Source organism: Sphingomonas sp. M1A8_2b, from assembly GCF_053345535.1.
On the sequence record NZ_JBKFAH010000001.1, the window covers coordinates 1,411,902 to 1,523,061 of the forward strand.

Below are 111,160 nucleotides of genomic sequence, written 5' to 3' on the forward strand. Positions count from 1 at the left end.
CATCTCGGCGCGAAAGACGATTGTGTCGCCGGCCTTGCTCAGCGGCGGTTCGACGGTGAAGGTGCCGGTCGTGCCGTCGATCGGCACGTTCATGAAGCAGTTGAACGCCACCGGGATCTGGTCCGGCTCGATCCCCCAGGGCGCGAGCGCCTCGGCGAGATTGCCGAAACACCCTCGATGCGGATCGATATCGCCATAAATGATCGCGAAGGTTTCCTTCGAGCACGGCGTCAGCAGGAAATCGTGCCGCCCGACATCGTCCGCGACGATATCGAGCATCACGTTGCTGCGGTTCGAATACAGCCGGTCGCCGGTCGTCAGATACAGCCGGCTCGCATAATCGAGCGTGCGCCCGGACGAGATCGCCTCGCGCACGTCGCTGCGATTATACGCGAGCAAATCGGAGACCTGCCGACCCTCGGGATCGATCACGGTCAGAACCTGCCCCTTGTCGAGCGTGAAACCGGCACCGGAGCGTGGCGGGATCGTCTTGATATCAGCCACGGGCTTCACCTCGCTTGAATGGGCATTTCCAGGATTCGTCGACGACGCGGCCGCTATATTGTCGTGCCTCGCTGGATTCGCCGTGGCGGGCTAGCATCGGGTTCATCGAGCCAGCATATTCCAGGTCGCGCGCCAGGATCGAAGACCGCAACTTATCGTACCGCTGCTGGTCACGCAAAACCTCGAACTGGTCGTGGAGATTGAATACCATCGCCGGCGACTCGAATTTGCGCGCCGGGCGGCTCGCATTCGGGTGGAGGCCGACCACGAAGAACGCCTCGCCGGCAAAGCTCAGCGAGAAATGTGGATCGTCCGGGTCGCTGCTCACCGACGGGTCGGGCTGATAGCCGAGCCACTCGTCCTTGTCGCTAAGCGATTGAGCACGCGCCCAAAGATGCTCCTCGAACTCTTCTTCAGACAGCAAAGCAGGCGCTTCGAACAGAATAATGAGCGTCCGGAAAATCGCGCGATCTTCGCGGTACTTGCGCACCGTTTCGCCAAGCGCGGGAGAAATTCTCATGTCATCCCAAGCAGATCGCACGTCGCGCGCGACGAGAATGTCCATCTGTCCCTTGGCGAGTGCCGATTTCGCGCCGACACACGGAAAGAGCGGTGCCTGCACCGTTTCGATAAACTTGCGTGCGAGGGGGTGGTCGTTTTGAAAGATTGGCTGATACATGATCGGGGACGAACCCTCGAACCGCAGCAATGTTGCGCACCCGACACGAGCTTTTGATATGTATCAGTACGAATCCCGATCTGTTCTTCTATCCCTTGTGGCGGTACGGGACGGGTCGATAAAGGGGCGTTGATGATCTCGGAAAAGTTTCTCATGGGGCGCGGCCGCCATGAACTGAGCAACGAAGAAAAGCAGGTGCTGGAAGACGGCATCGGCTCCGTGCGACAGGTCGCGGCGCGCAAGCGGATCGTCCGCGCGGGTGACCTGATCGAGACGAGCACGCTGCTGATCGAGGGGTTCGTGTGCCGATATATGGACGACCGCGAGGGCCAGCGTCAGCTGGTCGCAGTGCACGTGCCGGGCGATTTCGTCGATCTTCACGCCTTTCCGATGAAGCGGCTCGACCATGATATCGCAACGCTCGGGCCGGTGAAGATCGCCTGTTATGAGCATCGCACGTTGCAGATGATCACCGAGCGCTATCCGCATCTGACGCAGAAGCTGTGGTTCAGCACGCTGCTCGACGCCGCGATGCACCGCGAGTGGATCTTCCGGCTCGGGCGGCTCGGCGCTGAGGGGCGGATCGCGCATCTGTTCTGCGAACTCAACGTGAAGCTCGAAATGGTCGGGATGGCCGCGGACGGCCGGTTCATGCTGCCGATGACGCAGCCGGATCTGGCCGAAGCGACGGGGTTGACCGGCGTCCACGTCAATCGTGTGCTCCGCGTCCTGCGCGAGCGCGAATTGCTGACGTTCAAGGGCGGCCAGGTCTGCATTCTCGACAGGCAAAAGCTTGCCAAGCTCGCCGAGTTCGAACCGCAATATTTGTACGGAACGCACGCGGACGGGTGACCGGCTGTATTGCTGCCGGGTCGGTGACGACCGCGGCCGATCCCGCAGCGGGGTTCCGCACCGCGACTTTACCTCTATGCTACCCGGGACATCGACCGGGAGATCCATGTGCAGTTTCTATACCTCGCCGCCAGTGCCGTCGCGCTGATGGCGTCTACCTCCGTCGTCGCGCAGGTCGCGCCGGCCGCGACGCCTGCTCCGAACGCCGCCGCGAACCCGTTGCTTGCCGACTGGACGGGGCCGATGGGTGGGGTGCCACCGTGGGACAAGGTTCGCCCCGAGCTGTTCCCGCAGGCGTTCGAGACGACGCTCGCCGAGCGGACCGCGGAATACCGCAAGATCGCCGACAATCCGGCCAAGCCGACCTTCGCCAACACGATCGTGCCGATGCAGCTTGCCGGCAAGCGCTACGGGCAGGTGATGACGCTGTTCGGCGTGATGACCGGCAACATGAACACGCCGGCCTATCAAAAGCTCGACCGCGAATGGTCGCCGAAATTCTCCGCGGCGTCGGATGCGATCACCTTCGACAAGCCGCTGTTCGCGCGCATTCAGGCGATCTACGATGCGCGCAATTCAAGCGGGCTGAACGCGCAGCAGATCCGGCTCGTGACGCGGATCTACGACAGCTATGTGCGCCAGGGCGCCAAGCTGAACGATGCGCAGAAGGCGCAGCTTTCGCAGTATAACCAGCAGCTTGCGACCGCGTTCTCGACGTTCGGCGAGAAGCTGCTCGCCGACGAGAGCAAGGCGATCTCGGTCACCGACGAGGCGCAACTTGCTGGATTGCCGGATAGCGTGAAGGCGGTCGCCAAGGCGGCGGCGACCGAGCGGAAGCTGCCGGGCTTCGCGATCGTCAACACGCGGTCGGCGGTCGATCCGGTGCTGACTTACGCCACCGATCGTGCCCTGCGCGAGAAGGTGTGGCGCGCGTTCGTCAACCGCGGCGACAACGGCGATGCGAACGACACGAACGCGACGATCGCGCAGATCGTCAAGCTGCGCGCCGATCGCGCACATCTGCTCGGGTTCAAGACGCATGCCGATTGGCGGATGCAGGACACGATGGCCAAGACGCCCGCCGCGGCGATGGACCTGATGATGCGCGTCTGGCCCGCTGCCAAGGGCCGCGTCGCCGAGGAGGTCGCCGACATGCAGAAGGTCGCCGGTACGTCGCTGACGATCGAGCCGTGGGATTATCGCTTCTACCAGGAGAAGGTGCGCAAAGCCCGGTACGACCTCGATCAGGCGCAGCTGAAGCCCTATTTCGAGCTTGGCAACATCATCCAGGGGTCGCTGTACGCTGCCAACCGGCTGTACGGGCTGAACTTCAAGGAGATCACCGGGACCGTCCCCGTGTTCGAGCCGAACATGCGCGTGTGGAGCGTGACCGACAAGACCGGCAAGGATGTCGGGCTGTTCTATCGCGACGATTTCGCGCGGACGGGCAAGCGGTCGGGCGCTTGGGCGAACACCTATCGTGGGCAACGAGGCCTAGCCCCGGCGCAGCTCGTGCTGTCGTCGAACAACAACAATTTTGCCAAGGGTGCGCCCGGCGAGCCGATCTTGATCAGCCTCGACGATGCGCAGACGCTGTTCCACGAGTTCGGTCATGCGATCCACGCGATGCTCCAGACCGTCTATTATCCGGGACTTGCCGGCACGCCGCGCGACTTCGTCGAATATCCGAGCCAGGTGAACGAGCATTGGCTGCTGATCCGCGACGTGCTCGACAAATATGCGCGGCATTACCAGACCAAGGCGGCGATGCCGCAGGCATTGCTCGACAAGATCGAGCAGTCGAGCAAGTTCAACGAGGGCTTCAAGACCGCGGAATATCTGTCGTCGGCGATCGTCGACATGAAGATCCACACCGTGCCCGACGGCGTGATCGACCCCGACAAGTTCGAGGCGGCGACACTCACCGAGATCGGCATGCCGAAGCAGCTGGTGATGCGTCACCGCGTACCGCAGTTCCAGCATCTGTTCGCGTCGGACAGCTATTCGGCGGGCTATTACAGCTACCTCTGGTCCGAGACGATGGACGCCGACACCTTCGCGGCGTTCGAAGAGGCGGGCAGTCCGTGGGACAAGCCGACCGCGGACAAGTTTGCGAAGGTCCTGTTGTCGACCGGTAACGAGACCGATCGCGCCGAGGCGTATCGTGCGTTCCGGGGGCGTGATCCGGATGTGAACGCGCTGCTCAAGAAGCGCGGGTTTCCGACGCAAGCTCCACAGGGGACGAAGTAATGGCTAGCAGCGCACTCCCGCCGGAGAAGAACCACCGGCTGAAGTCGATCCTCGGTGGGTCGGCGGGCAACCTCGTCGAATGGTTCGACTGGTACGTCTATTCGGCGTTCGGGCTGTATTTCGCACCGGTGTTCTTCCCGAAGGGCAATGCGACCGCGCAGCTGATGAGCGTCGCCGCGGTGTTCGCGGTCGGCTTCCTGATGCGGCCGATCGGCGCATGGGTGATGGGCATCTACGCCGATCGCCACGGGCGCAAATCGGGGCTGACGCTGTCGGTGACGCTGATGTGCGCGGGCTCGTTCCTGATCGCTATCACGCCGGGCTTCGCGACGATCGGCTGGATCGCGCCGGCGCTGCTGATCCTCGCGCGCCTGATGCAGGGCCTCAGTGTCGGCGGGGAATATGGGGCGAGTGCTGTGTACCTGTCGGAAATGGCGGGCAAGTCGCGGCGCGGCTTCTTCTCCAGCTTCCAGTACGTGACGCTGATCGCCGGGCAGCTGCTAGCGCTCGGCGTGCTGCTGCTGTTGCAATCGACGCTGGACACGGCACAGCTCGACGCCTGGGGCTGGCGGATTCCGTTCGCGATCGGCGGCGTGCTCGCGCTCGTCGTGTTCCGCATTCGTCGCGGGCTGCTCGAGACCGAGAGCTATCAGAACGCCAAGGCGGACGGCACGCCGAAATCGAGCGGGTGGCTGCTGTTCAGCAAATACCCGCGCGAGGCGTTCACCGTGCTGCTGCTCACAGCGGGTGGGACGCTCGCCTTCTATGCGTACACCACGTACATGCAGAAGTTCCTGGTCAACACGAGCGGGTTCAGCCGCGAGTCCGCGACGCTGATCATGACCGCGGCGCTGGCACTGTACGCGGCGTTCCAGCCGTTGGCGGGTGCGTTGTCGGACCGCATCGGGCGGAAACCGCTGATGGTCGGGTTCGGGATCGCCGGCGTGTTGTGCACGGTGCCGATCTTCACCGTGCTGGAGACGGCGACCAATCCGTATCTGGCGTTCGGGCTGGTCGTGGCCTCGCTGTTCATCGTCACCGGCTACACCGCGATCAACGCGGTGGTGAAGGCGGAACTGTTCCCCGCACACGTCCGCGCGCTGGGCGTGGCGTTGCCGTACGCGCTGGCGAACACGATGTTCGGCGGCACCGCCGAGTACGTCGCGCTGTGGCTCAAGAACGAAGGCATGGAGCGCGGCTTCTATTGGTACGTGACCGCAATGATCGGCGTGTCGCTGATCGTGTACCTCCGCATGAAGGACACGCGGACGCACAGCCAGATCATCGAGGATTGAACTTACTGCTCCCTCTCCCCTGCGTGGAGAGGGCTGGGGTGAGGGGCTGTTCCAGGCGACGCATTGCTTGGCTGCCCCTCACCCCGACCCTCTCCACGGAGGGGAGAGGGAGCAGAAGGAGTTAGCGCGGCAGCTCGATGATCGCGTCGAGGCCGCCGCCTACTCGGTTCACCAGCCGGATTTCCCCGCCGGCCTCGCGCACGATCGCGCGTGCCAAGGCCAGCCCAAGCCCGATCCCCCCCGTCTCCCGGTTGCGCGAACTCTCCAGCCGCGTGAAGGCATCGAACACGTCGCCCATCCGGTCCTCCGGGATCCCCGGCCCCTGATCCGCCACGACGATCGCCACGCATCGCTCGCCCGCCTCGACCCGCACTTCCGCCGACACGCCGTATTTGACCGCGTTCTCGATCAAATTGCGCACCGCGCGGCGCATCAGCGATGGCCGCAACCGCATTCGCAACCGATCCGCCTCGACGAAGCTCACCTCGCAGCCGAGATCGCGGAAATCCTCGACCACCGCATCCACCAGCGCCGCAAGGTCCACGTCGGTCGGCGGCTCGCTCGGCCGCCCCAGCCGCGCCAGCGACAGGATGTCGTCGAGCGTCCGGTTCATCTCCGCCACGGTGTCGATCATCTTCGCGCGATCGGTGTCGTCCTCGACCGACTCGATCCGCACGCGCAGTGCGGCGAGCGGCGTCCGCAGGTCATGGCCGATCGCGCCGAGCATCCGGTTCTTCTCGTCGAGCATCGCCGTCACGCGCAACCGCAGCGCGTTGAACGCCTCGATCAGCGCGGCCACGTCGTGCGGGCCGGCGGGCGCCAGCGGGGTCGCGGCATCGCCCGGCGTGAAGCTCTCTGCGGCGCGGGTCAGGTCGCGCAACGGCCGGCCGATCCGGCGGGCCGCCCACAGCACCGCGACGAGAACGATCCCGTACAGGATCAGCGTCTGGCCGATCAGTTGCCAGACCAGCCACATACTGCTGTGCGGCCAGCCGACATGCGTGACCAGCCAGCCTTGGCCCGGTTGCTCGACCGCGATCTGGAGGTCGTCGACCAGCCGCGGGCGTTTGCGGAAACGGGCGCGGCGCTCGACGTCTTCGGGGTCGAACGGCCGTATGCCGGTCACGATCGCGCCGTAGCGGACGCCGGCTTCGTTCAGCGCCGTGCGCAACGACGCCTCGACCTCGCGTTCGCGCGGTGCGCTCGCCGGGATCGGGTTGTTCGGCAGCCGGCGGATACGTCCACGATTGGCGACAGGGCCGCGGCCTTGTGCGGTGCGCTCGATCGCGTCGCTGATCCGCGCCACCGCCGGCCCGGTCGCCTGTTCGAGCTGAAGCGAGCGGCGTTCGCGCAACAAGAGCGTGAAGTTAATCGCCTGCGCCACGAACAGCGCGATCGCGACCAGCAGCACCATCTGGCTGGTCAGACTGCGCGGCCAGAACCGCTTCAGCGCAGGGCTCACAACCGCGTGACTTCGGCCGCGAGCGTGTAGCCGCCCCCCCACACCGTCTTGATCAGCTCGGGCGATTTCGCATCGGCTTCGATCTTGCGGCGCAACCGGCTGACCTGGTTGTCGACCGCGCGATCGAACGCGGCCGCCTCGCGCCCCTGCGTCAGGTCGAGCAGTTGGTCGCGGGTGAGTACCTGGCGCGGCCGCGTCACCAGCGCGAGCAGCAGGTTATATTCCCCGGTCGACAGCGGCACCGACACGCCCTCGCGGTCGACCAGCGCGCGCTCGCCCGACTTCAGCACCCAGCCGGCAAAGGCATAGGCATTCGCCTCGGGCGCATGCTGGCGCGCACCGCCCGCGGTCGCGCGCCGCAGGATGACCTTCACGCGCGTCGCCAACTCCCGCGGCGAGAACGGCTTCACCACATAATCGTCTGCGCCCATTTCGAGCCCGATGATCCGGTCGGTCTCCTCGGTGCGCGCGGTCAGCAGGATCACCGGCACATCGCTGGTCGCGGCGATATGGCGGCACAGCGACAGACCGTCCTCGCCCGGCATCATGATGTCGAGGATGACGAGATCGATCGCATACGCCGTCAGCCGCGTCCGCGCGCTCTCCGCATCGCCTGCCTGCGTGACGCGAAACCCCTGTTTGGTGAGGTAAGCGGCCAACGGCTCGCGGATCGAGCGCTCGTCGTCGACGAGCAGCAGATGCGGCATATCTCCCATCGGGGCAGTGTCTAGCATGGCAGCTGTCCAGGGGAAGCACCGGGACCCGATGCCTCCCCCCTTTCCGAATTATTGCGCGGGGGCCGGGGCAGGGGCGGGCGCGGGCACTGGTGGCGTGACGCCCTCGCGGCGTTCGCGCCGATCGATATGGCGCATCTCGGCGGCGTTGGCGCGCTCGGTCGCGTCGATCGTGCCGTCGTGATTGGCGTCCATCCGGTCGAACCGCTTGAGCGCGCGGGCTTCGGACTCCTCGCGGGTCACGCTGCCGTCGCCGTTCGGATCCATCCGGCGACCCATGCCGTCATGCTTGGCGCCACCCGGCGGCGGCACGGGGACGTCGCGGCCGCTCGCCACCCTCCGGTCATGCATCGCGGTGCGATAGGCGCGCATCTCGCCAGCGCTGATCCGTCCGTCATGATCGGTATCCATCTGGGCGAACCGGGCGTCGGCCTGCGCGATCGCTTCGGTGCGCGTGATGACGCCGTCGCGGTTCGCGTCCTGCCGCATCGGCGGACGCGGCGTTGCGGGGCTAGGGGCAGGGGCGGTCTGCGCGCTGGCAGCGGACGTGATCGCGCTGGCGGCTAGCATCAGGGTGAGGACGGTCTTGCGCATGTCAGACTCCGGCTGTGTGGGACGAATTCCCATTGAATGACGCCGGTCTAAACCTCGGTTGTCGCAGCGTTTTGCCGTCGGGCTGCCAATGTGTCGCAAGATATGTCGGAACCGCGCGTCAGCGCTCAGGCGAAGATCGCGACGCTTTGCATCTGTTCGGCGACCGGCGTGCCGTCGGCGTTCCAGATCGCCATCTGCTGGCTCGAACTGCCGTCCTTCGTATAGTCGGTGGTCGCACGGAGCAGCCACCAGCCGTCACGCGTCACCGGCCGAGGCCCGAGGATATTGAGCAGCCACGTCATCGAACTGAGCGGGGCGGGGCCGCCGAGCAGCTTCAGCGCGGCGGGCGGCAGGCAATCGGCGATCGCGATCAGCTCGACCATCGGATCGAGCCCGTCACGCTCGACCAGCCGCGCCCAGCGGAGCCACTCGGCGGGCCCGACGCTGTCGTCGCGACGATCGAGCAGGTCGAAGTTGCGTGAGAATGCCACCGCGCTGTGGCCGCGAAACGTCTGCGTGTCCGGCCCCGGCATGCGGAAGTCGGGCGCTCGACCGATCTGGTGATCGACACGCGACTCTACCGCCGCCATGAACACGAACGTCGCACGGAGGCCGAGTCCGGCCGCGCTCTCGACGTCGGCCTGGACGAACGCCGCGTTGCGTCCGCGTCGCAGTCGCCGTGCCCTGATCACGATCTCGCCCGACAACGGCCCGATGAACGACACCTGCGCGGACCGCAGTGGCGGCAGGTCGGTATCAGACTGCTGCGCGACATGCAGCGCGAGTGCGGCGGAGAACCCGCCATAGGCGGTGCGACCCTGCGTCCAGTTTTCGGGCACCGCCCCGCGCCAGCCGCCCTCGATCGGCTCCAGGGCGTCGATCGCCTGTTTGAGACTGGTCATTGCGGTCCTTTCATCCTTCGTCCTTTCTCCGTCATCCTGGGCTCGACCCAGGATCCAGAGCCAAGCGCCGCGTCATTCGTGGCTCTGGATCCTGACTTTCGTCAGGATGACGGAGTGGGTTGGGATAGCGGGGATGCGCTAAGCCGATCGCGGAGTTCGCGCTTAAGGACTTTGCCGATCGCGCTGCGTGGCAGTTCGTCCGCGACGTGGAGCGCCGACAGCCGCTGCGTCTTGCCGAGCTGCGCGTTCGCCCACGTCAGGATCGAAGGCGCATCCTCGCTTGCACCGTCGCGCGGGACATAGAAGCCGACCGGCGTTTCGCCCCACGCCTCGGACGGAACGCCGATCACCGCGCAGTCCGCCACCGCCGGATGCCGGGCCAGCACCGCCTCCAGGTCCGACGGATAGATGTTGAACCCGCCCGAGATGATCAGGTCCTTCTTCCGGTCCAGCAGCGTGAGAAAACCATCCTCATCGAACCGCCCGACATCGCCGTGGCGGATATAGCGGTTGCCGTCCGCATCATACCATTCGGCGTCGCGCGTCGCCTCGGAGCGGCCGTGATAGCCGTTCATCATGGCCGGGCTGCGGCCGACGACCTCGCCCATTTCGCCCGGCGCGACTTCGTTGCCGTCGTCGTCGATCAGGCGGATCTCATGGCCCGGCATCGGCTGCCCGACGGTGTGGAGCTTGGTCGGGTTGGCCGTTGCGTTCAGCGCGCAGCTCGCGCCGCCCTCGGTCATGCCGTAGAATTCGACCAGCAGGCCCGGCCAGCGCGCGACGACGTCGGCCTTCAGCGCCGCGGAAAACGGCGCGCTGGTGCTGGTCTTGAAGCGGAACGCCGACAGGTCGAAGTCGTCGAAATCGGGCAGCGCCATGATCCGCTGATATTGGACCGGCACCAGCATGGTGTGCGTCGCATGATACCGCTCGGCAAGTTCGAGATACGCGCGCGCCTCGAACTTCTTCATCAGCACCACCGTCCCGCCCCAGCCGAGCGTCGGCAGGAAGCTTACGAGGGTGGTATTCGAATAGAGCGGCGTGGCGATCACCGTCACTGCGGTGTCGAACCCGGCGGCGGTGTTCCGCGAAATGTGCGCCCAGCGCATCGCGTGGCTCTGGACGATGCCCTTCGGCGTGCCAGTGGTGCCGGAAGAATAGATGATGTTGAACGGGTCTTCGGGGTTGATCGCGACGGGAGTTGGCTCAGCGCCATCGGGAGCTAGCCAATCTACAAAATGACAAAAAGCTTGTTCCCCCGCGAAGGCGGGGGCCCAGTCTGGACCCCCGCCTTCGCGGGGGAACAATACGACGTTGGCTGCAAAAGTTTGCCCCTCCAGCGCCCGCGCATTCTCGGCATCCAGGAACACCAACGGCGCGCCACTATCTGCAATCATCGCCGTGATTGCCGCCGGCGTAGCGGAGGGCGCGATCGGCGTTGCGACACACCCTCTACGTACCGCACCAAGGAAAGTTGCCGCATAGTCGGTCGACGCCGCCGCGACGATCGCGACCGCCTGACCCGGCGCCACGCCATCGCGTTGCAACGCCGCCGCGACGCGGTCCATCGTCGCATCGAGCGTCCGGTAGTCGACACTACCCTGCGCGTCGGCGACTGCAGTGCGATCGCCTCGCTCCAGCGCGTGCGCCCGGATCAGGTCGGGCAGGGTGGCGAAGCCGGTGGCGAGCATGTCTGCAGCGGTCGTCATGGTCGCACCGCTAGGCGAAGGCGATCGGGAATGCCATACGCTATATTCGAAAAACCAAGCCGAGGATCGTGTCATGCTGTTCTACGATAGCGCGCTGCCAGCGCCCAACCCGCGCCGCGTCCGCATCTTCCTCGCCGAAAAGCATATTCGCATACCGATGGCGCAGATCTCGATCCCCAAGGCCGAGCACAGGTCGAAGGCGTTCCTGTCGGTCAACGCGCTCGGGCAGACGCCTGCACTGGCGTTCGACGATGGTCGCGTGCTGACCGAAAGCGTCGCGATCTGCCGCTATTTCGAGATCCTCCACCCCGATCCGCCGCTGTTCGGGCACGGCGCGCACAACATCGCGGAGATCGACATGTGGACCAGGCGGATCGAACTCCGCCTGATGGCACCGCTGTCGATGGTCTGGCAACACACCCACCCCTGGACCGCGCGGATCGTGAAGCCGCAATATACCGAGTTCGGCGAGAGCCAGCGTCCGCGCGTGCTGGCGGCGATGGCGGAGTTCGATCACGCGCTCGACGGCCGCGAGTGGCTGGACGGCGAGCGCTATACGATCGCCGACATCGTCCTGCTGACGACGATCGACTTCGCCAAGTTCGTCGGTATCGCGATGCCCGACGAGCTCATGCACCTGACGGATTGGCACGCGCGCGCGTCGGCGCGCCCCAGTGCGAGTGCATAGAGCTATCTTGATGCGAACAGGCTGGATTAACCAACTCGTTTGACGAGATCGCAGTCATCGCGACCTAAAACTCCCGGCAGGCTGATTGCACAGTTCGGGGAGCATCGATGAAAGCGGCGTTACTAATCGGAGCCATCTGCGCGCTGCCGACGGCGGCATTGGCCGAAGATGTGCGGCCTGGTGTCGCGTCTGTGACGGTCGCCCCGGTTTCACAAATCCTCGTGCCCGCACATACCGAGATGATGTTGCGGCTGGACGAGGAGATCGGCTCCGACCGCGCCCGTGTCGGCCAGCCGGTCGCCGTCTCGGTGGCGCGCGACGTCATCATCGACGGTCTGGTGGTGATCCCACGTGGCACCGCGGGAACGGGCGCCGTGACCTATCGCACCGGCAAGGGCGCGTTCGGCAAATCGGGCAAGGTCGATATCGAACTCCGCTCGGTCGACGTCGGGGGGCGCATGGTCCCGGTGGTCGGTCGCTATCATGCCGCCGGCGATGGCCGGACCGGCGAGACGATCGGTACGATCCTGATCGGCGGAGTCGTCGCTGGCGCCTTCGTCACGGGTCATCACGCGATCTTCGAGGAAGGCCGCGAGTTCACCGCCTTTACCGGCGCCGCGACTCCGATCGCCCGCCCGACCGTTCGGATGGCGCGGTTCGTTCCGCCCGTCACGACGCCCGCTATGCGCAACGCCATGTTCGAGCGGGTGGCGTCGAACGGGCCGCTATTCGGGGATGCTGCTCCTAAAGTCGCGCCCGCCTACGTCGCCTATGGAACCTTGGCGCAGCGTCTCGCTGCCGCGCAGCCCGTGCGGGGCGGCGATCCGCGTCTGGGGTGGACGATCAGCGACTGACGCGCCGCGCGCGACGGCTTTTGCCCGGCGACCGTCGCCACCCGTGTACGAAAAGACGCTTTGCAACGGCGGTTTTCTGTGCGAGGGAGCCGCATACCCGGTATTCAGATTGCCCGGACGCTCCGCTCCATCGCCGATGGACCGATGAGCCCGGCCACGAGGTTGGAGAGGGGATAAGGCGGAAGAGCGACCCGCGGAGGTCGCATCTTCCGCCGTCCTTCTTCACCATTCCCGTCACGAGCCGAAATGCCCCTGCGGACACCCGATCGGTATTGTCTGCACAGCCGTTGAGCGGCTCGTTTCGGCCCGTTTGAACCGTCCCGCCGATGATTCTCGAAAAGGTTTCGCTTGTCTGGTACGGCGTCGATAACCTAGCCTTGGCCGCTATTCGACGTCGAGGTATCGCAATGGCCGTAGCGTATCAGTCCCATCCCGAGATCGCCGACACGTTGGCGATGAAGCGACGGGGCCTGACGCTCGCGCTGCTCACCTTCACCTATTTCTTCAGCTACATGGACCGCCAGATCCTCGCGATCCTGCTTGAGCGGATCAAGGCGGACCTGCTGCTGACCGATACGCAGCTCGGCCTGCTGTCTGGGCTCGTGTTCGCGATCTTCTATGCGACGCTCGGTATTCCGGTGGCGCGGCTGGCGGATCGGACCAGCCGCCGCAACATCATCGCCGCCAGCCTGACGATCTGGAGCGCGATGACCGCGCTGTGCGGGCTCGCGCAGAACTTCACGCAGCTGATGCTGTTCCGGATCGGCGTCGGCATCGGCGAGGCGGGGTCGAGCCCGCCCAGCCATTCGATCATCGCTGACCTGTATCCGCCCGAGAAGCGCGCGAGCGCGATGGCGGTGTATTCGCTCGGCGTGGTGCTCGGCGCGGGGTTCGGCACGCTGATCGGTGGCGTCGTCGCGCACTCGTACGGCTGGCGGATCGCGATGATGACCGTCGGCCTGCCGGGAATCGCGCTCGCCATCCTCGTCCGCCTGTTCATGGTCGAGCCCCGCCGCGGACTGTCCGACGCTGCCCGCGCGGTGGCGACGCCGATGCCCAGCGTCGCGCAAGGATTCGCGTCGATGTGGGCCAGCGCGCCGGCGCGGCATCTCGTGGTCGGCGTCACGCTCACCTCGATGATCGGCTATGCGCTGACCGGCTGGGGGCCGAGCTACATGCAGCGCTCGCTCGGCGTGTCCATGCTCGACATCTCGCGCTATGTCGCGTTGCCGGGGGCGTTGTTCGGCGCGGTCTCGGCGCTTGCGGGCGGCAAGATCGCAGACGTGCTGGCGAAGCGCCACGGGCTGCATGTCCAGGCCTGGGTCGTGCTGGGGATGAAGGGGCTATCGCTGCCATTCGCGCTGGCCTTCTACCTGATCGATGCGCCGGCGATTGCGATCGGCAGCTATTTCGTCTCGCTGATCTTCGCCAATTCGTATCTCGGGCCGAGCTTTGCGCTGATCCAGCATCTGGCACCGTTGCAGATCCGTGCGATGTGGGCGGCGATCACGCTGCTGGTGATCAATCTGGTCGGGCTCGGGCTCGGGCCGACGCTGGTGGGGTGGCTGAGCGATCTGTTGAAGCCGGGCTTCGGCGAGGATTCGTTGCGGTATGCGCTGGTGATCATCGTGCTGATGACGCCGTGGGCGCTGTTCCATTACTGGCGCGCGGGGGTTCTGTTGAAGCGGGACGAAGATTTGGCCAGGTAATGCGCGCCTTCCTCCGTCATCCTGACGAAAGTCAGGACCCAGGATCGCAGCGGCCGGCGTTCGTAACTCTGGGTCCTGACTTTCGTCAGGATGACGGCTTGGGGGAGCGTTGACGATCCCCAGGCGGTCGCAGGATGATTGGTGGGATACTGCTTAGCCAAGCTATCCGTCAGGCCCATCTTCCAGCATCCAATCCAGCGCCGACTTCCGGTCGTCGAACACCGCCATGTCGTCGCGCACCGACGCGATCCGCTTGACCTGCAACCGGGCGAGCTTGCCGTCGGTATACAGCGCGACCTTGCGCGATTTCAGCGGCATCGACACGGCGACGCGTTGGAGCATCGCGATCACCTCCTGCGGCTGGATCGCGGACTTCGAGAAATTGCAGAGCAGCATGTGACGCTTGCCCGTCGCCAGCACGCGCCGTCCCTCGCGCTCGAGGTCGCGCAGAAATTCCTCGACATGCGCGATCGTCCAGAAGCCGGATGCGTCGACCTCGATGATACCCGTCGCAAGATCGGTCGTTATGGTGTGCATGCAGCCTCCGTGGAGGCCAGAAATCAACTGTCAGCGGTTAATGCGGCGTAACCAAACCGTTCCGGCTGCGAACATCGACCAGTATGAGCAGAACGGTCAGGCCTTCGCCATCCGATCGTCGAACAGCCCGAACATCAGCGTCGAGGCATACATCGCGATCGCCCGCTCGCGCGGCATCGTCGACGCCCATTTGCGCATGTCGAACGCCGCGTTCTGGAGCGCCATCAACGCCTGCGCCGCGATCAGCGCGTCAACTGCGCGGATCGAGCCTTCGCCGATGCCGTCCATCATCATGCCCGCATAGCGCCGCGCGATACCGTTCGAGCGATCGACCATCGCATTGCGCACGCCGACCGGCAGGCCGCTCAGCGCCGTGGTGCGGAGCAACGGCCCGCGCTCCGCGAACTGAACGTCGAGCAAGGTCGCGACCGTGCTCGACAGCTTGTGCCAGTAACTCCCGCCCTCGGCCTCGCCCCGGCTCTGCGCATCGGCGATGGTGTCGAAGCTGCGGCGGTAGCAGGCGATGACGAGATCGTCCTTCGCATCGAGATGGTGGTAGAAGCTACCCTTAGTGACGTTCAGTTCGGATGCGATCTTCTGCACCGACGCGCCGCGATAGCCGAGTTCGTTGATCAGGCGCGTCGCCGCCAGCAGGAACGCCTCGCGGCCAGGCTCCGCCTCGTCATGGCTGAGATCGAGCAGGGTAGGGGACCATTTGGCGTCCTTCCCCGCGATGCCGTGCGCGAACACATCCATCAGCCGCTCCTCGACACGCCCGTATTGATCGGGCTCGTACCGCGTTAGCCAGATCGGCAGCCAGAACGTGTTCTCGAGCAGCACGTGCGCACGCGCGCCGTTCAGATCGGTCTGCGCGCGTGATGAGGTCGGCCCCCACAACAGCCGCGTCCGACGGAACACCTCGCGCCATCCCGCCATCAGCCGCCCGCGCATCGGCTCCTCGGTCGCGCGCAGATCGGACAGGACCGCGAACGCTTTCTCCTCGCCGCGCTGGATACGGGCGAGCCGATCCATGTTGAGCGCGAGATAGCGCCGCACGCGCTCCTCCGGCGTCGCCTCTTCCATCGCAATGTCGAGCATCGCGATCAGCGATTCCAGCGTGTTCTCGAACGCGGCAGCGGCCAGGTCTTCCTTGCGCTTGAAATAATAGGTAACGCTCGTCGTGTTGAGCCCGACGCGCCGCGCCACGTCCGCGAACGTCATGCCCTTGGCACTCTGTTCGTTGATCGCTTCTGCCGCTGCGGCGAGGATCGCGTCACGCTTCGCACGGAAGCGCTTGGTGCCCTGTTCGCTCTCGTCGCTGGCCTCTGCCGGAACCTTCATCGAAACACCCTAACAGCTTCGATTTGAAGATACAGTGCTTTTTAGGCGCTTTCAGGGCGGACTTGAAAACATGCTTTCCGGGGCCCTGCGCACGCTTTACCGAATGTGCGGTATGGTCTAACCCGCCTTCAAAGCGATGATGAACGGAGAGCCCGCATGGATTTTACGCTGAGCGAACGAGAGACGTATTTCCGGGATCGGGTCCGGGATTTCATCGATCAGAATATCCGCCCGCGACAGGCCGATTATGACCAGCAGGCGCATGAGGGCGAGCGCTGGAAGGTGATTCCGGTGATTGAGGAGATGAAGGAGAAGGCGAAGGCCGCCGGCCTCTGGAATTTCTTCATGCCGCCGCATTCGGGCCAGACGCATGTCGATGATTCGTTCGAGTTCGAAGGCACGCAGCTCACCAATCTCGAATATGCGTTATGCGCGGAGGAGATGGGCAAGGTCGCCTGGGCGAGCGAGTGTTTCAACTGTTCGGCGCCCGATACCGGCAACATGGAGGTGTTTCACCGCTATGGCACGCGCGAGCAGAAGGACCGGTGGCTCGGGCCGCTGATGCGCGGCGAGATCCGCTCGGCGTTCCTGATGACCGAGCCCGCGGTGGCGTCGTCGGATGCGACCAACATCGAGACGAGCATGGTGCGCGACGGCGATCACTACGTCATCAACGGCACCAAATGGTGGTCGAGCGGCGTCGGCGATCCGCGCTGCAAGATCGCGATCGTGATGGGCAAGACGTCGTTCGAGGGATCGCGGCATCAACAGCAGAGCCAGATCCTCGTGCCGATGGATACGCCCGGCGTGACGATCAAGCGGATGCTGTCCGTCTACGGCTATGACCATGCGCCGCATGGGCATGGTGAGGTTGTGCTGGAGAACGTCCGCGTGCCGGTCGAGAACGTGCTGCTCGGTGAGGGGCGTGGGTTCGAGATTGCGCAGGGGCGGCTTGGGCCGGGCCGTATCCATCACTGCATGCGGACTATCGGTGTCGCCGAGACCGCGATCGAGGCGATGGCACGGCGGCTGCTCGACCGGGTCGCGTTCGGGAAGCGGATCGCCGACTTCTCGGTCTGGGAGGAGCGCATCGCCACCGCGCGGATCGATATCGAGATGACGCGGCTACTCTGCCTCAAGGCGGCGGACATGATGGACAAGGCGGGCAACAAGTCCGCGCAGATCGAGATCTCGATGATCAAGGTCGCGGCACCGAACATGGCGCTCAGGATCCTCGACGATGCGATCCAGGCGCATGGCGGCGGCGGCGTCTCGGGCGACTTCCGGCTCGCGCACGATTGGGCGGCGATGCGGACGCTGCGGTTTGCGGATGGCCCGGACGAGGTCCACAATCGCTCGATCGCGCGCAACGAGTTCGGGAAATACGGCGACTTCCGCAAGGGTGGCGTGTCGAGCGGGGATGTCGGGGTGAGCCGGTAAATCTACCCCGTTCGTTCGCCATTTCCCCGTCATCCCAGCGAAAGCTGGGATCTCCCCATTCGGGTCGCAGCGCCCGCCAACCGGGATACCCCAGCTTTCGCTGGGGCGACGGATTTGGTGGGGGCGGACTTCGGAATGACGGGCTGGGTTGAGCGCCCTGACCACAAAAACACGAAAGGCAGACATGAAAGCCGCAGTCCTTTTCGAAGCCAACACCCCGCTCCGCATCGAGGACGTGACCATCTCGAAGCCGACGGCACACGAGGTACTGATCCGCACGATGGCGGTCGGCGTGTGCCGGTCCGACCTGCATTTCGTCGATGGTGCCTATCCGCACGCGATGCCGACCATCCCCGGCCATGAGGCCTGCGGCGTGGTCGAGGCGATCGGCGACGAAGTGCGCGGCGTGAAGGTCGGCGATCATGTCGTCACCTGTCTCTCGGCATTCTGCGGTCAGTGCGAGTTCTGCGTCACCGGCCGGATGTCGCTGTGCACCGATGCCAGCGTGCGCCGTCCCAAGGGCGGCGCACCGCGCCTCATGCTCGGCGACCGGCCGATCGCGCAGATGCTCAACCTCAGCGCCTATGCCGAGATGATGCTGGTCCACGAACACGCCTGCGTCGCGATCGACCGTGACATGCCGATGGACCGCGCGGCATTGCTCGGTTGCGCGATCACGACCGGGGCGGGGGCGGTGTTCAACACTACCGACGTGACTCCGGGCGAGACGGTATGCGTGATCGGCTGCGGCGGCATCGGGCTCGCGGCGGTCAACGCGGCCAAGATCGCAGGCGCGGGGAAGATTATCGCGCTCGATCCCGTCCCTGAAAAGCGCTTGATGGCGGAAAAACTCGGCGCGACTCACAGTATCGATGCACTGTCGGACACCGCCGCGGACGAAGTCGTCGCGATCACCAAGGGCGGCGTGCATCACGCGATCGAGGCGGTCGGACGTGCGCAATCCGCCGCAACCGCGGTCAAGGTGCTGCGCCGCGGGGGCACCGCCACAATCCTCGGGATGATGCCGCTCGGCGAGAAGGTCGGGCTGTCGGCGATGGACCTGCTGTCGGGCAAGCGCTTGCAGGGCGGCTTCATGGGCTCGAACCGGTTCCCGGTCGATATCCCGCGGCTGGTCGATTTCTACATGCGCGGGCTGCTCGATCTCGACACCATCATCGCCGACCGGATGCCGCTTGAACGGATCAACGACGCGTTCGACGAACTCCGCCGCGGCGACACGACCCGTAGTGTGATCACCTTCTCGTGAGCGACGCATCGACCAGCATGGTCGGCACGATAGAGGTCGGCGAGCGCGACAAGCTCGACCTCGACGCGCTCGGGGCGTGGATGACCGCCAACGTCCCCGGGTACGCTGGCCCGCTCACCTACGCGAAGTTCGCCGGCGGCCAATCGAACCCGACCTACCGCCTCGACACGCGGGAGCGCGCCTACGTCCTGCGTCGGAAACCGTTCGGGCCGATCCTGCCGAGCGCACACGCCGTCGACCGCGAATACCGTGTGATCGCCGGGCTGCACCCAACCGGCTTCCCCGTCCCGCGGCCCTATGGCCTCTGCGAGGACGCAGCGGTTATCGGTTCGGCGTTCTACGTCATGGAGATGGTCGAGGGCCGGACGATCTGGGACGGCGCGATGCCCGGCGCGACACCCGCCGAGCGCACCGCGCATTACGAGGCCATGGTCGACACGCTCGCCGCGCTCCACAACACCGATTACGCAGCGGCGGGGCTCGGCGACTACGGCAAGCCCGGTAATTATTTCGAACGCCAGGTCGGCCGCTGGACCAAGCAATACCGCGCCGCCGAGACCGAGCATATGGAGTCGGTCGAACGCCTGATCGAGTGGCTGCCGCGCACGCTCCCCGAGCAGACGCGCACCTCGATCGTCCACGGCGACTACCGCATCGACAACATGATCTTCGCGCCGGCTGAGCCAAAGGTGATCGCGGTGCTCGACTGGGAATTGTCGACGCTCGGCGATCCGCTGGCGGACTTCTCATATCTTCTGATGAGCTGGGTGACTGAACCCGAAGGCCGCTCCGGGGTGCTCGGCATGACCGGGCCGGAGACGGGTATCCCGACGATCGAGCAGGTCGTCGAACGCTATTGCGGCGCCACCGGCCGCGACGGCGTTCCCGATCTCAACTGGTATTTCGCCTACAACCTCTTCCGCCTGACCGGCATCGTCCAGGGTATCAAGAAGCGCATCGTCGATGGCACCGCCTCGAGCGCGCAGGCGGAGAAGACGGTCGCGAAGATCCACGGTCTGGCGGATGCGGCGTGGGGGTTTGCGGTGAAGGCGGGGGCCTGATTCATCCCCCTCCCGCATGCGGGAGGGGTTAGGGGAGGGGCTGACCTAGCTCCGGTATGAAACGTTGCGGAAGGATCGGGCCCTCCCCCGACCCCTCCCGCAAGCGGAAGGGGAAGAAGTCAGTGTCGCAATTTGATCTCACGGGGCAGGTCGCGATCGTCACGGGATCGTCGCGCGGCATTGGCCTCGCCTCGGCGCGCGAACTGGCAGAACACGGCGCGAAAGTCGTGATCTCCAGCCGCAAGCAGGAGGCTTGCGACACCGTCGCCGCCGAACTCAACGCCAGGCACGGAGACGGCACCGCGATAGCCATCGCCGCCAACATCTCCGACAAGGCTGGCCTCCAGCATCTCGTCGACCAGACCCGCGCTCAGTTTGGCCGCATCGACGTCCTCGTCTGCAACGCCGCCTCGAATCCCTATTACGGCCCCCAAGCCGGCATCGCCGACGACCAGTTCCGCAAGATTCTCGACAACAACATCGTCTCCAACCACTGGCTGATCCAGATGGTCGCGCCCGAGATGCTGGAGCGCCGCAGCGGCAGCATAATCATCATCTCGTCGATCGGCGGCCTGCGCGGCTCGCCCGTGATCGGCGCGTATTGCATCAGCAAGGCCGCCGACATGCAGCTCGCGCGCAACCTCGCGGTCGAGTTCGGTCCGTCCAACGTCCGCGTGAACTGCATCGCACCGGGCCTGATCAAAACCGACTTCGCGCGAGCCTTGTGGGAGGACCCGCAGCGGATCGAGGCGGCGAACACCAGCGTGCCGCTCCGCCGGATCGGCGAGCCGGAAGAGATCGCGGGCGCGGTCGTCTTTCTGGCGTCGTCGGCAAGCAATTTCATGACCGGCCAGACGATGGTCATCGACGGCGGCGTCACGATCTAATCGGAAGGGAACCCCATGCGTTTCGAGAACAAGTCGATCATTGTCACCGGCGCAGGCTCCGGCATAGGCCGCGCCGCCGCGCTCCTGTTCGCGAGCGAAGGGGGCAGGGTCATCGTCGCCGACAAAACCGAAGGCGCGGACGAAACCGCCCACCTGATCACCGACGCCGGCGGCGCGGCCAAGGCGATCCGCATCGACGCTGGCCTTGAGGACGACGTGATCCGCACCATCGCACTCGCCTGCGACAGCTTCGGCGGGCTCGACGTCATGTTCGCCAACGCCGGCATTTCGGGCGGCATGGCGAACCTGTTCGACACCGACGTCGCGCTCATCACCGAGGTGCTCCGCGTCAACCTGATCGGCCCGTTCCTCGCGATCAAGCACGCCGCCCCACGCATCGTCGAACGCGGCAAGGGCGCGATCGTGCTAACCGCGAGCGTCGCCGGCATCCGCTCAGGGGCAGGCTCGCCCGCCTATTCCGCATCGAAGGCGGGCGTTATCAACCTAGCCGCCGTCTCCGCGCAGCAACTCACCGGCTCGAACGTCCGCGTCAACGCGATCTGTCCCGGCCTGACCGAGACTGGCATGACCAAGCCCGTCTTCGATTACGCGCGTGAGGCGAACAAGATGGACCGCGTCGGCCGCCTCAACCCGCTCCACCGCGGCGCGCAGCCCGAGGAACTGGCCAAGGTCGCACTGTTCCTCGCCTCCGACGACGCCAGCTACGTCAACGGTCAGGCGATCGCTGTCGACGGCGGCCTCTCGTCGAGCCACCCGGTGACTCGCCAGGAATACGGCAAGACTGCTGCCTGACCGACTTGCGGGCGTAGCATTTGCGCGGCACGATGCGACATCCGACAGGAAGGCCATTGGGAATGCGGACCAAGAGATCACCTGCGTTGATGCTGTCGGTCGCGCTATCGAGCGTTGCCGCCGACGCGCAGGTCCCGCCACCGATCGTCGGCACATCGCATGAGGTCATTCCGCACATCCGGACAATGCCATCCGCAGGCCCCGGTCCGGGGCAGGTGCTGGTGACCTGGACTGCGCAAAATGTCCGTTGCGGCGGTGTGGCCATCGCCTTTTCACAAGCGCCGGCGCCAATGCCCGCGCTCAGATGGTCCGGCGCGTCGAACATCCTGAAATCCGTCGACTACAGCTTTACGATCGACGCCACCGGTCGGCCGCTCGACGTAGCCCGGGGTTCGAAAGACTATCTCCCCGCCGGCGCCGATCTCGCGCCGGCTCTGGTGGCGGCCAAGTTCCCTGCAGGCAAAGCGCGGCAGGGCTGCTCCCTGACGTTCGTTCCCGCCGCAAGCGCGGTGTCGGAAGCACCCGTCACGGCGGTGATGACCTACATCATGTTCCCCGAGCAACGGCCGACGCTGGCGATGTTCGCGCGGACAAGGCCTGCCGGCTCGACCTGTTTCGATCCGCCGCCGGAAATCCGAAATCGGGCATTCCCGGCGTTCGACGCGATCCCGAAGCAAACCGGTCAAGCAGGCTGGAGCATGATCGGGTTCGATATCGATGCCCGCGGCAAGCCGGTCCATCTGAAGCACGAGGCCGGCAACGGCAACGCGGTGCTGGACAAGGCATCGCTGGTTGCGGTCGCCGACTCGAAATTCGCGCCCGGTGCGCGGACGGGGTGCCAGTATCCCTACTGGATCGCGGCAGCGACACTGGCATCGCCGTCGATGCCCGAAGAGGCGCCGTTCAGGCCCGCCAGTGCCACGTGCCCGTTGAAGGCCGACTGGGCGACCAAGCCGCCGCTGAACTATCCGCGGAACTTCGGTCGGCGCTGGATCGAGGGTTGGGCGATCGTCGGCTACGACGTCGCATCCTGGGGCGAGATCGGCAATGTGCGCGTGCTGGCGTCTCAACCCTCGGCGGAGTTCGGCGAACAGGCGTCGCAGATGCTGCGCAGCGCCAAGTGGACTGCGTCAGCGACGGGCTATGTCGGCTGTGTCGATCGGGTGTCGTTCCGAATGCCGCGTCCGGGCGTCAAACCGACTACGCCCTATGCTGCCGAGGACGCCCCGCCGCCCTTCTGACCCGGACGGCCTGTCGATTGCCGTCAGAGGGTACGCTTGCGCAACGACTTTTGCGGGACCATTTGCAATCCGCGGGCGTTGAGCGTCCGACCCCATAAAGGAGAACCCCCATGGCTTTCGAACTCCCCCCGCTGCCGTATGCCTATGACGCGCTCGAGCCGGTGATCGACCAGGAGACGATGAAGTTTCATCACGACAAGCATCACGCGGCGTATACCGCCAAGCTGAACGAGGGTGTCGAGAAGGATTCGGCGCTTGCCGGCAAGTCGATCGAGGACATTCTCGGCATGATCTCGTCGCAGCCGCCGCTGGTCCGCAATAACGGCGGCGGCTTCTGGAACCACGACTTCTTCTGGAAGACGATGGCGGCCAAGAACGGCCAGGAACCGTCGGGCAAGCTCGCCGAAGCGATCGATCGCGACTTCGGCAGCCTCGACAAGCTGAAGGAAGAGTTCAACACTAAGGGCGCGGGGCAGTTCGGCTCGGGCTGGGCTTGGCTGATCGCCGATGACAGCGGCAAGCTGAAGGTGACGAGCACGCCGAACCAGGACAACCCGCTGATGGACGACGCCAAGGAGCCCGGCACGCCGCTGCTCGGTAACGATGTGTGGGAGCACGCGTACTACCTGACGTACAAGAACGATCGTCCGGGCTATCTGAAGGCCTGGTGGGACATCGTGAACTGGGACGTCGTCGGGGAACGCTACGCGAAGGTTGCTGGCTGAACGTCATATTTCCCCTCCCGTTTACGGGAGGGGCTAGGGGAGGGCGCGACGTACGTACTGGCGTCCGGTCTGTTTGGTCAGGCCCTCCCCCGACCCCTCCCGAACGGGCGGGGAGCAGTAAGATTACCCTTCGGGCGGCAGGTCGGTCACGGCTTTGTCGCCCGTTTGCAATCCGTGCTTCAGCAGCATCGGGATGTTGGCGAACGCGAAGAGCAGCGTCAGCGGGATCGCACCCCAGAGCTTGAAGCCGACCCAGAAATTCCAGCCGGCGTCCTTACCCCAGGCCGCCAGCGTGTAGCGCCAGACGAATTCGTTCAGCAGCGCCATGAAGATGAAGAACATGACCCAGTTGCGCGTCAGCTTGTGCCAGCCTTCCGCGGTGAGGCCGGGATAGGCGCTTTCGAGCAGCGACTGGAGCAACGGGCGCCCGGTAAGCAGCCCGAACAGCAGGATCGCGGCAAACATCGCGTAGATGATCGTCGGCTTCATCTGGATGAAGCGCTGGTCGTGGAAATAGATCGTCAGCCCGCCGAACACGACGATCAGCGCACCCGACAGCCACAGCATCGGCGAGATATGGCCGGCCTTGACCTTCGACACGATCATCGCGGCGACGGTGGCGATGATGAACGCGGTGGTGGCGGCGACCACGCGGATGATCGGCAGGCCGGGCGTCAGGAAGTTCACCGCGAAGAAGATCGCCAGCGGGCCATAGTCGATCGCCATGCGGAGGCCGGGGGATAGGGGGGGCTTGGTGGTCACTAGAGTTTTCGATTCCTAGGGGCGTGTACGTGCGGGCATGTACCTCGATACAGGCTCTCGACAAGTTCGATCCTTGCTCGGCACGAACTGAGTAGGGCGGCTCGGGTACGGTATCGTGTTCGCCGATGCGGATAGTCGATCCTCCCCCGCCAGGGGGAGGTGTCGCCGAAGGTGACGGAGGGGGCGGTAAGGGTCGCTTCGGTTCCGTGTCCTCCCCCTCCGTCAGGCAAGTGCCTGCCACCTCCCCCTGGCGGGCGAGGATTGAGATGCTGGCCTACTTCCGAACGCTCTCGACCCCGGCGATGATCCGGCTCACCTCGTTCGCATCGAACGGGCGCAGATCGGTCATGCCCTCGCCGATCCCGATCGCGTGGATCGGCAGGCCGTATTTCTCCGCCGCCGCGACGAGGACGCCGCCGCGCGCGGTACCGTCGAGCTTGGTCATCACCAGGCCGGTGACCCCCGCGACCTCCTTGAAGACCTCGATCTGCTGGAGCGCGTTCTGCCCAGTGGTGGCGTCGAGCACCAGGACGATGTCGTGCGGGCTTTCGGGGTTGATGCGACCGAGGACGCGGCGAATTTTCGCCAGTTCGTCCATCAGTTCGCGCTTGTTCTGCAAACGCCCGGCGGTGTCGACGATCAGCACGTCGATACCGGTCTCGGTCGCCTTCTTGACCGCGTCCCACACCACGCCTGCCGCGTCGCCGCCCTCGGGCCCGGTCACGATCGGCACGCCGACGCGCTCGGCCCAGGTGCGGAGCTGGCCGATCGCGGCGGCGCGGAAGGTGTCGCCGGCGGCCAGCATCACGCCGTAATCCTGCTCCATCAACAGGTGCGCGAGCTTGGCGATCGTGGTGGTCTTGCCCGAGCCGTTGACGCCAATGACGAGGATCACCTGCGGGCGCGGGAAGGCGTCGATCTCGATCGGCTTGGCGACCGTGGCGAGGACCTTCTCGACCTCCTCCGCGACGATCACGCGGATGCCGAGTTCTTCCATGTTGCGTTCGAAGCTGCCTTCGGAGAGGCGGCGGCGGATGCGGCCTGCGGTCTCGGGGCCGAGATCGGAGGCGATCAGTGCTTCCTCGATGTCGTCGAGCGTCGAATCGTCGAGCCGCGCGCCGCCGAGGCCGGCGAGGTTGCCGACGAGCCGGTCGGAGGTGCGCTTGAAGCCGCCGATCAGCTTGTCGTGCCAGGTTGGGGTGGTGCTCATGATGGTTCTCGTGTTGCGCTGAGGCGGGCGGCCGTGGCGCCGGTGATCGTGATGCGGACGATGTCGCCGGGTATGGCGGGTTCGTCCAGCAGGACTTCTGCGAAATTGCCGATGTGCCCGCGGTCGCCCGGGCGTTCGACGAGCAGATCCTGCGATGTTCCCACCAGCGTTTGGAGCCAGTTCGCTCGCGCGGTTTCGCCGGCGTCGCGGAGGAGGGCTGCGCGCTGGCGGCGGATTTTGGGTTCGACCTGCGGCATCCGTGCGGCGGGGGTGCCGGCGCGGGGCGAGTAGGGGAAGATGTGCGGATGGACGATGTGGCAGTCGTCGATCAGCGCGCGCGTGTTGGCGAACATTGCCGCGTCCTCGGTCGGGAAGCCGGCGATCAGGTCCGCGCCGATCGCGATGTCGGGGCGGGCGGTCTTTAGGCGATCGACCAGCGCCACGCTTTCTGCGCGCGAATGGCGGCGCTTCATGCGCTTGAGGATCATGTCGTCGCCCGCCTGGAGCGAGAGGTGGATGTGCGGCATGATCCGCGCTTCGGTTGTCAGCAGCGCGAAGAGGCGGTCGTCGATCTCGATGCCGTCCAGCGAGGAGAGACGCAGGCGTTCGAGGCTGGGGACGTTGTGCAGGATGCGCTCGACGAGGTGGCCGAGTGTCGGCGCGCCGGGGAGGTCGGGACCGTAGCTGGTGAGGTCGACGCCGGTCAGGACGATCTCGCGGTGGCCTGCGTCGACGAGGCCGGCGATCCGGTCGACGACCGCGCCCGCGGGGACCGAGCGGCTCGGGCCGCGGCCGAACGGGATCGCGCAGAAGGTGCAGCGGTGGTCGCAGCCATTCTGGACCTCGACGAAGGCGCGGGCGTGCGCGGAGAAGCTGGCGGCGAGGTGGGGCGCGGTCTCGCGGACCTGCATGATGTCGGAGACGACGACTTTTACATCAGCCTTCCAAGCTGAATACGTGAGTTTGTCCGCATTACCGATGACGCGGTCGACTTCGGGCATTGCCGAGAAGCTCGCGGGATCGATCTGCGCGGCGCATCCGGTGACGACGATCTGAGCCTCGGGACGGTCGCGCTTGGCGCGGCGGATCGCGACGCGCGTTGCCTTCACTGCGGCATTGGTGACCGCGCAGCTGTTGACCACGACCATGTCCCGCCCGGCGACGAGCGCGCGGATGGTCTCGCTTTCGGCGATGTTGAGGCGGCAGCCGAGGCTGATGACCTCTGGCGCGGGGGCGGATGGCATGGTGCGCGATTTAGGAGCCGTAGGGGGCGAAGTCCACGCCTTGTGGTTCGGGTCCGTTTCGACCGTCGTCGATCAGCCCGCCAACCTCGGCGCGATACCGCGCTGAGGCGACGCGCTGATATCCGGCCGCTGCGCCAGCAAACGCTTTTCCGCGAGCAGGCGGCGGACCTGTGCGGCGCAGAGCGGGCGCCCGTAGAGGTAGCCCTGGCCCTTGGCGCAGCCGATACCGCGTAGCCGCTCCTCGATCGCAGAGTTCTCGATTCCCTCGGCGGTGGTCGGCAGGTTGAGGCTGTCACCGAGGCGGACGATCGTGTTGACGATCGCCAGGCTGTCGGGATTGTCGAGCATCGACCCGACGAAGCTCTTGTCGACCTTGATCCGGTCGAACGGCAGTGCGCGGAGATGCGCGAGGCTGGAATAGCCGGTGCCGAAATCGTCGAGCGCGATGCGGATGCCCTGGTTCTTCAGACTGCCGACGATCGACTGCGCGAGTGGCAGATTGTCGAACAGCGCGCTCTCGGTGATCTCGATCTCGAGCCGGCTGGCGGGGAAGCCGGTCTCGACCAGCGTCTTGATGATCTTCTGGGCGAGCCACGCGTCGCGCAACTGCACCGGCGAGATGTTGATCGACAGCGACAGGCCCGCATCCCAATCGCGCGCGGCGGTGAACGCCTGACGCATGATCGACAGCGACAGGTCGCCGATCAGGCCGATCTCTTCGGCGATCTGGATGAAGACATCCGGCCCGATCATGCCCCGCGTCGGATGCCGCCACCGCGCGAGCACTTCGAAGCCGGTGATACGGCCGGTCGTCAGATCCACCTGCTGCTCGAAATACGGCATGACGTCGTCGTTGGGTATCGCGGCGCGCAGCCCGGCTTCGAGTTCGCCGCGCAACTGCACCGACCGCTCCATCGCGCCGTCGAACCACGCATGGCGATTGCGGCCGGCGATCTTGGCGGCGTGCAGCGCCATGTCCGAGGCCCGCAACAGCGCATCGATCGACGTGCAATCGATGTCCGAGCGGGCAATGCCGATCGAGGTGCTCACGTGGATTTCCGCGCCACCGACGTCGAACGGTTTCGACAGATCCGCGATCAGTCGTTCGGCGATCCGGTCGACCACGCCGGGATACGCGGCGTCGAACACCACCACACAGGCGAATTCGTCGGCGTTGAGGCGCGCGAGCAGACTCGATCCGGGCATGAACGCGCTGATCTTCTCGGCGACCAGCGCAAGCAGAGCATCGCCGATCGCATAGCCATGCACATCGTTGACCGTCTTGAAATGGTCGAGGTCGATGGTCAGCAGCGCCAGTGCCTTGCCGCGGCGGAGCGATCCGGTGAAGAGCGCCGCACCCTCCTCGATCAGGCTGCGGCGGTTGAGGAAGCCGGTCAGCGGATCATATTGCGAGAGGAGCTTGGCGCGCTGGTCCGCGTCGGACAGTTGCGACAGTTCGTCGGCGAGGCCGCGATACCGAAACCAGCCGAAGAGGATCAGCGCGACGTTGAGGAACATCGCCGCGATCAGCGTGCGATCGACGACTGCATCGCCGCCTTTCCAATGCTCGATCGCCTCGAACAATACGCTACCACCGGTGCCGACGAACAGCAGCAGTGCAGCGCCGGTGAGCGCCCCGGCCATGAATTCCCGGCTGATGAGGCGGAGTGAACGGTTCGCCGCCGGCGGTGAAATCATCAGTAAAACGGCCTGTAAGGGTCCTTGGTCGATCCGGTGTGCTCCGAAACATATGTAGGAGGCGTTAAGGTCGGCGAGGTTGCGTCGGGACGTTGATATCGCGCGGTGAAGGGAAGGTGGCTTGGCTTTCCACGGTCGATCAGCGTGCCGGATCAGATCTGTGTTGTGGGCGCACTCCGCCTGTCTTGCGCTTGACGCGGGTTTCCCGTAGGTGGCGCCCCACGTTCCGTTACGGGGCGCATTGGACGAGCATCCAAGGATGCACGCTGGCCGGCGAGGTTTCGCCCGCCGGCGCTTTTGCGCTTGGTGGCGGTGTATGGGAGTATTTCGATGTTCGAAAGCCTGAGCGATCGACTTGGTGGCGTCTTCGACCGCCTTCGCGGCCGGGGTGCGCTGACCGAAGCAGACGTGCGCGCGGCGATGCGCGAAGTGCGCGTCGCGCTGCTCGAAGCCGACGTCGCGCTGCCCGTCGCCCGCGAGTTCGTCGAGAAGGCGACCGAGAAGGCGATCGGCCAGAACGTCCTGCGTTCGGTCACGCCGGGGCAGCAGGTCGTCAAGATCGTCAGCGATGCGCTGGTCGAGATGCTCGGCTCGGATGCCGTCGAGCTGGAACTGGGCGTCACCCCGCCGGCCGTCATCATGATGGTCGGCCTCCAGGGCTCGGGCAAGACGACCACGACCGCCAAGATCGCCAAGCGGCTGGCGGCGGGGCAGGCCAATTTCGGACAGGCCGGTCGCGAGCGCAAGAAGGTGCTGATGGCGTCGCTCGACGTCAATCGCCCGAACGCGCAGGAGCAGCTGGCGACGCTCGGCACGCAGATCGAGGTGGCTACGCTGCCGATCGTGCAGGGCCAGCAGCCGGTCGATATCGCGCGGCGTGCGATGCAGGCGGCCAAGCTCCAGGGTTATGACGTCCTGATGCTCGACACCGCGGGCCGACTCCATGTCGACCAGGCGTTGATGGACGAGATGAAGGCGGTTGCCGACGTCGCGAATCCGGCCGAGATTCTCCTCGTGGTCGACTCGCTGACCGGCCAAGACGCGGTCAACGTCGCGCAGAACTTCAGCGATCAGGTGCCGCTGACGGGTATCGTACTGACTCGCATGGACGGCGATGCTCGCGGCGGCGCGGCGCTGTCGATGCGTGCGGTCACCGGCAAGCCGATCAAGTTCGCAGGGACCGGCGAGAAGCTTGATGCGCTTGAGGCGTTCCATCCGGAGCGCGTTGCCGGCCGCATCCTCGGCATGGGTGACGTCGTCAGCCTGGTCGAACGCGCTGCGGAGTCGATCCAGGCCGAAGACGCCGAACGCATGGCTGCCAAGATGGCCAAGGGTCAGTTCGACATGAACGACCTGCGTGCCCAGCTGGCGCAGATGCAGCGGATGGGCGGGCTCGGTGCGCTGGCGGGGATGATCCCCGGCATGAAGAAGGCGCAGGGCGCGGTCGCGTCGGTCGGTGGCGAAAAGGTGCTGGTACACATGGACGCGATGATCGGTTCGATGACGATCAAGGAGCGCAACAAGCCCGAACTGATCAACGCGAAGCGCAAGATCCGCATCGCCAAGGGCTCCGGCACTACGGTGCAGGAGGTCAACAAGCTGCTCAAGATGCACCTCGAAATGTCGACCGCCATGAAGAAGATCAAGAAGATGGGCGGCATGAAGGGCATGATGGCGATGCTCGGCAAGGGCGGCCTTGGCGGCGGTCTCGGCGGCATCGGCAATGCGATCGGCGGACCGCAGATGGGCGACATGCTCAACAAGGCCGGCGCTGGTGGTCTGCCGGGCGGTTCGTCCGGCGGCGGGCTTCCGGGGCTCGGTGGCCCCAAGATGCCGCAGATGCCGGCCGGTTTCGACGATTTTCTGAAGAAGAAATAACCTCCTTATCCAACCACGACACTTCGGCTCGCGCCGGGGAATCTATCTAGAAAACGAAGGAAAATATCATGGCAATCAACATTCGCCTCGCGCGCGGTGGCTCCAAGAAGCGTCCTTACTACAAGATCGTCGTTGCCGATGCGCGTTCGCCGCGTGACGGCCGCTTCATCGAGAAGATCGGCAACTACAACCCGCTCCTCGCCAAGGACAACGAGCAGCGCGTTCAGCTCGACGCCGATCGTGCGAAGCATTGGCTGAGCGTCGGCGCGCAGCCGACCGACCGCGTCGCGCGCTTCCTCGACCAGGCTGGCGTGCTCGAGCGTTCGGCCCGCAACAACCCGAACAAGGGCAAGCCCGGCGAGAAGGCCACCGAGCGCGCCGAAGAGCGCGCGACCAAGGCAGCTGAAGCTGCCGAGGCCGAAGCCGCTGCAAAGGCTGCACCTGCGACCGGCAGCAACGAAGAGACCGAGCAGGTCGCCGCTGCTGAAATCGAAGACGCAACGAGCGCTTCGTAAAATCCGGGGGCGGTCGGGTCATCCCGGCCGCCCTTGTTCCGTCATCCCAGCGAACGCTGGTACCGGGAGCCAGGAACGGCAGCGTTCGTGACCCTAAATCCTGGGTCGAGCCCAGGATGACGGTGAGGGAGCGGACCTGAGTGTCCGCTCCATCTAAGGGTCGCCTCCGCACCCGATCCGCCGTTCGTGCGTTCTTTATCGGTAACCCCGAAAAGGAGCGCACGATGGCCCCCGAATCCGACCCCCGCACAGCACCCGCACCCGAGGACATCGAAGATGCCACCAACCAAGGCGTCTCCGCCGACGACCCCGCCGAAGGCTCCGACGACACTCCCGGTCGCGATGAAGGCTCCGCGCAAGGCTGATGTCACGCTCGCCGTCGTCATCGGTGCGCACGGCATCGGTGGCGAAGTGCGGCTGAAGGTCTTCGCCGAGAATTTTGGCAGTTATAAAAGCTTCAACAACGGTGCGCTGTCGCTGAAGTCCGCCCGCAACGGCAACAACGGCATGATCGCGCGCTTCGCCGAGGTCGCCGATCGCAACGCTGCCGAGGCGATGCGCGGAACCGAACTGACCGTGCCGCGCGCTTCGCTACCGCCACTGGAAGACGGTGAATATTATCACACCGACGTCATCGGGCTCGACGTCGTCTCGACCGACGGCGAAGCGATCGGCCGCGTGGTCGCTATCGATAATTTCGGCGCTGGCGATGTGATCGAGATCGAACGCATTCCGGCGGACGACAAGCCCGGCAAGCGCTTTATGGTCCCGATGCGAGTCGAAGCGGTACCGGAGTGGGATGCGAAACGGCTCGTCGTCGAAGCGTCTTTTGCGGCCGAATAACAGGCTTTAACTACCGCTTCCTTGTTTCACCGCGAAGGCGGGAGCCCGGTCTGGGTCGCCGCCTTCGCGGGGAAACAATTTGGGTATGACTACCGCCGAAGCGGCCGCTGTTCGGCAAGCATGTTGCGGATCGTGGTCGCGGCGACGCCGGCCTCGCCCATCGCGTGGCTGATCTGGTCCAGACCCTTCACGACGTCCCCGGCGGCGAATAGCCCGGGGATCGAAGTCCGCTGATGCGAGTCCACCTCCAGGCAGCCATCCTCGGAAGCGCTCGCACCCGCTGCAACGGCCAGTTCCGAGCGTATCACCGACCCTAGCGCAGGATAGACGCTGTCGAACGCCAAACGCCCATCGAGCGTATCGAGGGCGAGCCTGCCCCCTTCGATCGCGTAGTTGCCACACGGACCACCGACCCGGACGATCCCGGCTTCGTCGAGCGCCGCCTCGCATGTTGGATCGAGATCATGGCCACCTTCCGGCGCGATCAATGTCACGTCCTTGGTGTAGCCGCGCAGGAACAGCGCCTCGCGCATGCCGTGGTCGCCGGTGCCGATCACCCCGACGCGCTTGTCGGTGACCTCGTAGCCGTCGCAGATCGGGCAGTAGCGGAACAGTCCGGCTTCGAGCGCTTCGTCATGGAGAGCGTCGGGCATGTCGGGCCGGTTGTTGACCACCCCGGTGGCAAGCAGCACGCTCCGCGCCCGAGCCCGCCGATTGCCGATCCGCGCCGTGAACCCGTCGTCCTCCACCTCGATCGCATCCACCCGCGCACCCTCGCGGACGGCGCCATATTTCTCCGCCTGTGCGAGCATTAACGCGAGCAGGTCGGTCCCGCGGATCCCCTCGGGATACCCCGCATGATTATGCGTGCACGGGATCAGCGCCGCGCGGCTGCTGCCGCAATCGAACAGCCGGATCGAGAGGTGGAACCGCGCGAGATAGATCGCCGCCGTCAGCCCGGCCGGCCCGGCGCCGATGATGATGCAATCGTCCATCTCCCGCGAGCGCTCCGCACCCATCTTTGGTTCCTTGCCCGTTGCACGCAAAGTATATACATTGCGTATATACGGAGGCGATCCATGACCAAGCCCTATCGTGCGCGCACGTTCAAATCCGGCAACTCGGTCGCGTTGCGGTTGCCGAAGGGCCTTGGCATCGATCAGGGTGTCGAGATGGTCGTCCGCGAGGACTGCGGCAAGTTCATCTTCGAGCCCGTCAAGGAAGAGGGCAAGTTCATCGACCTGACCGGGATTGCGGGCACGATGCCCTGGCTGAAGCCGATGATGCGGGAAGAACGGGGATTTGACGATCCCCCGCGGCCTTGGCCCCTGCTGGACCGCGAAGACGACGCATAGATGCGGTATCTGATCGACACCAATAGCTGCATTTACCTGTTCGCCAATGGCTATGAACCGCTGAAGCAGCGGATCGCAACGACCCCGCGGCACGATATCGGCTTGTCGGCGGTCGTGTTCGCCGAACTCGCGCTTGGTGTGCAGCTCGGCAGGCCACCGACGCGCGCCGCGCTTGAAAGGCTGGTGCAGGAAATGCCGATCCTGCCGTTCGACGAGGGCGCGGCGCGGGCCTACTCGACATTGCCGTTCCGACGCGGTCGGATCGACCGGTTGCTGGCGGCGCACGCGCTCAGTCTCGACATGACCGTGATCACCGACAACGAGCGCGACTTCGCCGGCGTGGCGGGGCTTCGCATAGAGAATTGGACGCTGTGACTTTCGCTGCCACGATATTGACGCTGTATCCGGAGATGTTTCCCGGGCCGCTGGGGACCTCGCTTGCCGGGCGGGCGCTGGGGGAGGGGCGGTGGTCCTGCTCGCCGGTGCAGATCCGGGACTTTGCGACGGACAAGCACAAGTCGGTGGATGATACGCCGGCGGGGGGCGGGGCTGGAATGGTACTCCGAGCCGACGTCGTGGCCTCCGCGATCGACAGCGTGGCCGATGGGCGGCCGGTGCTGGCCATGACGCCTCGGGGGAAGCCGCTTACCCAGGAGCGGGTGCGGGAGCTCGCGCAGGGCCCCGGCGTCACCATTCTCTGTGGCCGGTTCGAGGGGTTCGACGAACGGCTGTTCGAGGCGCGGGAGATCGAGGAGGTCTCGATCGGCGACTACATCCTGTCGGGTGGCGAGATGGGGGCGCTGGTGCTGCTCGATGCTTGCATTCGGCTGCTGCCCGGCGTAATGGGCGCGGCTTCTAGTGGGGATGACGAGAGCTTCGAAACGGGGCTGCTTGAATATCCGCACTATACCCGACCTCAGATATGGGAAGGGCGCACGATCCCGCAGGTGCTGCGATCGGGGGATCATGCGAAGATCGCGGCATGGCGCAAACGCCGTGCGGAGATCGATACACGGTCACGGCGACCGGACCTTTGGGAGCGCCATGAGGGCGCTCGGGTCCAGTCGCCCTCTGGCGCGCAGCGACACGAGGACGAGACATGAACCTGTTGCAGACGATCGAAGCCGAGAACATCGCGAAATTCCTGGCCAACAAGACGATCCCCGATTTCCGCCCTGGCGATACGCTGAAGGTCGGCGTGAAGGTCGTCGAAGGCGAGCGCACGCGTATTCAGAACTACGAGGGCGTGTGCATCGCGCGCTCGAACAAGGGCATGGGCTCGAACTTCACCGTGCGGAAGATGAGCTTCGGCGAGGGCGTCGAGCGCGTCTTCCCGCTCTACTCGCCGAACGTCGATTCGATCGAAGTCGTCCGCAAGGGCGCCGTGCGTCGCGCCAAGCTGTATTACCTGCGTGGCCGCACCGGCAAGGCAGCGCGTATCGCCGAGCGCCGCGACATGCGCCCTGCCAAGGGCACCGCAGCCGCCGAGTAATCGGGGACTGTTCGAGTTGGAGAAGGGCGCGGGGGCGATGGTCCCGGCGCCCTTTTTCGTTGTGTGCGGGGTGGAGGGGAGTCGGCGGGGCAAGCTGCTGGAAGCGCTGACGTTTATCCGTCGTTCGCGTTTATGCTGCAGCACGGAAGTGCAGGAAGTGCAGACGCTGGGAAGCCTTTTCGCGGCGGCTGTAACGTAGGTGTGTGGGGGCGGTGTCGCGGTTAAAGGGGCGTTCGCTGGCATCCGGCGAGGGTGCGCTTCTCGTGGCGTGTAGGACAGTCGATTAGCATATTGGCCAGCGGTGACCGTGGTGGCTGCACTCCTCCGTTCTTCGAGGCGTGGGAGGTGGTTTTCCGGGCGGACAGGGACGCGTGTTCCTGCGCAGGTCGACCTTCGCTTCCTTGTTCTCCCGCGAAGGCGGGAGTCCAGTCTGGGCCCCCGCCTTCGCGGGGGAACACGCTTTGCTTGGGGATTGGGGTAGCCGTTCGCTGGAGGGCGGGGCCTTGCCACGCTGAGCGCCGCCTGGGGCACTGCCCCACCCCGACCCTCCCCTGAAGGGGAGGGAGTTATGCTTTCCAGCCAAACGCATCACGCATCCCGCAACACGTCGTCATCCCCGCGCAGGCGGGGATCCATATCCTCGGAGGCTGCGATCGTGGCGTGAGGCCAGCCAATATGGGTTCCCGCCTCCGCGGGAATGACGAGGCTTGGCCGGGCGTGACGTAACCCCGCCCGTCATCCTGACGAAAGTCAGGACCCAGAGCAAAGCAGCGCGGCGTTCGTGACCCTGGGTCCTGACTTTCGTCAGGATGACGGCGTGGGTGGGGAGGCGTTTCGCGTGTTGTCACGAACGTTGCCCTCCGAAGGGCATGTCTTGGCGGGGCGTACGCGCCTTAGTCGGCCTGCAAGCGGCCGCCAGCCTGCCTCAACCGCCCGTCAGGCGTCGCGCCAGGTGCCCGGCGCCAGATTCTCCACGGTCCAGTCGCCGATGCTCCACCGGACCAGCCGCAGCGTGGGGTGGTCGATCGCGGCGGTCATGCGGCGGACTTGCCGGTTGCGGCCTTCGCGGATCGTTATCTTCAACCAGCAATCGGGGATGCTCGCGCGGACCCGGATCGGCGGCACGCGCGGCCAGAGGTCGGGGGCGGCGATCCGCTCGACGTCGGCGCGGGCAGGGCCATCCTTCAGCAGGACGCCGCCCCGCAACCGATCGAGCGCATCCTCGCCGGCATCGCCCTCGACCTGCACGAGATAGGTCTTGGCCAGCTTGAACTTCGGGTCCGCGATCCGCGCCTGGAGGCGACCGTCGTCGGTCAGCAGCAACAGCCCTTCGCTATCGCGGTCGAGCCGCCCCGCCGGATAGACGCCCGGCACATCGACGAACTGCGACAGCGTCGCGCGCGGGGTCGGACTGTTCACGTCGGTGAACTGGCTGAGCACGTCGTACGGTTTGTTGAACAGGATTACGCGGGGCATTGCGGGGCTCTAGAGGGATTATCGATCGGGTTCGTTCAAAATATCTTATTGTAAGGCATGATTAAGTCCGCCCCTTAAGGTAATGGGGAAAAATACTAATAATTTATTATTCCAACGCAGAAGGCTAATTTTGTAACAAGAAAATGGCTAAATTAGTTCCTGCCTAGTAATTGACGAGTATGATTCACACTTAGACAAATCATGATACCAAGTGGAATAATAACTGATATGTGAGACATGATACGGAGACATAGGTAGTCCAGGTCTATTATACCGATAGTTAGATATTTTATTAGTCTTATAGTGCTAGGTGTCGTTGGGGTAGGCGGATAAGAACGGAATACGATAGCAATAATATATTATATAGCTGGTATATCCGATCATAGAGGGAGTTGCAAATGCCAGAGTTGACCGTATTTGAAAAACTGCTCTACTCAACCGTAAAAATAACCGTGCAGCGAGGACAAAGCACTAGTACGGGCACGGGATTTTTCTACGCGGTAGATTTCGGTGGCGGTCAGAATGTTCCGTTGCTGGTGACAAACAAGCATGTCCTCTCCCAAGGAGGAGTGGCGAGTATCTGGTGTCACGAGAGAGTTGGCGGGTCGGAGCTGAAATCGTCTGGTATCGTCAAGCAGGTCATTCTTAACATTCCCGCCGGCAGTACCATCGAGCATCCTGACCCTAATATAGACCTGTGCGCTGTGCCTTTCAGCGATATCCTTAATCAAGCTGAGGCCGCCGGAAAGCCACTTTTATTCATCCCATTGAGTTTAGATATCATTCCTCAGGGTGATAAATGGTCCGAGTTTGATGCGCTCGAAGAAGTCATCATGATTGGCTGTCCTAACGGCATATACGATACCGTAAATTACAATCCAATAATTCGACAGGGTATTACTGCAACACCGCTGGCCCAGAAATATCTTGGAAAACCAGAGTTCATGGTCGATATGGCGTGTTTTCCTGGATCATCAGGATCACCCATACTTCTTGTTAACCAAACTGGTTACCGAGACAAAGCCACCGGAAGTTTTATGATGGGTTCGGGAAGGGTATTCTTCCTCGGCATATTGTATGCGGGCCCACTTATAACGAACCAAGGTAATATCGTATTGGGGCAGGCCCCGCAGGTTGTCACAAATACTATGATGCACTTGGGCAATGCTATTCGGTCAAGTGAAATGATCGAGATTGAGAATCTGGTTCGTAAAATAATTAAGTCCCAATCAGAGGCTGCGTCAGGTTTACCCGGCAGCCCCAGCCTTTAAGAAAAGGGCCGCGGTGTTTCCACTGCGGCCCTTTTCCGTCGCTACGCAATCTGCAACCTTACTGGTCGAGGAAGCTCCGCATCTTCCGGCTACGCGACGGATGCTTCAGCTTCCGCAGCGCCTTCGCCTCGATCTGGCGGATGCGCTCGCGGGTCACCGAGAACTGCTGGCCGACTTCCTCGAGCGTGTGATCGGTGTTCATGCCGATGCCGAAGCGCATGCGCAGCACGCGCTCTTCGCGCGGGGTGAGCGACGCCAGCACCCGCGTGACCGTCTCCTTCAAGTTCGCCTGGATCGCGGCGTCCACAGGGATGATCGCGTTCTTGTCCTCGATGAAGTCGCCGAGGTGCGAATCCTCCTCATCGCCGATCGGCGTTTCGAGGCTGATCGGCTCCTTGGCGATCTTCATCACCTTGCGCACCTTCTCCAGCGGCATGGAGAGGCGCTCGGCCATCTCCTCCGGGGTCGGTTCGCGGCCCTGCTCGTGGAGGAACTGGCGGCTGGTGCGGACCAGCTTGTTGATCGTCTCGATCATGTGGACCGGGATGCGGATGGTCCGCGCCTGGTCCGCGATCGAGCGGGTGATCGCCTGACGGATCCACCAGGTCGCATAGGTGCTGAACTTGTAGCCGCGGCGATACTCGAACTTATCGACCGCCTTCATCAGGCCGATATTGCCCTCCTGGATGAGATCCAGGAACTGCAGGCCGCGGTTGGTGTATTTCTTGGCGATCGAGATCACCAGCCGCAGGTTCGCCTCGACCATTTCCTTCTTGGCGATGCGCGCCTCGCGCTCGCCCTTCTGGACCATGTTGACGATCCGGCGGAACTCGGTGAGCGCCATGCCGGTCTGCTGCGTGATGTCGGCGATTTCCGCGCGGATGCGCTCGACCGCCTCGCCCTCGTTGGCGACGAACGCGGTCCACTTCTTGTCGACCTTGTTGACCGTCGTCAGCCAGTTCTCGTCGATCTCGTGACCGATATAGCGATCGAGGAAGTCCTTGCGCGGCACCTTGTGGCGCTCGGCGAGGCGCAGCATCTGGCCGCCCAGCGCGGTCAGGCGACGGTTATAGGCATAGAGCTGATCGACCAGATATTCGATCTTGGCGTTGTGGAACTGGACGCTCTCGACCTCGGCGGTGAGTTCCTCGCGCAGCTTCTGGTATTTGCGCTCGTCGGCCGCGGAGAAATCGCCGCCGATGCCCATCGCGTCGACGCGCGACTGCTGGATCTTGCTGAACTTCTTGTAGAGCGCGGTGATGCTGGCGAACCGCTCGAGCGCGATCGGCTTGAGCTGTTCTTCCATCTGCGCGAGGCTGAGGGTGTTGTCCTCCTCCTCGTCGTCCGATGCGCGCGGAGCCCGGCGCTCGCCGTCCTCGTCCTCGTCGGCGGACGGCTCTTCGGGCTCGGCCTCTTCCTTGAACGAGGGGCCGGCGTTCTTCTCGCTGATCTCGCCGTCGTCGGCTTCGCCGTCCTCGGCCATCGCTTCCGGGGCGGGGTCCTTCGACAGCATCGCGTCGAGATCCATGATCTCGCGCAGCTGCATCGTGCCCTCGTTCAGCGCGGTCGACCAGTCGATGATCGCGTTGAAGGTGATCGGCGATTCGCACAGGCCGAGGATCATCGTGTCGCGACCCGCCTCGATGCGCTTGGCGATCGCGATCTCGCCCTCGCGGCTGAGCAGCTCGACCGCGCCCATCTCGCGCAGGTACATGCGGACCGGATCGTCGGTACGATCGATCGTCTCTTTCTTCTTCTCGATCGCGGGGCCTGTGTCGGCATCCGCGTCGGCGGCCTCCGGCTCGTCCTCGTCGTCCTTGGCGGGCTCGGTCTCGCCGTCCTCGCCGGCTTCGTCGTTCTCGACGATGTTGATGCCCATCTCGCTCAGCGCGGCGCTGATGTCCTCGATCTGGTCGGACGACATCTCGCCCTGCGGCAGCGCTTCGTTGAGCTGCTCATAGGTGATGTAGCCGCGCTTCTTCGCGCGCGCGATGACCTTCTTGATCGACGCATCGTTCATGTCGATCAGCGGCGCATCGCCGGTTTCGTTCGTCTCGGCGGGTTCCGCCATGTTCGCCTTAGCCATCAATCGCCCTCGGTACCCAACGCTCGGGCGTCTTCGTTCGACTGTACAAGATTTGCAAGTCGGACTTCCAACGCCTGTTTCTCTCTTACCATAGCCACTTGTCGTTCGAACGCATCTTCGGTGAAGTGCGTCTGCATCGCCGCGGTCGCCTGCTTGAGTGCCGCGTCTACCTCAGGGCGGGCGACCATGATCGCGATCGCCTCGTCGAGGTCGGCACGGACGCGGGCTGGATCGGCCGTGGTCTGCGTGAACGAATAGGGCATCGTATCGGCTCTCAACAGGTCACTCGCGACTGAATTGAAACCGGACCTCGCCAATATGGTGAGCAAGCGCCCGCTATCAAGCTTCTGGTCCTCAAGTGCAACATCTACGACCGCTTCGAACAATCGGCCGAGCGCGCCGTCGATCATTTGGAGCGAGCCGAGCACCTCCATGTGGCGCGCGATCTCGACCGGGTGGCGGATCAGGCCGGCGAGGACGGCCTTGGCCAAGACGCGGTCGATCCCGGTGGCGAGGAAGGCCTTCGCGTCTTCGGTGACGGGGGCGGCGGGGGGCTTCCAGCCGCCTTTGGGACGCTCGCCGCGCGGCACGAAGGGCGCGCGGACGGGTTTGAAATGCTCGTAGAAGCGGTTCTTGAACTCGGCGTGATATTGCTGCTTCACAGAGGGGTCGGCGATGCCTTCCGCAAGTTCGTGGAGGCGGCGCTTGAGGCCGGCGCGCTGTTCGGGGGTGTCGAGCGCCTCGGCGGCGACTTCGGATGCCCAGAGCCGGTCGACGAGCTGTTCGGGGGTCTTGAGCAACGCCTCGAACGCGCCGGGGCCGCCTGAGCGGACGAGGTCGTCGGGGTCTTGGCCTTGCGGGAGCGTGACGAAGGCGAGGCTGCGGCCGGGGGCGAGTAGCGGGAGCGCGCGATGGGCGGCTCGGAGCGACGCCTTCTGTCCTGCGCCGTCGCCGTCGAAGCAGAGCAGGGGGACATCGACCATCCGCCACAGTCGTTCGAGCTGCGCTTCGGTGAGCGCGGTGCCGAGCGGGGCGACCGCTTCGCCGAAGCCGGCCTGCGCGAGTGCGATGACGTCCATATAGCCCTCGACCACCAGCACGCGGCCCGATTTGCGCGAGGCGGGGGCGGCTTTGTCGAGGTTGTAGAGCGTGCGGCCCTTGTCGAAGAGCGGCGTGTCGGGGGAGTTGAGGTATTTGGGCTCGCCACCGTCGAGCACGCGCCCGCCGAACGCGATCGTCCGCCCGCGGGGGTCTCGGATCGGGATCATAAGGCGGCCGCGGAACCGGTCGTACGGGTCCTTGCCCTCGACATTGATGAGCATGCCGGACTCGACCAGCATCGGGTCGCCGTAATCCTTCAGCGCGGTCTTGAGCTTGCCGCGGCTGTCGGGGGCGAACCCCATGCCGAACGCGCGCGCGGTCTCGGGCCTGATCCCGCGGCGGTCGAGCAGCGCGCGCGCGTCGGTGCCGGGGAGGCCGTTGAGTTGCTCGGTGAACCAGTCGGCGGCGTCGGACATGACCTCGTGCAGGCCCTTGGCGCGTTCGGCCTTGGCGGCGGACTGGCGGTCCATCGCCGGCATGTCCATCCCGGCGGCCTGGGCGAGCTCCTTGACCGCGTCCATGAAGGGGAGGCCGCGCTGGTCGGTCATCCACTTGATCGCGTCGCCGTGGGCGGAGCAGCCGAAACAGTGGTAGAAGCCCTTGTCGTCGTTGACGTAGAAGGAGGGGGTCTTCTCGTTGTGGAACGGGCAGCAGCCCTTGTGCTCGCGACCGGCCTTGGTGAGCTTGGTGGTCTTGCCGACGAGCGCCGAGAGCGAGGTGCGGGCGCGGAGTTCGTCGAGGAATTGTGGGGTTAGGGCCATGGGGTGACTTTGGTGGGGGGGGTGTTTGCGGCACTGCCCTCCCCCGACCCCTCCCGCAGGCGGGAGGGGAGTAGAAGCGAGGTCGCGTTTGCGGCGAGCGCAACGGTGTCCCCCTCCCGCTTGCGGGAGGGGTTAGGGGAGGGGCGTTCCGCAAGCACGCGCCCGATCTCGGCCACCACGCCCTCCATCCGCTCCAACACGTCGTTGTTCCAGAACCGGATCATTCGGTAGCCTTGCTGTTCGATAAAGCGCGTCCGCCTACCGTCATCGTCGGATTGCCAGTCGTGCTGTCCGCCGTCGACCTCGACCACGAGCTTCGTAGCGCGGGAAACGAAGTCGCAAATGAACGGACCGATCGGGACCTGACGGTTGAACCGCACGCCCGAAGTCCGACGCGCGTCGAGGTGCTGCCATAGCGCGCTTTCGGCCCGCGTCGGGTTGGCGCGGAGGTCTCGGATGCGGGTGCGTTGTTCCAATGCTCCGTCTCCTGTGTGGCGCCGCCCTCCCCCGACCCCTCCCGCGAGCGGGAGGGGAGCAGAATTTACGACAGCGCCGCCTTTACCAGGCCGCTGGCCTTGCTCATGTCCAGCTCGCTGGCGTGGCGTGCCTTCAGTTCGGCCATCACGCGGCCCATGTCCTTCATGCCGGTCGCGCCGAGTTCCGCCTTGATCGCCTCGATCGCCGCCGATGTTTCCGCCTCGCTCATCTGCTGGGGGAGGAAGCGTTCGATCACTGCGACCTCGGCGGTCTCCGCATCGGCGAGCTCCTGGCGGCCGCCTTTCGAGAACATCTCGATCGACTCGCGGCGCTGCTTGACCATCTTCTGGAGCACTTCGACCACCAGTGCGTCGTCGCTCTCGGGGGCCTTGCCGGTGCGCGCCTCAATGTCGCGGTTCTTGATCGCGGCCTGGATCAACGAGATAGCGTTGCGGCTCTGCTTGTCGCCGGCCTTCATGGCGGTCAGCTGCGCAGCCTTGATGTCGTCGCGAATCATGTACTGGTCTTTCAGGCGGTTCGGGATAGCCCGACGGGATAGCGCGTCCGCCGTCCGTTTAACAGATTGACGCTGCGGCACGCCGGCCTTAGCGGACACCACTTAGCGACATCGTCAACGTAAAGAGAGTGCCCAGCCTGATGGCCGACACCAATCCTATTGCCATGCCTGCTGGAGCTACGGGCGTCCTCGTCCTCGCCAATGGCGACGTGATCTGGGGTCGCGGGTTCGGCGCAGAGGGCAGTGCGGTCGGCGAAGTGTGTTTCCACACCGCGATGACCGGCTATCAGGAGGTGCTGACCGACCCGTCGTTCGCCGGGCAGATGATCTGCTTCACCTTCCCGCACATCGGCAACGTCGGCGCGAACCCCGACGACGTCGAGGCGGACGACCCGCACGCGCTCGGCATCATCGTCCGCGAGGACGTGACGCAGCCGTCGAGCTTCCGCGCGGTCGAGGGGCTGGATGGCTGGATGAAGCGGCATGCGCGGATCGGGCTGTCGGGCGTCGACACGCGTGCGCTGACGCGGCGGATCCGGGTGGCGGGTGCGCCTAATGGCGTGATCGCGCATTCGGCTAGCGGCGAGTTCGACGTGGCGGCGTTGCTGGCGATGGCGCGCGCCTGGCCGGGGCTTGAGGGCATGGACCTCGCCAAGGACGTGTCGACCGAGATGCATTATGGCTGGGGTGAGGATGCGCCCGGCGGTGTCTGGAAGCTGGGGTTTGGCTACGGGGACAGCTCGCAAGCAGGAAAGGGCGCTTCTGCTCCCCTCCCGCTTGCGGGAGGGGTCGGGGGAGGGGCTGACCAATCAGCGCCGACCCAGCCTGAGGCCATGCCCTCCCCCAACCCCTCCCGCTCCGCGGAAGGGGAGCAGAAGGCCCGCCCCCATGTCGTCGCGATCGACTACGGCTCGAAGCGAAACATCTTCCGCAACCTTGTCGAGGCCGGCGCGAAAGTTTCCGTCGTCAGCGCCACCGCCAGCTTCGACGACGTGATGGCGCTCGCCCCCGACGGCATCTTCCTGTCGAACGGCCCCGGCGACCCCGCCGCGACCGCCGAATACGCGGTGCCGGTGATCCGCCAGCTGCTGGAGACGGGCAAGCCGCTGTTCGGCATCTGCCTCGGCCACCAGTTGCTCGGCCTCGCGGTCGGCGCGACCACGACCAAGATGTTCCAGGGCCACCGCGGCGCCAACCATCCGGTCAAGCGCCTGTCCGACGGCGCGGTCGAGATCACCAGCATGAACCACGGCTTCGCGGTCGAGCGCGACAGCCTGCCAGCGAACGTCCGCGAGACGCATGTATCGCTGTTCGACGGGTCGAATGCGGGGCTGGAACTGACCGATCGGAACGCGTTCAGCGTGCAGTATCACCCTGAGGCGAGCCCGGGGCCGCAGGATAGTCTCTATTTGTTCGAGCGGTTTGTTGGAATGCTGGGATGAGGCGGCTGAACGGTTGGCTACGGCTATGGTGCATAACGTGCATCGCTGTTGCTATCGCGGTCGTGGCGCAAATCACATTTGGGACGGATACCCATTATGTTCCTGGATGGCCCGCCCCGACGCCGACCGACATTCAGCAATTTTCGCGCAGCGGAATTTCTATCGCCGGTCCCGATCCTGCGCGACCGTGCATTAGCGGAACTGAAAAAGTCGTGACGTTGGAAATACCGAATTTCTTTGATCGCTTTGACATTCTCGGCAGCGAGCCAATGCTTGAGCCGGCGAATGTGATTGCATGCCGTTCGTGGAAAAGTGCTCGTACCGCTACCGTTGCGGGCGTTCTTTTCTGTCTGGGAATATTAGCTTTTGGCTGTGCGCTGAACTGGGTGTTCCGCGGCTTTAAGCGACAGAAGGTATAACATGCCAAAACGCACCGACATCTCCTCGATCCTCGTCATCGGCGCAGGACCTATCGTCATCGGCCAGGCGTGCGAGTTCGATTATTCGGGCACGCAGGCGATCAAGGCGTTGAAGGAGGAGGGCTATCGTATCGTCCTCGTCAATTCGAATCCCGCCACGATCATGACCGATCCCGAGCTGGCCGACGCGACCTATGTCGAGCCGATCACGCCCGCGATCGTCGCCAAGATCATCGAGAAGGAGCGCCCGGACGCGATCCTGCCGACGATGGGCGGGCAGACCGCGCTGAATACCGCGCTCGCGCTGTTCCATGACGGTACGCTGGAGAAGTTCGGCGTGACGATGATCGGGGCGGATGCCGATGCGATCGACATGGCGGAGGACCGGCTGAAGTTCCGCGACGCGATGGACCGGATCGGGCTGGAAAGCGCGCGCTCGGCGATAGCCCATACTGTCGAGGAAGCACTCGAAGGCCTTGAGAAGACGGGGCTTCCGTCGATCATTCGGCCGAGCTTCACGATGGGCGGCTCGGGCGGCGGCATCGCGTACAACCGCGAGGAGTTCATCGCGATCGTCCGCAACGGGCTCGATCTGTCGCCGACCACCGAGGTGCTGATCGAGGAATCGCTGCTCGGCTGGAAAGAATACGAGATGGAGGTGGTGCGCGACCGCAACGACAACGCGATCATCATCTGCTCGATCGAGAACGTCGATCCGATGGGCGTCCACACCGGCGACTCGATTACGGTCGCGCCGGCGCTGACGCTGACCGACAAGGAATACCAGATCATGCGCAACGCATCGATCGCGGTGTTGCGCGAAATCGGTGTCGAAACAGGCGGTTCGAACGTCCAGTTCGCAGTCAATCCGAAGGATGGCCGGCTGGTCGTCATCGAGATGAACCCGCGTGTTTCGCGCTCGTCAGCGCTGGCGTCGAAGGCGACCGGCTTCCCGATCGCGAAGGTCGCAGCCAAGCTGGCGGTCGGTTACACGCTCGACGAGATCGAGAACGATATCACGGGGGCCACGCCTGCCGCGTTCGAACCGACGATCGATTACGTCGTGACGAAGATCCCGCGGTTCGCGTTCGAGAAGTTCAAGGGCGCGTCGAACACGCTCGGCACCGCGATGAAGTCGGTCGGCGAGGTGATGGCGATCGGTCGCAACATCCACGAATCGATGCAGAAGGCGTTGCGCGGGCTGGAGACGGGGTTGTCGGGGTTCAACCAGGTCGATCATCTTGTCGGTGCGCCGCGTGCCGAAATCGAGGCGGCGCTGGCCGTCGCGACGCCGGACCGGTTGCTGGTCGCGGCGCAGGCTTTGCGCGAGGGCTTCACGGTGGCCGAGGTGCACGCGACCGCCAAATATGATCCGTGGTTCCTGGAGCGGATCGCCGAGATCATTGCGGCCGAGGCTGAGGTGATGAAGGACGGCCTGCCGATCGACGCGCCCGGTATGCGACGGCTCAAGAGCATGGGGTTCAGCGACAAGCGGCTCGCGTGGCTGGCGCTGCAATCGGCCAATCTGCGCGGCATGAACCGCGGGATCGCGCGTGGCTCGGGGCTGATTCATGAGGTCGTCAAGGCGATGACCGGCGGCGTGACCGAGGAGGAGGTGCGCCAGCATCGCCTGAAGCTCGGCGTGCGGCCGGTGTTCAAGCGGATCGATACGTGCGCGGCCGAATTCGATGCGAAGACGCCGTATATGTACTCGACCTACGAGGCGCCGAGCTTTGGCGAGCCCGAGAACGAGTCCGAGCCTACGGATCGGAATAAGATCGTCATTCTCGGTGGCGGGCCGAACCGGATCGGGCAGGGGATCGAGTTCGATTATTGCTGCTGCCATGCGTGCTTCGCACTGGCGGATGCGGGCTATGAGACGATCATGGTCAACTGCAACCCGGAGACGGTGTCGACCGATTACGACACGTCGGACCGGCTGTATTTCGAGCCGCTGACCGCCGAGGACGTGCTGGAGATCCTGCATGTCGAGCAGCAGAACGGCACGCTGGTGGGCGTGATCGTGCAGTTCGGCGGGCAGACTCCGCTGAACCTTGCGCGCGCGCTGGAGGCTGCGGGCATTCCGATCCTGGGGACGACGCCGGATGCGATCGACCTGGCGGAGGACCGCGAGCGGTTCGCGGCACTGATCACCAAGCTCGGGCTGTTGCAGCCGGCCAATGGCCTCGCGCGGAGCCGGGACGAGGCGGTCGCGGCGGCGGAGCGGATTGGTTATCCGGTGCTGATGCGGCCGTCTTATGTGCTGGGCGGGCGGGCGATGGAGATCGTCGATACGATCGGGCAGCTCGAGCATTACATCGCGACCGCGGTGCAGGTGTCGGGCGACTCCCCCGTGCTGATCGACCAGTATCTGCGCGATGCGATCGAGGTCGATGTCGACGCGATCTGCGACGGCACCGATGTCGTGGTCGCGGGCGTCTTGCAGCATATCGAGGAGGCGGGCGTCCATTCGGGCGACTCTGCGTGCTCGATCCCGCCTTACTCGCTGTCGGCGGAGATCATTGCCGAGATCGAGCGGCAGACGGTGGCGCTCGCGCATGCCTTGTCGGTGGTCGGCCTGATGAACATCCAGTTCGCGGTGAAGGATGGCCTGGTCTACCTCATCGAGGTCAACCCGCGCGCATCGCGCACCGTGCCGTTCGTCGCCAAGGCGATCGGTGCGCCGATCGCCAAGATCGCGGCGCGCGTGATGGCGGGCGAGAAGCTGGTCAATCTGCCCAAGATCGACCGGCATATCGACTATTATGCGGTGAAGGAGGCGGTGTTCCCCTTCAATAAGTTCCCCGGCGTCGATCCGGTGCTGTCACCGGAAATGAAGTCCACCGGCGAAGTCATGGGAATCGATCCCGATTTCACGATCGCATTCGCCAAGGCGCAGCTTGGCGCGGGGACTATCCTGCCGACCAAGGGCAATGTCTTCGTCAGCGTGAAGGACGGCGACAAGGCGATGATCGTCGAGGCGGTGAAGGCGTTGGTCGACACCGGCTTCTCGATCGTCGCGACCGGAGGGACCGCGGATCACCTCGCACTTACCGGCTTGCCGGTCGAGAAGGTCAACAAGGTCGCCCAAGGCCGGCCGCATATCGTCGACCGGATCAAGGACGGCGATATCGCGCTGATCTTCAACACCACCGAGGGGTGGCAGAGCCTGAAGGACTCGCAGCCGATCCGCGCGTCGGCGCTGGGACAACGCATTCCGTACTTCACGACTGCGCCCGCTTCGCTCGAGGCGGCGAAGGCGATCGCCAAGCTTTCGACGCACAGCCTTGAAGTACGGCCCCTGCAATCCTATTATTCGCAGTCGCACGACTGATCCCGACATGAGAATGATGTGTGGGCGGGGCTGGTACAGGGCCTCGCGCGGGGAAATGGATTTGGGGACGAGATGATGGCGACCGTCGAAAAGATGCCGATGCTGCAGGAAGGCTATGAGACGCTGAGCGCGGATCTGAAGCGCCTGAAAGCCGAACGTCCGACGATCGTCGACGCGATCGAAGAGGCGCGCGCGCACGGCGACCTGAGCGAGAATGCGGAATATCATGCCGCGAAGGAGCGCCAGGGCCAGGTCGAGGCATCGATTTCGGACATCGAGGACAAGCTGTCGCGGGCGCAGATCATCGATCCGAAGGACCTGTCGGGCGACAAGGTCGTGTTCGGCGCGACGGTGACGTTGCTCGACGAGAACGACAAGCCGGTGAAGTATCAGATCGTCGGCCAGACCGAGGCTAATGCGAAAACGGGGCGGATCTCGTATAATTCGCCGCTGGGTCGCGGGCTGATCGGGCGCAAGCTCGACGAAGAGGTCGAGGTCACGGTGCCGGCCGGCGAGCGCTATTACGTCGTCTCCAAGATCGAGTTCATCTGAGCCTTATGCAATTCTTCGAGACGCGGGCGACGGCGATCATCACGATCGTGACGGTCATCGTCTCGGGATTCCTGGTGCTGAGCGGATCGCTTGGGTATTGGGCGGTGAACGCCGGGTTCATTCCGTTGCGGATGACCGACCTCGGCATCCCGAGCGACCATATGTTTGTTGTGCCGTCTTGGGCGACGCCGCTGACGGCGACGTTGATCCATGGCGGCTGGGCGCATATCGCGCTGAACCTCGTGATGCTGGCCTACTGCGGGCAATTCGTCGAGCGCGCGCTCGGTCCGCTCGCAATGGTCATTCTGTACGTGGTCGGCGCGTATGCCGCGGCGGCGGGGCATTGGGCGTTCGGGCCTGAGTCGACTGCGCCGATGATTGGCGCTTCGGGCGCAATTTCGGCGGTCGTTGGGGCGTATGCGCTGTTATATGGCGAGCGGCGGGCGCAGGCGATCGGGCCGGTGCCCGCTGGTGTCGTGCATGTGGTCTGGCTGGCTGCAGCGTGGATCGGAATCCAGTTGCTGATGGGGCTCGCGGGGTTCGGGGCTTCGGTCGGGGCCAGTGGGCCGATTGCGATTGGCGCGCACATCGGTGGGTTCTTGGCGGGGCTGGTGCTGGCCCGGCCGTTGTTGCTCTGGCACTACCGGGCGGCTTAAGCACCCTGTCCCTGACCAGCGCTCGTTCCGCCCTGCGCGAGCCACACCCACACCGTTCGTCCTGAGTGGCTGCTGAGCTTGTCGAAGCGGCGTATCGAAGGACAAGTTGGCGCGCGCGGGACCTTATGCTTCGATACGAGCCCTCGATACGCTCCTTGCGGAGCTACTCGGTCTCCACTCAGCACGAACGGGTGGGGGACGGTCGCGCTTGTGCGACATCGTCGGCTGTGCCGGCGTATCTTTACCTATTTGGGCGGGGGCAGCGTGTGAGCGGAATGCGTCAGTCAACGAGCCGACGCAACGGGTGCCGAGCGGGAGCGCTGCTCGGCGCGCCCTCACCTATCGCCGCCTTTCGCGTCTCTCCCTCTCCCGACAAAAGAGGGAAGGGGCCCGCGGCTGCTTTGCCGTGGGAAGGGTGAAGGCAAGTTGTTTTGCACTATGCCAGTTTCGCTAGTTCTTGAGCACAAGCTTAAGTCGAGGAAGGCGGATGTGCTGTCGCTCAGTGCCGTTATTCCCACGCAGGCGGGGATCCATAGACTATGCCGCTGATATCAGTTCGCGACGTTAGCCAATATCGGTTCCCGCCTCCGCGGGAATGACGGCTCAGGGGTAGCTCAGGCCGCGGTCGAACCAGACAGGTTAGGCTCGAGCATCCGGTGCAGATGCACCACCACGAACTTCATCTCGGCATCGTCCACAGTGCGCTGCGCCGCAGCACGCCAAGCCTTCTCGGCGCTGGCATAATCGGGAAAAACCCCGACAAACTCGATCGCATTCAGATCGTTGAAATCGAGGGTGCGCGGATCGCTGACGCGGCCGCCGAATACGAGGTGGAGCTTGCTCATGGTGCAGTCCTAGGGAGGAGGGTTAGCACCTCCCTAGCGTGTTAGACGTGGGGTTTGAACCCTCAGGCTACAGGACTTTTCAAACCGCCGGCTTTTGCGCCACGGCCTTCGCACCTGCGGTACCCGCGGTGGTCAGTGCCTTGATCACGCCGTCGACCAGACTCCGCGCCTGACCGCGGGCATTGTCCTTGGTCAGGCCCAGATCCGCCAGTTCGGACTGGCCCGCCGCCTTGGCCGCCGTGGTGGCTGCGACGAAGGTTTCGCCGATCCGCTTGCCGACCGGTGCGAGAAGCTCCTTCTCGCGTGCCGACCGTGGCAGCAGCGCGCCGGCCAGAACACCGACGGCGAGCCCACCGACGAGGATACCGAGCGGATTGGACTCGAGGTTGTGGACGACGTGCTTGGTCTTCTCGCGCGAGACATCGAGCACCTCGGAGGCCTTCTCGCTGGCGTCGTGCAGCACCTTCGACGCGGTCTCGCGGACGCTGTCATAGCCTTCGCGAAGGTGGTTTTCGGCATCCTTGGCGGTTTCGTGAGCGGTGTCGTGAAGCGTAGTCTTGGCGTCGGTCATGGAAAAATCCTCATCAATGGCAAGCAGCGTGCGTTGCAACGCTGGAACTTCGAATGGAGCGGCTCAGCGCCCGCGACGGAACAGGCCGACGATCCGGTGCCGCGCCAGGAACAGTCCGGCGACCGCGGCAAGCCCGGCGGTCGGGCCGGGATTGCGCTTCACCGTGTCGACGCTTGCCGACAGTGCGGCGGTGCCGGCATCGGCGACATCGCGGCTGGCGTTCAGCGCGAGCCGCTTTGGATTGAGCCGGTCCTGCAATTGCCCGATCGTCATCATGACGCGCTGGCGGGCAAGGGCGGCTTCGATCTCTGCGGCGGCGACTTTGGCGGATGTCATGATACGGGCTCGCTCTTGGTCTGAAGCTTCGACTTGCCGATCATCGCCAGCACGCCCGCAAGCACGAGCACCACGGCGACGACGATCAACGTCGCCCATCCTGGCCCCACCCGCGGCGTCAGGGTCAAGATCGCACCGACCAGCAGTGCGATCAACGCGGCCAGCCCCAACACGCCGGCGACCGCGAACATCGCCGCCGCCGACTTGTAGGCATTCGCCTTCTCGCCGAACTTCGCCTTGTAAACGGCGACTTCAGCGGTCGCGAGGCCGCGCGTCTCGGCCGCCAGTCGGCTGACGATCGACGAGAGACTCTCCTCTTCGCCGGCCGCGAACCTCACAGGATCGGACAACGCCTCAGACCTTCGAATTGGCATCGACGCCGGATTGCACGAGCCGTGCAATCACGAAGCCGATCGCGGCCGCCGCACCAACCGCGATCGCGGGGGATTTGCGCACCAGTTCGCGCGCCTCGTCGACCAGCTCGTCGATGTCCTTCGCCTTCACCTGGTCGGCGAAACCGGCCACGCTGTCGGCGGCGCTGCGGGCATAGGTGCCGTATTGCGAGCCAAGTTTCTGGTCGACCTGGCCGGCGGCGTCGGTAAGCAACTGAGCGATCTGGTCGAGCGCGTCACCGGCACGAGCCTTGCCGTCCTCGGCGAACGTGCGTGCCTTGTCGGCGGCCTGCGCGGTATACTTGCTGGTGCCTTCCTTGATCGCCTGCTTGGCCTCTGCGGTCTTGGCCGAGAGATCGCTGTTCTCGATCGTCTTGCCGAACTCGTTCCCGACATGGTTCGCGTTCGTTTTCAGATCGTTGACTGTATCGTTTACGCTGGAGTCGGCCATGACGGTCCCTTTCGAAATTGTTACGCTCTCAACACCGTCGCCGGAGCACGGTTCCCGAAGTGCGCGCGATTGCCCGATATGGTGCAACGCGGTAGAGGCGGCGCGAACGGCCCGGGGATCGGACTAGCCCGGGATTTGTAGGAGCATCGTTACGTGACCGCAATCATCGACCTTCATGCACGCCAGATCCTCGACAGCCGTGGCAATCCGACCGTCGAGGTCGACGTGCTGCTTGAAGACGGCAGCTTCGGCCGTGCGGCTGTGCCATCGGGCGCCTCGACCGGCGCGCACGAGGCGGTCGAGAAGCGCGACGGCGACAAATCGCGCTGGGGCGGCAAGGGCGTCGATGGCGCGGTCGACGCGGTCAACGACGAGATCACCGACACCGTGCTCGGCATGGACGCGGAGGACCAGTCGGACCTCGATCGCGCGATGATCGAACTCGACGGCACCGAGAACAAGGGCCGGCTGGGCGCGAACGCGATCCTGGGCGTCAGCCTCGCCGTTGCCAAGGCTGCGGCCGAGGCGCGTGGCCTGCCGCTGTATCGCTATATCGGCGGCGTGCAGGCGCACCTGCTGCCGGTGCCGATGATGAACATCATCAACGGCGGCGAGCATGCCGACAATCCGATCGATTTCCAGGAATTCATGATCGTGCCGGTCGGCGCGTCGAATATCCTCGAGGCGGTCCGCTGCGGCTCGGAGATCTTCCACACGCTGAAGAAGGGCCTGAGCGAGAAGGGCCTGTCGACCAGCGTCGGCGACGAGGGCGGCTTCGCGCCGAACATCGGCAGCACGACCGAGGCTTTGGACTTCATCATGTCGAGCATCGAGAAGGCCGGCTACAAGCCCGGCGAGGACGTGATGCTCGCGCTCGATTGCGCGGCAACCGAGTTCTACAAGAACGGCAAGTACGACATCTCGGGCGAGGGCAAGATCCTCGAAAGCGGCGAGATGGCGGAGTATCTGGCGGACCTGACGCGGCGCTACCCGATCTTCTCGATCGAGGACGGCATGGGCGAGGACGATTGGGAGGGCTGGAAGACGCTCACCGACCTGATCGGCGACAAGGTCCAGCTGGTTGGCGACGATCTGTTCGTGACCAACCCGAAGCGCCTGAAGCGCGGGATCGACGGCGGGTATGCGAACTCGCTGCTGGTGAAGGTCAACCAGATCGGCACGCTGACGGAGACGCTGGAGGCGGTGTCGATGGCGCAGCGCGCGAAGTACACCGCAGTGATGTCGCATCGGTCGGGCGAGACCGAGGATTCGACGATCGCCGATCTGGCGGTCGCCACCAACTGCGGTCAGATCAAGACCGGCAGCCTCGCCCGGTCGGACCGGTTGGCGAAGTACAACCAGCTCATCCGGATCGAGGAAGAGCTTGGTGATGCGGCGCGCTATGCGGGCCGCGACATCCTGATCGGCGGCTGATAGGCTGGAGGTTGGGAGGACGAGCATGGCACGCGTGACGACGAGTTCGAAGCTGCGAAAGACGATGCGCAAGGCCGCGTGGCCGGCGCTGGGGCTGACGCTGATGGCGTTCTTCGGCGCGTATGCCGTGCTCGGGCCGAACGGAATCTTCGCCTATGGCGACTACAAGCGCCAGCTCGCGAAGCGGCAACAGGATTACGCCGCGCTCGACCGCAAGCGCGAGGTCCTGAAGAACCGCGTGGCGCTGCTGAACCCCGATCATGCGAACCCGGATATGGTCGACGAGATGGTCCGCAAGGAACTGAACGTCGCGCATCCGGACGAGGTTATCGTACCCTTGGGGAACTGAGCGCCCGATCCTCCCCCGCCAAGGGGAGGTGGCAGGCTTTAGCCTGACGGAGGGGGAGGAAAGGTAAACCTCTGTTTCGCCGTCCTCCCCCTCCGTCACCTTCGGCGACACCTCCCCTCTGCGGGGGAGGATTTAGGTTGGCGTTACCGGCCCAGGAACGTCAGCAGGTCGTTGGTGAAACGCTTGCTTTCCGTCACGGTCAGGCCGTGCGGGGCGCCGTCATATTCGACCAGCTGCGAGCCGGCGATGCCTTTCGCTGCGGCGCGGCCGGTGGCGTCGATCGGGACCGTCTTGTCGCTGGTGCCGTGGACAATCAGCGTCGGCACGCGGAACGCTGCGAGGTCGGCGCGGAAGTCGGTGTGGCCGAACGATTCCGCGCACGCCAGGGTCGACTTCAGCCCCGCCTGCATCGCCAAGCCCCAAGCCCAGTCGACGATCTCGTCGCTGACCGGCGAGGTAATGAAGCCGACGCCGAAGAACTGCTGGAGGAACGTCTTGAAGAACGCCGGGCGGTCGTCCTCGATGCCCGCGCCGATGCTCGCCAGCGTTTCCGCGTCGACACCGTCGGGGTTGTCGTCGGTCTTGAGCATGTACGGCACCACCGACGCGATAAGCCCGGCGGCGACCACGCCCTTGCCGTCGTAGCGGCTCATGTAGCGCGCGACTTCGCCGCCACCCATCGAGAAGCCGACGAGGGTCGCGTCGCCCTGCACGCCGGTTGCTTCCATCACGTCGGCGAGATCGTCGGTCAGCGTGTCGTAGTCGTAACCCGACCAAGGTTGGCCCGAGCGGCCGAAGCCGCGGCGATCATAGGCGATCGCGCGGAAGCCCGCCTCCGCAAGCGCCATCGCCTGCGCATCCCAGCTGTCCGCGTTAAGCGGCCAGCCGTGCAGCAAGACGACCGGGCGGCCGCTGCCCCAATCCTTGACATAGATGTCGGTACCGTCGCGGGTTTTTATATAGGGCATCGGGGTCTCCAGGAGAACGAGGGCGTGTGGGCTTAACGGCTCGCCGTGATCGCCGTTCCGCGTACTGGCGCAACGGCGCTTCGGCTGGCAGCATGGCTTCAGTCTACGAATCGGAATTGGAGACGGGATGCGGATCGGACTTTTGACGACGGCGCTCGGCGCGGTGCTCGCGGTCAGCGCGTGCGGCCCGGCACAGCCGCCTGGGCAGACTGGCGCCAACACGCAGGCGCCTGCCGCGCCTGCCGCGAAGAGCGACTGGGCGGCGTTCCGCGACGGCTTCATCGAGGGCTGGTTCAAGATCGATCCGGCCAACGCGGTATATCAGGGCCGGCACGACTTCGACGGGGGGCTGGGCGACTGGAGCGCGGCCGGGCTGAAGCGACAGGCCGATTTCCTCCACACCGCGATCGACAAGGCGGGGGCGTTCAACAATCTGAAGCCCGACGAGGCGTTCGAGCGCGATTACCTGGTGCAGGTCGCCAAGGGGAAGCTGTTCTGGCTCGAGGATGCCGATCAGCCGCACACCAACCCGGCGTGGTATGTCAGCGCCGGGCTTGATCCGAACACGTATATCGCGCGCACCTATGCCGATGCGCCAACGCGGATGAAGGCGCTGACCGCGTTCCTCCAGAAGATCCCGGCGGCGACGGGCAACATCAAGGCGAACCTCAAGACGCCGATGCCGCTGAGCTTCGTCAATTACGGCGCGGCGGCGTTCAACGGCTTTGCCGATTATTATGCGGGCGATGCGGTCAAGGCGTTTGCGGGCGTCAAGAATGCGGCGGCGCAGAAGCAACTCGCGGACGCGGCGCAGGCGGCGTCGAAGGCGATGCGCGATCTGGGAACGTGGACCGAGGGCCAGCGCGCGACCGCGACGCAGGGGTTCGCGCTCGGGGCGGACAAATTCGCGCGGATGATTGCGGCGACCGAGGGCGTCGATACGCCGCTCGCGACGCTTGAGGCAGCGGGCGTCGCCGATCTCAAGCGCAACCAGGCGGCGCTTGCGCAGGCTTGTGGGATTTTCGCCAAGGGCCAGACGATCCTCGCCTGCATGGACAAGATGAACGCGAACAAGCCGGTCGGTGGCCCGGTCGCCGAAGCGCGGCGGCAGATCCCGACCTTGCGCAAGTTCGTGGTCGATCACGACCTCGTGACGATCCCCGGCACCGAGCAGGCGCTGGTCGAGGAATCGCCGCCGTACAACCGGCAGAACTCGGCGTATATCGATCCGCCGGGGCCGTTCGAGAAGGGCGTGCCGTCGATCTATTACATCTCGCCGCCCGATCCCACGTGGACGAAGGCGGTGCAGGACGCGTTCGTGCCGGGTAAGGACGACCTGCTGTTCACGTCGGTCCACGAGGTGATGCCGGGGCATTTCGTCCAGTTCCTGCATGCGAACCGGTCGCCGTCGCTCTTCGGGCGGCTGTTCGTCGGGTATGCGTTCGCCGAGGGTTGGGCGCATTATGCCGAGGAGATGATGTTCGAGGCGGGGCTCAACAACGGTGACGCCGAGACGCATGTCGGCCAGATCTCCAACGCGTTGCTGCGCGATTGCCGGTATCTTTCGGCGATCCGGATGCACGCCAAGGGAATGACGCAGGAGCAGTCGTTCCGGATGTTCGTCGACGAATGTTACCAGGACGAGGGCAACGCGCGGCAGCAGGCGGCACGGGGGACGTATGACCCGGCGTATCTGAATTATACGATGGGCAAGCTGATGATCCGCAAGCTGCGGACGGACTGGACCGCGACCAGGGGTGGGCGGAAGGCCTGGAAGGCGTTCCATGACCAGTTCCTGAGTTATGGGGGGCCGCCGATTCCTTTGGTGCGGAAGGCTATGATGGGGGAGGCCAAGGCGACGGCCGCGTTTTAGGGGGCGGCGCCTCCTCCCCGGAACGGGGAGGAATAGCAGTGTGAACATTCTTCTTCTGCTCCCTCTCCCCCTTCCGGGGAGAGGGCTGGGGTGAGGGGCTGTTCCAGGCGGAGCACTGCTTGGCTGCCCCCCACCCCGACCCTCCCCCCGGAGGGGAGAGGGAGTAGGTCACCTCGCTTGGGAAGCCGGTTGCACGTCCTGCGTTTCCTCGGTCGGCGGGTTGCGGATTGAGGGGCGGAGGCGGCTCAGGCTGCATAGGCCCGCCACCAGCGCCAGACCCGCGGCGACCAGCGGCGGGGTCGTGCCCGCACCCACACCGATCGCCAGCAGCGCCGCTACCACCGTCGCCCCGGTGGTCTGGCCTACCAGCCGCACCGTCGACACAAGACCACCCGCCGCCGCCGCCCGCTCCCGTGGCGCACTCCCGATAATCAGCCGCGCATTCGGCGCCATGAACATCCCGAACCCCGAACCGCACAACGCCATCCGCCAGGCGATATCGAAATACCCCGGGTTCGCCGGCATGTACGCGAGCAGCAGCAGCGCGCTGATCGACACGCCCATGCCGATCCCGCCGAGCAGCCCCGCCGGATAGCGATCCGACAACCACCCCGACAACGGCGCGACGACCATGTTCGCCAGCGGCCACGGCGCGATCGCCGCTCCGACTTCGGCCGCGCTGAACCCAAAAGCATGCGTCAGGCGGAACGGTGTCGACAACAACAACGTCATCTGCGCGATGAACGCGGTGTAGGCACCGATCGCCGACAGCGCGAGCACCGGCCGCGCGAGCAGGTCGATCGGCAGGATCGGCTTGGTCTCGCCCTGTTCGCGCTTCACGAAGAACCAGCCGATCACGACGCCGGCCAGGACGATCGCTGCGGAGACGATCGGGCTGTCGCCGTGCACCGCGCTCTCGGCGCCGCCGATGACGAGCCCGATCATCGCAGCGCACATCACCGCGCCGAGCACGTCGAACGGCTCGGCGCGGCGCTGCGGTTCGGGGAGTGCGCGACCGAGCAACAGCGACGCGATCGCGAACGGCACCGCGCTCGCGAACACCCAAGGCCACGGCGCGATCGCCAGCACCAGCCCGCCGATCGTCGGCGCGAGTGCCGCGGAACTGGAGACGACCACCGAGTTGATCCCAAGCCCACGGCCAAGCTGCTTGGCGGGATAGATCGAGCGGATCAGCGCCGACGAGACGCTCAGCGCCGCCGCCGCGCCAAGCGCTTGCGCGGCGCGGACGACGAGCAGGAATGGCAGGCTCTTGGCGAAGAAGCAGAGCAAGGTCGCGACCGTGAACAGCAGCTGGCCGTACTGGTACATCCGCTTGAGCCCGATCCGGTCGCCGAGTCCCGAGAACGGGAGCAGCGCCATCGCCAGGATCAGCTGGTACACCGTGACCACGGTCACCACCGCGCTGCTGCCGACGTTCAGGTCGCGCGCGATCGTCGGCAGCGCGACGGTGGCGATGCCGCCGTCGATGATCGTCAGCGCGGTGCCCGCCGAGATCGCGGCGATTGCCATGAAGCGGCGGGGTTTGGGCAGGCCGTCGGCCGCCGATATCTGGTCCGGTTGCATTGCGGACCGCGATAGACCCCGGCATGTATCCCGCCAAGCAAATCAGGGAGATACGGTATGCGGGTTCTGGCTTCGATGCTTGCGGCGACGATATTGAGCGGGACGACCGGCCTTGCAGGCGCCGCCGCGCTTGCCCAAGTCGCGCCGATGACCAAAACCGATACAGCCGCCGACCCGTATATCTGGCTCGAAGACAAGGATGGCGCGAAGCCGCTGGCCTGGGTCGAGGCGGAGAATGCGAAAACGCTCCCGCGGCTTCAGAACGATCCCCGCTACAAGACCTTCTACGCCGAGGCACTGGCGATCGCGTCGGCCAAGGACCGCATCCCGATGCCGAACCAGATGTTCGGGCGGATCTATAATTTCTGGCGCGATGCCGACCATCCGCACGGGCTGTGGCGCTGGACGAGCGCGGCGGACTACGCGTCGGTGACGCCAAAGTGGACCACCGCGCTCGATCTCGATGCGCTGGGCAACGCCGAGGGCAAGCAATGGGTCTGGAAGGGCTCGACCTGCCTCGAGCCCGAGCAGCGACTGTGCCTCGTCGCGCTGTCCGAGGGCGGCGAGGATGCGGTGACGTATCGCGAGTTCGATCTGCAGACCGGCGCGTTCGTCGCGAACGGCTTCCTGCTGCCCAAGTCGAAGCAGGATGCGACCTGGGTCGACAAGGATACGCTGCTGGTCGCGCGCGACTGGGGCGCGGGGACGACGACCCAGTCGGGCTACGCATTCGTGATGAAGCAGTTGAAGCGCGGCCAGCCGCTTAGCGCTGCAACCGAGGTGTATCGTGGCGCCGCAACCGACCAGGGCGGCACTGCGGCGAACGTGCTGACCGACGAGAAGGGCAACCGCCTGATCGTGATCCAGCGCCGGAAGACGTTCTTCGGCGCGGACAAGCTGGTGTGGACGCCCGCCGGTGCGCGGCCGCTCGCATTGCCCGACCGGACGTTTCCGGCAGGCATGATCGACGGGCAGGTGATCTTCTCGACCAGCGACCCGTGGGGCCAGATTCCCGAGGGTGCGGTCGCATCGGCGCCGCTCGCCGAGGTGGAGAAGGGGACGATCAGCCCGACGATCGTGTTCGCGCCGGGGCCGCGCCAGTCGGTCGACGGGATGGGGCTGACGAAATCGAAGCTGTTGCTGGTCGTCTCGGACAACGTCCGTGGGCGGGCGTCGGTCTACACGCATGGGGCAGGGGGTTGGACCGCCAAGCCGATCGCGCTGCCCGACAACGCCTCGATCGACGTGGCGAGCACGACCGATCGCAGCGACGACGCGTATCTGACGCTGACGGGGTTCCTGACGCCGACCTCGCTTTACACGCTCGATGCGGCGTCTGGCGCTGCGCCGAAGCCGATCAAGACGCTGCCGGCGAAGTTCGACGCGTCGAACGACGTCGTCGAGCAGTTTGAGGCGACCTCGACCGACGGGACGAAGGTGCCGTATTTCGTGGTCCACAAGAAGGGCATCGCGCTCGACGGGACCACGCCGACGATCATGACGGCGTATGGCGGGTTCGAGGTGTCGATGACGCCGAGCTATTCGGGGAGCATGGGCAAGCTGTGGCTGGAGCGCGGTGGGTCGTACGTGCTCGCCAACATCCGCGGCGGTGGCGAGTTCGGACCCAAGTGGCATGACGCTGGGCGCAAAACGAAGCGGCAGGTGATCTATGACGACTTCGCGGCGGTGGCGAAGGACCTGTTCGCGCGGAAGCTGACGAGCCCGGCCAAGCTCGGCATCTATGGCGGGTCGAACGGCGGCCTGCTCATGGGCGTCGAGTTCAACCAGCATCCGGACCTGTGGAAGGCAGTGACGATCCAGGTGCCGCTGCTCGACATGATCCGCTACGAGGAGATCGCGGCGGGGGCGTCGTGGGTCGACGAATATGGCTCGGTGAGCGTGCCCGAGGAGAAGGCGTTCCTGGAGAAGATCTCGCCGTATCAGAACATTAGGAAGGGCGTTGCGTATCCGGAGCCGTATATCTGGACGACCACCAAGGATGACCGCGTCGGGCCGCAGCATGCGCGCAAGTTCGCAGCGCGGTTGAAGGAATACGGGCTGCCGTATCTGTATTATGAAGACACGGCGGGCGGGCATTCGGGCGATGCGGATATCGAGCAGGGGGCTCGGTTGCAGGCCTTGCAGATGACGTACTTCACGCAGAAACTGGTCGGGCCGGCGAAGTAGGGGATGGAGGAGAGGGTTCCGCAATCCTCCCCCGCCAGGGGGAGGTGGCAGGCGTCAGCCTGACGGAGGGGGAGGGCGCGACGACCTGCGTTCCGTGTCCTCCCCCTCCGTCACCTTCGGCGCCACCTCCCCCTGGCGGGGGAGGATCAGGGTTCGCGATCGATCAGCGGCAGCGGACCTGGCTGTTATTCTGGTCGATCGCACGCCCGGCGAGGCCACCCGCTGCCGCGCCCAGTAAGGAGCCGACGATCCGCGAACGGCCGCCATCGATCACGTTGCCGAGGATCCCGCCGCCCGCTGCACCGATGATCAGCCCGGTCGTGCCGTCGCTGCGCTTGCAGTAATATTTGCCATCCTGGCCTGCATAGACGCGGTCGTTGGTCGACAGCACGCGCTCCTGATAGTTCGGGCCCGCGCGGTAATAGCGCGAGGGATCGTAACTGCCCTCGTCGCGCTCGTCCGGATACGCCTCCTGATAGTCGCCGCTGCGATCCGGGGCGGTACGATAGCCGGTCTGTGGCGCGTAGCCGCCGCGATTGCCGCGGACCGACTGGTAGCGATCGAATTCCGTGCGGAAGATCTGCAATTCGCTGTCGAGCCGCGCCTGCGCCGCCGCGAACCGCGCGTCGTCGGCCTGCGACTGCGCGACTGCCGGCGTGGCAACGGAAAGGCACGTCGCGGCAATCACCGCAGCCGTGCCGAAGAAACGCTTCATGATCCAAATCCTCGTCAAAGGGTCACAGGCAGGGACGGACGGCGGCGTCATGCCACCGCTCGCCTGTTGCCGACGCATCATACTACGCGCCGGCTCGGCTTACATCAGCGGCAGATCTGCACGCGACGGTGGTTGCGCCATTCGGTGCGGCAACGGCGATTGTTGTTCCAGTTGCGACGATCGTGGTCGCGACCACGATAGCGCCGGTCGTCATGGCGATCGCTGCGGTGGTCGTTACGACGATAATCGCGTCGGTCGCCACGGTGGTCGCCACGGTGATCGTCGTCGCGGTACTGCTCGCTATGCCCGCGATCGCGCTGCGCCTCGGCAGGGGCTGCGGCGCCGAGACCGAGCGTTGCGAAGGCCAACCCGGCGGCGATGAGATGCGTAAACTTCATGAGATGTCCTCTCGAACCCGACGATCGGGATGCGCCGTTGATACGGCTGTCGAGAGGCATGGTTCCTGAACGGGTTTGTCGGCTGCGGTACAGGTTTGGCGGCACAAGTCACTAACGCGCGTAAAGCGTCACTTGTCGGTTGACGTTAAGGCGAGTCCGGCGCAGCATCGGGGATGGTCATCGACTCCATCCGGCATAAGGCCTTGCGGTCGTTTGCCGAAACCGGTCGGGCCAAGGGGTTGCCGGGCAACTTGGTCGATCGATTGCGTCATATGCTGGCGTACATCGCGGCGATGGAGGGTGTCGACGAACTGGTCGTACCGCCCAATTTCGGCGCGCATCGACTGACCGGCGATCGCGCCGGTCTATGGTCGCTGACGGTGACGAAGAACTGGCGGATGACGTTTCGGATCAACGATGCCGGTGGCGTCGTTGATCTCGATCTGGAGGATTATCACTGATGGCAATCAAGTTGCATGCAAGCTTCGCGGTTCACCCCGGCGCATGGCTGCGTGCTGAAATCATCACGCCGCATGGGTTGAGCGTGACGGACGCAGCGGCCAAGTTGCGCGTGACGCGGCAGGCGATGAGCAACCTGCTTGGCAGCCGGGCCGGGTTGTCGGCTGAGATGGCGATTCGGTTCGAGAAGGCGTTCGGGCTGCAGGCTGAGACGCTGATGCGGATGCAGGCGGCGTATGATCTGGCACAAGCGCGGACGCGTGAGGGCGAGATCGAGGTGGAGCGAGTGGCGGCTTAAGCGGCTCAACGCCGATCACATCAGGATCGTTTTACATCTGGTGGGTCAACGCCTCGGATACTCGTCCCGGATTTACATTGAATTTCTGTGCCACGTCACGCTGGTGTAGCTTTGGATACCTGGCAACGAATGCCCTGATATCCTCCGCGAGTTCTGGCGTGAAATGTGCGCTTCGCACCGAGGCACGCGTGACGGGTGAATTGCGATACGTTTCGTCGGCTAGATCGTGAAGTTCTTCGATCCCGGACTCGTCTGCAATCTCGCGAAGTCGAGAACGGATCTCAGGAATCGTTCGCTTGTTACCGGACATGTGCCCATCCTCGACTCGAAGTCTTGGAGGGATGATCTCAAACTTCCCAAGAATTGGCAAGCTTACGGAAATACGCGATAAAATGATCCGTCCAGTTCGGAATCGAGCGCCTCTCGACGCTTTACTTCATCCTAGCGTCACGAAGCTGTCTATCACCCGCTTGCGCCCGGACTGTTCGAAGTCGATCTCCAGCTTGTTGCCTTCGATCTCCGCGATAGTGCCGTAGCCGAACTTCTGGTGGAACACGCGCATGCCGAGCGAGAGGTCGTCGCGGCCCTTGTTGCCGAGGCTGATCGCGCTCGACCGGCTTTCGACGACGCGGGCGGGCTTGGTGGAGAAAGTGCTGCCGGTGCCGGATGCGCGCTGCCAGCCGGGGCCGCGGCCGGTGCCGCGGGCGACGTCCGCGAACGGGTCGGCGCGGTTGGACCAGTTGGCTTGCCACAGGCTGGCGCCGCCGGACATCGTGGTTTCCGTGTCGATATGCTCAGGCGGAAGTTCGGCGACGAAGCGTGAAGGGATCGACGAGTTCCACTGGCCGTAGATGCGGCGGTTGGCGGCGTGGATGATGACCGCGAGCCGCCGCGCGCGCGTGATCGCGACGTAAGCGAGGCGGCGTTCCTCTTCGAGGCTCTTAACGCCGCCTTCGTCCAGCGAGCGCTGCGACGGGAACAGGCCTTCCTCCCAGCCGACCAGGAACACCGTGTCGTATTCGAGGCCCTTGGCGGCGTGGATGGTCATGATCGTGACCTGTGGGTCCTGCGCGCCACCCTCGTTGTCCATCACCAGCGAGACATGTTCGAGGAACGCGCCGAGCGAGTCGTATTCCTCCATTGCGCGGACGAGTTCGCTGAGGTTCTCCAGGCGGCCGGTCGCCTCGACCGATTTCTCGGCCTGATACATTGCGGTGTAGCCGCTTTCGTCGAGCAACTGCCGCGCGAGTTCGGCGTGCGGCAGGCTGGTCGCCATGTCACGCCAGCGGGCGATGTCGCCGACCAGCCGGCCGAGCGACTTCTTCGCAGCCCCGGTCAGTTCGTCGGTGTCGAGGATGCGCGCGGCGGCGGTGGTCAGCGGTGTGCCGGTGGCGCGCGCGAGCTGGTGGATGCGCGCGACCGCCTTGTCGCCCAGGCCGCGCTTGGGGACGTTGACGATGCGTTCGAAGGCGAGATCGTCCGCGGGCTGGTTGACGACGCGGAGGTACGCGAGCGCGTCGCGGATTTCGGCGCGTTCGTAGAAGCGGAAGCCGCCGACGATCTTGTACGGCATGCCGATCGCGATGAAGCGGTCCTCGAACTCGCGCGTCTGGTGCTGCGCGCGGACCAGGATCGCGACCTCGTCCAAGGATTTGCCGGAGCGGCGGACGATGTCGATCTCCTCGCCGACGCGGCGCGCTTCCTCGGGGCCGTCCCAGACGCCTATGACCTTCACCTTCTCGCCGACGTCGCGCTCGGTCCAGAGCTGCTTGCCGAGCCGCCCGCCATTGTTGGCGATCACGCCCGATGCGGCGCCGAGGATATGCGGCGTGCTGCGGTAATTCTGTTCGAGGCGGATGACCTTCGCACCCGGAAAGTCGCGCTCGAACTTCAGGATGTTCTCGACCTGCGCGCCGCGCCACGAATAGATCGACTGGTCGTCGTCGCCGACGCAGGCGATGTTCTTGCGCTCCTGCGCGAGCAGCCGCAGCCAGAGATATTGCGACGAGTTGGTGTCCTGATACTCGTCGACCATGATGTATTTGAAGCGCTGCTGATACTGCGCCAGCACGTCGCGGTGCGTCTTCAGGATCACGAGCATGTGGAGCAGCAGGTCGCCGAAATCGCACGCGTTCAGCGCGATCAGCCGGGTCTGGTATTGCTGGTACAGCTCGCCGCCGCGGCCATTGGCGTAGCGTTCCGACTCGCCCGCATCGATATCGGCGGGGACGAGGCCTTTGTTCTTCCACTGGTCGATCAGCCCGGCGAGGCTGCGCGTCGGGAAGCGCTTCTCGTCGATGTCCGCGGCGAGGATGAGCTGCTTCAACAACCGCAACTGGTCGTCGGTATCGAGAATGGTAAAATTCGATTGCAGCCCGACGAGCTCGGCGTGGCGGCGCAGCATCTTCGCGGCGATCGCGTGGAAAGTGCCGAGCCACGGCATCCCCTCGACCGCGTCGCCGACAAGCCGCCCAACCCGCTCGCGCATCTCGCGCGCGGCCTTGTTGGTGAAGGTGACGCTGAGGATCTCCGACGGCCACGCCTTCCTGGTGAAGATCAGGTGCGCGAGCCGCGCGGTCAGCGCAGCGGTCTTGCCGGTGCCGGCGCCGGCGATGATCAGGACCGGGCCGTCGGTGGTCAGCACCGCCTCGCGCTGCGGCGGATTGAGGCCGCGGAGATAGGGGGGCTCTGCTTGCGGCGCGGACGTTTGGGCGATCTGGTTCACCGGTGAACAGGTAGGGAACGCGGCGCGATCGGGCAACCGCCGAAACGTCGCGAAAGCGACACGCGGGCGTCATGGAACGCGCCTAGGGGGTGCGCAGCGACGTGGTTCGCCGTTGGAGAAGCCGCATCCAGAAAGGGCTCCCGATGGGCAAGCGCCGTCGCCCGCAGGCGATCGCGCGTGCGGACCGCAGGACCATTTGAGGAACACATCATGAAGATTTCGATCAGCGTCGCTTCGGCGGCGATCGCCGCCGCGTGCCTGTTTTCGACCGGCGTCTCGGCCAGTCCCGCGCGCGAGCCTGTCTCGATTCGCGTGTCGTATGCCGGGCTCGACCTGACTACCGACGCAGGACGGACGGCATTCCAGCACCGCATGGCATCCGCGATCAGCAGCGCGTGTGCGCCGCAGACCGCTGGCCTCGTCGCACTGGCCGACTCGCAGCAATGCCGCCGGGAAATGACCGACGATGCCACCACCAAGCTGGCCAAGATGGTCGGTCGCGATGGTACGCAGTTGGCCAGCCTCGGCGCAGCGCGCTGAGCCGGGATGGATGGGGCGGTGACGTCGCCGCCCCACTTCGGTAGATGTCGCGCGGGGACGTCTTGTGGCTTGTTCCGCGACTGTCATAAGATTGTCATGGTAAGGGCCGATTGCAGACCAATATGGCTAGTTCAACATTGATGCCCGACGCGACCACGGCCGACAGGGGCGAATCGATCGCTAGCCCGAAGCCCGCGCCGTCAGGCCCGAAGCTCGATCATGCGATCCATCCGTCCGGTCGCTGGATATTCCTTGCCGTCCTGATCGGTGGGCTCGCCTATGCGGGGTTCAGCATCGCGACCGACACCGCGCAGGTCGGCGAGACGCTGGCCGGCGGCGCGTTCGCGTTCCTGGCGCTCGCGCTGCTGATCGCGCTGGGGTTCGAGTTCGTCAACGGCTTCCACGATACCGCCAATGCGGTCGCCACCGTCATCTACACGCATTCGATGCCCGCGCCGCTCGCGGTCGTGTGGTCGGGACTGTGCAATTTCCTTGGCGTGATGCTGTCGTCGGGCGCGGTCGCCTATGCGATCATCACGCTGTTGCCGGTCGACCTCATCCTCAACGTCGGCAGCGTCGGCGGGTTCGCGATGATCTTCGCACTGCTGCTCGCGGCGATCGTGTGGAACCTCGCGACCTGGGCGGCAGGTCTGCCCAATTCGTCGAGCCATGCGCTGATCGGGTCGATCCTCGGCGTCGGCCTCGCCAATCAGATGATCAAGGGCGGTGCGGACGGTACCTCGGGTGTCGACATGGCGCAGGTCTGGAAAGTGCTCTCGGCGCTCGCGTTCAGCCCGCTCGTCGGGTTTGTCGGCGCGCTGTTGCTGCTGCTGGTGATGAAGCTCTTCGTCAGCGATCCCGAACTGTACGAGGCGCCCAAGGACGCGGCCCCGCCGCCGCGCGGCATCCGCGCGCTGCTGATCGGGACGTGTACCGCGGTCAGCTTCGCGCATGGCAGCAACGATGGGCAGAAGGGGATGGGGCTGATCATGCTCATCCTGATCGGCTGCGCGCCGACCGCCTATGCACTGAACCGGACGATGCCCGAGAGCGCGACCCCGGCATTCGTCCAGATCGCGCGCGACGCGTCGTCGGCCTTCGTCGCCCATGCCAATGGCGCGCCCGCGACCGTCGCCGCCGCGCGCACCGAAGTCACGCGCGCGTTGAAGAGCAAGCAGGTCGCCGATCCGGTGGTCTATGGCGCGCTGTCGACGCTGTCGGACGACGTGTCGACGCGGATCGCGGGCTATGGCTCGCTCGGCAAGGTGCCCGCTGCGGCGACGCCGAACCTGCGCAACGATATGTACCTGTTGCTCGATACGACCAAGCTCATCGCCGTCGATCCGGCCGCGCAGAGCCGCTTCACCGCACAGGAGATCACGACGCTCAAAAGCTATAGCGGGCAGCTCGAGCAGGGCACGCGCTATATCCCGACCTGGGTGAAGATCTCGGTCGCGCTGGCGCTCGGGCTTGGCACGATGGTCGGCTGGAAGCGGATCGTCGTCACGGTCGGCTCGAAGATCGGCAAGTCGCATCTGACCTACGGGATGGGCGCCTCGGCCGAGCTGGTCGCGGCGGCGACGATTCTGCTGGCGGTCCGCTACGGCCTGCCGGTGTCGACCACGCATATCCTGTCGTCGGGCGTCGCGGGCGCCAGTGTCGCCAACGGGGCCGGGTTGCAGCGCCGTACGGTGATGAACATGGCGCTGGCGTGGATCATGACGCTGCCGGTGGCGATGCTGCTGTCGGGCGGCTTATACTGGCTGCTGCTGATGCTGGCGCACGCGCTGGGGTATTGAGCGCAAACCGCGCGCGCGATACGTTCATCGCTATGGCCGACGTGATCGAGGTGGGGCGCCTCACGCGGTGACGGGGCGGCCTTCGTCGGCGAAGGCTGCGGCGACGGCGGCTGCGCTCGCCAGGACGCCATCGACGCGGCGTACGCCGAGCAAGTCCGACATCAGGAGGCGGGCGGCCTCGGGTGCTGTCTCGATGCGTGCGAGGATCGCCAGCATCGCCGCTTCGGCCGGCGTCATCCGCGCGCAGCAGCACGGCGCGATCGCGATCGTCCCCGAGGCCGTGCCCGCGAGGTCCGCCATCAGCGCACGCAACAGGACGAGCGGCCGCCGAAAGCTCTGCCCGAACGCGGTGAACAGGGTGTGCGCGGCGCGCGCGTCGGCAAGGCCGTTCGCGCCCATTCGCCGCATCGCAAACAGCGCGACCCGCGCGTTTTCGCACTCCGGCAGCGCATGCGGGAGGAGGGCGGTGGCGGTTCGAACATCGGTCATTCACGCGACTCCGTGGTGGTCGCGCCAAACTCGCCTGTTGGTTATTGATAGTCAATAGCAATAAGAGCTCAGTCGGGCAGTTGGTCGTTCCCGACAAGCGCTTCGCCTGCAATGTAGAGCGAACCGGCGATCAGCACGATGCACGGGCCCTGCTGCGACAGGCGATCGAGCGCGTCGGCGATGCCCGATGCGACATCGCCGGGAACGCCGTAGCGTGCGGCGATCTCGACCAGGACTTGCGGAGAATGATGCGCATGGCCTTCGACGGGGATCGCGAGGATGCGTGCCAGCGATGGCGACAGGATGCGGACAACGGCGTCGGCGTCCTTGTTCGCCAGCATTCCCATGACGAGCGTGACGGGGCGTCCCTGCGCGATCCGGCGCAAGGCGGATGCGACGGGCTTGGCGGCGTTAGGATTGTGCGCGCCGTCGAGCCAGAGTTCGCTGCCTGCGGGAAGCCGCGCGACCAGCGGGCCGTGCGACAGGCGCTGCATCCGCGCGGACCAGTGCGCCCAGTCGGCGGCGGCGCGCATCGCGGCTTCGGGGATGTGGAGCGCGCCCTGGTGACGCAGCATCGCGATCGCGAGCGCGAGATTGCGCGACTGGTGCGCGCCGACGAGGTGGGGGCGGTTGGTGACGACCGAGAAGCCGGTGTCCTTGTAGCGCACGGTCGAGCGCGCCGTTTCGCTGGTCCACGCGGTGCCGCGGGCGACGACGGGGGCACCGGCGGCTTCGGCGATGGCGGCGATCCTGGCGCGGATGGCCTTGGGGTAGTCCATCGTCACCAGCGGTACGCCGGGCTTGGCGATGCCTGCCTTTTCGCCGGCGATCTCCAGCAGCGTATTCCCGAGGAACGACTGGTGATCGATGCCGAGTGCGGCGATGCCGGTGACGACCGGGTTCGGAATGACGTTGGTCGCGTCGAGCCTGCCGCCCAGGCCGACCTCGACGATCGTCGCGGCGGCGGGCGTGCGCGCGAAGGCCAGGAAGGCGACGGCGGTGGTGACCTCGAAGAAGCTGGCTTGCAGGTCTGCGGCTTGGTCGAGGACCTCCTCCAGCAGCGCGGCGAGCAGGTCGTCATCGATCAGGTTGCCGGCGATGCGGATGCGTTCGTTGAAGCGGACGAGGTGCGGCGAGGAATAGACGTGGACGCTGTGCCCGGCGGCTTCGATCGCGGCGCGGAGGAAGGCGCAGGTCGAGCCCTTGCCGTTGGTGCCGGCGACGTGGAACACGGGGGGGAGATCGAGGTGCGGGTCGCCCAGGCGCGCGAGGAGTGCAGTGATGCGCTCGAGGCCGAGGATATCGGCGCCGGGGGAGAGCGCGGTCAGTCGATCGAGCTGTGCTTGCACTGCGGGGGACGAGGAAACGGCGTGGTCGGACATTCTTGGCTCCCTCTCCCCTCCGGGGAGAGGGCTGGGGTGAGGGGCTGTTCCGGGCGGCGTACTGCTTGGCTGCCCCTCACCCCGACCCTCTCCCCGGAGGGGAGAGGGAGTAGCGATTACGCCGCTTCGCGTGCGCTCAGATACCCGATCACCGTACCGAGCTGTTCGCGCAGGTCCTTCCGGTGGACGACCATGTCGATCATCCCGTGTTCGAGATAATATTCCGACGTCTGGAAATCCTCGGGCAGCTTTTCGCGAATGGTGCTCTCGATCACGCGGCGGCCGGTGAACGCCAGCGTTGCCTTGGGCTCAGCGATCTGGACGTCGCCGAGCATCGCATAGGCCGCCATCACGCCGCCCGAGGTCGGATCGGTGAGCACGACGATATACGGCAGGCCGGCATCGTGGAGCATCTGGATCGCGACGGTGCTGCGCGGCATCTGCATGAGGCTGAGGATACCCTCCTGCATCCGCGCGCCGCCCGATGCGGTGAAGATCACGTACGGCACCCGGTCCTCGATCGCCGCCTCGACGCCGCGCACGAACGCCTCGCCGACCGCGAGGCCCATCGAGCCGCCCATGAAGCCGAAATCCTGTACGCCGACGACCACGCGGTGGCCGTCGATGCTCCCACGTGCGTTGACCAGCGCATCCTGTTCGCTGCTGTCCGTCCTCGCCGCCTTCAGACGATCGGTATAGCGCTTCTGGTCGCGGAATTTCAGCGGATCCTCGGGCACTTTCGGCGCTGGAATCTCGTTGCAGCTGCCTTCGTCGAACAGTTGCGCGAAGCGGATCTTCGGGCCGATGCGGTCGTGATGATCGCATTTCGGGCAGACGTGGAGATTGTCCTCCAGCTCCTTGATGAAAACCATCTGCCCGCAGCCCTTGCACTTGTGCCAAAGATTCTCGGGCGTCTCGCGCTTCGCGACGAAGGGCAGGACGTTGCGGACGCTGTTGAGCCAGCTCATGCGCCAATCTCCATAGGGGCGACCTTTCGTGCGGATGCGACGGCATCGGCGAGAGACTTGATATAGGCGCGGACCGGCTCGGCCGCAGCGGCACCGTGCTGTGCGACGAGTTCGACGATTGCCGAGCCGACGACGACGCCGTCGGCGACGCGCGCGACGTTCGCCGCCTGCTCGGGGGTGCGGATGCCGAAGCCGACTGCGATCGGGATGTCGGTTTGCGACTTCAGGCGAGCAACGGCGTCCTCGATCGAGGATTGCTGCGCCTGCTGGAGCCCGGTGATGCCGGCGACCGAGACGTAATACAGGAACCCGCTGGCGCCATCGAGCACGGTCGGCAGGCGGGCGGCGTCAGTCGTCGGCGTGGCGAGGCGGATCAGATCGATCCCGGCGGCACGCAACTGAGGCCCAAGCGCGTCGTCTTCCTCGGGCGGTACGTCGACGCAGATCACGCCGTCTACACCGGCAGCAGCAGCAGCCTGCGCGAACCAGTCCGCGCCGCGGCGGAGCATCGGGTTGCCGTAGCCCATCAGGACGAGCGGCACGTCGGGGTGGCGCGTGCGGAACGCGGTTGCGGTCGCGAGGATATCGGCGGTGCGGGTCCCTTGCGCGAGGCTGCGGATGTTCGCGGCCTGGATCGCGGGGCCGTCGGCCATCGGATCGGTGAACGGCATGCCGAGCTCGATCGCATCCGCGCCGCCCGCGACGAGCGCGTCGAGGATCGGGCCGGTCGCCTCGGTGGTCGGATCACCCGCGGTGATGAACGCGACGAGCGCGGCGCGGCCGGCGGCGGCGGTGCGCGCGAAGGTGGCGGCGAGGCGGCTCAAAGCTCCCCTCCCGCCTGCGGGAGGGGTTGGGGGAGGGGCTGACATAGCCGCACGTCCAAGGTCTGAGGAGCGAACAGGCCCTCCCCCGACCCCTCCCGCAAGCGGGAGGGGAGCAGAAGTGCGATCATATCGCCACCCCGAGCGCTTCGGCGACGGTGAAGATGTCCTTGTCGCCGCGGCCGCACAGGTTGGCGAGGATGATCTGGTCCTGCCGCATCTCGCGCGCCTTCTTCGTCACCGTCGCGATCGCGTGCGATGGCTCCAGCGCGGGGATGATGCCCTCGGTCCGGCACAGCAGCTGGAACGCGTCGAGCGCCTCCTGGTCGGTCGCGCTGTCATATTGCACGCGGCCGATGTCACGGAGCCACGCGTGCTCGGGACCGATCCCCGGGTAATCGAGCCCGGCCGAGATCGAATGCGCCTCGGTGATCTGGCCGTCCTCGTCCTGCAACAGATAGGTCTTGTTGCCGTGGAGCACGCCGGGGAAGCCGCCCGCGAGGCTCGCCGCATGTTCCTTGTCGAGGCCGTGGCCTGCTGCTTCGACGCCGAGCATCTGCACGTCGGCATCGTCAAGAAACGGATGGAACAACCCGATCGCGTTCGAGCCGCCACCGATCGCCGCCACAAGCATGTCGGGCAGGCGACCGACGCGCGCCAGCATCTGCGCGCGCGCTTCGGTGCCGATAACGCTCTGGAAATCGCGGACCATCTCCGGATACGGATGCGGGCCGGCGGCGGTGCCGATGATGTAGAAGGTGTCGTGGACGTTGGCGACCCAGTCGCGCATGCCCTCGTTCATCGCGTCCTTCAACGTGTGCGCGCCGCTCGTCACGGGGCGGACTTCGGCGCCGAGCAGCTTCATGCGGAACACGTTGGGTGCCTGACGCTCGACGTCCTTGGCGCCCATGTAGATCACGCAGGGCAGGCCGAAGCGCGCGCAGACCGTGGCGGTGGCGACGCCGTGCTGGCCCGCGCCGGTCTCGGCGATGATCCGCGTCTTGCCCATCCGCATCGCGAGCAGGATCTGGCCGATGCAGTTGTTGATCTTGTGCGCGCCGGTGTGATTGAGCTCGTCGCGCTTGAACCAGACCTGCGCACCCATCCCCTCGGGGGCGGACTCGCGCAAAGCCTCTGTCAGCCGTTCGGCGTAGTAGAGTGGGCTCGGCCGGCCGACATAATGTTCGAGCAGGTCGTCGAACTGCGCCTTGAAGGCGGGGTCGGCCTTGGCGGCGCGATACGCCTCGTCGAGTTCGAGGACGAGCGGCATCAGCGTCTCGGCGACATAGCGTCCGCCGAAATCGCCGAAATGGCCGCGCTCGTCGGGCTGGGCGCGGTAGGAGTTGGGGGCGAGGGGAGCGTTCATGCAGGGGCGTTTAGCACTTCGTAAATCGCTGTCACCCCTTCCGTGTTATCGGGCACCACCCCGGCGGAGGCCGGGGCCCAATTGGGAAAGGCTTTTTGGCGGGTCGGATGCTCCGTGACCTCGACCTGGCCAATTGGGGCCCGGCCTTCGCCGGGGTGGTGCTAGCGCGTGGCGACCGCCTTCAGAAACGACGCGATCCTGGTTTCGTCCTTGGTACCGGGCTCGCTTTCGACCCCCGACGACACGTCAACCAGGTCCGCGCTGGTGCGGCGGATCGCCTCGGCCACGTTCGCCGAATCGAGTCCGCCCGACAGCGCCCAGGGTAGCGGATGCCTGAAGCCGTCAAGCAGATCCCAGTCGAACCGCAAGCCCATGCCACCCGGCAATGCGGCCGAGTCGGGGGTCTTGGCGTCATAGAGTATTCGGTCCGCGACCCCGGCAAATCCGTGCGCCGCCTCCAGGTCGCCGCGCGTGCGGACCGCGACCGCGACCCAGGTCTCGACCCCGAACTTCGCGCGGATCGCCGCGGCCCGCGCGGGTGTCACCTTGTGGAGTTGCAAGACGTCGAGCGCGGCCGAGCCGACCGCCTGTTCGAGCATCTCGTCCTCGGGATCGACGAACACGCCGACCTTCGCGACATGCTCCGGTACGCGTGCGGCGAGTTCGGCCACCTTCGCGAACGTCACGTGGCGTGGCGAGGCGGGGAAGAACACGAACCCGACATGGCTCGCGCCGTGCTTGATCGCCGCATCCAGCGTCGCGGGGGTGGAGAGGCCGCAGATCTTGGCGGTGGTCATGCTGGTTCCTAAGCCGCTCTATCGAGGGGCGAGAGCGCGTATCTAGAGCGTCGCGGCCATTGCGCGGGCGGCGGTGTCGGGATCTTCGGCTTGCGTGATCGGGCGGCCGATCACCAGGATCGAAGCGCCCGCATCCACTGCCTGGCGCGGGGTGACGACGCGTTTCTGGTCGCCGATATGACCATCCGGCAGGCGCACGCCGGGAACGACAAAGAACCCCTTCGGCCAGATCTTCTTCGCCGCCGCGACCTCCGCGCCCGAGCAGACGATGCCGTCGACCCCCGCCTCGCAGGCGAGTTGCGTCAACCGCGTGACCTGGTCGTGCGCGCTGCCGACGACGCCGGTCGCGGCGAGGTCGGCTGCGTCGAGGCTGGTGAGCATCGTCACCGCGATCACCTTCGTGCCGATCGGCGCGGCCGCCTTGGCATCCTCGAGCATCGCCCGCCCGCCGCTCGCATGGACGGTGAGGATCGCGGGTTTCAGCACGCCGAGCGCCTGTACCGCCTTGGCGACGGTGTTGGGGATGTCGTGCAGCTTCAGGTCGAGGAAGATCGGCAGGCCGAGTTCCGCCATCGCATGAACGCCCGACTGGCCGTGCGCGGAGAAGAACTCGAGGCCCAGCTTGATCCCGCCGACGTGATGACGAACGCGCGATGCGATCGCCTTTGCCTTCGCCAGATCGGGCGTGTCGAGCGCGACGTAGATCCGGCTGCTCACAGGAGCGAGCCCGGCGGCGTCGCGGTCGGCACGCTGGCGTAGGGATGGAGCGGATCGACCGGCGCTTCGGCGGGCGCGAACGTCACCGGCTCGGGCCGCGGCGTGCGCAGTTCGGCGAGCGAGCGCTCGCACGTCGCGAGCCGCTGCCGCAGCCGCCACCGGATCGCGTGGTTGTACAGCATCGTCGGCACGAACCCGATCAGGAACGTGACGAACAGCAGCAGCGGCAGGTTCACGTCGGCGATCAGCCCACCCCAAAGCTGGATCTGGACGGCGTTCCAGTTCGAGATCGTGAAGACTGCGGCGATGAACGCCAACAGACACCAGAACAGGATTTTCAGGAACTGCATGCGGCCACCTCTATCGCGTCCCTCCGCGCCGAAGCGCCGATGGGTGTGCCAGAGCTACCGCCAAGCGGCCGGTTTGGCCAGTCTTGTGCCAAACAAGCCGGGTTTCAGCCGATTTCGGTCCTGATCTGCGCGATCAGCGGCAGGATCGCGGTGAGCCGGGGTTCCTCCTCGTCGAGGATCGCGACGAACGCGGCGCGCTTGATCGCGGCGACGCGACCGGGCTTCATCCGTACCGTCTTCGGCAGCGTCGAGACGGTGATGTCGATCATCCGTTCCGCGCCGTGCAGGCGGCCCCAGAGATAGTCGTTCTCGCGGTAGGCGCGGCTGAAGAACGCGCCGAACGTACCGAACTGAATCCCCTTCAACGTCGCGTCGGCACCCCCCGAGCGGATCGCGGTGGCGTCGTCGGGGGCGATCCGGTCGACCTTGATCGGATCGAACTCGTCGAGTCCTTCGCCCTGCAGCAGCGGCAGCGTCGCCGTGTCGAAATACGGAAAGCCGAGATAGGCGAGCAACATCGCGCGGCGGGCGGGCTTGGCGAGTTGCGCGAACGCCGCGGCGAGACGCTGGTCGGTCTCCGCATCGAGCCGGTCGAGGTCGAACGTCCGGCCGAGCGTCGCCAGCACCTCGATCGCATCGCCGCGCATCGCGCGGACCGCGTCGTGCTGCCCGGCATGCATCTCGCCGCGCATCCGATCGAGATACGGCGACAGCGATTCGTAGATCGCGTCGCGCATCGGGGCGAGTTCGGGCTCGTCGGCCTGCGTCTCGACCTCGGCCAGCCGGCGCGCCATCAACCGCAAGCGGCGGATGCGAAAGCCGATGTCGAAGGTGCGCAGGAACGCGATCGACGCGGGGCTGGCACCGCCGGGATAGTTCGAGCCCAGCTGATCGGCGCCGGTCGCGACGACGCTCGCCACGATCGCCGACCTGATCTGGGCAAGGCGGCGTGGACGATGATGACGGCCCGCGTGAAACAGCAGGCTGGCCATCGTTTCGATCACCGCACTGCGTTTGACGTGCCCGTAGGCGACGAAGCCGTACCCTGCCTTCGACGCGGCCGCCTTTTGCGCACGCCTGCGCCACGCGATCAGCCGGGGAGCGGTCGGGCGGTCGAGAAACAGCGTGTGGCCGAACAGCGATTCGACATCGGCCTCGACATCGGGGCGAATCGCAGTGACGATCCCGCGCATCCGATCGATCCGCGCAGAGCGTTCGGCGATCGCCTCCAGATTGTCGCGGATCGGCTGCTGGCGGGGGATGTCGCTGATCGCGGCGATGATCGTCTGGAAAAAACCCGGCGTGCCTTCGCCGCGATTGAGCCGCAGCTTGATACCGGGTGAGGGGTCGATGTAGATGAAGCGACGGTCGATCTGGCGCCGCGCAGGCCGTTCCTTGAGCGCATCGAGCGCGGGCCGGAACGGCGCGTTGGCGAGCACCGATCCGTCGATCAGCACCGCGGTCTCCGCCGCCTTCGCCGCAGCATGGCGCGGCAGAACGCGCTTGAGAAAGGCGCCACGCCCAGGCCATGCGATCTTGCGGGTCTCAAGCACGGTATCGAGTTCCGCGACGGTGAACGGCGGGAACGCGCCGGGGAAACTCGACGTCGCGCGGGCCGCGAACGCGAGTTCCGCCCGCGGCGCAAGTGTATCGGTCGCGCCGCCATTGTCGGTGAAGTCGACCACCAGCCGATGCTCGGTCTCGACCACCTCGGCGGGCGAGTTGAGCTGCAACCGCTCGGGATGGCCGGAGAAATCGGTGACGGTCACGAACAGGTCGAGCGGCTGTCCGGGCGGCAACAGGCGGGGGCCGCGCGTGCTCGCCGCCATCGCATCGAACGCGTCGAGCAGCAGGTTGGTGAAGGTCTTGCCCCCGAACGGCGGTTCGAACCAGCGCGAGCGGATGAAATGCGACAGTTTCGTCCGCACCTCCTCGCGCGTCGGCTCGTCGAGTTCGTCGACCTTGTCGGTGCTGCGTCCCGCCGCCATCCATGCGAGCGGCATCGCCCAGACCTTCGACAGCCGCGATTTCGGTGCTGCTTCGGTATCGATCAGCGCCTCGACATCGGCCGAGGTCATCCAGAGGTCGGTCAGCGGATCGAGGCTCTGGCCGGTGGCGATCGCCTGCGCGAGGAAGATGCCGTTGATTCCGCCCGCGCTCGCGCCAGCGATGATGTCGGCGAGCACGCGCACGCGGATCGACGCGTGCTCCTCGATTTCCTGGAGCAGCGCGTGATAGACGCCCTGGCTGCCGCCAACCGGCGCTTCGCCGTCGTGGAACGCACGGCTCGCGCAGACGAGGCGCCAGATCTCCTTGGTGATGCCGTGCATGTATACCGCCAGGCTGATCCCGCCATAGCAGACGAGCGCCAGCCGCAGTTCCTTCTCGCGCATCCTAGATCCCGTCCTGCATCGTCGTCCGCATCGCGCTTATGTCGGCTCCAGAATAGCCCAGATCGGCAGATGATCCGATGCCTTCCGCGCCGCCGGGCTTGCATGCACGCCGCAGTCGGCGACGTGCAAGTCGCGCGAGACCATGATCCGGTCGAGCCGTGCGATCGCCCGCCTGGAATGGAAGCTCGCGCCGGTCTCGGCGAACGCATAGTCGCGCCCGAAATCGCGCAGGCACCCCGCACCTGCACTCCATTCGTTGAGATCGCCCATCATCACGGTCGGATGGCGGTGCGCGCAGGTATCGACATGGTTCATGATCGCGGCCGCCTGCTTGCGGCGCCACAGCCCCGACAGATCGAGATGCATGCCGAGGACGCGCAGCGTGACGCCGCCAAGCTGGACGTCCGCCATCACCGCACCGCGGGGCTCGAGCGCGGGCAGGTGCAGCGGTTCGCTCGCGACGATGCGCGCCGACTTGCGGACGAGGATGACGTTGCCGTGCCACCCCATGCTGAGCGCGCGCAGGCCGAAATCGACCGGTTTCCAGTCGCTATGGTCGTCGAGAAGATGGTGCGGGAGGACGCAGGCCTTGGCGCCGAAACGTCGATCCGCCTCCTGCAGCGCGATCACGTCGGCATCGATTTCGCGCAACACCTCGACCACGCGCTCGGGATTGCGCCGACGGTCGAGCCCGATGCCCTTGTGGATATTGTAGCTGGCGACCTTGATCATGCGTGGGGGCTTAACGCGGCGTCCGGGAAATGGGTTGCGGCGTCATGCCTGCGAAACGACAAAGCGGTACGCGGGCCGACGCGGGATCGACCCGCGTCGGCCCGCGCGTTCAGCCTTGCGCGACGTCGCTCGCGTCGAACTCGGCGAACGCGGCCTTGACCTCGGCGGCCTTGGCCTCGTCCGCGATGTCGACCGACACGACGATCTTGTCCTCCAGCGCCGCGTCGTCGCGCGATGCGGGCGAGGGGTCCTGGCCTTCGGTGTCCGCGCCCGCCGTCTCGCTGCCGGCACTGTTGGCGGGGCCGTCGGTGGTGATGAAGATGTCGGTCCGCTCGATATGCTGCTCCTGGACGAGACGTTCGACGGTCATCTCGGCTTCGCGGCGGGTGTCGAACTTGGCTTTGAGGGTCGTGGGCATGGGAACTCCTTGGGTTAGGCGGGAAGGGGGGTGGGGTGATCCGAACGATCGGCGCTCGCCGCGGCGACGAAATGATCGAGGAAGTTGGTCAGCTCGATCCGCCGACTCGCTTCCTGCGCGAACTCCTTGTCGACGCCGAGCGCCCACAGGACCGACCGGCGATCGGGGTCGTCGTGCAGCGCGTCGAGTTGCGCGGCGCGGCGTTCGACGTCCTCGGGCGTGTCTGCCAGACCCGCCTCGATCAGATCGTCGGACTGTCGACGTAGCGCCACCGCGATCTCGCCGGGCGCAAGTTCGGGATGATATTGCACGCCCCAGAAGATCCCGCCGTCGTGGCGTATTTCCGCCGCCTGGATGGTCGTCACGACGTTGCTCGCGAGCAGGGTGGCATCGTCGGGGAGGCGCTCGACCTCGTCGCCGTGAATCGCGGGCGCATCCCAGCTGGGCGCCCGGCCCGCGAGCAACGGATGGCTGCGCCCCGCATCGGTCGGCGTGATCCTGCGGGCGAGCCCGGCCTCGAGCTTGCCGGGCATTTTCCGCACCGAGCCGCCCGCTGCGGCCACCGCGAGTTGCAGGCCGGCGCACGATCCGAAAGACGGCGTGCGCGATGCGAAGACGTTGCGCATGAAGCTCAACTGGCGGCGGACTTCGGGGGTGTCGTCGTAGACATGTAGCGGCGAGCCGGTGACGAACACCGCATCGAACGCCGCGATTTCGGTCGCGTCGTAGACCTCCGCGTCGTCGTCCGCCGGGGCGACGATCGTGATCCTGGCATCGGGACGAAGCTGTTCGAGCGTGGCGGCGTAGCTTTCGCCTGAACTCTTGCCGGTATGCTGGCGGCGCGCGTCACGCTCGTCGGCGGTTTCGCTCTCGGCGACGAGAAAATGCGGCACGCTGCGTCCTTCGTCCAGTATCAGACATCCCCCAACGCATGGCCCGGCGTTTGGTCCGCGCGCTCGCGAACAAATATGGATCGCGCTACTTCTGCGGTGCCGCAGGTTTGGGGGACAGCCAGCCGCTATCGGCGAGCCAGTCGTTCAGTCGGTCGGGCCAGTGCAGGATCGAGATGCGGTCGGACTCGTCGAGATTGAATGCGTGATCGCTGTCCGCATACATGTGCAGCTCGGCCGAGATACCCGCCTTGCGCAATTGTTCGTAGAGCGCGACCGGCGGTGCGGCACAACAGGCGTCGCGGCTGCCGGCGATCAGGAACGCGGGTGGCGCGGTCGCGATCGCCTTTGCCGGGATGCCACGCGGTCCGGGGAACACCAGGACCTGGAAATCGGGGCGGGCGGACTGGCGGTCGATCGAGTCGACCGCGGGCCGGGCGGGCGGCTCGGGATTGTCGGCGATCAGCGACACGAGTTCGCCGCCTGCGGAAAAGCCCATCGCGCCGACGCGGTGCGGATCGATCCCGTAGTCGGCGGCGTGGGCGCGGACCCAGCGCACGGCGCGCCGTGCATCGTCGGCAGCGTCGCCCTCGACCGAATAGTGCGAGCCCGGTTCGTTCGCCAACCGGTACTTCAGGACGAACGCGGTGACGCCCATGCGGTTGAGCGCGGTGGCGACCTTCGTCCCCTCGTTGGTCCAGACGAGCAGCTTGTGGCCGCCGCCGGGGATGACGACGATCGCCGCGCCGTTGCGGTGCGCGGGCGCGGCGGGGAAGGCGATCAGCGACGGATCGTGGATGTTGCGGACCCAATAGTCGCGGCCGATCTCGGCCTCCTTGCGGCGTCCCGTCGATCCAGGCGCGCCGTTCGGCCAGAGCGGGATCGACCGATAGGTCGGGGCCGGCACCGGCGCGGGGTCCTGTGCCGCCGCCGGTACCGCGATGACCAGCGCCGCGATCGCCCAGAGGGCGCGCATCACTTGGCTTCCGCCGCCGCCGCCATCGCGGCGCGCGCGGCGAGGATATAGGCCGAGGTCGTGCTGACAGTGTATTCGTTCTCGAACCACAGGAACGGCCAGTCGGTCTTCAACTCGGGAAAGTCGGGTTTGACGATCAGCACGCCCGGCACCATCCCGCCCGGGATGAAGCTGTAGTCGGCGCGGTTGTGACCGTAGCCGATCAGCTTCGAGTCGGTGCCGACGGTCGACACCAGCGACAGGTTATTGGCGGGGTGGCGCCCAAGCACATAGTCTAGCGCATCGAGCGTATAGCCCGTGCCGATCAGCTCGGGGAACGCCTTGTGCATCAGGTACATCGACGTGCCGAAGCTGACGACCTGGTTCGATCCGGCCCAGGAGCCGTCGCTGATCGGCACGCCGAACGGGTTGCGCGCCCGGTCGCCGTCGGCCTTCGCCTTGAACTGCTGGACCAGCGGCGCGAGCTGCGCGCGATAGTCCGCATCCATGAACGGGATCGCCCGCACCGCGACGCCGCCGATCCAGCCGAAATTCTGGCGGATCACGGGTAGCAACTGGCGCAGGCGATCGGCATAGGCCTTGTCGCCCCTGCTGGTGATCAGCAGTTCGATCGTCGCCGCGACGTTCGCCGCCTCGGCCGAGCGCGGCGAGGAGGAATCGTCGCGACCGTCGCCCGACTTGGCGATGCCACGCTGCTGTTTCGCCCACATCGCCGTCGCGGCGGTGAGCGCATCCTTAGCCATCGCCGGATCGCTCGACGCCAGTGCGCGCGACGAGGCGGCGAGCGCGGCGGCGACGAGCAAATTGTTGGCGGGCAGGTCGGTGGTGAACGCCCAGCGATCATCGGGAGCGCCCGACGTGCCACCCTTGCGCTCGGTCGGCTTCAGCGCGGCGTCGTAGAGCAGGCCATCGGTCTGCGATCCCGCTTCGCCGAGATGCGCGTATTGGCGCAGCGCCGGGTCGACGATGCCGACGATCGCGTGGCCGAACACCTTGTACTGCGCGAGCAGCTGGAGCGTGCCGTGGCGGATCTGCTGGACCGCGTCCTCGACGCCGTCCGGCTTGCGGATCTCGACCGCCCGCGCGGCCCCGTCGACGCTGGTCTCGTCCCAGTCGAGCCCGAACAACTCGCGCGCCCAGACGAGATCGCGCACCACCGAGGCGTTCTCGGGAGTCTGGATGTCGTAGTCGCCGGCATCCTGAAAACCGCCGACCGCGAGGCCCGGGATGTGCTCGCCCGCCTTGAACGGGGAGTCGAGGGTCGCGCCCATCTTGTAGCCGTCGAAATGGGTGATGTTCGGCGGTGCCTGTCGTGCGTCGTCGAGATGCGATGGCGCCGACCAGACGCGGTACTGTTCCTTGATGCCGACATGATCCATCTGTTCGGCGATGAAGGTGTCGAGCGAGGTCTGCCAGATCCGGTCATACGCGTCGGCGGCGATCCGGAACGGGTTGGTCGTCTTGCCTGCGTACGAAATCGCGTAGATGCCGGGCTCGCGCACCTTGGAGAAATCGAACGCCGCGTAATCGTAGCGCGTCCAACGGCCGCGCGATTGCGTCCGGGCGCGCAGCACGGTCTGCTGGCCGCCATCGGCGGTAAGCCTGACGAGTGCGGCGTCCGCGGGCGCCTTGAACTTGGGATCGAGCTCGATCAGCGCGATCTTGGGCCGGTTCGGCGTATAGCCCGCCTGATTGAACGACACGACCGGCTCGCGCACCCAGTTCTTCACGACGTTGGGCCGAACATGCCAAACGACCGCGTTCTCCTTCGCCCCCGCCGCGATCATCGAGCGGACGACGAACCAGCCGTTCTGCGCACGATTGCGCGCGTCGTAGAGCGACAACGGCCCCTGATCCGAGGTGATCGTCACGCGGGTCAGCGGATCCTCGGGCGACAGCGTGACCGACTTGCCGCCACTCGCCATCGGCAGCGGATCGCCCGAGCCGTCCTTCGCCATCGGTCCGGTCGGATGGCGCGGGAACAGGCCCGGCGCGGCATCCATCAGGTAGGTCTTGCCGAAATAGGCGGTCGGCAGGAAATCGAGGTTGAAGCCCGCCTTGCCCGCGAGGCTGGCGGGTAACGGCTGGTCGAGATCGACCGCGATCCGGAAGCCATCGCCCTCAGCCGTCACCTTCACCGCATAAGCGAGGTTCACGTCCTTGTAGGTCGAGCGGACGACGATCTGGTTGGGTTCGCTGCCCTTGGTGCGGCTGACGAACGCGGGAACACGCGCCCATTGTTCGGGGGTGGGATCGAGCCGCACGGCGCCGTCGGTCGCGAGGCGATTGCCGTGCAGGACGATCTGGATCCCCGCATTCTTCTCGTCGAAGAAGATCGGGCTGAACTGGTTCTGGTCGATGATCACCGACAGCCCCTGCGTTTCCAGCGTCCCGGCAGGCGTCGCGGTCAGCGATTGGGCGGAGGCCATTCCGGCGCCTCCGGAAAATGCTGGAACGACGCACGCACCGACGGATGCGAGCAAAGCGATAAACGCCGATCTTGGCACAGGCCTCTCCCTGATGATGTCTGCAGTTTCGTCCGGCGGCGGCGCTTCTATCGAGCGCTCGCGGGGCCGCCGGGTAGTCAAGGTCTTGGTGGGGTTACTTCGCGGGCTTGAGCAGGTCGTGCATCGCCATCCAGCGGGTGAACTCGTCGAACCAGCCGGTGCTGGTGGTGGTCTTGGGGTACATGCCGAAGCCGTGGCCGCCTTGCTCGAACAGGTGGAACTCGACCGGGCGCTTGGCCGCATGCCAGCTTTCGATCAGCCCGAACCCGCTATTGCCGAAGAACGGATCGTCCGCGGCGAGTGCGACGAACAGCGGCGGGGCGCCGGCTGGCACCGTCATCGCCGCGAGCGGCCCATAGATGTTGCCGATGAACGCGGGCTTCGCATCGCCGCCCGCCACGGTCGTCGCCATCGTCAGCATCGCGCCAGCGGAGAACCCGACCATGCCGATCCGCGTCGGATCGACGTGCCATTCGGCGGAGCGTTTGCGGACCAGCGCGAAGGCGGCCCGCGCATCGGCGATCTGCGGCGCGAGTCCCGCGATCATCGCATCGGGTTTGGCGCGGGGCGCCCGCGCGATCGACGAGAACATCGCGGTCATCGATTTCTCGAACGCGGGCATCGCCTCCGGCGTCGGGTTGAGGCGATATTTGAGCACGAACGCGGCGACGCCCTTCGCGGCCAGCGCGCGCGCGACGTCATAGCCCTCGTTTTCCATCGACAGCGTCTTGAAACCGCCGCCCGGCGCGACGATCACCGCGGTGCCGGTCGCCTTGGTCGGATCGGGCAGGAACGGGGTCAGCGTGGCGATCGAGACGTTGCGCGCGAACACGCTGCCATATTGGCTGTGCCAGGCTTCGGGAGCGGTCGCGCCGGGCAGCTTGCCGGTGCCGAGAACGATCGCGTCGGTCTGCGCGGGAATCGCGATCGGGGTCATCTGGTCGGACTGCGCTTGGACCGGAGTCGCCAGAATCATCGCCGCAGCCAGACCGAGGCGCGACAGTCGGCCGCGAACGCCCCCACGCGTCTTGTTGCTCATCACGTGTACCATGATCGCTCTCCCATGTTTTATCGTTATTGGTAACGACGATAAAGAGAGCGCTACCATCATGCAAATCATAGTTTTACCGCGGTGCGTTACTTGGCTTGGTCTGCATCACGACGATTTCGAGTGGCTATCGAGTATAGCGCTATCGTAACGCAGGTGAAGCGAACTGTGAGGGGAGCTCGTTGGAATCGACAGGATCGTGAGGGGGGATGGTGCCGGTTGCAGGAATCGAACCCGCGACATCCAGTTTACAAAACTGGCGCTCTACCAACTGAGCTAAACCGGCCCACGTATGCGGCGGACATGAGGCATCCGCGGCGTTGCGCCCCAATGCTTCAAGAAACGCCGAAGGTCCAGCCCTCGGTGCGGGCGATATCGTGTGTCATCGCGGCCGGGGCCCAGAGATCGGCGCGATCGGCGTTCGCGCGCAACCACGCCGCGGTGAGGATCGCATCGGTGGCGTGATCGTCATAGCGCGGCAGCGGCGCGTGCGGGTCGCTGCCAAGACCCGCAAGCGCCGCGTCGAGCGCGGCGGCGTCGCGCATCTTGCTCAGGCCCTTGCGGATGCCGGCGGCGCGTGCGGCGATGGTGGTGTAGATTTCGACGATCGCCGGACCGTGGTCGGGCAGCGGGTCGAACGGCCAGACCGGGATCCGCCCCGCCAGCCGGTGCAACACGCGCATGCCCGTCAGGCTCGATTTACCGACCTGCGCCGCGCCGACGAGGTTGAAGCAGCTCGTCGGCGAAAACCCCATCGCGCGCTGCCCCAGCTCGCACACGCGCATCCGCCCTGCGCCGCCCGCGAACAGATCGCCGCAATCGCGGTGCTGGCGGAAATGGCGACGAATCTCGGGATCGCGCAGGACCGGATCGACCGCAAGATGCGGCGCGTGCGCCGCCAGCGTCTCGACCAGGTCCCACAACGCGCGCGGATCGGCGGGGCTGTCCTGCCAGCCGGGGAAATAGTCGCCGTGATCGACGAACGGGAAGGCGGGTGACAGATCGAGGCCGATCAGCATCGCCGAATTGCGCTGGTCGAGCAGCCAGTCGAGCACGTCCGCGCGCGACCAAGCTGCAGCCTCGGAGGGCGATACCAGCACCGGCGCAGCATCGCCGATCCCGCACGTCGCGACCGCAATACCCTTGTGGCGATGGCCCTGCGCACCCGACCAGTCGATCGCGGTGAACCGGGTGAAGCGCGTCGCTTCGCCGGCTTCGGTCGTCACAGGCGGCGGGCTCGGCATCGCGGCTCAGGTGGCGCGGCGTCCGGACGGGTACAAGGGCTTGAGCAGCACCAGGACGACGATCGCGATCACCAGCACCGCGGACGCATAGGGTCGGCTGAACGCGAGCCCGCCGTGATCAAGCGGCTTGTCAAGGAAGTCGCCGACCGCGGCGCCGAGCGGGCGGGTGAGGATGAACGCGCTCCAGAACAGGAGAACCCGGTCGACCGCCGTCCACAGATACAGTGCCGCGATCCCCGCGAGCACGATGCCGAACAGGATCGCGGCACCGCCGTACCCGAGTCCGCCGGTATCCGCAGTCCAGTCGCCGAGCGCCGTGCCGAGCGTCTGCGAAAATGTGATCGTCAGCCAGTAGAACAGTTCGGCGCGGGGTTCGTGCACGGTCGCGACCGACACCGAGCCAAGCCGGTTATGCCACAGTGCCAGCGACGCGACGACGCAGCCGAGCAGGAGCAGCGATCCGCCGACGTAGCCGATGCCGAGCGACCGCGTCGCGAAGTCCGCCATCGTCGTGCCCGCGGTCGTCGAGGCAATGATCGTCGCCCAGTAGAGCGCCGGGCGATAGCGGTCCGCCGCGACCTGTCGCCACACCAGCAGCGCGAGGATCGCCAGGAAAAAGACCGTGGCGGTCAGATAGCCGAGGTTCATCGACATGCTGACCGTGTCGCCCGCGGTTTCGCCGAGCGTGGTGGCGAGGATCTTGATGATCCAGAACGCCGTCGTCACCGCCGGCACCTTGGCCAGATCCTGGGCGAGCGTGGTGCGATCGCGAGCCGTCATGATGCTGGTATTCCCCTGTGTGTTGCTTGGGAGACGCCGGGGAGACGCCTGGTCCGCAGTTGGGAGACGCGGAAAGTGCGGAAGTTTCGATTGGGACATGCGGAATCGATGCGGCGGCGACGTCTCGTCCAGGAATCGGACAGCAGGAGATCGCACGATGTCGGTACGGATCGCGAGTTTGGGTGTCGGTATCGCGGCGCTGGTCGGAAGCGCTGCGCCCGCCGCCGTGGCGCCCCCCGCCGCGATGACCGCGCCCGGCACGAGCGTGTCGGTGATGACCTACAACGTCCACGGCGTGCCCTGGCCGGTCGCGGAGGACCGATCCAGCGCGTTGTCGGCGATCGCCGCGCAGCTTCGCACGATGCGCGCCGAGGGGCGGCAACCCGGGATCGTCGCGTTGCAGGAATCGTTCGTCCCCGATGCCAAGGCGATCGGTGCCGCGGCGGGCTATCGCTACGTCGCGTTCGGCGCGCCGGCCGAGGCGACCGCGGACCCGGTAACCCCGGCCGATCGGCAGTTCGTCGCCGACGGCAGCATGCTGCGCGGCGAGCGGGTCGGCAAGCATGTCGGCAGCGGCCTCGCGATCTTCTCCGACTACCCGATCCTGGCGGTGCGGCGGATCAGCTATCCGGTCTGTGCGGGCTATGACTGCCTCGCGAACAAGGGCGCGATGGCGGCGCTGATCGCGGTGCCCGGCGTCGCAGGGCCCGTCACCGTGATCGACACGCATCTCAATTCGAACGGCGCGACCGGCGTGTCCGAACCGCGCGCGCTCTATGCGTATCGGCGCCAGATCGACATCCTCAGCGGCTTCATCGACTCGGTGGCGCGGCCCGGCGGGACGATGCTGGTCGCGGGCGACTTCAACGTCGGTCGCGATGTCGCGCGGCGCGCCTATTTCGCGCAGCATATGTTCGGCGGACCGGCGGCGCTGACCGGCGGATCGCTGAAGTGCCGGGAGTCGCGGACCTGCCTGGTGACGCAGCCGGCCGACATCGCCTTCTCGACCGGTCGCGCGAAGGACTTCCTTATGTACCGTCCGTCTACCAGCGTCGCGATCCGGCCGCTCGCGCTCAGCGCACCGTTCGGTCGCGGTCCAGACAACGCGATGCTGTCGGATCATATCGGCGTGATGGTGCGCTATGAGATCGACGGTCTCGCCAAGCATCCCGCGCCCGGCAGCACGCTGGCCAGCCGCCGGGCAAAGGGTGTCGCGGCCCGCGCCTAGTCCTTGAGGTTGCCCGTGAAGAGCAGGTGGCGCGCGTCGTCGGCGACCTGGTTGGCGGCGCCGAGCCGTTCGATGAGCTGAGCCGGGCGGCTGCCGCGCAGGCCCGCGACCGTCAGCGCGCCGTCGCGGACATAGGTGTAGACCCCGCTGACCGCGAACGCCGACGCATGCGCGACATGCGCTTTCAGATCTTCGGCCGCGCGCTGGAAAATGCCGGACGCGTAGAAGGCGCGGCGCGTCATCGGGGTGGCGAAGGCGATGTCGAGGATCGCCACCGAGGCGCGTTCGGGCGGTACGGTGTGGTCGACGTTCGGTGCCGGCGGGGCGGGCTCCGCATTGTCGTAGCGCTCGGGCAGATGCAGCCGGACCTTCAGCAGCGCCGGGTCGCCGGCCAGCGTCTCGGCAAACCGCGTCATGGCCGCACCAAAGCCTGCCGCGTCGTCAAGGCGCGCGCCGAAATGCACGTGGAGGCGGTCAAGGCCGTCATCGCCGCTGGGGATCGGATCCGGTGCGCGGTCGACCAGCGTCCGCGAGCCGTGCGGCAGCGCATAGGCCACGGTCGCCGCGAACATGTTCTGTTCGTCGGCGAACAGGATCGGGCAGGCATCGTTGAATTTGGCTTGGTCGTCGGCGGACGCGAAGCCGATCTCGACGCCGCCATCGAGCACATAGTCGTCGAACGGCACGATACCGTCGATTGCCGGCCAGAGATGCGCGTCCTGCTCGCGGTTCAGATGCGTCTGGACGTACCAGCCGAGCCCCGGAATGCGCGAGCACAGCGGGCCGTGCACATCGCGCCAGTACGTCGCGAACACCTCGTGTGGCACGCCGGGCCGCCGAAGGACCGTGGTATAGCTGTTGATCGCGATGGTCGCGTCGCGCGATGAATAGTCGCGGGCGGTGTCGGTGAGGGACATGATGGTTCTCGACTGAAGGGATACGCCATCCCAACGCATCGCAGCGACGATCGGCCGTCATCGCCCTTCCATCATGCGTCAGTCCTTGGTCGGCGGCGTTTGTTGGCGGCGGCGGTTCCAGAATTCGAGGCGCTTCTTCACGTCGCGTTCGAACCCACGCTCGTTGGGTTCGTAGAGCACCGGATGATCGTGCCCGCCGAGTTCGTCGGGAAAGAAGCTCTGCCCCGCGAACGCATCGGGGTGATCGTGGTCGTAGCGATAGCCGTCGTGGTAGCCGAGTTCCTTCATCAGCTTGGTCGGCGCGTTGAGGATGCGTTTGGGTGGCGCGATCGAGCCGGTCGATTTTGCCAGCGCGCTGGCCTTGTCGAACGCGCGGTACGAGGCGTTGGATTTCGGTGCGGTCGCCACGTAGTTGATCGCCTGCGCGAGGAACAACCGCGCCTCGGGCAGACCGACGCGCTCGAACGCCTGCCACGCGCTCATCACCTGGACCAGCGCCTGCGGATCGGCCATCCCGACATCCTCCGACGCCGCGCAGCACAGCCGGCGAAACACCACGGATGGGTCCTCGCCGCCGGCGATCATCCGCGCCGCCCAGTACAGCGCCGCATCGGGATCGCTGCCGCGCAGGCTCTTGTGAAAGCAGCTGAGCAGGTTGAAATGCTCTTCCTGCCCCTTGTCGTAGAGCGGCGCGCGTTGCTGCACCAAGGTGGCCAGCGCGATCGTATCGAGATCGGACGGGTGATCGGTCGCGACGATATCCTCGCACAGCCCGAGCAGATAACGCGCATCGCCGTCCGCCATCGCCACCAGCGCGTCGCGCGCATCGTCGGTGAGCGGCAGCGGGCGTTCGAAATGCGCTTCCGCCCGCGCGATCACGCGGTGCAGGTCGGCGGCGGCCAGGCGGTTGAGCGTGTAGACCTTCGCGCGCGACAACAGTGCGGATACCAGGCTGAAGCTCGGATTCTCGGTGGTCGCGCCGATCAGCACGATCGTCCCGTCCTCGACCGCGGGGAGCAGCGCGTCCTGCACCGGCCGCGAGAACCGATGGAGCTCGTCGACGAACGCGACGGTCGGTTTCGACGCCGATTCGCGCAGCCGCGTGGCCTCGGCGAGCGCCTTGCGCAGATCGGCGATGCCGGTCGACACCGCCGACAACTGGATGAAATTGTAGCCGACCTCGTCCGCCATCAGCCGCGCGATCGTCGTCTTGCCGACCCCGGGCGGACCCCAGAGGATGAACGACGACAGCCGCTTGGCCGCGATCATCCGCGCGAGCGCGCCCTCGGGGCCGACGAGGTGCTCCTGGCCGATGATGTCCGAAAACCGGCGCGGGCGCAGGATTTCCGCGAGGGGCCGCGGTGCGTTGGCGCTGAAGAGCGTGTCGGACATCGGGTCTCGGGTTCCACGGATCGAGGGGGCGCAGCGGGCTATACTGCGGCGCACGGCAGTCGCCGACATCGCTGCGGCAGGTCGTTCGCCTGAGAGAACATAAGGGGTGTGGCGCCGACATTGAACCCTTGGCGGCGCGGTGCGGACTCGGGGCTGCTGCAAGGCCGAACGAACAAAATTCAGCGCATCTCTTGAACATGGGATATTCTGCGATATATCTTAGACCATATTAGAGATATCGGAGAACACTCAAATGCGTAATGAAATGGGATTTGGACCCTGGGGCGGCGGCCCCCGGCATGGCGGTCACGGCCGTCGCGAGCATGGTGAGGACCATGCCCATTGGAAGTCGGGCGGGGGGCCACGCGGTCGCGGTCGCCGGGTCTTCGACGGCGGCGAGATGAAGCTCGTGCTGTTGAAGCTGATCGCGGATGCACCGCGCCATGGCTACGACCTGATCCGCGAGATCGAAGGACTGGCGGGTGGCAGCTATGCGCCGAGCCCGGGCGTGATCTATCCCACGCTCAGCACGCTCGACGACATGGCACTGATCGACGAGCAGAAGTCGGAGGGTGCGAAGAAGCGCTTCGCGGTGACCGACGAGGGGCGCCAGTTGCTGAAGGACAACGCCGAGATCGTCGAGGCGCTGTTCGCCCGGTTGGCCGCCGTCGGCGCCGAGTCCGAACGGACCGACGGCGCACCGATCCGCCGCGCGATGGGCAATCTGCGCCAAGTGCTCCAGACGCGGCTGATGCGCGAGGACGTGAACGAGGACACGCTGCACGCGGTCGCCGGGTTGCTCGACGAGGCGGCGCAGAAGATCGAGCGGCTCAAGTGAGCGTCTCGGTCTCGCGCGTGCCGACGCAGTCCGCCAGCAAGTATCTCCAGCAGCTCGCCAAGCACTGGAGCCACAAGATGGCGGTGACGTTCTCGGCGGAAGAAGGACGCATCGCCTTCCCGAACGGCGCGGTGCTCGAGATGCGCGCCGACACCGACACGCTCGACGTCGCGCTGACGGTCCCGGCGGGCGAGGACGTCGACCGCATGCGCGGCGTGGTCTCAAGCCACCTCGACCGCTTCGCCTTCCGCGAGGCGCCGCTGACGTTCGACTGGGCAATGGTGCCGTAAATTCTGCATCACCACGCCGAGGGGTGGCCGTTTCCCAATGCATCTGGAAGCGGGAGAGTATCGGCTGCTGTCATGGTTGCGTGGCGAAGCGCACCGGCCCCCGGGGAGCAATTAGCATAGCGGGAGGAAATCCCGCCTGGACGATAACTTGATCTAGCGGAACCGCATCGGCAGGCGCGGTTGCAGCAAAAACTTGGACGAGCCGGTGTCCGTCGGTTGGGATAAACCTCTTGGGAATGGACAACGGTTCGCCACCAAGATCGGCTAACCAAGCAGGACGGCCGTAGCGGTAGGTGCGACGTGGGTGAACCACTTGCACGTCAACCGCCCCGGCATATCGACCAAGCACTAGAGGTCGGTCGTCCTTGAAAAGGATACCGTCGCTATTTTTTATGCGCGCGGCGGCCATATAATAAGACTGACGAGTGGACGCGGGCACGTCTGTCACAGTGGTCTGGTCGATTGTCAGCGGATCGATGCCGGTCATGCGTTTCAACCGAGCAGCCATCCATTCAATCTTACCACCGCCTTCCTCAGCAATAGCTGCCTCGGCAACGTGGCTGTGACCGACATAGATCAGCATCTTGGCAGCAGGAAGGCGACGGTGGATTGCGGTAAGATTATCCGCTTCGGCCTGTTCTCTCGTTTCAATGCTTTGGTGACGCGGGAGATCATCTTTGGGTCGTTGCAGGCTGTTCTGTTCGTAGGCAACCGGCTGGTAGCCAATAGCAAGCGCGTTACGTAGGAAGGCGGCATAGATAGAATCGCGGGTATAGAAGCCGGTACTTATCCGTGCAAAGCGATCCTGGGATAGCCGTTCCACGACAGTCGGTTTACCACCATAGGGGGGCTCGTTGTCGAACGTCTCTGCCGCAAGCACTGAATAGCCCAGCGGGCGTAGCGCCTGCGCGACCCGCCAAGCAAACGCGCGATCGCGCGGGTTGCTGTGTGCTTCGTTAAGGATCACGATTCCGGTGTTTCGCGCGCGGCGAACAATCTCCGCGATCGCGTCGCGTCCTACTGAACCGGTTATTGCCTGATCCCACTCAGTATTGGCAGGTCCGGGCGGCCGAGACTTGTCGAGCGTTGCCAGATCAAGCTCATTGGTGACCGCTGAGCTGACCTGTTCCCACATCTGGAACGCGAATTCATCAGTCTTCTTACCGTGCGTATCGAAGGCCGCAGCGGCGAGTTGGTCGGTTGCTTTTAGATAGTGGCCATTGTCGTACGCAGCCATTGCATTGTCTACTGGACCACTGGGCGGGGGCGTTTGTGCTCCAAGCGGCGTAGCAAGAATGATCGCCAGCCCCGTAGCCACTCTCATTCGTCTGTTCCTCATAACCCTTATGCAGAGAATGGATCGGTTTCCAGCGCACGTCTAGTCGGCATCAGTCTATTTCTACCGATCCCTGGACATCGATGTTCAACCCCAGCGCGTTGGTGCTTGCCGGTCCGCCCGCCCCATTCATGATGCAAAGCTTCTAATTTGCATCATGTCTTGGCCGAGCTGGACCATCGTGCTGAACGGATGTCGGCTTTCGGGAGTGGGGGGTGCCTGACCGACCGTCCGGGTATGGGCGTTGAGCGGAACGACCGGTCTTTGGCCAACTATGCTCCCCGGCGGGCCATCACCTGCAGATACGTGTCGAGCACGGTCTGGTTGATCGTGTCCCACAGATAGCCCGCGGCCTTGTCGTGGCCGGCCCAGCCCATCGTCTCGCGCAGGCCGGGTTCGGTGACGATCCGGCCGATCGCATCCGCATAGCCGGCGATGTCGGTCGGCGGCACGAGGAACCCCGTGACGCCGTCGTCGACCAGTCCGACCGCGCCCGACGCGTGTGCCGCGACGACCGGCACGCCTGAGGCCATCGCCTCCAGCGTCACGTTGCCGAACGTCTCGGTGACGCTGGGGTTGAAGAACACGTCCATCGACGCAACCGCGCGGCCGAGATCGTCGCCCGACTGAAAGCCCGCGAACACCGCGCCCGGTACGCGCCCCGCGAACCAGTCGCGCGCGGGGCCTTCGCCGATGACCAGCACCTTATGCCGCACGCCGCGTTGCTCGAGCGCGTGGATTACGTCGGCGAAGACGTCGAGCCCCTTTTCCTTGACCAGTCGCCCGAGAAACCCGACCGCGACGTCGCTATCGGCGATCCCGTGCGCGCGTCGCCAGTCCAGATCGCGGCGGGTCGGCGTGAAGCGGTCGTGGTCGACGCCGCGCGACCAGATCGCGGTCGGCGTCGTCACGCCCCAGTCGCGGACGATCTCGGCCATGCCGCGCCCCGGCACGAGCACCGCGTCGACGCGGTTGTAGAAGCGAGTCAGGATCTTGATCATGATCGGCTCGAAGAACGCCATCCGGTAATAGCGGAAATACGTCTCGAACCGGGTGTGCAGCGATGCGACGGTAGCGAGCCCGTGATGCTGGCCATAAGTGATCGCGCGGTGGCCGAGGAAATCGGGCGCCGAGACGTGGATCAGGTTGGGCGCGAACGCATCGAGATCGCGGCGGATCGCGGCGGGCAGCCCGCGCGCCATCTTGTACTCGCCGCGCCCGGCCGGCAGCGGCAGCGACGGCACCGCGACCAGATCGCCGGTCGGCGGGAAGGCCGGCTTGGCGTTGGTCGGCGAATACACACGCACTTTTGCGCCCTGCGACAGCAAATGCCCGACGAGCAGGTTCAGCGCCTGGTTGGCGCCGTCGCGAACATAATTATAATTGCCGCTGAACAGGGCAATGCGCAGGTCGGTGGCGTCCATCGCCGCGCGGATAACGCCGGGTGCGGTCAAGCGCCACTAAATCCGCAATATAGCTTTACTGCCCGCCATTACTCCCTGCCATTGATGTTCCCGTATCGTTCTCGTACATCGGGCGCATGGCGAAACCCCAGAAGCGTTACGTGTGTCAGGCCTGCGGATCGGTGTCGCACCGCTGGGCGGGGCAATGCGCCGATTGCAACGAGTGGAACACGCTGGTCGAGGAGGCGAACACCGCCGCCACGCCGTTCCATTCTAAGCATAATCTTCAGACCGGCGGGCGGGCGATCCAACTCGTCGGGCTCGACGCCGAGATCAAGCTGCCCGATCGGATGGCCACCGGGATCGCCGAGCTCGATCGTGCGCTGGGCGGCGGCTTCGTCGAGGGCTCGGCGACGCTGATCGGTGGTGATCCGGGCATCGGCAAGTCGACGCTGTTGTTGCAGGCGGCGGCGAAGATGGCGCTGGCGGGGCAGTCGGTCGCGTACGTCTCGGGCGAGGAAGCGGCGGACCAGGTGCGGCTGCGCGCGCGGCGGCTGGGGCTCGGCAACGCGCCGGTGCAACTGGCGGCGGCGACCTCGACGCGCGACATCCTGACGACGTTGCAGACCAGGCCGCCGGCGATGCTGGTGATCGATTCGATCCAGACGATGCACTCCGACCTGATCGAGGGTGCGCCGGGGACGGTCAGCCAGGTGCGCGCGTCGGCGCAGGAGTTGATCCGCTTCGCCAAGGAGCGCGGCACGGCGGTGGTGCTGGTCGGCCATGTGACGAAGGACGGCTCGATCGCGGGCCCGCGCGTGCTCGAGCACATGGTCGACACGGTGCTATCGTTCGAGGGCGAGCGCAGCCACCAGTATCGTATCCTTCGCGCGATCAAGAACCGCTTCGGCGGGACTGACGAGATCGGCGTGTTCTCGATGCAGACCGAGGGGTTGGCTGAGGTCGGCAACCCGTCGTCGCTGTTCCTCACGCACCGTGACGATGCGATGACGGGAGCGACGGTGTTCCCGGCGCTGGAGGGGACGCGGCCGGTGCTGGTCGAGATTCAAGCGCTGACGGTCCGCTTGGCGTCGGGCGCAACACCAAGGCGCGCGGTGGTCGGCTGGGATTCGGGGCGGCTCGCGATGATCCTTGCAGTGCTGGAAGCGCGGTGCGGGCTGAGCTTCTCGAACGCCGAAGTCTATCTCAACATCGCCGGCGGTTACCGCGTGCAGGATCCGGCGGCAGATCTCGCGGTGGCTGCGGCGCTGATTTCGGCGATGTCGGAGCGGCCCGTGCCGGTCGACGCGGTCGCATTCGGCGAGGTCGCGCTGTCGGGCGAAATCCGCCCGGTCGCGCATGGGCCGCTGCGATTGAAGGAAGCGAGCAAGCTCGGCTTCGAACGTGCGCTGGTGCCGGCTTCGATGACGGGGGAGAAGAGTGGGATGAAGCTGTCGGGCTTCAAGACGCTGGCGTCGTTCGTGGATCACATGATGGGGCGGGGGTAGGCGCCCAAAACCTTGTTCTGCCGCGAAGGCGGGGACCCAGACTGGGCTCCCCCCTTCGCGGCAGAACAGGGCAGCGTTAGTGACGGTGTTGGGTCAGACGTACCTTTCCGACGGAGATAGCTCTGGTTCGTTGTCAACGTCCCGAATGGTCTCCTCCCCGGCGGAGGCCGGGGCCCAAGTGGGAAACGCTGCTGGCGACCGCTGCGCTTCGTATCACGACCTCTCCAATTGGGCCCCGGCCTCCGCCGGGGTGGGGTGGTGAGGGCCTTTGTCGGTCATCGGTCGATCGAGCCGCACACGACGTCATCATGGCGGGCAGGTTCGGCCAATCGGCGAACGCATGGCCTCTCGCGACAGCCATGCTATGGCCGCCGCCATGGCAAACACCAAAAGCAATACCGGCACCGTCGAGGTCGACGGCACCCGATACGACTGGAACCTGGAGCGCGAGCCGCAACACACGGATGCCGAAGGCTGGAAGGGCATGACGATCTCGCTGTTGCAGGACGATGCGCAGCGCGAAGCCCTGCTCGAATTCCCCGCGCCCAAACGCCTGTTGAAGGGGTTGCCGCGCGGGCGGCTGCAGATCGACGACGCGACGATCGCGCGCGGCGTGCGGGCGGCGTTGGCCGCGGGATGGGAGCCGATGTCGCGCGGCAAGCCGATGGTCTTCACGGTAGATTCCGAAGGGAATTGAACCGTGGATCGGCGTGACACCCCGACCCCGACGGACGCGCGCACGCGGATGCAACCCCACGCCGACGTGGAAACGACGTTGCTGGGCCCGATCCTGCCCGATCGAGAGTGCGGCGATTGCACCGCGTGCTGCACCGAACTGACGGTGAACACGCCCGAGTTCGCCAAACCCGCGGGAACGCCGTGCATCCACCTGTCTGAACGGGGGTGCGGTATCCACGCCGTCCGCCCCCGGATCTGCCGGACGTGGTTCTGCGCGTGGCGACGTGTCGCGAGCCTGCCCGACGAAGCGCGGCCCGACCGGTCCGGACTTCTCGTGTCGCTCAATTTCGTCGACAGGCCGCAGAACTGCCTTGAAGGCGTCTCGATCCATGTGCGCATGCTCAGCGGCAGCGACGCAATCGGCAACGGAATGGCGGCCACCGTGTTGGACGCTGTGTGCGACAAGCTCGTCCCGGTCTGGTTCAGCGACGGGTCGAAGAAGATGCTGATGCATCCCGACACCGACGTCGCGCGCTTCGTCCTCTCGGAGGAGGCTGCACCGCCGCATCTGCAGGGCGAGGTCGCCGCATGGCGCGAACGCTACGCTGTTTTCGGAGCGAACCGTTAAGCCTCGCTTTCCGCATGCACTAGCGGTTCGCCCCCCGCGTCCCTATTCCAGACTGCATGAACCTGACCGCCCTAGACATCGTCGTCCTGATCGCCGTCGCCGGGTCCGCGGTGCTGGGGCTCGTGCGCGGGTTCGTGACCGAAGTGCTGTCGATGTTCGCCTGGGTGGCGATGGTGGCGATGCTGAAGCTGTTCCACATCCCGCTCGCGGCCGCACTATCGCCGATGATCGGCACGGTCGGAGGGGCAGCCGTGCTCGCGTTCGCGATCATTACCGGGGTCACCTATATCGGCGGGCGGCTAGTCGCCAACGCGATCGGCGCGCGGACGCGGACCTCGATCTTGGGGCCGGTCGATCGCGCACTCGGCTTCGGGTTCGGCGCGCTCAAGGGCCTGATCCTCGCCAGCCTTATCTTCCTGCTCGCGACCCTCGTCCTCGACACGATGGGCGGCGGGCGATCGCACCGTCCGACCTGGATGACGGGTTCGCGCACCTACCCGCTGCTCAACGCCACCAGCGCGAGCATCGCCGATTTCGTCGATCGCCGCCGCCGCGGCAAACCCGTCTTCGGCGCCAGCACGCCGCCTTCCTCTTCCGATAATGCAAGCGAGCCGACGACATGAGCGCGCCCCTCTACAATGCCGAAATCCTTCGCCTCGCGGCCTCGATCCCGCATCACGAACGCCTGCCCGAACCGATGGCGACCGCCGAGAAACGCTCGCCGATCTGCGGCAGCCGCGTGACGATCGACGTGTCGGTCGACGACGAGGGCCGCGTCAGCGAGGTCGGCCTGCTGGTTCGCGCCTGCGCGCTGGGCCAGGCGTCGTCGTCGTTGCTCGCCGCGAACATTCTTGGTCGCACCCCCGCCGAGCTCGCCGCGACGCGCGATGCGCTGACGGCATGGCTTGCACGCGAGGGCGATGCGCCCGATTGGCCGGGGATGGATATCTTCACCCCCGCGCTCGACTACACCGCGCGCCACCCGTCGATCCGGTTGGCGTTCGAAGCCGCGACCGAGGCCGCCGAGCAGGCCGCACTCGCCAAGGCGCCGAGCTGATGGTCGAGGGGACGTCGCCCTCGCTGTTGCGGGACGGTGTCGTGTTGCTCGGCTTTGGCATGATGTTCGTGCTGCTGTTCCGGCGGCTCGGGCTGGGTGCGACGCTGGGCTATCTCGTCGCGGGCGCAGTCGTCGGGCCGCACGTGCTCGGGCTGGTCGGCGATGCGGAGTCGAAGCTCGGGTTCGCGGAACTCGGCATTACGCTGCTCCTGTTCATCGTCGGTCTCGAACTCAATCCTGCGCGGCTGTGGCGGATGAAGCACGAGATCTTCGGGCTCGGACTGTTGCAGGTCGCGATCTGCGGGATTGCGATCACCGCGATCGTCTGGGTCGGCGCGAAGTTCTCGCTCCCCGCCGCGCTGGCGCTCGGCCTCCCGCTGGCGCTGTCGTCGACCGCGCAGGTGCTGCCGATGCTGCGCTCGTCGGGGCGGATGCGCACGCCGTTCGGCGAACGCGCGTTCTCGATCCTGCTGTTCCAGGACCTCTCGATCGTGCCGCTCATCACTATCGTCGCCGCGATGAGCCGCAACCCTGCGGACGCCAACGCGCCCCCCGGCTGGCTGCTGGCGATTTACACGGTGCTCGCCGTCGGCGGGCTGATCATTGCCGGGCGCTTCCTGCTGCGCCCGTTCTTCCGGCTGATCGGCAATCTCGGCGAGCGCGAGATGTTCGTGTTCGCGGGGCTCTTCACGGTCATCGCCAGCGCCGCGATCATGGAATGGCTCGGACTGTCGACCGCACTCGGCGCGTTCATCGCCGGCGTGATGTTGGCGGACAGCCCGTATCGCCATGAGCTCGAAGCCGATGTCGAGCCGTTCCGTTCGATTCTGCTGGGTCTGTTCTTCCTGGCGGTCGGCATGGTGCTCGATCTGAACGCGATCGCCGAGCGGCCGGTGTTCGTCATGGCGATGGCGGCGGCGCTGATTCTGACCAAGACCGGCGTGATCATGCTGATCGGCATGGCGTTCAAGATGACCTGGCGGCAGGCGTTCGCGCTCGGGCTGTTGCTCAGCCAGGGCGGCGAGTTCGGCTTCGTGCTGTTCGCGCAGGCGCAGGCGGGGCTGTTGATCGAACCGCAGGCGGCCAGCCTGTTCGGCGCGATCATCACGCTGTCGATGGCGACCACACCGTTCCTGATGGGCATCACCAAGCGCTTCCGCACCGAGCCGCTCGCCAAGGACCAGGAGCGCGACGGGCCCAAGACCGACGGCTCAAATGCGATCATCGTCGGCTATGGCCGGTTCGGGCAGACCGTCGGCCAGATGCTGCTGACGCAGGATATCCCGGTGACGCTGATCGACACCGATATCGAGATGATCGACATCGCCGGCGAGTTCGGCGCGAAGGTCTATTACGGCGACGGCACGCGGCTCGACCTGTTGCGGCAGGCGGGCGCGGAGGAGGCCGAACTGATCTGCTTCTGCATCGACGGCGATCAGCTCGAGCCGGACACGATCGAGGGCGTGCACGAGGCGTTTCCGAACGCGGCGATCTACGTCCGTGCATTCGATCGTCGCGCGCTGGTGAAGCTGAAGAACACCTCGGCCTCGTATGTCGTGCGCGAGGTGCTCGAATCGGCGGTGAAGATGGCGCGGCTGGCGATGGACGGGCTCGGCGTCGCGAGCGCGGATATCGACCGTGCCGAGGACATGTACCGCGCGCGCGACAAGGAGCGGTTGCAGCTCCAAATCGATTCGGGCGATATACGCGCGGCGCGCGCCGAAACCGCCGAACGCTTTCCATGGGGGAACGACGCGACATGATACTCGCCATACTGGCCGCCTTGTCGGGCGCGATCGCGGTCGCGGCGGGTGCTATGGGTTCGCATTGGGCGAGCGATGCCGCGCGAGAATTGCTGAAGACCGGTAGCCATTATCAGTTGGTTCACGCGGTCGCCGCACTGGTGGCGTTGAAGATGGACGCCCGGGGGCCGGCATGGCTGTTCGTGATCGGTGGCGCGTTGTTTGCTGGATCGCTTTACGGTCTGGCCGCCGGCGGCGGGCGATGGCTCGGCCCGGTCACCCCCGTCGGTGGCGCATTGCTGATCGGCGGTTGGTTGTGGCTGGCATGGAATGCGGCCCGACCCTGAATTTCGTAATCCTCCCCCGCCAGGGGGAGGTGGCTGGCCCTTGCCAGACGGAGGGGGAGGAACGCGATAACTGCTGTTGTGTGCCCTCCCCCTCCGTCACCTGCGGCGACACCTCCCCCTGGCGGGGGAGGATCGGACGGTCAGCGCTTCTTCCGGCACGCGTCGGAACAGTAGATCACGCTGTCCCAGTCTCGCGCCCATTTCTTCCGCCACGTGAACGGCCGCTCGCACCCCCTCCGTCACCTGCGGCGACACCTCCCCCTGGCGGGGGAGGGTCGGACGGTCAGCGCTTCTTCCGGCACGCGTCGGAACAGTAGATCACGCTGTCCCAGTCTCGCGCCCATTTCTTTCGCCACGTGAACGGCCGCTCGCACGCCGGGCAGACCTTGGTCGGCAGATTCTGCTTGGCGACACCGTTGGGCATCAGCGGGGCTGCGCGTCGAGGAACGCCTCGACGTCGGCGAGGTCGACCGTCTTGTCGAGATACGTCTGGCCGATCCCGCGCGCGAGCAGGAAGGGCAGGGTGCCTGCCGCCATCTTCTTGTCGTGCCGCATGTGATCGACCAGGCGGCCACCGCTCGCGTTGATCTTCGCGGCCGCAAGCCCATCGGGCAGCCCGACAGCGCGCCAATGCGCCGCGACGCGCTCGGAATCCTGGCCTGAGCAGATGCCCTGCGCCGCGGAAAACCCGAACGCCAGCGAGCAGCCGGCCGCGACGCCCTCGCCGTGGATCAACGCCTGCGAGAACCCGGTCTCCGCCTCCAGCGCGTGCCCGAACGTGTGCCCGAGATTGAGCAGCGCGCGCGTGCCCGTCGTCTCATGCTCGTCCGCCGCGACGATCCGCGCCTTCGCCGACACGCTGTGTGCGATCGCGTATTCACGCAGGCCGATGTCGCCGCTCAGCAACGCGGCGCCATTCGCCTCGCACCATTCGAAGAACGCGAAGTCGTCGATCAGGCCGTATTTCACGACCTCGGCGTAACCCGCGCGCAGTTCCCGGATCGGCAGCGTGTCGAGTACCTGCGGGTCGATCAATACCATCACCGGCTGATGGAACGCGCCGATCAGGTTCTTACCGGCGCGCGTGTTGATCGCGGTCTTGCCGCCGACCGAGCTGTCGACCTGCGCGAGCAGCGACGTCGGGATCTGCACGAAGTTGCATCCGCGCTTGAGGATCGAACACGCGAACCCGACGAGATCGCCGATCACGCCGCCGCCCAGCGCGACGACATGATCGCCGCGCTCGACACCGAGTTCGAGCAGCCGGTCGCACAGCATCTCCAGCGTCGCCCAGCTCTTGCTGCTTTCACCTGGGGTTAGGACGATCGCCTCGGACGCAATCCCGGCGGCGGTCAGCGACGCCTGAAAGGTCGTCAGATGCACCGACAAATTCTCGTCGGTGACGATCGCCACGCGCCGCCCTTTGGCAAGCGGGGCAAGAAACTCACCCGCCCGCGCGAGCAACCCCGCTTCGATATGGATCGGGTACGTCCGCGCACCCAGTTCGACAATAACGGTATTCATCGGCCAAGCGCCCTCAGGATAGCGGCGACGGTCGCTTCGTGCGGCGTCTTGTTGCTGACAATGTGGATATTCGCCTGCGCGTAGATCGGGTTGCGGACGCGCGCCAGTTCGGCGAGCACCTTGCCCGGATCGCGGTTGCGGAGCAGCGGTCGACTGTCGCGCCGGCCGACGCGCTCGACCAGGATGTCGGGATGCGCGCTGAGCCACACCGAGATCGCATCGCGCAGGATCAGTGCGCGCGTGTCGTCGTTGATGAACGCGCCGCCACCGGTCGCGATGACCTTCGGCGTGCCGTCGATCAACCGTGCGATCACCCGGCGCTCGCCATCGCGGAAATACTCCTCGCCGTATTTGGCGAAGATCTCGGCGACCGTCATGCCCGACGCGGCCTCGATCTCGTGGTCGGCATCGACGAACGGCAGGTTCATGCGCAGCGCCAGCCGGCGGCCGACCGTGGTCTTGCCGACGCCCATCAACCCGACGAGCACGATCGGGCGATCGATCGGCGCGGGGCGGCGATTGCCCGAGGGTCCGCCTGAAGGGTTGTGGCTTTGCAACATCGTGAGGGGCGCTATACAGCGGCACCGCGCGAGGGCAAAAGCTCTCGGCGCCTGTTTTGTCCACTTCAAGGTTACGCCGCCATGTCCCGTTTCATCGTCTCGGTCGTCGTCGTTCTTGTCGTGGTGGTCGGCGGCCTGTTCCTGCTGGCGGGTCGCGCGACCGAGCGCCCGCAGAGCCGCGTCGAAAAGGCCGTGACGCTTGCGAACCTCTCTTAAGGCCACCCTTGCGGCGGCGGTCGCCGTCGGCGCGCTGGTAGCGTTGGCCCCGGCGATCGGCCAGGACCGTCCCGAATCGATCCTGCCGCCCGGCTTCGGCGAGCCGACCCCCGCGCCGGCGCCCGCCGCGCCGCGTCCGACGCAGCCCGCGTCGGGCCCGCAGCCGGCGCGTCCGACGCCACCGTCGCAACCGCTGCCGTCCACTGCGGTGATCCAGCCGCTGCCGTCGACCGCCCCCGACGGTGCGCCGGTGTCGCCGCCCGTGGTGACGCCAACGGTAGTCGATCCGGCCGTGCTCGCGCGCTACGAGATGCCCGAATCCGCGCGGCGATCGCTCGCGACCGTCGGTCCGGTCACCGCCGACGAGGGTGGGCTGGAGACGGACGCGTTCGGCGATGCCGACGGCCAGTATGTCGAGACGCTGATGCGCCGGCTGACCGCGCCGCTGCCGTCGCGCTGGATGTCGATCCTGCTGCGGCGTGCGCTGGTGTCGCATGTCGATACGCCGCGCCATACCAACGGCGCGGACTTTGCCGCCGAGCGGGCGTGGCTGTTGCTGCGGATGGGCGAATCGGTTGCCGCGCGCGCGGTCACGCAGAGCGTCGATACCTTCAATTACACGCCGAAACTCTATCAGGTGGCGATGAACGCCTCGCTCGCGACCGGCGATCCCGCGGGTCTGTGCCCGCTGGTCCCCGGCGCGATGCGGTATGCCCCGGCGCGCGGCTGGACGATGGCGCAGGCGATGTGCGCAGGGCTCTCGGGTAACCCGGCGCAGGCGACCCCGCTGATCGCCACCGCGAAACGTCGCAACGTCGCGAGCGGTGTCGACATGCTGCTCGCCCAGAAGGTCGTCGGCGCCGGTGCGCAGGGACGCCAGGCGGTGACGATCGAATGGGACGGCGTCGACCAGCTGACCGCGTGGCGGTTCGGCCTGGCGATGGCGACCGGCGTGACCGTGCCCGACGAACTGTATGCGAGTGCCGGTCCGCAGGTGCGTTACTGGCAGGCACTGTCGCCATCGCTGGCGCTGGGCGATCGGCTTGCGCCTGCCGAAGCCGCGGCGGGGCAGGGGGTGCTCTCCAGCGCCGCGCTGGTCGATCTGTATGCGGCGACCGCGAACGACGACGACGCGCAGAGCGGTGCGAGCGCCACGGCGAATGATCTGCAAACCGCCTATGCCGATCGCAGTGCCGACGCCCGACTGGCCGCGATGCGTCAGTTGTGGGGCGGCACGGACGCGCGGCCGTCCTACGCGCGACTGGTGCTGACGGCGCGGGCGGCGGCGCGGATGACGCCGGCGGTGGGCAAGGCCGAGGCGGATCATCTGGTCGCGTCGATGCTGACCGCCGGGCTCGACCGGACCGCGGCGCGCTGGCTCGGCACCGTGCCGACCGGCAGCGACGCGTGGGCGATGATCGTGCTGAGCGATCCCGATGCATATCGTCGGCTGAGCTATTCGGATCTCGCGGCGTATTCGGGCGGGGAAGGCGATTCGGCGTTGAAGCAGCGCATGCTGTTCGCCGGGCTCGCGGGGATGGGGCGGCTCGCGCAGGGTGACATCGAACGTGCCGCGCAGACGCTGGGCGTGCGGATCGGTGCGGACAATGCGTGGACGCGCGCGCTCGATCGGGCGGCGCGGGACGGTCAGCCGGGCACCGTCGTGGTGCTCGCGGCGATCGGCATGCAGGCGCCGAACTGGAAGAGCATCTCGCCCGAGGCGCTGTACCGGATCGTCGGTGCGCTGCGCGCGGTCGGCCTCGACGGCGAAGCGCGGATGATCGCGGCCGAGGCGATCGCGCGGGCGTGACGCACGGCCGGGATCGCGCGCTGATCGATCGCTTCCTGGAAATGATGACGGCGGAGGCCGGCGCGGCGGCAAACACCGTCGCGGCGTATCGCAGCGACCTGTCGCTCGCGTCGCAGATGCTCGGCGGCGAGCTGGTCGACGCGGACGCCGATGCGCTGGCGACGCTGGCGGGTGCGTGGTCCGCGCTGTCCAATGCGACAGTCGGTCGAAAGGCCGCCTCGCTTCGGCGCTTTTTTGCGTTCCTCGCCGACGAAGGCCACCGCGCCGATGATCCCGGCAACGCGCTCCCTCGGCCCGGCACCGTCCGCGCGTTGCCCAGGATATTGAGCCACGCCGACGTCGATCGCCTGTTCGCCGCGATCGCGGAGCGCGCCGCACGCGATCCGCTCGACCCCAACGACCTGCGGCTGTCGGCATTGATCGAGCTGCTCTACGGCTCCGGCCTGCGTGCGACCGAACTCGTCAGCCTGCCGCGCAACGCGGTTCACCCGGATCGCCCGTTCCTGATCCTGCGCGGCAAGGGCGGGCGCGAGCGGCTCGTCCCGATCTCGGACCGTGCGCGCGCGGCGGTGGCGCTGTGGCGGACGTATGTGCCGACGGATCGCGCCTGGCTGTTCCCGTCGGGCAAGGGGCATCTGTCGCGGATCCGCCTGTACCAGATCGTCAAGGCGCTCGCCGCCGAGGCCGGTATCCCGCCGGACCGGGTCAGTCCGCACGTGCTGCGCCATGCGTTCGCGACTCATCTGCTGGCTGGCGGCGCCGATCTGCGCGCGCTGCAATCGATGCTCGGCCATGCCGATATCGCGACCACCGAGATCTATACGCACGTCGATTCGAGCCGACTCGTGGAGCTGGTGAACGCGCGCCATCCGCTGGCCGATACGCCGCCACGTTGACCTTCCGCCGCGCGAGCCGTAACCGCGGGCCATGCCAAGCTTCCTCGACTTCGAGAAACCGATCGCCGAACTCCAGGGCCGGATCGACGAACTCCGCGATACCGCCGTTGAAGGCAGCGTCGATCTGTCCGCCGACATCGCCCGTCTCCAGGCGAAATCCGACAAGCTGCTGAAGGACACCTTCGCGCGGCTGACACCGTGGCAGAAGACGCAGGTCGCGCGTCATCCCGAGCGGCCGCACTTCAAGGATTATGTCGCCGCATTGTTCGACGAGTTCGTGCCGCTGGCGGGCGACCGCGCGTTCGGCGACGATCAGGCGATCCTCGGTGGCTTCGCGACGTTCCGGGGCCGCAAGATCATGGTGCTCGGCCATGAGAAGGGCGACGACACCGCGAGCCGCCTCCGCCACAATTTCGGCATGGGCAAGCCCGAGGGATACCGCAAGGCGATCCGCCTGGTCGAACTCGCCAACCGATTCGGCCTGCCGATCGTCACGCTCGTCGACACCTCGGGCGCGTTCCCCGGCATCCAGGCCGAAGAGCGCGGCCAGGCCGAGGCGATCGCCCGCTCGACCGAGGCGTGCCTCAATGCCGGCGTGCCGATCGTCGCGGTCATCGTCGGCGAGGGCGGCTCTGGCGGTGCGGTCGCGCTCGCCGCGGGCAACCGCGTGCTGATGTTCGAACACGCGGTCTATTCGGTGATCAGCCCCGAGGGCTGCGCCTCGATCCTGTGGCGGACCGCGGACAAGGCACCCGAGGCGGCCGAGGCGATGCGGATCACCGCGCAGGATCTGAAGGCGTTCGGCGTCATCGACGATATCGTCGCCGAACCGCTCGGCGGCGCGCACCGCGACGCGACGGCGGCGATCGAGTCGCTGGGCAATGCGGTGGCGTCCGCGCTGTCGGACCTCGAGACGCTCGATCCCGCCGACCTGCGCAAGGATCGCCAGGCGAAGTTCCTCAAGATGGGTCGTCTCTGACGCGGTCGCTCACCCGGCGGCACCGCGCCGAACAGCACACCGAAAGAAGGGCGGCGAAACCGAAGTTTCGCCGCCCTTTTTCGTACGCTACTCGAACCGAAATTACGTGGTCGAGGTGTTCAGCTTGGTCGAGACGTTGTTGAACGTCTTGTTCAGGCTGTTGCCCAGGCCCTGCATCGCAGCGATGGCGGCGACGGCGATCAGCGCGGCAATCAGGCCGTACTCGATGGCAGTCGCGCCCTTGGAATTCTTGAAAAACTTGCGGATCGTCTTCATTCCGGTCTCCATGGTTGGATTGCTTCAGTGTCACCCGGCTGGCCGGATCGACCGGAACAGCGCAACGAGAGATACAAGTGGTTCGTTGAGAAAGGTTTAAGGCGGATATCGATGATTTCCGCGGCGCCGACATTTGCCGGCTGGTAGGCGGCGGGCGGGCCGCAAACCCAGCCCGATCAGCGCGCCTGGGAAACCTTGGTATCGACCGTGTTCCACATGCCGATCGTCGAATTGGCCATCGCGGTCAGCCCGACGATCATCGCGATCACCACCAGGCCGAGTATCAGGCCATATTCGATCGCCGTCGCGCCGCGTGAATCGCGTACGACGCGGGCAAGGGCGCGCAACAGCCGGTTCGTTATGGACACCTTGGATCGCATCATCGCATGTCTACGTGCAGGAGATTAAAGAATGACCAATGACCGGCTCGCGCGTGCCGCACCCCGTCTGCTGCCCGTCGTCGCAGCGGCGCTCGTCGATCTGGAGGGGCGCGTGCTGCTCCAACAGCGGCCCGAGGGAAAGTCGCTCGCCGGGCTGTGGGAGTTCCCCGGCGGCAAGGTCGAGGAGGGCGAGACGCCCGAAGCGGCGCTGATCCGCGAACTCGAGGAGGAACTCGGCATCGCCGTGCCGCACGCGTGCCTCGCCCCCGCGACCTTCGCCAGCGCGCCGCTCGGCGATCGGCATCTGCTGTTGCTGCTGTATGTGACGCGCAAGTGGAGCGGCGTCCCGCGCGCGCTGGAGGCGACCGCGCTGCGCTGGGTCAGGCCGGTCGAGATGCACACACTGCCGATGCCCCCAGCCGACCGCCCGCTGATCGGCCTGCTCGACGCACTGATCTGACGCGCGGCCGGCGGCGGCGGCGGTCCAGCGCCGCGGGCAGTTTTCGTGACGCCGCCGCTGGTTTGGCACAGTCCATCGCCAAGAGCCCGCCATCGACACGGCAATTGCTAGGCAAGGCTCCCCCGCTTCGTATACCATCCGACGGACTCGTGGGGCGTATGGTGAAAAAGACCTACAGAACGTTGGACGCCCTGCGTGGAGTCGCGGCCCTCGCGGTCGTGATCTTTCACGCCAAGCGGTTGCTCGGGCAGGACGTCATGCCGAGCGGCTACCTCGCGGTGGACTTCTTCTTCGTCCTGAGCGGGTTCGTGATCGCCCACGCCTACGACCCGCGACTGCGGGCCGGGATGTCGAGCACCACGTTCATCTGGCACCGGCTGGCGCGCTTCTATCCGCTCTATTTTCTCGGGTTCGCCGCGGGGCTGCTCTACGAGGTCGGCCTGATCGGCATGCGCAACCCGGCCGCGATCCCGGTGCACAGCCTGCTACCCGCGGCCGCCGCAGGCCTGCTGTTCCTGCCATTCCCGTTCGCGCAACGCGACGGCAACCTGTTCGCGTTCAACATCCCGTCCTGGTCGCTGTTCTTCGAACTCGCGGTCAACGCCGCCTACGCGCTCTTCTTCCGCTTCCTGACCGTGCCGGTTCTGACCGCGTTGGTCGCGCTCAACGGCGCGATCTTCGCCGCGATCGTCGTCACGCACGGCACGGCGGATTTCGGGGCGTTGGACAGTCAGGTCGTCTTCGCCATACCCAGGACGCTCTTCTCGTTCTGCACGGGCTTGCTGATCTACCGGCTCGAGATCAAAGCCCTGACGATGCCTGCGCTCGTCATCTTCGCGCTGATCGTCGCGCCGATGGTCTTTCCGGTCGGGCCCGCCGTGGCGCTGGCATTCGTATTTGCGATCAGTCCGCTCGTGGTTGTGCTCGGGTCGTCGGTGGAACCCGGGCAGCGCACGCGGAAACTGTTCGAGTTCCTCGGCGCGATATCGTTCCCGATCTATGCGCTCCACCGCCCGGCGCTCGCCTTCGCGCAGACGGCCTCGCAACGCTTCCACCTGTCGCCGCTGCTCATGCTGGCACTGGTGATCGTCGCCCTGGTCGCGCTGAGCCCGCTGATCGAACGGTTCTACGACAAGCCGATGCGCAAAAAGCTCGACCGCCTGGCCAAAGCCGTCCGCCTCCGAGGTCGGACCGTCGAACCGGAAGGTTGAACGGCGCTTGGTTCCAGGGCCGAGCGGTGCCGGATTGGCAGCTAGCGAAAATGGAGGGCCGACCCGTCTGTAATTTATCGGGGTCTGCTCGTGCGCGACCTTGGCGAAGGATTTTGTTAGCCCGGGTTCCCGAGATATCTTACGCGTGATCGTAACCCGATTAGGGTCGGACTCATGCTTGTTGTTTTATTGGCCGAAACATCTGCAACGTGATCTGATAGTTTTGGCGCCACACACGCACCGAAGGTGAGTTGACAACGCGTTGTAAGAAAGTTCTTCTCTATGGCTCACGACTCGGGAGACAGTCATGTTGAAAAGAGCTTTATCCGTCGTAGCGCTTGCGTCGTTCTGTGCTGTTGGATTTGCCGCTCCCGTCCAAGCCCAAGGCAAGAAGCAGGAGTATGTGATCGTCTGGTATACGGATGAAGCACATACATCGATTTCCGGGCAGCGCATCGGGTTCTGCGATGGCACGTCGTTTAGAAGCGGCACACCTACGCTGTTTGAAGAAGAGACTTACTACGGCTGCTGAGCGACAAGTCAGCACCGTTCTCGCCCGGGGCGTTTGCATGGCTAACTGCACCTGCCGCGCTGTGCCTGCCGTATTACACGGCGCCTCGGACGAGACGGAGCTGGTTCGAAGCGCAACGGGCATAGCGGGCAACCGGCTCCAAGCCGTATGCTGGTTTAAGGTGCCGCCAGCTCGACCGACCCGAACCACTGGAACGAATGTTTGAGAACGCTCGGTCCGACCGTCGCGATACACGACACTATTGCAGGGTATCGAAAATTGGAGGCCCGACCGGGAATCGAACCCGGGTGCGAGGATTTGCAGTCCTCTACGTCACCACTCCGCCATCGGGCCCCGATGCGTGAAGGCGGCGCAAATGCTTCGTTTTGGGCGGCGGGTCAACCGGCAGTTTGCGCTTCGGGTCGAATTGTCACGATCGATGGGCTGCACGGGGCGTTCCCCGACGCGTGGCGGGCGCGCGGTTGGTCGCAAACCGGGCAATTTTGCGGGACGAGGCGGGTTTTGCCTGCTAACGCGGCCCCAGAGGTGTTGCCGTGGAGTTCCGCATGCGCCCCTCGACGTCCCGCCCGCGGCATCTCGGTGTCACACGGGCGGGCGGGGCGTCTACACCCTCCTCCATCGTCGCTCCATCGTCCGCCCGATATCGTCCCCCCGATATCGTCAGGTGCTGCACTTCGTCGCGTCCGGCGGGGGCATCGACCTGTTTTGAACCAAGTGCGCGCTTGGCGTGGGGCGGGGGGCACGATATCAGGTCGTCACGACAACTAGTGTATTGCACAAGTAAAACAGTTGTGCGACAGGATAAGCCATGACGACGATGAGCATCGACACCGCCCACCCCGCGACCCGGCCCGCCAGCCCGCCCGCGCCCCCTTCGATCGGCGGCTCAGACACCGTTTCCACCGCATCCGCGTTCGACGCCATGCGTCACGCGATGGTCGCCAGCCAGCTCCGCACCAACGCGGTCAACGACCAGCGCGTGGTCGCGGCGATGGCGCGGGTGCCGCGCGAGACGTTCATGCCCGAGGGCGTCCGGTCGATCGCCTATCGCGACACCGCCATCCCGCTCGGCGGCGGTCGCTATGCCAACCTGCCGATGGCGACCGGCCGGCTGCTGACCGAAGCGTATCTGACCGCGAACGACCGTGTGCTGCTGATCGGTGCGGCGACCGGCTACACCGCGGCGGTGCTGTCCGAGATCGTTGCATCGGTCGTCGCGGTCGAGAGTGACCCCGCTTTGATCGCGATCGCGCGGTCGGCGCTTGCCGGGATCGGCAATGTCGAGCTCGTCGAGGGGGCTCTGCCCGATGGCAGCGCCGCGGGTGCGCCGTATGACGTGCTGATCATCGACGGTGCGGTCGAAACGGTGCCCGAGGCGCTGATCGCGCAGGTCCGCCCGGGCGGTCACGTCGTCGCCGGGATCGCCGAGCGCGGTCTGACCCGGCTTGCGGCAGGCCGCAAGACCGAGGGCGGGTTCGCACTGGCCGCTTTCGTCGATGTCGAATGCGTCGCGCTGCCCGGCTTCGATACGCCCAAACCTTTCAAGTTCTGAGGCAGACCATGCCGCGCACCGCTCATATTCGTCGTTTGTTTCTGAGTGTTGCGCTGATTTACGGCGCTGCACCGGCTGGCGCCGAAACGCTGCGGGAGGCGCTGGTCAAGGCGTATAATACCAACCCGACGATCACCGGTCAGCGCGCGGCGTTGCGCGCGACCGACGAGAATGTGCCGATCGCGCGCGCGTCGGGCCTGCCATCGGCGAACGCGACCGCCAACTACACCGAGTACGTCGTCACCGCGCAGAACAACTTCGTCTCCCCGCCCCGGCAGTTCAGCGGGCAGACGAACGTATCGATCCCGTTGTATCTGGGCGGGCAGGTCCGCAATTCCGTGTCCGCCGCCAAGACGCGCGTCGAGGGCGGTCGCGCGACCTTGCGCGGCACCGAGGCGGACCTCTTCACCAACGTCGTCAGCGCGTACATGAACGTGATCCGCGACGAATCGATCGTCGGCCTGAACACGCAGAACGTCCGCGTGCTCGACGTCAATCTCCAGGCCAGCCGCGATCGGTTCCAGGTCGGCGACCTCACCCGTACCGACGTGGCGCAGTCCGAGGCGCGTCTGGCGCTTGCCCGCGCGCAGCTTCAGTCGGCGCAGGCGCAGCTCATCTCCAGCCGCGAAAGCTATATCCAGCTCGTCGGCACGCCACCCGGTACGCTCGAGCCGCCGCCGGCTTTGCCGCATCTGCCCGACAGTCCGGCCATGGCGGTGACGGTCGCGATGGAGAATAATCCGACCCTGCTCGCCGCCGCCAAGGAGCGCGACGCGACCCGCTACGACATCGGCGTCGCCCGCGCCACACGCCTGCCGCAGATCAGCGCGACCGGCGGCGCCGGTTACACCAATTATCTCGGGTCGATCGGCAAGACCAACGGCGTGAGCGCGTTTCCCAATGCGAACACGGCGGTGCAGGGCGGCCTGTCGCTGACCCTGCCGCTGTTCCAGGGCGGTCGTCCGGCGGCACAGGTCCGTCAGGCCGAGGCGTTGCGGTCGCGGGCGATCGAGAACGTCACCGCGACCGAGCGTAATGTCATCTCGCAGGCACGCTCCGCCTATGCCGTTTGGCGGTCGTCGGAGCAGGTGATCCAGTCGTCGGAAACCGCGGTCAATGCGAACAAGCTGAGTCTGGAGGGCGTCCGCGCCGAGAACAGCGTCGGCACCCGGACGATCCTCGACATCCTCAACGCCGAACAGGAATTGCTCAACAGTCAGGTCACGCTCGTGACGGCGCGGCGCGATGCGTATGTCGCGGGCTTCGCGCTGCTGGCCGCGATGGGGCAGGCGGAGGCGCGCGACCTGGGTCTCGACGGCGGCGCGCTCTACGATCCGGTCGCCAATTACAAGCGGGTCAGCCACAAGATCTGGGATTTCGGCGGCGACGGCGAGCCCGCGGCGGTGGCGACCAGTACCGCGCAATCACCCGCGCAGGACGCGCGTGTGCAGCCGCAAAGCGATCCGTTGCTCGCAACGCCGGTTGACAGGAACCCGTCGTTGACGACAGGTATGGATGCGCCGAGCCGCCGATAGGGGCGTGCCCGGTTACGGGGTTTGGGATGGTCCGGATGGGGGATATCAGCGCGGAGCCGTCGATGGAGGAAATCCTTTCGTCGATCAAACGGATCATCGCCGAAGAGGGCGATACGATGCCCGGTCGCAATCGCCGCCCGTCGCGGCCGATGCCGTCCGCCGCCGAGCGCGAACCGGCCTATCTCGATGGCGAAATCGATGACGACGAAATCCTAGAATTGAGCGATCCCATACCGATGGTCGACCGTACGCCCCGCATGCCGAAATCCCCGGTGCTGTCCTCGGTCGATGCCGCGTCCGAGCCGCGCCAGCCTGCTGCGACGAAGCCCCAGCCCGCGGCTGCTGCCGCGAGCGTCAGCGCGCCGACCGATCGTCCGATCGTGTCGCGCGAGACCGCCGCGGCAACGCGCGCACCGCTCGACGCGTTGACGCGGATGATGGTCAAACCCGATGCTAACAGCGACGGCACGCTCGAAGGACTGGTCCGCGAAATGCTGCGGCCGATGCTCCGCGAGTGGATGGATGCGAATCTGCCGGGCTTGGTCGAGGATATGGTCGCGCGCGAGATCGCCAAGATCATGAACCAGCAGCCCTGACCGCGCAGGGTAGCACCGCACAGGGTAGCACAGGGTTTTACGCATAATCGCCGCTGTTTGACGACGGAACCAGCGTGACCCCGGCGGGGTTAGGCTCCGCATGTCCGATCAGAACGCCCGTAGTCCGTCGATCGCCCCCGCCGCGGCCGAGCCGCGTGGGCGCAACGATATTTCGCCCGCGGAGGCGAATAGCGACATCTTTTTCGCGGCGGTGAAGACCACGCGGATGCCGATGGTCGTCACCGACCCGCACCGCGACGACAACCCGATCATCTTCTGCAACGAGGCGTTCTCGTTCATGAGCGGCTATTCGCAGGACGAGATCCTGGGCAAGAATTGCCGCTTCCTGCAAGGCCCCGAAACCGACCGTGCCGCAGTGGCCGAGGTGCGCGCTGCGATCGACAAGCGCGAGGAAGTCGCGGTCGAGATCCTCAACTACCGCAAGAACGGCTCGACCTTCTGGAACGCGCTGTTCGTCTCGCCGGTGTTCGGCGAGGACGGTACGCTCAAATATTTCTTCGCCAGCCAGCTCGACATCTCGCGTCGGCGCGAGGCCGAGGAGGCGCTTCACGAGGCGCAGCGGATGGAAGCGGTCGGCAAGCTGACCGGCGGGATCGCGCATGATTTCAACAACCTGTTGCAGGTCATCCAGGGATACGCCGATATTCTCGACGCGCGGATCGATCCCGGCGATCGATCGGCCCGCCGCGCGGTCGATGCGATCTCGACCTCGGCGACGCGCGCCGCGACGCTGACGCAACAGTTGCTCGCGTTCGCGCGGAAACAGGAGTTGCGCGATCGCTTGATGAACCTCAACCAGCTGATCGGCGATTT

At 65.8% G+C, this 111,160-nt stretch carries 111 protein-coding genes, 2 tRNA genes and 1 pseudogene (2 of these 114 only partly in view); 56 read left to right on the forward strand and 58 right to left on the reverse strand.

The features are described 5' to 3' along the window. A protein-coding gene (locus ACLBWL_RS06565; protein WP_447791285.1) for a DUF1989 domain-containing protein crosses the window boundary here: on the reverse strand, nt 1-504 show its 5' portion. 84 nt of this gene lie to the left of the window's left edge; the window shows 504 of its 588 coding nt (coding positions 1-504); it begins with the start codon at nt 502-504; the stop codon falls past the left edge of the window. Beyond that, nucleotides 497-1,183, reverse strand: a complete 687-nt coding sequence (gene gntA / locus ACLBWL_RS06570; RefSeq protein ID WP_447791287.1) for a guanitoxin biosynthesis heme-dependent pre-guanitoxin N-hydroxylase GntA — start codon at nt 1,181-1,183, stop codon at nt 497-499. The genes ACLBWL_RS06565 and gntA overlap by 8 nt, the downstream gene beginning before the upstream one ends. 132 nt (nt 1,184-1,315) lie before the next feature. Between gntA and ACLBWL_RS06575 the strand changes: the two genes are divergently transcribed. The 3 genes from ACLBWL_RS06575 (at nt 1,316) to ACLBWL_RS06585 (ending at nt 5,580) form a co-directional block, all read left to right on the forward strand. Next, entirely contained in the window at nt 1,316-2,035 is a 720-nt protein-coding gene (locus tag ACLBWL_RS06575; RefSeq protein WP_447791289.1) for a Crp/Fnr family transcriptional regulator, read from the forward strand. Between the two features lie 108 nt (nt 2,036-2,143). After that, complete coding sequence (locus ACLBWL_RS06580) at nt 2,144-4,285, forward strand: M3 family metallopeptidase (protein WP_447791291.1); 2,142 nt, start codon at nt 2,144-2,146, stop codon at nt 4,283-4,285. Next, on the forward strand, nt 4,285-5,580 hold the full coding sequence (locus tag ACLBWL_RS06585) for an MFS transporter (RefSeq protein ID WP_447791293.1): 1,296 nt from the start codon (nt 4,285-4,287) through the stop codon (nt 5,578-5,580). Before ACLBWL_RS06580 ends, ACLBWL_RS06585 begins: the two co-directional genes overlap by 1 nt. Nucleotides 5,581-5,701: 121 nt before the next feature. On the opposite strand, the gene ACLBWL_RS06590 is transcribed toward ACLBWL_RS06585, so the two are convergent. The 5 genes from ACLBWL_RS06590 to ACLBWL_RS06610 form a co-directional block, all read right to left on the reverse strand. Continuing rightward, on the reverse strand, nt 5,702-6,994 hold the full coding sequence (locus tag ACLBWL_RS06590) for a HAMP domain-containing sensor histidine kinase (RefSeq protein WP_447792031.1): 1,293 nt from the start codon (nt 6,992-6,994) through the stop codon (nt 5,702-5,704). A gap of 44 nt (nt 6,995-7,038) precedes the next feature. Then, entirely contained in the window at nt 7,039-7,758 is a 720-nt protein-coding gene (locus ACLBWL_RS06595; RefSeq protein ID WP_447792033.1) for a response regulator, read from the reverse strand. 69 nt (nt 7,759-7,827) lie between these two features. Beyond that, nucleotides 7,828-8,370: an EF-hand domain-containing protein gene (locus ACLBWL_RS06600; protein ID WP_447791295.1), complete on the reverse strand. Its 543-nt coding sequence runs from the start codon at nt 8,368-8,370 to the stop codon at nt 7,828-7,830. 125 nt (nt 8,371-8,495) lie between these two features. Further along, nucleotides 8,496-9,272, reverse strand: coding sequence for a thioesterase family protein (locus ACLBWL_RS06605; protein WP_447791297.1), 777 nt, complete (start codon nt 9,270-9,272; stop codon nt 8,496-8,498). A 101-nt stretch (nt 9,273-9,373) separates the two neighbouring features. Beyond that, on the reverse strand, nt 9,374-10,981 hold the full coding sequence (locus tag ACLBWL_RS06610) for a class I adenylate-forming enzyme family protein (RefSeq protein ID WP_447791299.1): 1,608 nt from the start codon (nt 10,979-10,981) through the stop codon (nt 9,374-9,376). Between the two features lie 73 nt (nt 10,982-11,054). Between ACLBWL_RS06610 and ACLBWL_RS06615 the strand changes: the two genes are divergently transcribed. The 3 genes from ACLBWL_RS06615 (at nt 11,055) to ACLBWL_RS06625 (ending at nt 14,232) form a co-directional block, all read left to right on the forward strand. Beyond that, complete coding sequence (locus ACLBWL_RS06615; protein WP_447791301.1) at nt 11,055-11,669, forward strand: glutathione S-transferase family protein; 615 nt, start codon at nt 11,055-11,057, stop codon at nt 11,667-11,669. A 221-nt stretch (nt 11,670-11,890) separates the two neighbouring features. Next, nucleotides 11,891-12,523 (forward strand): hypothetical protein, encoded by a 633-nt coding sequence (locus ACLBWL_RS06620; protein WP_447791303.1) that lies wholly within the window; start codon nt 11,891-11,893, stop codon nt 12,521-12,523. Between the two features lie 407 nt (nt 12,524-12,930). Then, nucleotides 12,931-14,232, forward strand: a complete 1,302-nt coding sequence (locus ACLBWL_RS06625) for a spinster family MFS transporter (protein WP_447791305.1) — start codon at nt 12,931-12,933, stop codon at nt 14,230-14,232. Between the two features lie 162 nt (nt 14,233-14,394). Here ACLBWL_RS06625 and ACLBWL_RS06630 read toward each other — a convergent pair whose 3' ends face one another. Together ACLBWL_RS06630 and ACLBWL_RS06635 are read right to left on the reverse strand one after the other, a co-directional pair. Further along, nucleotides 14,395-14,769, reverse strand: coding sequence for a hypothetical protein (locus ACLBWL_RS06630; protein ID WP_447791307.1), 375 nt, complete (start codon nt 14,767-14,769; stop codon nt 14,395-14,397). A 96-nt stretch (nt 14,770-14,865) separates the two neighbouring features. After that, entirely contained in the window at nt 14,866-16,110 is a 1,245-nt protein-coding gene (locus ACLBWL_RS06635) for a TetR/AcrR family transcriptional regulator (protein WP_447791308.1), read from the reverse strand. 156 nt (nt 16,111-16,266) lie between these two features. Here ACLBWL_RS06635 and ACLBWL_RS06640 point away from each other — a divergent pair, with 156 nt between their 5' ends. The 7 genes from ACLBWL_RS06640 to ACLBWL_RS06670 all read left to right on the forward strand — a co-directional run bounded on the left by ACLBWL_RS06640 (nt 16,267) and on the right by ACLBWL_RS06670 (nt 23,544). Then, nucleotides 16,267-17,550 carry an acyl-CoA dehydrogenase family protein gene (locus ACLBWL_RS06640; RefSeq protein ID WP_447791309.1) on the forward strand — a complete coding sequence of 428 codons (1,284 nt, stop codon included), beginning with the start codon at nt 16,267-16,269 and terminating at the stop codon, nt 17,548-17,550. Between the two features lie 184 nt (nt 17,551-17,734). Beyond that, a complete protein-coding gene (locus ACLBWL_RS06645) occupies nt 17,735-18,817 on the forward strand; it encodes a Zn-dependent alcohol dehydrogenase (protein ID WP_447791310.1) in 1,083 nt (360 codons plus the stop codon). A 17-nt stretch (nt 18,818-18,834) separates the two neighbouring features. Then, nucleotides 18,835-19,878: a phosphotransferase family protein gene (locus ACLBWL_RS06650; RefSeq protein WP_447792035.1), complete on the forward strand. Its 1,044-nt coding sequence runs from the start codon at nt 18,835-18,837 to the stop codon at nt 19,876-19,878. 122 nt (nt 19,879-20,000) lie between these two features. Beyond that, nucleotides 20,001-20,765: an SDR family oxidoreductase gene (locus tag ACLBWL_RS06655; RefSeq protein ID WP_447791312.1), complete on the forward strand. Its 765-nt coding sequence runs from the start codon at nt 20,001-20,003 to the stop codon at nt 20,763-20,765. A 15-nt stretch (nt 20,766-20,780) separates the two neighbouring features. Continuing rightward, nucleotides 20,781-21,578 (forward strand): SDR family NAD(P)-dependent oxidoreductase, encoded by a 798-nt coding sequence (locus tag ACLBWL_RS06660; RefSeq protein WP_447791314.1) that lies wholly within the window; start codon nt 20,781-20,783, stop codon nt 21,576-21,578. Nucleotides 21,579-21,640: 62 nt separating this feature from the next. Continuing rightward, entirely contained in the window at nt 21,641-22,819 is a 1,179-nt protein-coding gene (locus tag ACLBWL_RS06665) for an energy transducer TonB (RefSeq protein ID WP_447791316.1), read from the forward strand. Between the two features lie 110 nt (nt 22,820-22,929). After that, a complete protein-coding gene (locus ACLBWL_RS06670; RefSeq protein WP_447791318.1) occupies nt 22,930-23,544 on the forward strand; it encodes a superoxide dismutase in 615 nt (204 codons plus the stop codon). A 123-nt stretch (nt 23,545-23,667) separates the two neighbouring features. Here the strand turns inward: ACLBWL_RS06670 and ispZ are convergent, their stop codons facing one another. The 4 genes from ispZ to ACLBWL_RS06690 form a co-directional block, all read right to left on the reverse strand. Further along, nucleotides 23,668-24,270 (reverse strand): septation protein IspZ, encoded by a 603-nt coding sequence (ispZ, locus tag ACLBWL_RS06675; protein ID WP_447792037.1) that lies wholly within the window; start codon nt 24,268-24,270, stop codon nt 23,668-23,670. A 310-nt stretch (nt 24,271-24,580) separates the two neighbouring features. Then, nucleotides 24,581-25,516, reverse strand: a complete 936-nt coding sequence (gene ftsY, locus ACLBWL_RS06680; RefSeq protein ID WP_056051078.1) for a signal recognition particle-docking protein FtsY — start codon at nt 25,514-25,516, stop codon at nt 24,581-24,583. After that, nucleotides 25,513-26,760: a tRNA (N(6)-L-threonylcarbamoyladenosine(37)-C(2))-methylthiotransferase MtaB gene (mtaB, locus tag ACLBWL_RS06685; RefSeq protein WP_447791321.1), complete on the reverse strand. Its 1,248-nt coding sequence runs from the start codon at nt 26,758-26,760 to the stop codon at nt 25,513-25,515. The genes ftsY and mtaB overlap by 4 nt, the downstream gene beginning before the upstream one ends. A 72-nt stretch (nt 26,761-26,832) precedes the next feature. After that, entirely contained in the window at nt 26,833-28,458 is a 1,626-nt protein-coding gene (locus tag ACLBWL_RS06690; protein ID WP_447791323.1) for a putative bifunctional diguanylate cyclase/phosphodiesterase, read from the reverse strand. Between the two features lie 330 nt (nt 28,459-28,788). Between ACLBWL_RS06690 and ffh the strand changes: the two genes are divergently transcribed. From ffh to rimM, 4 genes are all read left to right on the forward strand, one after another. Beyond that, nucleotides 28,789-30,336 (forward strand): signal recognition particle protein, encoded by a 1,548-nt coding sequence (gene ffh, locus ACLBWL_RS06695; RefSeq protein WP_447791325.1) that lies wholly within the window; start codon nt 28,789-28,791, stop codon nt 30,334-30,336. Between the two features lie 68 nt (nt 30,337-30,404). Then, entirely contained in the window at nt 30,405-30,851 is a 447-nt protein-coding gene (gene rpsP, locus ACLBWL_RS06700; protein WP_187504196.1) for a 30S ribosomal protein S16, read from the forward strand. A 224-nt stretch (nt 30,852-31,075) separates the two neighbouring features. Continuing rightward, nucleotides 31,076-31,216, forward strand: a complete 141-nt coding sequence (locus tag ACLBWL_RS06705) for a hypothetical protein (RefSeq protein WP_168371615.1) — start codon at nt 31,076-31,078, stop codon at nt 31,214-31,216. After that, nucleotides 31,194-31,694 carry a ribosome maturation factor RimM gene (rimM, locus tag ACLBWL_RS06710; RefSeq protein WP_447791328.1) on the forward strand — a complete coding sequence of 167 codons (501 nt, stop codon included), beginning with the start codon at nt 31,194-31,196 and terminating at the stop codon, nt 31,692-31,694. The genes ACLBWL_RS06705 and rimM overlap by 23 nt, the downstream gene beginning before the upstream one ends. Before the next feature lie 89 nt (nt 31,695-31,783). On the opposite strand, the gene ACLBWL_RS06715 is transcribed toward rimM, so the two are convergent. Continuing rightward, nucleotides 31,784-32,689, reverse strand: coding sequence for an NAD(P)/FAD-dependent oxidoreductase (locus ACLBWL_RS06715; protein WP_447792039.1), 906 nt, complete (start codon nt 32,687-32,689; stop codon nt 31,784-31,786). Between the two features lie 84 nt (nt 32,690-32,773). Here ACLBWL_RS06715 and ACLBWL_RS06720 point away from each other — a divergent pair, with 84 nt between their 5' ends. From ACLBWL_RS06720 to rplS, 4 genes are read left to right on the forward strand one after another with little or no spacing between them, the layout of a single operon-like run. Next, nucleotides 32,774-33,049, forward strand: coding sequence for an AbrB/MazE/SpoVT family DNA-binding domain-containing protein (locus ACLBWL_RS06720; protein ID WP_447791330.1), 276 nt, complete (start codon nt 32,774-32,776; stop codon nt 33,047-33,049). Beyond that, complete coding sequence (locus ACLBWL_RS06725; RefSeq protein ID WP_447791332.1) at nt 33,050-33,424, forward strand: PIN domain-containing protein; 375 nt, start codon at nt 33,050-33,052, stop codon at nt 33,422-33,424. Further along, on the forward strand, nt 33,421-34,152 hold the full coding sequence (gene trmD / locus ACLBWL_RS06730; RefSeq protein ID WP_447791334.1) for a tRNA (guanosine(37)-N1)-methyltransferase TrmD: 732 nt from the start codon (nt 33,421-33,423) through the stop codon (nt 34,150-34,152). The genes ACLBWL_RS06725 and trmD overlap by 4 nt, the downstream gene beginning before the upstream one ends. Further along, on the forward strand, nt 34,149-34,541 hold the full coding sequence (gene rplS / locus ACLBWL_RS06735; RefSeq protein WP_031395442.1) for a 50S ribosomal protein L19: 393 nt from the start codon (nt 34,149-34,151) through the stop codon (nt 34,539-34,541). Before trmD ends, rplS begins: the two co-directional genes overlap by 4 nt. Before the next feature lie 936 nt (nt 34,542-35,477). Here the strand turns inward: rplS and ACLBWL_RS06740 are convergent. Further along, a complete protein-coding gene (locus ACLBWL_RS06740) occupies nt 35,478-36,017 on the reverse strand; it encodes a pseudouridine synthase (protein WP_447791337.1) in 540 nt (179 codons plus the stop codon). A gap of 398 nt (nt 36,018-36,415) precedes the next feature. Here ACLBWL_RS06740 and ACLBWL_RS06745 point away from each other — a divergent pair, with 398 nt between their 5' ends. After that, entirely contained in the window at nt 36,416-37,288 is an 873-nt protein-coding gene (locus ACLBWL_RS06745; protein ID WP_447791339.1) for a S1 family peptidase, read from the forward strand. Between the two features lie 58 nt (nt 37,289-37,346). Here the strand turns inward: ACLBWL_RS06745 and rpoD are convergent, their stop codons facing one another. The 4 genes from rpoD to ACLBWL_RS06765 form a co-directional block, all read right to left on the reverse strand. Then, entirely contained in the window at nt 37,347-39,374 is a 2,028-nt protein-coding gene (gene rpoD, locus ACLBWL_RS06750) for an RNA polymerase sigma factor RpoD (protein ID WP_056051057.1), read from the reverse strand. Continuing rightward, nucleotides 39,374-41,236 (reverse strand): DNA primase, encoded by a 1,863-nt coding sequence (dnaG, locus tag ACLBWL_RS06755; protein WP_447791341.1) that lies wholly within the window; start codon nt 41,234-41,236, stop codon nt 39,374-39,376. Before dnaG ends, rpoD begins: the two co-directional genes overlap by 1 nt. Then, a complete protein-coding gene (locus tag ACLBWL_RS06760; protein WP_447791343.1) occupies nt 41,227-41,712 on the reverse strand; it encodes an endonuclease domain-containing protein in 486 nt (161 codons plus the stop codon). Before ACLBWL_RS06760 ends, dnaG begins: the two co-directional genes overlap by 10 nt. A 65-nt stretch (nt 41,713-41,777) precedes the next feature. Next, nucleotides 41,778-42,230, reverse strand: coding sequence for a GatB/YqeY domain-containing protein (locus ACLBWL_RS06765; protein ID WP_107952276.1), 453 nt, complete (start codon nt 42,228-42,230; stop codon nt 41,778-41,780). Between the two features lie 140 nt (nt 42,231-42,370). Here ACLBWL_RS06765 and carA point away from each other — a divergent pair, with 140 nt between their 5' ends. From carA to ACLBWL_RS06790, 5 genes are all read left to right on the forward strand, one after another. After that, nucleotides 42,371-43,672, forward strand: a complete 1,302-nt coding sequence (carA, locus tag ACLBWL_RS06770; RefSeq protein WP_447791346.1) for a glutamine-hydrolyzing carbamoyl-phosphate synthase small subunit — start codon at nt 42,371-42,373, stop codon at nt 43,670-43,672. Between the two features lie 62 nt (nt 43,673-43,734). Next, nucleotides 43,735-44,091: a hypothetical protein gene (locus ACLBWL_RS06775; protein ID WP_447791348.1), complete on the forward strand. Its 357-nt coding sequence runs from the start codon at nt 43,735-43,737 to the stop codon at nt 44,089-44,091. A 1-nt stretch (nt 44,092) separates the two neighbouring features. Continuing rightward, a complete protein-coding gene (carB, locus tag ACLBWL_RS06780) occupies nt 44,093-47,425 on the forward strand; it encodes a carbamoyl-phosphate synthase large subunit (RefSeq protein ID WP_447791350.1) in 3,333 nt (1,110 codons plus the stop codon). Between the two features lie 75 nt (nt 47,426-47,500). After that, the gene (gene greA / locus ACLBWL_RS06785) at nt 47,501-47,977 is read left to right on the forward strand and encodes a transcription elongation factor GreA (RefSeq protein WP_056052861.1); all 477 of its coding nucleotides are present in this window, start codon (nt 47,501-47,503) and stop codon (nt 47,975-47,977) included. Nucleotides 47,978-47,982: 5 nt separating this feature from the next. Further along, entirely contained in the window at nt 47,983-48,633 is a 651-nt protein-coding gene (locus tag ACLBWL_RS06790) for a rhomboid family intramembrane serine protease (RefSeq protein ID WP_447791352.1), read from the forward strand. Between the two features lie 614 nt (nt 48,634-49,247). Here ACLBWL_RS06790 and ACLBWL_RS06795 read toward each other — a convergent pair. From ACLBWL_RS06795 to ACLBWL_RS06815, 5 genes are all read right to left on the reverse strand, one after another. Further along, nucleotides 49,248-49,478 (reverse strand): DUF4170 domain-containing protein, encoded by a 231-nt coding sequence (locus tag ACLBWL_RS06795; protein WP_332797743.1) that lies wholly within the window; start codon nt 49,476-49,478, stop codon nt 49,248-49,250. Nucleotides 49,479-49,557: 79 nt separating this feature from the next. After that, nucleotides 49,558-50,049, reverse strand: a complete 492-nt coding sequence (locus tag ACLBWL_RS06800) for a hypothetical protein (RefSeq protein ID WP_447791354.1) — start codon at nt 50,047-50,049, stop codon at nt 49,558-49,560. A gap of 63 nt (nt 50,050-50,112) precedes the next feature. Beyond that, nucleotides 50,113-50,385, reverse strand: a complete 273-nt coding sequence (locus ACLBWL_RS06805) for a DUF3618 domain-containing protein (RefSeq protein WP_447791356.1) — start codon at nt 50,383-50,385, stop codon at nt 50,113-50,115. Next, a complete protein-coding gene (locus ACLBWL_RS06810) occupies nt 50,382-50,735 on the reverse strand; it encodes a phage holin family protein (protein ID WP_447791358.1) in 354 nt (117 codons plus the stop codon). The genes ACLBWL_RS06805 and ACLBWL_RS06810 overlap by 4 nt, the downstream gene beginning before the upstream one ends. A gap of 4 nt (nt 50,736-50,739) precedes the next feature. Then, nucleotides 50,740-51,228 carry a hypothetical protein gene (locus ACLBWL_RS06815; RefSeq protein WP_447791360.1) on the reverse strand — a complete coding sequence of 163 codons (489 nt, stop codon included), beginning with the start codon at nt 51,226-51,228 and terminating at the stop codon, nt 50,740-50,742. A gap of 153 nt (nt 51,229-51,381) precedes the next feature. Here ACLBWL_RS06815 and eno point away from each other — a divergent pair, with 153 nt between their 5' ends. Continuing rightward, entirely contained in the window at nt 51,382-52,662 is a 1,281-nt protein-coding gene (gene eno / locus ACLBWL_RS06820; RefSeq protein WP_447791362.1) for a phosphopyruvate hydratase, read from the forward strand. Between the two features lie 25 nt (nt 52,663-52,687). Further along, nucleotides 52,688-53,011 (forward strand): FtsB family cell division protein, encoded by a 324-nt coding sequence (locus tag ACLBWL_RS06825; RefSeq protein WP_447791364.1) that lies wholly within the window; start codon nt 52,688-52,690, stop codon nt 53,009-53,011. A 143-nt stretch (nt 53,012-53,154) separates the two neighbouring features. On the opposite strand, the gene ACLBWL_RS06830 is transcribed toward ACLBWL_RS06825, so the two are convergent. Further along, nucleotides 53,155-53,979, reverse strand: a complete 825-nt coding sequence (locus ACLBWL_RS06830; protein ID WP_447791366.1) for an alpha/beta fold hydrolase — start codon at nt 53,977-53,979, stop codon at nt 53,155-53,157. Nucleotides 53,980-54,106: 127 nt separating this feature from the next. Here ACLBWL_RS06830 and ACLBWL_RS06835 point away from each other — a divergent pair, with 127 nt between their 5' ends. After that, nucleotides 54,107-55,852, forward strand: a complete 1,746-nt coding sequence (locus ACLBWL_RS06835; RefSeq protein WP_447791368.1) for a DUF885 domain-containing protein — start codon at nt 54,107-54,109, stop codon at nt 55,850-55,852. 168 nt (nt 55,853-56,020) lie between these two features. Here ACLBWL_RS06835 and ACLBWL_RS06840 read toward each other — a convergent pair whose 3' ends face one another. Continuing rightward, nucleotides 56,021-57,436: an MFS transporter gene (locus ACLBWL_RS06840; protein ID WP_447791370.1), complete on the reverse strand. Its 1,416-nt coding sequence runs from the start codon at nt 57,434-57,436 to the stop codon at nt 56,021-56,023. Nucleotides 57,437-57,493: 57 nt separating this feature from the next. Here ACLBWL_RS06840 and ACLBWL_RS06845 point away from each other — a divergent pair, with 57 nt between their 5' ends. Continuing rightward, nucleotides 57,494-59,623: a prolyl oligopeptidase family serine peptidase gene (locus ACLBWL_RS06845; RefSeq protein WP_447791372.1), complete on the forward strand. Its 2,130-nt coding sequence runs from the start codon at nt 57,494-57,496 to the stop codon at nt 59,621-59,623. 163 nt (nt 59,624-59,786) lie between these two features. On the opposite strand, the gene ACLBWL_RS06850 is transcribed toward ACLBWL_RS06845, so the two are convergent. Together ACLBWL_RS06850 and ACLBWL_RS06855 are read right to left on the reverse strand one after the other, a co-directional pair. Next, the gene (locus ACLBWL_RS06850) at nt 59,787-60,338 is read right to left on the reverse strand and encodes a glycine zipper 2TM domain-containing protein (protein WP_447791374.1); all 552 of its coding nucleotides are present in this window, start codon (nt 60,336-60,338) and stop codon (nt 59,787-59,789) included. A gap of 104 nt (nt 60,339-60,442) precedes the next feature. Beyond that, nucleotides 60,443-60,736 carry a hypothetical protein gene (locus ACLBWL_RS06855; RefSeq protein ID WP_447791376.1) on the reverse strand — a complete coding sequence of 98 codons (294 nt, stop codon included), beginning with the start codon at nt 60,734-60,736 and terminating at the stop codon, nt 60,443-60,445. 173 nt (nt 60,737-60,909) lie between these two features. Between ACLBWL_RS06855 and ACLBWL_RS06860 the strand changes: the two genes are divergently transcribed. Beyond that, the gene (locus ACLBWL_RS06860) at nt 60,910-61,197 is read left to right on the forward strand and encodes a type II toxin-antitoxin system RelE/ParE family toxin (protein ID WP_447791378.1); all 288 of its coding nucleotides are present in this window, start codon (nt 60,910-60,912) and stop codon (nt 61,195-61,197) included. Beyond that, nucleotides 61,197-61,493 (forward strand): HigA family addiction module antitoxin, encoded by a 297-nt coding sequence (locus ACLBWL_RS06865; RefSeq protein WP_333928237.1) that lies wholly within the window; start codon nt 61,197-61,199, stop codon nt 61,491-61,493. The genes ACLBWL_RS06860 and ACLBWL_RS06865 overlap by 1 nt, the downstream gene beginning before the upstream one ends. Before the next feature lie 436 nt (nt 61,494-61,929). Here ACLBWL_RS06865 and ACLBWL_RS06870 read toward each other — a convergent pair whose 3' ends face one another. After that, nucleotides 61,930-64,209: an ATP-dependent helicase gene (locus ACLBWL_RS06870; RefSeq protein WP_447792042.1), complete on the reverse strand. Its 2,280-nt coding sequence runs from the start codon at nt 64,207-64,209 to the stop codon at nt 61,930-61,932. A gap of 219 nt (nt 64,210-64,428) precedes the next feature. Here ACLBWL_RS06870 and ACLBWL_RS06875 point away from each other — a divergent pair, with 219 nt between their 5' ends. Both ACLBWL_RS06875 and ACLBWL_RS06880 read left to right on the forward strand, forming a co-directional pair. After that, nucleotides 64,429-64,758, forward strand: a complete 330-nt coding sequence (locus tag ACLBWL_RS06875) for a UrcA family protein (RefSeq protein ID WP_447791381.1) — start codon at nt 64,429-64,431, stop codon at nt 64,756-64,758. Nucleotides 64,759-64,898: 140 nt separating this feature from the next. Next, nucleotides 64,899-66,557, forward strand: coding sequence for an inorganic phosphate transporter (locus ACLBWL_RS06880; protein WP_447791383.1), 1,659 nt, complete (start codon nt 64,899-64,901; stop codon nt 66,555-66,557). A gap of 60 nt (nt 66,558-66,617) precedes the next feature. On the opposite strand, the gene ACLBWL_RS06885 is transcribed toward ACLBWL_RS06880, so the two are convergent. The 18 genes from ACLBWL_RS06885 to ACLBWL_RS06970 form a co-directional block, all read right to left on the reverse strand. Beyond that, entirely contained in the window at nt 66,618-67,046 is a 429-nt protein-coding gene (locus ACLBWL_RS06885; protein ID WP_447791385.1) for a DUF6628 family protein, read from the reverse strand. Between the two features lie 68 nt (nt 67,047-67,114). Continuing rightward, a complete protein-coding gene (locus tag ACLBWL_RS06890) occupies nt 67,115-68,428 on the reverse strand; it encodes a bifunctional folylpolyglutamate synthase/dihydrofolate synthase (protein WP_447791387.1) in 1,314 nt (437 codons plus the stop codon). A gap of 116 nt (nt 68,429-68,544) precedes the next feature. Further along, nucleotides 68,545-69,396: an acetyl-CoA carboxylase, carboxyltransferase subunit beta gene (accD, locus tag ACLBWL_RS06895; RefSeq protein WP_447791389.1), complete on the reverse strand. Its 852-nt coding sequence runs from the start codon at nt 69,394-69,396 to the stop codon at nt 68,545-68,547. Continuing rightward, on the reverse strand, nt 69,393-70,220 hold the full coding sequence (trpA, locus tag ACLBWL_RS06900) for a tryptophan synthase subunit alpha (protein WP_447791391.1): 828 nt from the start codon (nt 70,218-70,220) through the stop codon (nt 69,393-69,395). The genes accD and trpA overlap by 4 nt, the downstream gene beginning before the upstream one ends. Nucleotides 70,221-70,344: 124 nt before the next feature. Next, nucleotides 70,345-71,583 carry a tryptophan synthase subunit beta gene (gene trpB, locus ACLBWL_RS06905; RefSeq protein ID WP_447791393.1) on the reverse strand — a complete coding sequence of 413 codons (1,239 nt, stop codon included), beginning with the start codon at nt 71,581-71,583 and terminating at the stop codon, nt 70,345-70,347. Between the two features lie 161 nt (nt 71,584-71,744). Further along, the gene (locus tag ACLBWL_RS06910) at nt 71,745-72,380 is read right to left on the reverse strand and encodes a phosphoribosylanthranilate isomerase (protein WP_447791395.1); all 636 of its coding nucleotides are present in this window, start codon (nt 72,378-72,380) and stop codon (nt 71,745-71,747) included. A 42-nt stretch (nt 72,381-72,422) separates the two neighbouring features. Continuing rightward, a complete protein-coding gene (gene pyrF / locus ACLBWL_RS06915) occupies nt 72,423-73,097 on the reverse strand; it encodes an orotidine-5'-phosphate decarboxylase (RefSeq protein ID WP_447791397.1) in 675 nt (224 codons plus the stop codon). Next, nucleotides 73,094-73,447, reverse strand: coding sequence for a LapA family protein (locus ACLBWL_RS06920; protein ID WP_447791399.1), 354 nt, complete (start codon nt 73,445-73,447; stop codon nt 73,094-73,096). Before ACLBWL_RS06920 ends, pyrF begins: the two co-directional genes overlap by 4 nt. 104 nt (nt 73,448-73,551) lie before the next feature. Further along, complete coding sequence (locus ACLBWL_RS06925; protein WP_447791401.1) at nt 73,552-75,840, reverse strand: patatin-like protein; 2,289 nt, start codon at nt 75,838-75,840, stop codon at nt 73,552-73,554. A gap of 36 nt (nt 75,841-75,876) precedes the next feature. Then, nucleotides 75,877-76,572, reverse strand: coding sequence for an endonuclease/exonuclease/phosphatase family protein (locus tag ACLBWL_RS06930; protein WP_447791403.1), 696 nt, complete (start codon nt 76,570-76,572; stop codon nt 75,877-75,879). Nucleotides 76,573-76,681: 109 nt separating this feature from the next. Next, entirely contained in the window at nt 76,682-76,990 is a 309-nt protein-coding gene (locus tag ACLBWL_RS06935; protein ID WP_447791405.1) for a hypothetical protein, read from the reverse strand. Between the two features lie 14 nt (nt 76,991-77,004). After that, on the reverse strand, nt 77,005-77,883 hold the full coding sequence (locus ACLBWL_RS06940) for a type 1 glutamine amidotransferase (RefSeq protein ID WP_447791406.1): 879 nt from the start codon (nt 77,881-77,883) through the stop codon (nt 77,005-77,007). Nucleotides 77,884-77,968: 85 nt separating this feature from the next. After that, nucleotides 77,969-78,856 carry an alpha/beta hydrolase gene (locus ACLBWL_RS06945; RefSeq protein ID WP_447791408.1) on the reverse strand — a complete coding sequence of 296 codons (888 nt, stop codon included), beginning with the start codon at nt 78,854-78,856 and terminating at the stop codon, nt 77,969-77,971. After that, nucleotides 78,856-81,285 (reverse strand): glycoside hydrolase family 9 protein, encoded by a 2,430-nt coding sequence (locus tag ACLBWL_RS06950; RefSeq protein WP_447791410.1) that lies wholly within the window; start codon nt 81,283-81,285, stop codon nt 78,856-78,858. Before ACLBWL_RS06950 ends, ACLBWL_RS06945 begins: the two co-directional genes overlap by 1 nt. Nucleotides 81,286-81,457: 172 nt before the next feature. Next, nucleotides 81,458-82,414 (reverse strand): alpha/beta hydrolase, encoded by a 957-nt coding sequence (locus ACLBWL_RS06955; protein ID WP_447791412.1) that lies wholly within the window; start codon nt 82,412-82,414, stop codon nt 81,458-81,460. 207 nt (nt 82,415-82,621) lie between these two features. After that, nucleotides 82,622-82,697: transfer RNA gene (locus tag ACLBWL_RS06960), tRNA-Thr, on the reverse strand. A 49-nt stretch (nt 82,698-82,746) separates the two neighbouring features. Next, the gene (locus ACLBWL_RS06965) at nt 82,747-83,637 is read right to left on the reverse strand and encodes a hypothetical protein (protein ID WP_447791414.1); all 891 of its coding nucleotides are present in this window, start codon (nt 83,635-83,637) and stop codon (nt 82,747-82,749) included. Nucleotides 83,638-83,661: 24 nt separating this feature from the next. Then, the gene (locus ACLBWL_RS06970) at nt 83,662-84,435 is read right to left on the reverse strand and encodes a COG4705 family protein (protein ID WP_447791416.1); all 774 of its coding nucleotides are present in this window, start codon (nt 84,433-84,435) and stop codon (nt 83,662-83,664) included. Between the two features lie 157 nt (nt 84,436-84,592). Between ACLBWL_RS06970 and ACLBWL_RS06975 the strand changes: the two genes are divergently transcribed. Beyond that, nucleotides 84,593-85,663 carry an endonuclease/exonuclease/phosphatase family protein gene (locus tag ACLBWL_RS06975; protein ID WP_447791418.1) on the forward strand — a complete coding sequence of 357 codons (1,071 nt, stop codon included), beginning with the start codon at nt 84,593-84,595 and terminating at the stop codon, nt 85,661-85,663. Here ACLBWL_RS06975 and ACLBWL_RS06980 read toward each other — a convergent pair. Together ACLBWL_RS06980 and ACLBWL_RS06985 are read right to left on the reverse strand one after the other, a co-directional pair. After that, complete coding sequence (locus ACLBWL_RS06980; protein ID WP_447791420.1) at nt 85,660-86,580, reverse strand: hypothetical protein; 921 nt, start codon at nt 86,578-86,580, stop codon at nt 85,660-85,662. The two genes, ACLBWL_RS06975 and ACLBWL_RS06980, sit on opposite strands and share 4 nt — an antisense overlap. A 78-nt stretch (nt 86,581-86,658) precedes the next feature. Further along, entirely contained in the window at nt 86,659-87,972 is a 1,314-nt protein-coding gene (locus ACLBWL_RS06985; protein WP_447791422.1) for a replication-associated recombination protein A, read from the reverse strand. A gap of 253 nt (nt 87,973-88,225) precedes the next feature. On the opposite strand from ACLBWL_RS06985, the gene ACLBWL_RS06990 reads away from it, so the two are divergent. Continuing rightward, nucleotides 88,226-88,810: a PadR family transcriptional regulator gene (locus ACLBWL_RS06990; protein ID WP_447791424.1), complete on the forward strand. Its 585-nt coding sequence runs from the start codon at nt 88,226-88,228 to the stop codon at nt 88,808-88,810. After that, entirely contained in the window at nt 88,807-89,100 is a 294-nt protein-coding gene (locus ACLBWL_RS06995) for a DUF2218 domain-containing protein (RefSeq protein ID WP_447791426.1), read from the forward strand. The genes ACLBWL_RS06990 and ACLBWL_RS06995 overlap by 4 nt, the downstream gene beginning before the upstream one ends. A 70-nt stretch (nt 89,101-89,170) precedes the next feature. Here the strand turns inward: ACLBWL_RS06995 and ACLBWL_RS07000 are convergent, their stop codons facing one another. Then, nucleotides 89,171-90,337: a hypothetical protein gene (locus tag ACLBWL_RS07000; protein ID WP_447791428.1), complete on the reverse strand. Its 1,167-nt coding sequence runs from the start codon at nt 90,335-90,337 to the stop codon at nt 89,171-89,173. A 371-nt stretch (nt 90,338-90,708) separates the two neighbouring features. Beyond that, on the reverse strand, nt 90,709-91,860 hold the full coding sequence (locus tag ACLBWL_RS07005; RefSeq protein WP_447792044.1) for a glycosyltransferase family 4 protein: 1,152 nt from the start codon (nt 91,858-91,860) through the stop codon (nt 90,709-90,711). A 116-nt stretch (nt 91,861-91,976) separates the two neighbouring features. On the opposite strand from ACLBWL_RS07005, the gene radA reads away from it, so the two are divergent. From radA to ACLBWL_RS07040, 7 genes are all read left to right on the forward strand, one after another. Next, entirely contained in the window at nt 91,977-93,347 is a 1,371-nt protein-coding gene (radA, locus tag ACLBWL_RS07010; protein WP_133030549.1) for a DNA repair protein RadA, read from the forward strand. Between the two features lie 364 nt (nt 93,348-93,711). Continuing rightward, entirely contained in the window at nt 93,712-94,044 is a 333-nt protein-coding gene (locus ACLBWL_RS07015) for a hypothetical protein (RefSeq protein WP_447791430.1), read from the forward strand. Between the two features lie 48 nt (nt 94,045-94,092). Next, nucleotides 94,093-94,653, forward strand: coding sequence for a YkgJ family cysteine cluster protein (locus ACLBWL_RS07020; RefSeq protein WP_447792046.1), 561 nt, complete (start codon nt 94,093-94,095; stop codon nt 94,651-94,653). 56 nt (nt 94,654-94,709) lie between these two features. Next, nucleotides 94,710-95,276, forward strand: a complete 567-nt coding sequence (locus ACLBWL_RS07025) for a CvpA family protein (RefSeq protein WP_447791432.1) — start codon at nt 94,710-94,712, stop codon at nt 95,274-95,276. Continuing rightward, nucleotides 95,273-95,710 carry an iron-sulfur cluster assembly scaffold protein gene (locus ACLBWL_RS07030; RefSeq protein WP_447791434.1) on the forward strand — a complete coding sequence of 146 codons (438 nt, stop codon included), beginning with the start codon at nt 95,273-95,275 and terminating at the stop codon, nt 95,708-95,710. Before ACLBWL_RS07025 ends, ACLBWL_RS07030 begins: the two co-directional genes overlap by 4 nt. Beyond that, on the forward strand, nt 95,710-97,473 hold the full coding sequence (locus tag ACLBWL_RS07035) for a cation:proton antiporter domain-containing protein (protein WP_447791436.1): 1,764 nt from the start codon (nt 95,710-95,712) through the stop codon (nt 97,471-97,473). The genes ACLBWL_RS07030 and ACLBWL_RS07035 overlap by 1 nt, the downstream gene beginning before the upstream one ends. Next, nucleotides 97,470-97,799 carry a DUF423 domain-containing protein gene (locus tag ACLBWL_RS07040; RefSeq protein WP_447791438.1) on the forward strand — a complete coding sequence of 110 codons (330 nt, stop codon included), beginning with the start codon at nt 97,470-97,472 and terminating at the stop codon, nt 97,797-97,799. Before ACLBWL_RS07035 ends, ACLBWL_RS07040 begins: the two co-directional genes overlap by 4 nt. A 140-nt stretch (nt 97,800-97,939) precedes the next feature. Here the strand turns inward: ACLBWL_RS07040 and ACLBWL_RS07045 are convergent. From ACLBWL_RS07045 to ACLBWL_RS07060, 4 genes and pseudogenes are all read right to left on the reverse strand, one after another. After that, nucleotides 97,940-98,017, reverse strand: a pseudogene (locus ACLBWL_RS07045) (DUF2256 domain-containing protein); the annotation flags it as partial. Nucleotides 98,018-98,082: 65 nt separating this feature from the next. Further along, nucleotides 98,083-98,223, reverse strand: a complete 141-nt coding sequence (locus tag ACLBWL_RS07050) for a DUF2256 domain-containing protein (protein WP_082444318.1) — start codon at nt 98,221-98,223, stop codon at nt 98,083-98,085. Beyond that, complete coding sequence (aroB, locus tag ACLBWL_RS07055; RefSeq protein WP_447791441.1) at nt 98,223-99,323, reverse strand: 3-dehydroquinate synthase; 1,101 nt, start codon at nt 99,321-99,323, stop codon at nt 98,223-98,225. The genes ACLBWL_RS07050 and aroB overlap by 1 nt, the downstream gene beginning before the upstream one ends. Then, entirely contained in the window at nt 99,320-99,883 is a 564-nt protein-coding gene (locus ACLBWL_RS07060; RefSeq protein WP_447791443.1) for a shikimate kinase, read from the reverse strand. The genes aroB and ACLBWL_RS07060 overlap by 4 nt, the downstream gene beginning before the upstream one ends. 81 nt (nt 99,884-99,964) lie before the next feature. Here ACLBWL_RS07060 and ACLBWL_RS07065 point away from each other — a divergent pair, with 81 nt between their 5' ends. From ACLBWL_RS07065 to ACLBWL_RS07080, 4 genes are read left to right on the forward strand one after another with little or no spacing between them, the layout of a single operon-like run. Beyond that, entirely contained in the window at nt 99,965-100,099 is a 135-nt protein-coding gene (locus ACLBWL_RS07065) for a hypothetical protein (RefSeq protein WP_267904487.1), read from the forward strand. Further along, nucleotides 100,083-101,909, forward strand: a complete 1,827-nt coding sequence (locus ACLBWL_RS07070; RefSeq protein WP_447791445.1) for a hypothetical protein — start codon at nt 100,083-100,085, stop codon at nt 101,907-101,909. Before ACLBWL_RS07065 ends, ACLBWL_RS07070 begins: the two co-directional genes overlap by 17 nt. 41 nt (nt 101,910-101,950) lie before the next feature. Then, nucleotides 101,951-102,805 carry a tyrosine-type recombinase/integrase gene (locus ACLBWL_RS07075; RefSeq protein ID WP_447792048.1) on the forward strand — a complete coding sequence of 285 codons (855 nt, stop codon included), beginning with the start codon at nt 101,951-101,953 and terminating at the stop codon, nt 102,803-102,805. A gap of 31 nt (nt 102,806-102,836) precedes the next feature. Beyond that, nucleotides 102,837-103,784 (forward strand): acetyl-CoA carboxylase carboxyltransferase subunit alpha, encoded by a 948-nt coding sequence (locus ACLBWL_RS07080; protein ID WP_447791447.1) that lies wholly within the window; start codon nt 102,837-102,839, stop codon nt 103,782-103,784. Nucleotides 103,785-103,886: 102 nt separating this feature from the next. Here ACLBWL_RS07080 and ACLBWL_RS07085 read toward each other — a convergent pair whose 3' ends face one another. After that, entirely contained in the window at nt 103,887-104,060 is a 174-nt protein-coding gene (locus ACLBWL_RS07085) for a Flp family type IVb pilin (protein WP_055879343.1), read from the reverse strand. Between the two features lie 176 nt (nt 104,061-104,236). Next, a complete protein-coding gene (locus tag ACLBWL_RS07090; RefSeq protein ID WP_447792050.1) occupies nt 104,237-104,440 on the reverse strand; it encodes a Flp family type IVb pilin in 204 nt (67 codons plus the stop codon). Nucleotides 104,441-104,471: 31 nt separating this feature from the next. Here ACLBWL_RS07090 and ACLBWL_RS07095 point away from each other — a divergent pair, with 31 nt between their 5' ends. From ACLBWL_RS07095 to ACLBWL_RS07105, 3 genes are all read left to right on the forward strand, one after another. Then, entirely contained in the window at nt 104,472-104,900 is a 429-nt protein-coding gene (locus tag ACLBWL_RS07095) for a (deoxy)nucleoside triphosphate pyrophosphohydrolase (RefSeq protein ID WP_447791450.1), read from the forward strand. A gap of 182 nt (nt 104,901-105,082) precedes the next feature. Next, nucleotides 105,083-106,111: an acyltransferase family protein gene (locus tag ACLBWL_RS07100; RefSeq protein ID WP_447791452.1), complete on the forward strand. Its 1,029-nt coding sequence runs from the start codon at nt 105,083-105,085 to the stop codon at nt 106,109-106,111. 307 nt (nt 106,112-106,418) lie between these two features. After that, nucleotides 106,419-106,643: a hypothetical protein gene (locus ACLBWL_RS07105; RefSeq protein WP_447791454.1), complete on the forward strand. Its 225-nt coding sequence runs from the start codon at nt 106,419-106,421 to the stop codon at nt 106,641-106,643. A gap of 259 nt (nt 106,644-106,902) precedes the next feature. Here ACLBWL_RS07105 and ACLBWL_RS07110 read toward each other — a convergent pair. After that, nucleotides 106,903-106,976 (reverse strand) — tRNA-Cys (locus ACLBWL_RS07110). Nucleotides 106,977-107,565: 589 nt separating this feature from the next. On the opposite strand from ACLBWL_RS07110, the gene ACLBWL_RS07115 reads away from it, so the two are divergent. The 4 genes from ACLBWL_RS07115 to ACLBWL_RS07130 form a co-directional block, all read left to right on the forward strand. Further along, nucleotides 107,566-108,195 carry a protein-L-isoaspartate O-methyltransferase family protein gene (locus ACLBWL_RS07115; protein WP_447792052.1) on the forward strand — a complete coding sequence of 210 codons (630 nt, stop codon included), beginning with the start codon at nt 107,566-107,568 and terminating at the stop codon, nt 108,193-108,195. Nucleotides 108,196-108,203: 8 nt separating this feature from the next. Further along, nucleotides 108,204-109,730, forward strand: coding sequence for a TolC family outer membrane protein (locus ACLBWL_RS07120; protein WP_447791456.1), 1,527 nt, complete (start codon nt 108,204-108,206; stop codon nt 109,728-109,730). Nucleotides 109,731-109,765: 35 nt separating this feature from the next. Further along, a complete protein-coding gene (locus tag ACLBWL_RS07125; RefSeq protein WP_447791458.1) occupies nt 109,766-110,326 on the forward strand; it encodes a DUF2497 domain-containing protein in 561 nt (186 codons plus the stop codon). Between the two features lie 100 nt (nt 110,327-110,426). Then, nucleotides 110,427-111,160, forward strand: the start of a protein-coding gene (locus ACLBWL_RS07130) for a histidine kinase famiy protein (RefSeq protein WP_447791460.1). 868 nt of this gene lie beyond the right edge of the window; 734 of the gene's 1,602 nt are visible here — the first part of the coding sequence; it begins with the start codon at nt 110,427-110,429; the stop codon falls past the right edge of the window.

Excerpts from the sequence above, each read along its gene's own strand:
- ACLBWL_RS06975 (WP_447791418.1), top strand. The coding sequence starts at position 84,593 with ATGTCGGTACGGATCGCGAGTTTGGGTGTCGGTATCGCGGCGCTGGTC.
- ACLBWL_RS07020 (WP_447792046.1), top strand. The coding sequence starts at position 94,093 with ATGCAACCCCACGCCGACGTGGAAACGACGTTGCTGGGCCCGATCCTG.
- ACLBWL_RS07060 (WP_447791443.1), bottom strand. The coding sequence starts at position 99,883 with ATGTTGCAAAGCCACAACCCTTCAGGCGGACCCTCGGGCAATCGCCGC.
- greA (WP_056052861.1), top strand. The coding sequence starts at position 47,501 with ATGGCGACCGTCGAAAAGATGCCGATGCTGCAGGAAGGCTATGAGACG.
- ACLBWL_RS06990 (WP_447791424.1), top strand. The coding sequence starts at position 88,226 with ATGCGTAATGAAATGGGATTTGGACCCTGGGGCGGCGGCCCCCGGCAT.
- ffh (WP_447791325.1), top strand. The coding sequence starts at position 28,789 with ATGTTCGAAAGCCTGAGCGATCGACTTGGTGGCGTCTTCGACCGCCTT.
- ACLBWL_RS06585 (WP_447791293.1), top strand. The coding sequence starts at position 4,285 with ATGGCTAGCAGCGCACTCCCGCCGGAGAAGAACCACCGGCTGAAGTCG.
- ACLBWL_RS06625 (WP_447791305.1), top strand. The coding sequence starts at position 12,931 with ATGGCCGTAGCGTATCAGTCCCATCCCGAGATCGCCGACACGTTGGCG.
- ACLBWL_RS06670 (WP_447791318.1), top strand. The coding sequence starts at position 22,930 with ATGGCTTTCGAACTCCCCCCGCTGCCGTATGCCTATGACGCGCTCGAG.
- ACLBWL_RS06880 (WP_447791383.1), top strand. The coding sequence starts at position 64,899 with ATGCCCGACGCGACCACGGCCGACAGGGGCGAATCGATCGCTAGCCCG.
- carB (WP_447791350.1), top strand. The coding sequence starts at position 44,093 with ATGCCAAAACGCACCGACATCTCCTCGATCCTCGTCATCGGCGCAGGA.
- ACLBWL_RS06590 (WP_447792031.1), bottom strand. The coding sequence starts at position 6,994 with ATGGTGCTGCTGGTCGCGATCGCGCTGTTCGTGGCGCAGGCGATTAAC.
- dnaG (WP_447791341.1), bottom strand. The coding sequence starts at position 41,236 with ATGGCCCTAACCCCACAATTCCTCGACGAACTCCGCGCCCGCACCTCG.
- ACLBWL_RS06635 (WP_447791308.1), bottom strand. The coding sequence starts at position 16,110 with ATGAAGGTTCCGGCAGAGGCCAGCGACGAGAGCGAACAGGGCACCAAG.
- ACLBWL_RS07115 (WP_447792052.1), top strand. The coding sequence starts at position 107,566 with ATGCGTCACGCGATGGTCGCCAGCCAGCTCCGCACCAACGCGGTCAAC.
- rpoD (WP_056051057.1), bottom strand. The coding sequence starts at position 39,374 with ATGGCTAAGGCGAACATGGCGGAACCCGCCGAGACGAACGAAACCGGC.
- ACLBWL_RS07000 (WP_447791428.1), bottom strand. The coding sequence starts at position 90,337 with ATGGCTGCGTACGACAATGGCCACTATCTAAAAGCAACCGACCAACTC.
- ACLBWL_RS07085 (WP_055879343.1), bottom strand. The coding sequence starts at position 104,060 with ATGAAGACGATCCGCAAGTTTTTCAAGAATTCCAAGGGCGCGACTGCC.
- ACLBWL_RS06845 (WP_447791372.1), top strand. The coding sequence starts at position 57,494 with ATGCGGGTTCTGGCTTCGATGCTTGCGGCGACGATATTGAGCGGGACG.
- ACLBWL_RS07125 (WP_447791458.1), top strand. The coding sequence starts at position 109,766 with ATGGGGGATATCAGCGCGGAGCCGTCGATGGAGGAAATCCTTTCGTCG.
- ACLBWL_RS06825 (WP_447791364.1), top strand. The coding sequence starts at position 52,688 with ATGGCACGCGTGACGACGAGTTCGAAGCTGCGAAAGACGATGCGCAAG.
- ACLBWL_RS06575 (WP_447791289.1), top strand. The coding sequence starts at position 1,316 with ATGATCTCGGAAAAGTTTCTCATGGGGCGCGGCCGCCATGAACTGAGC.
- ACLBWL_RS07040 (WP_447791438.1), top strand. The coding sequence starts at position 97,470 with ATGATACTCGCCATACTGGCCGCCTTGTCGGGCGCGATCGCGGTCGCG.
- ACLBWL_RS06795 (WP_332797743.1), bottom strand. The coding sequence starts at position 49,478 with ATGAGCAAGCTCCACCTCGTATTCGGCGGCCGCGTCAGCGATCCGCGC.
- ACLBWL_RS06980 (WP_447791420.1), bottom strand. The coding sequence starts at position 86,580 with ATGTCCCTCACCGACACCGCCCGCGACTATTCATCGCGCGACGCGACC.
- ACLBWL_RS06660 (WP_447791314.1), top strand. The coding sequence starts at position 20,781 with ATGCGTTTCGAGAACAAGTCGATCATTGTCACCGGCGCAGGCTCCGGC.
- ACLBWL_RS06955 (WP_447791412.1), bottom strand. The coding sequence starts at position 82,414 with ATGGTACACGTGATGAGCAACAAGACGCGTGGGGGCGTTCGCGGCCGA.
- ACLBWL_RS06605 (WP_447791297.1), bottom strand. The coding sequence starts at position 9,272 with ATGACCAGTCTCAAACAGGCGATCGACGCCCTGGAGCCGATCGAGGGC.
- rimM (WP_447791328.1), top strand. The coding sequence starts at position 31,194 with ATGAAGGCTCCGCGCAAGGCTGATGTCACGCTCGCCGTCGTCATCGGT.
- ACLBWL_RS07015 (WP_447791430.1), top strand. The coding sequence starts at position 93,712 with ATGGCCGCCGCCATGGCAAACACCAAAAGCAATACCGGCACCGTCGAG.
- ACLBWL_RS06850 (WP_447791374.1), bottom strand. The coding sequence starts at position 60,338 with ATGAAGCGTTTCTTCGGCACGGCTGCGGTGATTGCCGCGACGTGCCTT.
- ACLBWL_RS07095 (WP_447791450.1), top strand. The coding sequence starts at position 104,472 with ATGACCAATGACCGGCTCGCGCGTGCCGCACCCCGTCTGCTGCCCGTC.
- ACLBWL_RS06615 (WP_447791301.1), top strand. The coding sequence starts at position 11,055 with ATGCTGTTCTACGATAGCGCGCTGCCAGCGCCCAACCCGCGCCGCGTC.
- carA (WP_447791346.1), top strand. The coding sequence starts at position 42,371 with ATGGCCGACACCAATCCTATTGCCATGCCTGCTGGAGCTACGGGCGTC.
- ACLBWL_RS06920 (WP_447791399.1), bottom strand. The coding sequence starts at position 73,447 with ATGCAGTTCCTGAAAATCCTGTTCTGGTGTCTGTTGGCGTTCATCGCC.
- ACLBWL_RS07025 (WP_447791432.1), top strand. The coding sequence starts at position 94,710 with ATGAACCTGACCGCCCTAGACATCGTCGTCCTGATCGCCGTCGCCGGG.
- ACLBWL_RS06725 (WP_447791332.1), top strand. The coding sequence starts at position 33,050 with ATGCGGTATCTGATCGACACCAATAGCTGCATTTACCTGTTCGCCAAT.
- rplS (WP_031395442.1), top strand. The coding sequence starts at position 34,149 with ATGAACCTGTTGCAGACGATCGAAGCCGAGAACATCGCGAAATTCCTG.
- ACLBWL_RS06765 (WP_107952276.1), bottom strand. The coding sequence starts at position 42,230 with ATGATTCGCGACGACATCAAGGCTGCGCAGCTGACCGCCATGAAGGCC.
- rpsP (WP_187504196.1), top strand. The coding sequence starts at position 30,405 with ATGGCAATCAACATTCGCCTCGCGCGCGGTGGCTCCAAGAAGCGTCCT.
- ACLBWL_RS06865 (WP_333928237.1), top strand. The coding sequence starts at position 61,197 with ATGGCAATCAAGTTGCATGCAAGCTTCGCGGTTCACCCCGGCGCATGG.
- ACLBWL_RS06910 (WP_447791395.1), bottom strand. The coding sequence starts at position 72,380 with ATGACCACCGCCAAGATCTGCGGCCTCTCCACCCCCGCGACGCTGGAT.
- ACLBWL_RS06860 (WP_447791378.1), top strand. The coding sequence starts at position 60,910 with ATGGTCATCGACTCCATCCGGCATAAGGCCTTGCGGTCGTTTGCCGAA.
- radA (WP_133030549.1), top strand. The coding sequence starts at position 91,977 with ATGGCGAAACCCCAGAAGCGTTACGTGTGTCAGGCCTGCGGATCGGTG.
- ACLBWL_RS06715 (WP_447792039.1), bottom strand. The coding sequence starts at position 32,689 with ATGGACGATTGCATCATCATCGGCGCCGGGCCGGCCGGGCTGACGGCG.
- ACLBWL_RS07075 (WP_447792048.1), top strand. The coding sequence starts at position 101,951 with ATGATGACGGCGGAGGCCGGCGCGGCGGCAAACACCGTCGCGGCGTAT.
- ACLBWL_RS07035 (WP_447791436.1), top strand. The coding sequence starts at position 95,710 with ATGGTCGAGGGGACGTCGCCCTCGCTGTTGCGGGACGGTGTCGTGTTG.
- ACLBWL_RS06630 (WP_447791307.1), bottom strand. The coding sequence starts at position 14,769 with ATGCACACCATAACGACCGATCTTGCGACGGGTATCATCGAGGTCGAC.
- ACLBWL_RS07050 (WP_082444318.1), bottom strand. The coding sequence starts at position 98,223 with ATGCCCAACGGTGTCGCCAAGCAGAATCTGCCGACCAAGGTCTGCCCG.
- ACLBWL_RS06690 (WP_447791323.1), bottom strand. The coding sequence starts at position 28,458 with ATGATTTCACCGCCGGCGGCGAACCGTTCACTCCGCCTCATCAGCCGG.
- ACLBWL_RS07030 (WP_447791434.1), top strand. The coding sequence starts at position 95,273 with ATGAGCGCGCCCCTCTACAATGCCGAAATCCTTCGCCTCGCGGCCTCG.
- ACLBWL_RS06800 (WP_447791354.1), bottom strand. The coding sequence starts at position 50,049 with ATGACCGACGCCAAGACTACGCTTCACGACACCGCTCACGAAACCGCC.
- ACLBWL_RS06840 (WP_447791370.1), bottom strand. The coding sequence starts at position 57,436 with ATGCAACCGGACCAGATATCGGCGGCCGACGGCCTGCCCAAACCCCGC.
- ACLBWL_RS06875 (WP_447791381.1), top strand. The coding sequence starts at position 64,429 with ATGAAGATTTCGATCAGCGTCGCTTCGGCGGCGATCGCCGCCGCGTGC.
- ACLBWL_RS06645 (WP_447791310.1), top strand. The coding sequence starts at position 17,735 with ATGAAAGCCGCAGTCCTTTTCGAAGCCAACACCCCGCTCCGCATCGAG.
- ACLBWL_RS06930 (WP_447791403.1), bottom strand. The coding sequence starts at position 76,572 with ATGATCAAGGTCGCCAGCTACAATATCCACAAGGGCATCGGGCTCGAC.
- ACLBWL_RS06740 (WP_447791337.1), bottom strand. The coding sequence starts at position 36,017 with ATGCCCCGCGTAATCCTGTTCAACAAACCGTACGACGTGCTCAGCCAG.
- ACLBWL_RS06950 (WP_447791410.1), bottom strand. The coding sequence starts at position 81,285 with ATGGCCTCCGCCCAATCGCTGACCGCGACGCCTGCCGGGACGCTGGAA.
- ACLBWL_RS06745 (WP_447791339.1), top strand. The coding sequence starts at position 36,416 with ATGCCAGAGTTGACCGTATTTGAAAAACTGCTCTACTCAACCGTAAAA.
- ACLBWL_RS06890 (WP_447791387.1), bottom strand. The coding sequence starts at position 68,428 with ATGTCCGACCACGCCGTTTCCTCGTCCCCCGCAGTGCAAGCACAGCTC.
- ACLBWL_RS06805 (WP_447791356.1), bottom strand. The coding sequence starts at position 50,385 with ATGACATCCGCCAAAGTCGCCGCCGCAGAGATCGAAGCCGCCCTTGCC.
- ACLBWL_RS06720 (WP_447791330.1), top strand. The coding sequence starts at position 32,774 with ATGACCAAGCCCTATCGTGCGCGCACGTTCAAATCCGGCAACTCGGTC.
- ACLBWL_RS06815 (WP_447791360.1), bottom strand. The coding sequence starts at position 51,228 with ATGGCCGACTCCAGCGTAAACGATACAGTCAACGATCTGAAAACGAAC.
- ACLBWL_RS06610 (WP_447791299.1), bottom strand. The coding sequence starts at position 10,981 with ATGACGACCGCTGCAGACATGCTCGCCACCGGCTTCGCCACCCTGCCC.
- ispZ (WP_447792037.1), bottom strand. The coding sequence starts at position 24,270 with ATGGCGATCGACTATGGCCCGCTGGCGATCTTCTTCGCGGTGAACTTC.
- ACLBWL_RS06970 (WP_447791416.1), bottom strand. The coding sequence starts at position 84,435 with ATGACGGCTCGCGATCGCACCACGCTCGCCCAGGATCTGGCCAAGGTG.
- ACLBWL_RS06835 (WP_447791368.1), top strand. The coding sequence starts at position 54,107 with ATGCGGATCGGACTTTTGACGACGGCGCTCGGCGCGGTGCTCGCGGTC.
- ACLBWL_RS06855 (WP_447791376.1), bottom strand. The coding sequence starts at position 60,736 with ATGAAGTTTACGCATCTCATCGCCGCCGGGTTGGCCTTCGCAACGCTC.
- ACLBWL_RS06600 (WP_447791295.1), bottom strand. The coding sequence starts at position 8,370 with ATGCGCAAGACCGTCCTCACCCTGATGCTAGCCGCCAGCGCGATCACG.
- aroB (WP_447791441.1), bottom strand. The coding sequence starts at position 99,323 with ATGAATACCGTTATTGTCGAACTGGGTGCGCGGACGTACCCGATCCAT.
- ACLBWL_RS07120 (WP_447791456.1), top strand. The coding sequence starts at position 108,204 with ATGCCGCGCACCGCTCATATTCGTCGTTTGTTTCTGAGTGTTGCGCTG.
- ACLBWL_RS07105 (WP_447791454.1), top strand. The coding sequence starts at position 106,419 with ATGTTGAAAAGAGCTTTATCCGTCGTAGCGCTTGCGTCGTTCTGTGCT.
- ACLBWL_RS06885 (WP_447791385.1), bottom strand. The coding sequence starts at position 67,046 with ATGACCGATGTTCGAACCGCCACCGCCCTCCTCCCGCATGCGCTGCCG.
- ACLBWL_RS06790 (WP_447791352.1), top strand. The coding sequence starts at position 47,983 with ATGCAATTCTTCGAGACGCGGGCGACGGCGATCATCACGATCGTGACG.
- ACLBWL_RS06595 (WP_447792033.1), bottom strand. The coding sequence starts at position 7,758 with ATGGGAGATATGCCGCATCTGCTGCTCGTCGACGACGAGCGCTCGATC.
- ftsY (WP_056051078.1), bottom strand. The coding sequence starts at position 25,516 with ATGAGCACCACCCCAACCTGGCACGACAAGCTGATCGGCGGCTTCAAG.
- ACLBWL_RS07065 (WP_267904487.1), top strand. The coding sequence starts at position 99,965 with ATGTCCCGTTTCATCGTCTCGGTCGTCGTCGTTCTTGTCGTGGTGGTC.
- ACLBWL_RS07080 (WP_447791447.1), top strand. The coding sequence starts at position 102,837 with ATGCCAAGCTTCCTCGACTTCGAGAAACCGATCGCCGAACTCCAGGGC.
- trpB (WP_447791393.1), bottom strand. The coding sequence starts at position 71,583 with ATGAACGCTCCCCTCGCCCCCAACTCCTACCGCGCCCAGCCCGACGAG.
- ACLBWL_RS06665 (WP_447791316.1), top strand. The coding sequence starts at position 21,641 with ATGCGGACCAAGAGATCACCTGCGTTGATGCTGTCGGTCGCGCTATCG.
- ACLBWL_RS06650 (WP_447792035.1), top strand. The coding sequence starts at position 18,835 with ATGGTCGGCACGATAGAGGTCGGCGAGCGCGACAAGCTCGACCTCGAC.
- ACLBWL_RS06925 (WP_447791401.1), bottom strand. The coding sequence starts at position 75,840 with ATGCGCGAGAAGGAACTGCGGCTGGCGCTCGTCTGCTATGGCGGGATC.
- ACLBWL_RS06935 (WP_447791405.1), bottom strand. The coding sequence starts at position 76,990 with ATGCCCACGACCCTCAAAGCCAAGTTCGACACCCGCCGCGAAGCCGAG.
- mtaB (WP_447791321.1), bottom strand. The coding sequence starts at position 26,760 with ATGCCATCCGCCCCCGCGCCAGAGGTCATCAGCCTCGGCTGCCGCCTC.
- gntA (WP_447791287.1), bottom strand. The coding sequence starts at position 1,183 with ATGTATCAGCCAATCTTTCAAAACGACCACCCCCTCGCACGCAAGTTT.
- ACLBWL_RS06830 (WP_447791366.1), bottom strand. The coding sequence starts at position 53,979 with ATGCCCTATATAAAAACCCGCGACGGTACCGACATCTATGTCAAGGAT.
- ACLBWL_RS06985 (WP_447791422.1), bottom strand. The coding sequence starts at position 87,972 with ATGTCCGACACGCTCTTCAGCGCCAACGCACCGCGGCCCCTCGCGGAA.
- ACLBWL_RS07090 (WP_447792050.1), bottom strand. The coding sequence starts at position 104,440 with ATGCGATCCAAGGTGTCCATAACGAACCGGCTGTTGCGCGCCCTTGCC.
- ACLBWL_RS06640 (WP_447791309.1), top strand. The coding sequence starts at position 16,267 with ATGGATTTTACGCTGAGCGAACGAGAGACGTATTTCCGGGATCGGGTC.
- ACLBWL_RS06705 (WP_168371615.1), top strand. The coding sequence starts at position 31,076 with ATGGCCCCCGAATCCGACCCCCGCACAGCACCCGCACCCGAGGACATC.
- ACLBWL_RS06945 (WP_447791408.1), bottom strand. The coding sequence starts at position 78,856 with ATGCGCGCCCTCTGGGCGATCGCGGCGCTGGTCATCGCGGTACCGGCG.
- accD (WP_447791389.1), bottom strand. The coding sequence starts at position 69,396 with ATGAGCTGGCTCAACAGCGTCCGCAACGTCCTGCCCTTCGTCGCGAAG.
- ACLBWL_RS07005 (WP_447792044.1), bottom strand. The coding sequence starts at position 91,860 with ATGGACGCCACCGACCTGCGCATTGCCCTGTTCAGCGGCAATTATAAT.